This window comes from Mycoplasmatota bacterium (genome assembly GCA_018394295.1).
Classification (GTDB): Bacteria; Bacillota_I; Bacilli_A; order Haloplasmatales; family Haloplasmataceae; genus JAENYC01.
Window position 1 is genome coordinate 461,372 of record CP074573.1, and the last position, 115,343, is coordinate 576,714.

General features: G+C 29.7%; 100 protein-coding genes and 2 pseudogenes (2 of these 102 running past the window's edge). 83 read left to right on the forward strand and 19 right to left on the reverse strand.

Features of this window, described 5'->3' with window-relative positions; all coding sequences use genetic code 11:
• Window positions 1-165: the beginning of an aminopeptidase gene (locus KHQ81_01880; GenBank protein ID QVK18491.1), read on the reverse strand. It extends 1,065 nt beyond the left edge of the window; 165 of the gene's 1,230 nt are visible here — the first part of the coding sequence; the start codon lies at window positions 163-165; the stop codon falls past the left edge of the window.
• A gap of 116 nt (window positions 166-281) precedes the next feature.
• On the opposite strand from KHQ81_01880, the gene KHQ81_01885 reads away from it, so the two are divergent.
• From KHQ81_01885 to KHQ81_01905, 5 genes are all read left to right on the forward strand, one after another.
• Entirely contained in the window at window positions 282-1,247 is a 966-nt protein-coding gene (locus tag KHQ81_01885) for a phosphotransferase (protein ID QVK18492.1), read from the forward strand.
• 143 nt (window positions 1,248-1,390) lie between these two features.
• A complete protein-coding gene (locus tag KHQ81_01890) occupies window positions 1,391-1,813 on the forward strand; it encodes an Hsp20/alpha crystallin family protein (GenBank protein QVK18493.1) in 423 nt (140 codons plus the stop codon).
• Window positions 1,814-1,952: 139 nt separating this feature from the next.
• The gene (locus KHQ81_01895; GenBank protein QVK18494.1) at window positions 1,953-2,159 is read left to right on the forward strand and encodes a hypothetical protein; all 207 of its coding nucleotides are present in this window, start codon (window positions 1,953-1,955) and stop codon (window positions 2,157-2,159) included.
• A gap of 107 nt (window positions 2,160-2,266) precedes the next feature.
• Window positions 2,267-3,457 (forward strand): MFS transporter, encoded by a 1,191-nt coding sequence (locus tag KHQ81_01900; protein QVK18495.1) that lies wholly within the window; start codon window positions 2,267-2,269, stop codon window positions 3,455-3,457.
• Between the two features lie 148 nt (window positions 3,458-3,605).
• On the forward strand, window positions 3,606-4,862 hold the full coding sequence (locus tag KHQ81_01905; protein QVK18496.1) for a PPC domain-containing protein: 1,257 nt from the start codon (window positions 3,606-3,608) through the stop codon (window positions 4,860-4,862).
• 74 nt (window positions 4,863-4,936) lie between these two features.
• On the opposite strand, the gene KHQ81_01910 is transcribed toward KHQ81_01905, so the two are convergent.
• Window positions 4,937-6,199, reverse strand: coding sequence for a chloride channel protein (locus KHQ81_01910; protein QVK18497.1), 1,263 nt, complete (start codon window positions 6,197-6,199; stop codon window positions 4,937-4,939).
• Window positions 6,200-6,355: 156 nt separating this feature from the next.
• On the opposite strand from KHQ81_01910, the gene KHQ81_01915 reads away from it, so the two are divergent.
• The 5 genes from KHQ81_01915 to KHQ81_01935 all read left to right on the forward strand — a co-directional run bounded on the left by KHQ81_01915 (window position 6,356) and on the right by KHQ81_01935 (window position 9,411).
• Window positions 6,356-7,033 (forward strand): class I SAM-dependent methyltransferase, encoded by a 678-nt coding sequence (locus KHQ81_01915; GenBank protein QVK18498.1) that lies wholly within the window; start codon window positions 6,356-6,358, stop codon window positions 7,031-7,033.
• 23 nt (window positions 7,034-7,056) lie between these two features.
• Window positions 7,057-7,512, forward strand: a complete 456-nt coding sequence (locus KHQ81_01920; GenBank protein ID QVK18499.1) for a hypothetical protein — start codon at window positions 7,057-7,059, stop codon at window positions 7,510-7,512.
• Window positions 7,469-7,846 carry a hypothetical protein gene (locus KHQ81_01925; GenBank protein QVK18500.1) on the forward strand — a complete coding sequence of 126 codons (378 nt, stop codon included), beginning with the start codon at window positions 7,469-7,471 and terminating at the stop codon, window positions 7,844-7,846. The genes KHQ81_01920 and KHQ81_01925 overlap by 44 nt, the downstream gene beginning before the upstream one ends.
• 94 nt (window positions 7,847-7,940) lie before the next feature.
• Complete coding sequence (locus KHQ81_01930; protein QVK18501.1) at window positions 7,941-8,819, forward strand: aminoglycoside phosphotransferase family protein; 879 nt, start codon at window positions 7,941-7,943, stop codon at window positions 8,817-8,819.
• Between the two features lie 10 nt (window positions 8,820-8,829).
• A complete protein-coding gene (locus KHQ81_01935; protein QVK18502.1) occupies window positions 8,830-9,411 on the forward strand; it encodes a class I SAM-dependent methyltransferase in 582 nt (193 codons plus the stop codon).
• Window positions 9,412-9,532: 121 nt separating this feature from the next.
• Here the strand turns inward: KHQ81_01935 and KHQ81_01940 are convergent.
• Window positions 9,533-10,830 (reverse strand): annotated as a pseudogene (locus KHQ81_01940) (ISL3 family transposase).
• A 519-nt stretch (window positions 10,831-11,349) separates the two neighbouring features.
• Window positions 11,350-12,012: a DNA alkylation repair protein gene (locus tag KHQ81_01945; protein QVK18503.1), complete on the reverse strand. Its 663-nt coding sequence runs from the start codon at window positions 12,010-12,012 to the stop codon at window positions 11,350-11,352.
• 272 nt (window positions 12,013-12,284) lie between these two features.
• On the opposite strand from KHQ81_01945, the pseudogene KHQ81_01950 reads away from it, so the two are divergent.
• The 30 genes and pseudogenes from KHQ81_01950 to KHQ81_02095 all read left to right on the forward strand — a co-directional run bounded on the left by KHQ81_01950 (window position 12,285) and on the right by KHQ81_02095 (window position 48,315).
• Window positions 12,285-12,988, forward strand: a pseudogene (locus KHQ81_01950) (response regulator transcription factor).
• On the forward strand, window positions 12,981-13,472 hold the full coding sequence (locus KHQ81_01955; GenBank protein ID QVK18504.1) for a hypothetical protein: 492 nt from the start codon (window positions 12,981-12,983) through the stop codon (window positions 13,470-13,472). The pseudogene KHQ81_01950 and the gene KHQ81_01955 overlap by 8 nt, the downstream one beginning before the upstream one ends.
• Before the next feature lie 8 nt (window positions 13,473-13,480).
• A complete protein-coding gene (locus KHQ81_01960; GenBank protein ID QVK18505.1) occupies window positions 13,481-13,672 on the forward strand; it encodes a hypothetical protein in 192 nt (63 codons plus the stop codon).
• A gap of 227 nt (window positions 13,673-13,899) precedes the next feature.
• Entirely contained in the window at window positions 13,900-14,712 is an 813-nt protein-coding gene (locus KHQ81_01965; GenBank protein QVK18506.1) for an alpha/beta hydrolase, read from the forward strand.
• A 151-nt stretch (window positions 14,713-14,863) separates the two neighbouring features.
• On the forward strand, window positions 14,864-15,910 hold the full coding sequence (locus KHQ81_01970; protein ID QVK19523.1) for a beta-lactamase family protein: 1,047 nt from the start codon (window positions 14,864-14,866) through the stop codon (window positions 15,908-15,910).
• Window positions 15,911-16,273: 363 nt separating this feature from the next.
• The gene (locus KHQ81_01975) at window positions 16,274-18,763 is read left to right on the forward strand and encodes a hypothetical protein (protein QVK18507.1); all 2,490 of its coding nucleotides are present in this window, start codon (window positions 16,274-16,276) and stop codon (window positions 18,761-18,763) included.
• 89 nt (window positions 18,764-18,852) lie between these two features.
• Window positions 18,853-19,809 carry a GNAT family N-acetyltransferase gene (locus KHQ81_01980; GenBank protein QVK18508.1) on the forward strand — a complete coding sequence of 319 codons (957 nt, stop codon included), beginning with the start codon at window positions 18,853-18,855 and terminating at the stop codon, window positions 19,807-19,809.
• An 84-nt stretch (window positions 19,810-19,893) separates the two neighbouring features.
• Complete coding sequence (locus tag KHQ81_01985; protein QVK18509.1) at window positions 19,894-21,399, forward strand: ABC transporter substrate-binding protein; 1,506 nt, start codon at window positions 19,894-19,896, stop codon at window positions 21,397-21,399.
• A 79-nt stretch (window positions 21,400-21,478) separates the two neighbouring features.
• A complete protein-coding gene (locus KHQ81_01990) occupies window positions 21,479-24,370 on the forward strand; it encodes an extracellular solute-binding protein (protein ID QVK18510.1) in 2,892 nt (963 codons plus the stop codon).
• Between the two features lie 10 nt (window positions 24,371-24,380).
• A complete protein-coding gene (locus tag KHQ81_01995) occupies window positions 24,381-25,355 on the forward strand; it encodes a sugar ABC transporter permease (protein QVK18511.1) in 975 nt (324 codons plus the stop codon).
• A gap of 1 nt (window position 25,356) precedes the next feature.
• On the forward strand, window positions 25,357-26,349 hold the full coding sequence (locus KHQ81_02000) for a carbohydrate ABC transporter permease (protein ID QVK18512.1): 993 nt from the start codon (window positions 25,357-25,359) through the stop codon (window positions 26,347-26,349).
• 11 nt (window positions 26,350-26,360) lie between these two features.
• Entirely contained in the window at window positions 26,361-27,956 is a 1,596-nt protein-coding gene (locus tag KHQ81_02005) for a hypothetical protein (GenBank protein ID QVK18513.1), read from the forward strand.
• An 8-nt stretch (window positions 27,957-27,964) separates the two neighbouring features.
• Window positions 27,965-28,597 (forward strand): YIP1 family protein, encoded by a 633-nt coding sequence (locus tag KHQ81_02010; GenBank protein QVK19524.1) that lies wholly within the window; start codon window positions 27,965-27,967, stop codon window positions 28,595-28,597.
• Window positions 28,598-31,177, forward strand: coding sequence for a hypothetical protein (locus tag KHQ81_02015; protein ID QVK18514.1), 2,580 nt, complete (start codon window positions 28,598-28,600; stop codon window positions 31,175-31,177).
• Window positions 31,174-32,043: a sugar ABC transporter permease gene (locus KHQ81_02020; protein QVK18515.1), complete on the forward strand. Its 870-nt coding sequence runs from the start codon at window positions 31,174-31,176 to the stop codon at window positions 32,041-32,043. The genes KHQ81_02015 and KHQ81_02020 overlap by 4 nt, the downstream gene beginning before the upstream one ends.
• The gene (locus tag KHQ81_02025; GenBank protein ID QVK18516.1) at window positions 32,033-33,058 is read left to right on the forward strand and encodes a carbohydrate ABC transporter permease; all 1,026 of its coding nucleotides are present in this window, start codon (window positions 32,033-32,035) and stop codon (window positions 33,056-33,058) included. Before KHQ81_02020 ends, KHQ81_02025 begins: the two co-directional genes overlap by 11 nt.
• 25 nt (window positions 33,059-33,083) lie before the next feature.
• The gene (locus tag KHQ81_02030; GenBank protein QVK18517.1) at window positions 33,084-33,704 is read left to right on the forward strand and encodes a YesL family protein; all 621 of its coding nucleotides are present in this window, start codon (window positions 33,084-33,086) and stop codon (window positions 33,702-33,704) included.
• A 10-nt stretch (window positions 33,705-33,714) separates the two neighbouring features.
• The gene (locus KHQ81_02035) at window positions 33,715-34,857 is read left to right on the forward strand and encodes a DUF1343 domain-containing protein (GenBank protein ID QVK18518.1); all 1,143 of its coding nucleotides are present in this window, start codon (window positions 33,715-33,717) and stop codon (window positions 34,855-34,857) included.
• A 25-nt stretch (window positions 34,858-34,882) separates the two neighbouring features.
• A complete protein-coding gene (gene nagZ, locus KHQ81_02040) occupies window positions 34,883-36,442 on the forward strand; it encodes a beta-N-acetylhexosaminidase (GenBank protein ID QVK18519.1) in 1,560 nt (519 codons plus the stop codon).
• A gap of 9 nt (window positions 36,443-36,451) precedes the next feature.
• Window positions 36,452-37,381 (forward strand): ATPase, encoded by a 930-nt coding sequence (locus KHQ81_02045; protein ID QVK18520.1) that lies wholly within the window; start codon window positions 36,452-36,454, stop codon window positions 37,379-37,381.
• The gene (locus tag KHQ81_02050; protein QVK18521.1) at window positions 37,381-38,514 is read left to right on the forward strand and encodes an anhydro-N-acetylmuramic acid kinase; all 1,134 of its coding nucleotides are present in this window, start codon (window positions 37,381-37,383) and stop codon (window positions 38,512-38,514) included. The genes KHQ81_02045 and KHQ81_02050 overlap by 1 nt, the downstream gene beginning before the upstream one ends.
• A gap of 10 nt (window positions 38,515-38,524) precedes the next feature.
• The gene (gene murQ, locus KHQ81_02055; protein ID QVK18522.1) at window positions 38,525-39,433 is read left to right on the forward strand and encodes an N-acetylmuramic acid 6-phosphate etherase; all 909 of its coding nucleotides are present in this window, start codon (window positions 38,525-38,527) and stop codon (window positions 39,431-39,433) included.
• Window positions 39,434-39,466: 33 nt separating this feature from the next.
• On the forward strand, window positions 39,467-40,294 hold the full coding sequence (locus KHQ81_02060) for a MurR/RpiR family transcriptional regulator (GenBank protein ID QVK18523.1): 828 nt from the start codon (window positions 39,467-39,469) through the stop codon (window positions 40,292-40,294).
• 32 nt (window positions 40,295-40,326) lie between these two features.
• Complete coding sequence (locus tag KHQ81_02065) at window positions 40,327-42,159, forward strand: family 10 glycosylhydrolase (GenBank protein QVK18524.1); 1,833 nt, start codon at window positions 40,327-40,329, stop codon at window positions 42,157-42,159.
• 19 nt (window positions 42,160-42,178) lie between these two features.
• Window positions 42,179-42,970 (forward strand): electron transfer flavoprotein subunit beta/FixA family protein, encoded by a 792-nt coding sequence (locus KHQ81_02070; protein ID QVK18525.1) that lies wholly within the window; start codon window positions 42,179-42,181, stop codon window positions 42,968-42,970.
• Window positions 42,971-43,112: 142 nt separating this feature from the next.
• On the forward strand, window positions 43,113-44,189 hold the full coding sequence (locus tag KHQ81_02075; GenBank protein ID QVK19525.1) for an electron transfer flavoprotein subunit alpha/FixB family protein: 1,077 nt from the start codon (window positions 43,113-43,115) through the stop codon (window positions 44,187-44,189).
• Window positions 44,179-45,579 carry an FAD-binding oxidoreductase gene (locus KHQ81_02080; protein QVK18526.1) on the forward strand — a complete coding sequence of 467 codons (1,401 nt, stop codon included), beginning with the start codon at window positions 44,179-44,181 and terminating at the stop codon, window positions 45,577-45,579. The genes KHQ81_02075 and KHQ81_02080 overlap by 11 nt, the downstream gene beginning before the upstream one ends.
• 85 nt (window positions 45,580-45,664) lie before the next feature.
• Window positions 45,665-46,132, forward strand: coding sequence for a hypothetical protein (locus tag KHQ81_02085; GenBank protein ID QVK18527.1), 468 nt, complete (start codon window positions 45,665-45,667; stop codon window positions 46,130-46,132).
• A gap of 102 nt (window positions 46,133-46,234) precedes the next feature.
• A complete protein-coding gene (locus KHQ81_02090; GenBank protein ID QVK18528.1) occupies window positions 46,235-46,951 on the forward strand; it encodes a serine/threonine protein phosphatase in 717 nt (238 codons plus the stop codon).
• Between the two features lie 227 nt (window positions 46,952-47,178).
• Entirely contained in the window at window positions 47,179-48,315 is a 1,137-nt protein-coding gene (locus tag KHQ81_02095; protein QVK18529.1) for a glycerate kinase, read from the forward strand.
• 44 nt (window positions 48,316-48,359) lie between these two features.
• On the opposite strand, the gene megL is transcribed toward KHQ81_02095, so the two are convergent.
• Entirely contained in the window at window positions 48,360-49,544 is a 1,185-nt protein-coding gene (megL, locus tag KHQ81_02100; protein QVK19526.1) for a methionine gamma-lyase, read from the reverse strand.
• Between the two features lie 150 nt (window positions 49,545-49,694).
• On the opposite strand from megL, the gene mutY reads away from it, so the two are divergent.
• Together mutY and KHQ81_02110 are read left to right on the forward strand one after the other, a co-directional pair.
• Window positions 49,695-50,747 (forward strand): A/G-specific adenine glycosylase, encoded by a 1,053-nt coding sequence (gene mutY / locus KHQ81_02105; GenBank protein ID QVK18530.1) that lies wholly within the window; start codon window positions 49,695-49,697, stop codon window positions 50,745-50,747.
• Window positions 50,748-50,765: 18 nt separating this feature from the next.
• Window positions 50,766-52,982 (forward strand): ankyrin repeat domain-containing protein, encoded by a 2,217-nt coding sequence (locus KHQ81_02110; GenBank protein ID QVK18531.1) that lies wholly within the window; start codon window positions 50,766-50,768, stop codon window positions 52,980-52,982.
• A gap of 59 nt (window positions 52,983-53,041) precedes the next feature.
• Here the strand turns inward: KHQ81_02110 and gltA are convergent, their stop codons facing one another.
• A complete protein-coding gene (gene gltA / locus KHQ81_02115; GenBank protein QVK18532.1) occupies window positions 53,042-54,436 on the reverse strand; it encodes an NADPH-dependent glutamate synthase in 1,395 nt (464 codons plus the stop codon).
• On the reverse strand, window positions 54,429-55,274 hold the full coding sequence (locus KHQ81_02120; GenBank protein QVK18533.1) for a sulfide/dihydroorotate dehydrogenase-like FAD/NAD-binding protein: 846 nt from the start codon (window positions 55,272-55,274) through the stop codon (window positions 54,429-54,431). Before KHQ81_02120 ends, gltA begins: the two co-directional genes overlap by 8 nt.
• Window positions 55,275-55,531: 257 nt before the next feature.
• Here KHQ81_02120 and KHQ81_02125 point away from each other — a divergent pair, with 257 nt between their 5' ends.
• From KHQ81_02125 to KHQ81_02160, 8 genes are all read left to right on the forward strand, one after another.
• Complete coding sequence (locus KHQ81_02125; GenBank protein ID QVK18534.1) at window positions 55,532-57,946, forward strand: glycoside hydrolase family 3 C-terminal domain-containing protein; 2,415 nt, start codon at window positions 55,532-55,534, stop codon at window positions 57,944-57,946.
• Window positions 57,939-59,315 carry an MFS transporter gene (locus KHQ81_02130; GenBank protein ID QVK18535.1) on the forward strand — a complete coding sequence of 459 codons (1,377 nt, stop codon included), beginning with the start codon at window positions 57,939-57,941 and terminating at the stop codon, window positions 59,313-59,315. Before KHQ81_02125 ends, KHQ81_02130 begins: the two co-directional genes overlap by 8 nt.
• Entirely contained in the window at window positions 59,296-60,957 is a 1,662-nt protein-coding gene (locus tag KHQ81_02135; GenBank protein QVK18536.1) for an alpha-glucosidase, read from the forward strand. The genes KHQ81_02130 and KHQ81_02135 overlap by 20 nt, the downstream gene beginning before the upstream one ends.
• 97 nt (window positions 60,958-61,054) lie before the next feature.
• Window positions 61,055-61,642, forward strand: coding sequence for a hypothetical protein (locus KHQ81_02140; protein ID QVK18537.1), 588 nt, complete (start codon window positions 61,055-61,057; stop codon window positions 61,640-61,642).
• Window positions 61,643-61,751: 109 nt separating this feature from the next.
• Entirely contained in the window at window positions 61,752-62,282 is a 531-nt protein-coding gene (locus tag KHQ81_02145) for a YcxB family protein (GenBank protein QVK18538.1), read from the forward strand.
• 80 nt (window positions 62,283-62,362) lie between these two features.
• Window positions 62,363-63,157, forward strand: a complete 795-nt coding sequence (locus KHQ81_02150; protein ID QVK18539.1) for a hypothetical protein — start codon at window positions 62,363-62,365, stop codon at window positions 63,155-63,157.
• Between the two features lie 273 nt (window positions 63,158-63,430).
• Window positions 63,431-65,098, forward strand: coding sequence for an ABC transporter ATP-binding protein (locus tag KHQ81_02155; protein ID QVK18540.1), 1,668 nt, complete (start codon window positions 63,431-63,433; stop codon window positions 65,096-65,098).
• The gene (locus KHQ81_02160; GenBank protein ID QVK18541.1) at window positions 65,091-66,836 is read left to right on the forward strand and encodes an ABC transporter ATP-binding protein; all 1,746 of its coding nucleotides are present in this window, start codon (window positions 65,091-65,093) and stop codon (window positions 66,834-66,836) included. Before KHQ81_02155 ends, KHQ81_02160 begins: the two co-directional genes overlap by 8 nt.
• 40 nt (window positions 66,837-66,876) lie before the next feature.
• Here the strand turns inward: KHQ81_02160 and KHQ81_02165 are convergent, their stop codons facing one another.
• Both KHQ81_02165 and KHQ81_02170 read right to left on the reverse strand, forming a co-directional pair.
• On the reverse strand, window positions 66,877-68,718 hold the full coding sequence (locus KHQ81_02165) for an ABC transporter ATP-binding protein (GenBank protein ID QVK18542.1): 1,842 nt from the start codon (window positions 68,716-68,718) through the stop codon (window positions 66,877-66,879).
• A 1-nt stretch (window position 68,719) separates the two neighbouring features.
• Window positions 68,720-70,528 carry an ABC transporter ATP-binding protein gene (locus KHQ81_02170; GenBank protein QVK18543.1) on the reverse strand — a complete coding sequence of 603 codons (1,809 nt, stop codon included), beginning with the start codon at window positions 70,526-70,528 and terminating at the stop codon, window positions 68,720-68,722.
• 492 nt (window positions 70,529-71,020) lie between these two features.
• Between KHQ81_02170 and KHQ81_02175 the strand changes: the two genes are divergently transcribed.
• Entirely contained in the window at window positions 71,021-71,332 is a 312-nt protein-coding gene (locus tag KHQ81_02175) for a thioredoxin family protein (protein QVK18544.1), read from the forward strand.
• Window positions 71,333-71,408: 76 nt separating this feature from the next.
• Here the strand turns inward: KHQ81_02175 and KHQ81_02180 are convergent, their stop codons facing one another.
• Window positions 71,409-71,864, reverse strand: coding sequence for an IS30 family transposase (locus KHQ81_02180; GenBank protein QVK18545.1), 456 nt, complete (start codon window positions 71,862-71,864; stop codon window positions 71,409-71,411).
• Between the two features lie 30 nt (window positions 71,865-71,894).
• Window positions 71,895-72,383, reverse strand: a complete 489-nt coding sequence (locus tag KHQ81_02185) for a hypothetical protein (GenBank protein QVK18546.1) — start codon at window positions 72,381-72,383, stop codon at window positions 71,895-71,897.
• A gap of 171 nt (window positions 72,384-72,554) precedes the next feature.
• Here KHQ81_02185 and KHQ81_02190 point away from each other — a divergent pair, with 171 nt between their 5' ends.
• The 4 genes from KHQ81_02190 (at window position 72,555) to KHQ81_02205 (ending at window position 76,335) form a co-directional block, all read left to right on the forward strand.
• The gene (locus KHQ81_02190; GenBank protein QVK18547.1) at window positions 72,555-73,703 is read left to right on the forward strand and encodes a hypothetical protein; all 1,149 of its coding nucleotides are present in this window, start codon (window positions 72,555-72,557) and stop codon (window positions 73,701-73,703) included.
• A 23-nt stretch (window positions 73,704-73,726) separates the two neighbouring features.
• Window positions 73,727-74,647 carry a phosphotransferase gene (locus tag KHQ81_02195; protein QVK18548.1) on the forward strand — a complete coding sequence of 307 codons (921 nt, stop codon included), beginning with the start codon at window positions 73,727-73,729 and terminating at the stop codon, window positions 74,645-74,647.
• A 103-nt stretch (window positions 74,648-74,750) separates the two neighbouring features.
• Complete coding sequence (locus tag KHQ81_02200) at window positions 74,751-75,278, forward strand: GNAT family N-acetyltransferase (protein QVK18549.1); 528 nt, start codon at window positions 74,751-74,753, stop codon at window positions 75,276-75,278.
• A gap of 313 nt (window positions 75,279-75,591) precedes the next feature.
• Window positions 75,592-76,335 carry an EFR1 family ferrodoxin gene (locus KHQ81_02205; protein QVK18550.1) on the forward strand — a complete coding sequence of 248 codons (744 nt, stop codon included), beginning with the start codon at window positions 75,592-75,594 and terminating at the stop codon, window positions 76,333-76,335.
• A 216-nt stretch (window positions 76,336-76,551) separates the two neighbouring features.
• On the opposite strand, the gene KHQ81_02210 is transcribed toward KHQ81_02205, so the two are convergent.
• Window positions 76,552-76,824: a hypothetical protein gene (locus tag KHQ81_02210; GenBank protein QVK18551.1), complete on the reverse strand. Its 273-nt coding sequence runs from the start codon at window positions 76,822-76,824 to the stop codon at window positions 76,552-76,554.
• Between the two features lie 8 nt (window positions 76,825-76,832).
• Window positions 76,833-77,636: a phosphotransferase gene (locus KHQ81_02215; GenBank protein QVK18552.1), complete on the reverse strand. Its 804-nt coding sequence runs from the start codon at window positions 77,634-77,636 to the stop codon at window positions 76,833-76,835.
• 1,288 nt (window positions 77,637-78,924) lie between these two features.
• On the opposite strand from KHQ81_02215, the gene KHQ81_02220 reads away from it, so the two are divergent.
• Window positions 78,925-79,035 (forward strand): transposase domain-containing protein, encoded by a 111-nt coding sequence (locus KHQ81_02220; GenBank protein ID QVK19527.1) that lies wholly within the window; start codon window positions 78,925-78,927, stop codon window positions 79,033-79,035.
• On the opposite strand, the gene KHQ81_02225 is transcribed toward KHQ81_02220, so the two are convergent.
• The 5 genes from KHQ81_02225 to KHQ81_02245 form a co-directional block, all read right to left on the reverse strand.
• On the reverse strand, window positions 79,000-79,242 hold the full coding sequence (locus KHQ81_02225; GenBank protein ID QVK18553.1) for a LytTR family transcriptional regulator DNA-binding domain-containing protein: 243 nt from the start codon (window positions 79,240-79,242) through the stop codon (window positions 79,000-79,002). The genes KHQ81_02220 and KHQ81_02225 overlap by 36 nt on opposite strands.
• 71 nt (window positions 79,243-79,313) lie before the next feature.
• Window positions 79,314-79,514 carry a hypothetical protein gene (locus KHQ81_02230; protein QVK18554.1) on the reverse strand — a complete coding sequence of 67 codons (201 nt, stop codon included), beginning with the start codon at window positions 79,512-79,514 and terminating at the stop codon, window positions 79,314-79,316.
• A 232-nt stretch (window positions 79,515-79,746) separates the two neighbouring features.
• The gene (locus KHQ81_02235) at window positions 79,747-80,745 is read right to left on the reverse strand and encodes a hypothetical protein (protein QVK18555.1); all 999 of its coding nucleotides are present in this window, start codon (window positions 80,743-80,745) and stop codon (window positions 79,747-79,749) included.
• Between the two features lie 274 nt (window positions 80,746-81,019).
• Window positions 81,020-81,337 carry a hypothetical protein gene (locus KHQ81_02240; GenBank protein QVK18556.1) on the reverse strand — a complete coding sequence of 106 codons (318 nt, stop codon included), beginning with the start codon at window positions 81,335-81,337 and terminating at the stop codon, window positions 81,020-81,022.
• Between the two features lie 620 nt (window positions 81,338-81,957).
• Window positions 81,958-82,491 carry a topology modulation protein gene (locus KHQ81_02245; GenBank protein ID QVK18557.1) on the reverse strand — a complete coding sequence of 178 codons (534 nt, stop codon included), beginning with the start codon at window positions 82,489-82,491 and terminating at the stop codon, window positions 81,958-81,960.
• A 64-nt stretch (window positions 82,492-82,555) separates the two neighbouring features.
• Here KHQ81_02245 and KHQ81_02250 point away from each other — a divergent pair, with 64 nt between their 5' ends.
• The 5 genes from KHQ81_02250 (at window position 82,556) to KHQ81_02270 (ending at window position 87,536) form a co-directional block, all read left to right on the forward strand.
• Entirely contained in the window at window positions 82,556-82,837 is a 282-nt protein-coding gene (locus KHQ81_02250) for a hypothetical protein (protein ID QVK18558.1), read from the forward strand.
• Between the two features lie 485 nt (window positions 82,838-83,322).
• Window positions 83,323-84,045 (forward strand): 5'/3'-nucleotidase SurE, encoded by a 723-nt coding sequence (surE, locus tag KHQ81_02255; GenBank protein ID QVK18559.1) that lies wholly within the window; start codon window positions 83,323-83,325, stop codon window positions 84,043-84,045.
• Window positions 84,046-84,213: 168 nt separating this feature from the next.
• Window positions 84,214-85,503, forward strand: a complete 1,290-nt coding sequence (locus KHQ81_02260; GenBank protein QVK18560.1) for a glycoside hydrolase family 18 protein — start codon at window positions 84,214-84,216, stop codon at window positions 85,501-85,503.
• Between the two features lie 272 nt (window positions 85,504-85,775).
• Complete coding sequence (locus KHQ81_02265; GenBank protein ID QVK18561.1) at window positions 85,776-86,720, forward strand: YitT family protein; 945 nt, start codon at window positions 85,776-85,778, stop codon at window positions 86,718-86,720.
• Window positions 86,721-86,774: 54 nt separating this feature from the next.
• The gene (locus tag KHQ81_02270) at window positions 86,775-87,536 is read left to right on the forward strand and encodes a hypothetical protein (protein ID QVK18562.1); all 762 of its coding nucleotides are present in this window, start codon (window positions 86,775-86,777) and stop codon (window positions 87,534-87,536) included.
• A gap of 99 nt (window positions 87,537-87,635) precedes the next feature.
• Here the strand turns inward: KHQ81_02270 and KHQ81_02275 are convergent, their stop codons facing one another.
• Entirely contained in the window at window positions 87,636-88,241 is a 606-nt protein-coding gene (locus KHQ81_02275) for a TetR/AcrR family transcriptional regulator (protein QVK19528.1), read from the reverse strand.
• Between the two features lie 332 nt (window positions 88,242-88,573).
• Between KHQ81_02275 and KHQ81_02280 the strand changes: the two genes are divergently transcribed.
• The 22 genes from KHQ81_02280 to KHQ81_02385 all read left to right on the forward strand — a co-directional run.
• The gene (locus KHQ81_02280) at window positions 88,574-89,785 is read left to right on the forward strand and encodes an acetyl-CoA C-acetyltransferase (protein QVK18563.1); all 1,212 of its coding nucleotides are present in this window, start codon (window positions 88,574-88,576) and stop codon (window positions 89,783-89,785) included.
• Between the two features lie 19 nt (window positions 89,786-89,804).
• Window positions 89,805-90,524 carry a 3-oxoacyl-ACP reductase FabG gene (fabG, locus tag KHQ81_02285; protein ID QVK18564.1) on the forward strand — a complete coding sequence of 240 codons (720 nt, stop codon included), beginning with the start codon at window positions 89,805-89,807 and terminating at the stop codon, window positions 90,522-90,524.
• 27 nt (window positions 90,525-90,551) lie between these two features.
• Complete coding sequence (locus KHQ81_02290) at window positions 90,552-91,460, forward strand: alpha/beta hydrolase (protein ID QVK18565.1); 909 nt, start codon at window positions 90,552-90,554, stop codon at window positions 91,458-91,460.
• 40 nt (window positions 91,461-91,500) lie between these two features.
• The gene (locus KHQ81_02295) at window positions 91,501-92,532 is read left to right on the forward strand and encodes a 3-oxoacyl-ACP synthase (protein ID QVK18566.1); all 1,032 of its coding nucleotides are present in this window, start codon (window positions 91,501-91,503) and stop codon (window positions 92,530-92,532) included.
• Entirely contained in the window at window positions 92,533-93,429 is an 897-nt protein-coding gene (locus KHQ81_02300) for a branched-chain amino acid ABC transporter permease (GenBank protein ID QVK18567.1), read from the forward strand.
• Between the two features lie 13 nt (window positions 93,430-93,442).
• Window positions 93,443-94,483 (forward strand): branched-chain amino acid ABC transporter permease, encoded by a 1,041-nt coding sequence (locus KHQ81_02305; GenBank protein QVK18568.1) that lies wholly within the window; start codon window positions 93,443-93,445, stop codon window positions 94,481-94,483.
• Window positions 94,483-95,313, forward strand: a complete 831-nt coding sequence (locus KHQ81_02310; GenBank protein ID QVK18569.1) for an ABC transporter ATP-binding protein — start codon at window positions 94,483-94,485, stop codon at window positions 95,311-95,313. The genes KHQ81_02305 and KHQ81_02310 overlap by 1 nt, the downstream gene beginning before the upstream one ends.
• The gene (locus tag KHQ81_02315; protein QVK18570.1) at window positions 95,297-96,025 is read left to right on the forward strand and encodes an ABC transporter ATP-binding protein; all 729 of its coding nucleotides are present in this window, start codon (window positions 95,297-95,299) and stop codon (window positions 96,023-96,025) included. The genes KHQ81_02310 and KHQ81_02315 overlap by 17 nt, the downstream gene beginning before the upstream one ends.
• Before the next feature lie 66 nt (window positions 96,026-96,091).
• Window positions 96,092-97,315 (forward strand): ABC transporter substrate-binding protein, encoded by a 1,224-nt coding sequence (locus KHQ81_02320; GenBank protein ID QVK18571.1) that lies wholly within the window; start codon window positions 96,092-96,094, stop codon window positions 97,313-97,315.
• Window positions 97,316-97,397: 82 nt separating this feature from the next.
• Window positions 97,398-98,708, forward strand: a complete 1,311-nt coding sequence (locus KHQ81_02325; protein ID QVK18572.1) for a 4-hydroxybutyrate--acetyl-CoA CoA transferase — start codon at window positions 97,398-97,400, stop codon at window positions 98,706-98,708.
• A 12-nt stretch (window positions 98,709-98,720) separates the two neighbouring features.
• The gene (locus KHQ81_02330) at window positions 98,721-99,539 is read left to right on the forward strand and encodes an alpha/beta hydrolase (protein QVK18573.1); all 819 of its coding nucleotides are present in this window, start codon (window positions 98,721-98,723) and stop codon (window positions 99,537-99,539) included.
• A gap of 196 nt (window positions 99,540-99,735) precedes the next feature.
• Window positions 99,736-100,941, forward strand: a complete 1,206-nt coding sequence (locus KHQ81_02335) for an acetyl-CoA C-acetyltransferase (protein ID QVK18574.1) — start codon at window positions 99,736-99,738, stop codon at window positions 100,939-100,941.
• A 16-nt stretch (window positions 100,942-100,957) separates the two neighbouring features.
• Window positions 100,958-102,142 carry an acetate kinase gene (locus tag KHQ81_02340; GenBank protein QVK18575.1) on the forward strand — a complete coding sequence of 395 codons (1,185 nt, stop codon included), beginning with the start codon at window positions 100,958-100,960 and terminating at the stop codon, window positions 102,140-102,142.
• Between the two features lie 28 nt (window positions 102,143-102,170).
• Window positions 102,171-102,800, forward strand: a complete 630-nt coding sequence (locus tag KHQ81_02345; protein QVK18576.1) for a histidine phosphatase family protein — start codon at window positions 102,171-102,173, stop codon at window positions 102,798-102,800.
• A gap of 533 nt (window positions 102,801-103,333) precedes the next feature.
• Window positions 103,334-104,380, forward strand: a complete 1,047-nt coding sequence (locus KHQ81_02350; protein QVK18577.1) for an ABC transporter ATP-binding protein — start codon at window positions 103,334-103,336, stop codon at window positions 104,378-104,380.
• A complete protein-coding gene (locus KHQ81_02355; protein ID QVK18578.1) occupies window positions 104,370-105,872 on the forward strand; it encodes a sugar ABC transporter permease in 1,503 nt (500 codons plus the stop codon). Before KHQ81_02350 ends, KHQ81_02355 begins: the two co-directional genes overlap by 11 nt.
• 10 nt (window positions 105,873-105,882) lie before the next feature.
• Window positions 105,883-106,752, forward strand: coding sequence for a carbohydrate ABC transporter permease (locus KHQ81_02360; protein QVK18579.1), 870 nt, complete (start codon window positions 105,883-105,885; stop codon window positions 106,750-106,752).
• A gap of 75 nt (window positions 106,753-106,827) precedes the next feature.
• Window positions 106,828-108,195: an ABC transporter substrate-binding protein gene (locus KHQ81_02365; protein ID QVK18580.1), complete on the forward strand. Its 1,368-nt coding sequence runs from the start codon at window positions 106,828-106,830 to the stop codon at window positions 108,193-108,195.
• Window positions 108,196-108,243: 48 nt separating this feature from the next.
• Window positions 108,244-109,512, forward strand: a complete 1,269-nt coding sequence (locus KHQ81_02370; GenBank protein ID QVK18581.1) for a thermonuclease family protein — start codon at window positions 108,244-108,246, stop codon at window positions 109,510-109,512.
• A 29-nt stretch (window positions 109,513-109,541) separates the two neighbouring features.
• Window positions 109,542-112,985, forward strand: a complete 3,444-nt coding sequence (locus KHQ81_02375; protein QVK18582.1) for a lamin tail domain-containing protein — start codon at window positions 109,542-109,544, stop codon at window positions 112,983-112,985.
• Between the two features lie 218 nt (window positions 112,986-113,203).
• Complete coding sequence (locus KHQ81_02380) at window positions 113,204-114,748, forward strand: thermonuclease family protein (GenBank protein ID QVK18583.1); 1,545 nt, start codon at window positions 113,204-113,206, stop codon at window positions 114,746-114,748.
• Between the two features lie 80 nt (window positions 114,749-114,828).
• Window positions 114,829-115,343: the 5' portion of a bifunctional oligoribonuclease/PAP phosphatase NrnA gene (locus KHQ81_02385; protein QVK18584.1), read on the forward strand. The gene runs 439 nt beyond the window's last position; only the first 515 of its 954 coding nucleotides appear in the window; it begins with the start codon at window positions 114,829-114,831; the stop codon falls past the right edge of the window.

The window sequence follows — 115,343 nt, forward strand, 5'->3', positions numbered from 1 at the left end:
CATAATAACTTCTCTTGCACCTTCATCATAAGCAACTTGTGCTACAATTCGAGCAAATTCAGCACATTCAATGGGAGCTCTAACAATGAGCGTTTGGTTTTTTTGAATATTAATTCCCATTTTAATTAAGAGTTGTGCATATTTTTTTAAAGTTAGATTATCCATATTAATCTCCTTTCATTTTACTATCCATAGTATAACATATTTTCCCATTTATTAACGAAAAACCTTGATACTTATTAAATATTATTTATAATTAATGATGTAGATAGGAGATTATTATGGATAATAAAATTGATTTAGATGTAGTTGACTTTATTGAAGACAAATTATTGATAAAGATTAATGATAGTGAAATAATTAATCGTGGATTATTAAATTTAAAATGGAAGGTGTCAACAGATCAAGGGATTTTATTCCTTAAAATATATCATCCCTTACGTTATAATGAAAAAAAACTTGAAGAGGTTAATGTTGCTTTATTTTATTACAATAAAATAAATTCATTAGGATTTAAATGTCCCAAACTATTTAATTATAATGGTAATCACTTATTGAAGACAAACTTAGGAAATAATTTTATCCTAACAGAGTATTCAACAGGATATTTAATTACTCCTGGTAAAATAAATGAAAACCAAGCTTATTGTCTTGGAGAAGAAATCGGTAAAATGCATGATTATACGAATAGATTCGATATTTATTTTGAAAAAGAAAGTTGGAAAATCCCAACTAAAGAAACCCTGTTGGAAAAATGGAAATACAACTGGAGTAAGTTAAATCAAACAGTTAATAAAGAATTTAAAGAGGTACTAAAAAAACAAAAACAAATTTTTGAAAAATTTGATTTATCCCAGTTTGCTAAATTGAAACCAACCCTTGCCCATAATGATTTGTGGTGTGATAATATTTTATTTCATGAGAATAGTGTAAGTTCAATTCTTGATTTTGACAGGTTTAATTTAACTTATATGGAGTTAGATATTGCGCGCGCGATTCTATCATTTGGTTTAGACCAAATGACACTAAGAAAGGATATCGTACAAGCTTTTCTTAAAGGATATAATAAGATTAAGTTGTTATCTAAGAGGGAATTAATCTTAGCTATTCGATTATGTTTTATTCGAGAAAGTCTTGGTTGGTTGGGTCCGAATATCAAAATAAATAATGGTCCTCCAGAACGTTTCAAATATGAAATGATTTGGATTGCTAATAATTGGAATAAATTAGAAGAAGTGATTGGATAAGTCGTATTGATATACGACTTTTTTTAATATTTTTTTAAAATCATTGACAAATTAATCTGAATATTATATATTATTAGTGTAGTTACTAGCACTCGTCAATAGCGAGTGCTAACAATGATTAACCAAATTCAAGGAGGATTTATATGATACTATTAACACCTAACAATAAAAATTTATTTAAAACAAATAAATCATATTTTGATATGGTTGATGGTTTCTTTAATACTACTTTTTTAACAACTCAAAATTTATTTAAAATAGATGTAAAAGAAAATGATTATGCATTCTTATTTGATGTAGAATTACCAGGTATCAAGAAAGAGGAAATTAAATTAGAATATAATGATGAAAGATTAATGATTTCAATTGAAAAAGGTGAAAAAGTAGAAGATGAGAAAGAAAACTATATTCATCGAGAAAGAAGAATGTCATCAATGAAAAGAAGTTTCTATCTAAAAGATATTGATTCTGAGAAAATTGAAGCAAAACTTCAGGATGGGATATTAAAAATTTTGGCGCCAAAGAAAGAAAATTTAATGAATAAACGTCAAATAGAAATTAAATAATTGTAGGATGAGAAAAAAGAGTTCTTTCATTAAGGACTCTTTTTTGATAACACATATTTTTGATTAAAAAGAAATACATAAAAAGGTACTTATAAAATAGATGATTTTGCACATACTAGTATAAGGAGTTGAGGCTATTTTGTTAGTTGGAAAAAAATTTGGCGATTTAACTGTCATTGAAAATGTTGGAAAAAGACGAATATCAAATATTAGTAAATACGATACGACACATTACTTATGTGAATGTGGATGTGGAAATGAAATCATTGTTAGTGAACCAAGTCTTGAGTACAATATCGTTAAAGACTGTGGTTGCACTAAATTTAAAAGAAAAATTAGTAAATAAGGTTATTATTAACCTTTTTTTCTTTATATATATAGAATTAACTATAATAAAAATTATAATATGTTACAATAGATAAGAAACTAATTTATAATTAATTGGTGAGATTGATGGAAAATATAACATGTTATAAAAACAATATTAAATTAGATTATACTTTTACATTCTTAAGAAATCTAAATTTTACCCATGGAATATGGATGATTTATCTAGCATCAAAAGGATTTAGTTTAGGTCAACTAGGAATCTTTGAAAGTGTGTTTCATATTACATCACTATTAATGGAGACACCAACTGGTGCGTTTGCTGATATTTTGGGAAGAAAAACTAGTAGAATCATAGGTGTAATATCAAGTTTAATTTATATTTTGCTAATATTACTTTCATCTAATTTTGGATTAATTTGTCTAGCATTTGTATTTCTAGCATTATCCTATAATTTTGAATCAGGTTCAGGAGAAGCATTAGTTTACGATTCACTAAAGAAAATAGATAAGGAAGAAACTTATATAAAAGTATCAGGAAATAAAGAAGTTTTTTTTCAACTTGCTCAAGCTATCGGTATTATTATTGGTGGATATATAGCACTTAATAGTTTTTCAATGACATTTAAATTATTCTGTATATTTTTAATATTTTCTCTCATCTCCCTTTTTTTAATGAAAGAACCAATAATGGGTAAAAAAAAGAAAGAAAAATCATGGATTAAAAACATTATTAATCAATATAAAAATAGCTTTAATATTACACATACGAATAAGCAATTGTTATTATTACTCATATTTCCTAATGCGATTTTAACATTAGTAACCATATCATTCTTTTATTTACAGAATTACTGGAATATTCAAGGCTATTCAACGAGTATTATTGGAATATTTTTAGCTTCACATGCGATTGCAGGTGCTTTTGGAGGTTATTTTGCCCATTATCTAGATAAAAAATATAAAAAAAGAGGGATTTTACTATTTGCGCCTATACTCATTGTTTTATGTATATTTGGATTAAGTCTTAATATCATCTCTTTTATTTCAATGATTATTTTAGGAGCACTTGATAGTATATTTTATATTGTTATTTCAGCTTATATCAATCAATTAATTTCAAGTGAACAAAGAGCAACAATATTATCATTTTCAAGTTTCTTTTTTAGTTTGTTTATGATTATTGGATTTCCTACTTTTGGGTATATTGGAGATCATTTGGGATTAACATCAGCATTTAGAGTATTAGGATTTGTGGGAGTAATTTATGTTGTGGTTTATTATTTCATTTTAGAACACTTTATCACAAATGAATAATTTCCTCATTTTTCAACGTTTTATTTAAAAGATAATTGGTATCATATTATATAATTGCCTTAACTATATTTGATATATTAAAAATTAAGGTACCACTTAGAAAAATATTAATATAATAAAGGTATAATGAGAAATTTGGAGGGATTGTATGAAAAAAAATTTGTTGGTTTTGTTTTTCTTTATGGCAACGTTTTTATTAACTTCCTGTGAAGAGGTGTTAAAAGCGAAAGAATTATCTGATGAAACAATTTCCGAACAAATCGATGCAGTGATTAACGCAAAAAGTTATGAAGCCAAAATTCATTTTAGAATAAAGACTGATGAAATGGAACTATCAGTAAATCCATTATTGAGTTTACAAAAATATACCGATGATCATGAAAAAGAAGTCTATCGAGTGCACTATTATAATAAATTGATGGAAGCTAATGGATTAGAAGCCTTTGAGTTTATAATTGATGAAAGAGATGAAGCAGTTTATATTAATAATTCAAATGCTTGGTTTAAAAGTACTTTTGATGAAATTGAAGATGAAGCTAATCTTCCGATATTTGCTTATTTGTTTGATATAGATAGTGAAGAAATAGATGATGAAATACAAACAGATATAGAAAATATTCAAGATATCATATTTACTGGAATGAAAAATTTTAATGAGGCTACCTATATAGATGTTATTAAAGAAGATGAACGTCAGTTAATCCATTATGAACTTGAATATAATGTTTATAACATACTAGAAGAAGTTTTTGATTATTTTAATGAAAAAGATGAAGAACTAGAATATAATAAATTTTCTGAGTTTCTTGATGAAATAGGTATTCAAGATGTCATTGATATATTTAATGAATTTACTATTGATGTATATTTTGATTCAGAGGATAATAGTATAGGACGTATCGAATTAGATTTAGTCAATATCTTAGATAATGATATTATATTAGATAAATTAGAAGAAGAGATAGACAATGAAGATATTAATATTCATACCGCATTTGATTATTTGAATGATTTTGAAATAGGAATTAACCTTTATGAAATCAACTCTTTAGATGAAATTACTGTGCCAGATGAAGCAAAAACAGGATATTCACTTCATTTCCTTGGTGCAGATTTTAATCCAGAAGATTTAATTGACATAAATGTTGGAGACACCATTCAAGGAAATTTCGATGATACTGATGAAATCTGGTATACTTTTACAATTGAAGATACTCAAACGCTTATTATTTCCTTAACAAATGATGAAAATGATGCATATAGTACATTATATGATAGTGAATTTGATCATTTAAGTTATTTAGCTTATAGTAATGATGTGAAGACTTATGAAAATCTTCCTGATGGTACATATTATTTAAAAATTGTATGTAGTAGTGGTAATGTTGAACTTACAATAGAATAAAAGTTAAAAGGCATCAAATTGTTGCCTTTTTCTCTTTTATATAAATATTATCATGATTAAAAAAAACATATGACCTAAGTATTCTTAATTGGCTTGTTTAGTGGAAGTTTTATTAAATTACTTTTAGAAGCCCCGATTAATTGAGTAGGATAGATACTACGATGTCCTGCGATGATATAACTGATGATACAACTTATTGCGGCATAGGGTAAGATTTCTTGGCCAAACATTTCAACAGACATTACAATTGAAGCAATTGGGGTATTTGTTGCGCCTGCAAGTAAAGCTACTAGTCCAATGGCGGCCATTACAGATAAATCAAGATTTAATATTAATCCAAAACTAATACCTGCAGAAGTTCCTATGAAAAATAGTGGGGTAATAACACCTCCACTACCACCAAAACTTAAGGTGATAGCCACAAATACGATTTTGAGTAAGAATGCATAAAGTGGGAGTCTATTACCTTGTAAGGCAGTATTAATTGTATCACTCCCTAATCCAAGGAACATGGTTGAATGAAATAAGTAAACAAGGAGGATTAAGATACTGCCGCCAATAAATCCCTTTAAAGGTTTAGAAATATTAATACGATTTGCTAGTTTATTTCCTATAGATAGTATTTCAATAAATAATAAAGCAATTATACCAAAATAGAATCCACTTAAGGCGACTTTTGAATAAAACAATAAATTTTCTGATTGATTGACAACAATATGATAATGATGATAATCAATCCCAAAATAACTTGTTATTTTATAAGCAACTAAAGAAGAGATGAGTACAGGGAATAAATAATTATTTAAAACCCTACCTAATACAAGGACTTCAATCGCAAATATAGCACCAGCAATAGGTGTTCCAAATACAGAAGAAAAACCAGCACTGATTCCACATATAATTAACATTCGTCTATCGTCCTTTTTTAATTTTAATGTTTCGCCTATACTTGATGCCATTCCAGCCCCCATTTGGGCACAAGGACCAACTTTCCCAGCCGAACCACCAAACGCTAAAGTAACAATTGCAGCGATAAAACGAATGGGGACAATAACAAGACTAATTTTTTCAGCGTTTTTATGAACCTTTTCTATTACTTTTCCTTGTCCTTCTAAATCATCAGGTAAAGCTTGTATTATTAAACCACTAATAAAAAAAACTAGTGGTAGTAATAAAAAATAGTATGCATAAGACTGTAGGTATGATGTTGAAATGCTCAATGTTTTTAAAAATAATGTGGTTAATAATCCTGTTACTCCACCGATTAATGATGCGAGTAATCCCCATCTAAAGATACTAAGAATTAATAAATATTGTTCTTTAATTGCTTTATGCATTTTGTTCTCTCCCTTGGTTTAATACAATACATTTAATTCTATTACTTCAATAAGAAAAAATCAATGATTATATTTTATCAAATTCATATTGTGATAAGATATAAAAATATAATTGTTATGTTATAATTGAAGAAGAAAATAAAGTAGGTGATATTTGTGAAGAAATATTATGAAGCATATGATGAAAGGTATAAAGAGATTCATAAGCATAATATTAAATGGTTTGGTGAAGATGTAACACCAGAATTATTAAAATGGATAAGTGATAATGCTGTATCTAAAACAGATGAAATATGTGAAGTTGGATGTGGAGAAGGAAGAGATGTTTTACATCTAGCAAAAATGGGATATAAAGTGACTGGGATTGATATATCTCAAGAAGCGATACGTTTCGCAAGACAACTTGCTCATGAAAAACAGATTTCAATTAATTTAGAGTGTTTAGATGCAACTAAATTAATAAATTTCACTAAAAAGTATAAATATGTTTACTCAATTGGGACACTACATATGCTTGTTTTAGAAGAAGACCGATTAAGATTTCTACACTCTTTACATCATTTATTAGAAGATGATGGGAAGTGTTTATTAGTGAATATGGGAGATGGAATCAGAAATCATTCAAGTGATATAACAGAAGCATTTCAATTAACTAATAGAACACATATGGAGAGTAGAAAAGAATTTAATGTGGCTACAACATCTTTCCGTTGTATAGATTTTAGAGGTCATCTACAAGAACTTGATAAAGCAAGATTTAAAGTGTTATCAAAAGAAATAACCTATAATAAGGAATACAATTCATGTATGACTATGTATTTGGTTAAAAAGTAAAATAATGATTTAGGAGTATTTAAATGAAAATTATTTTAAGCAGAAAAGGTTTTGATTCAGTAGCTGGTGGATATCCTAGTCCTTATTTTATTGAAGAAAGACGTTTAGTTTCATTTCCCATTCCTGAAGAAAATAATAAGAATGAAATCAACACAGGTTGTACTTATAGTGACTTATATTTTGATGAAAAAATAACGTATTTAGATATAATGAAACAATTAGGGATTCATAAATATAGTAATAAGTATGTCCATTTTGACCCGGATGTTAATCCTCTAGTATTATCTAATAGAAGCGATAATTGGAAAGGTTTATTTGGACAATGTAGTAGTGCCCAATCACATTTAAGAAATAAAGGGGTTGAAAAAGGAGATTTATTCTTATTTTTTGGCTGGTTTCGTGATGTAGTAAAAACAGATGATGGTTATCAGTATATTGCTGGTACTGACAAGCATATCATATGGGGCTATCTTCAATGAGATTGAAGGGATAGAAGAAATAAAAACCTACGAACCGTGGAAAGTAACGCATCCTCATTATTACTATCGTAATAGAAAACAAAATACAGCCTACATTGCAAGAAAGCAACTAGATTTTAAGCCATCACTACCAGGTTACGGTATATTTAACTTCCATAATAAATTAGTGTTAACAAACCCCGATGAGAAAAAACGTTCTGTATGGAAATTACCTCAATATTTTCACCCTCATTTTGGAACTAGAATGAGTTATCATGAAAAAAATTTGGATAGTTGGCAATTATATGATTCTTACTGTATTTTAAACACGGTGGTAGAGGTCAAGAATTTGTGATTGACGGAAATGATGAAGTCATTAATTGGGCTAAATCTTTATTTTAGGAGAGAATAATGGAATATAAATTCAAGGATACGATAACACCAAATAAATGGGGGGACTCTTTCAATCCATTGAAGCATTTAAGGATTTGATTAATACAATATTTAAAAACGAACATTTATCAACTCCTAAAACCATAACGAATTTAACACCAGGAACAAATGCTGTTTTTAGAGTGGATGACTATGTGATTAAACTATTTGCTCCAAAAGAATCTGGATTTATCACAGAGCGTGATTACAAAGTGGAATTAGAATCGCTAATATGGGCCAAAAAATGTGGAGTTAATTGTCCAACGATTGTTACAACGAATGTTATTTCTGATAAGTATATATTTCGGTATATAATTATGGAATATATTGATGGATATGAAATAGGTAATAAGTTAAAAGATTATTCAGAAGAAAAACAAATATTATTAGCGAAAGAGATACGTTCTATCACAAAAAAACTTAATCAAATAGTTGATAAATCATTATTTAAGAAAGATATTGTACATACAGTCCTTCATAATAAGAAGTGGGATAAATATCAAAATCGAGTTAAACAACAAATCTTCGATCACGTACAAAAGCTTGATTTTAATAATCAAGTATTTGTTCATGGTGATTTAACAAAAGAAAATGTATTAATTAATCATGATAACCAATTAGTTGTGATTGATTTTGCAGATAGTCTTTTAGCTCCTTATTATTATGAATATTCACCTATTTTATTTGATTTATTTGATTTTAATCCTATCCTTATAAAATCACTCTTTAAAGATGTAAATCCATCTACTGTGGATGATATTTTTAATAGTTTATTAGTTCATGAGTATGGTGCTGATTTTATACATTTGATTTATAAACGATGTTATCAATCAATTAATCAAATAAATGATATAAAAGAAATAAAATCAATCATTGAAAATATGATTTTAAGTTAGGATGTTTAAAATGACACAAAATTATTATAATGAAAAATCTTATGTTTTTATTGAAAATACTTTAAATGTAGATATGTCTCATCAGTATCAGTTATTTGAACAATACTTACCTACAAAAGGGAAAATATTAGATTTAGGGTTTGGTTCAGGAAGAGATAGTTTATATTTTTCTAAAAAATATCATGTTTTAAGTATAGATAATTGTAAATCTTTTGTTGATGAAGCAAAGAAAATACTAAAAAATCCAGTGTTGTTAATGGATGTTAATAATATGTCTTATGAAGATGAATTTGATGGAATTTGGGCCTGTGCATCATTACTACATGTTACATATAGAGACTTACCAGGTACATTAAATAAATGTTTTAATGCCCTTAAAATTGATGGTATTATGTATATGTCATTTAAATATGGTACTTTTGAAGGAAAGCGAAAAGGAAGACACTTTACTGATTTAAATGAAAAAAGATTAAATGAGATATTATCTATGACAGAATTTAAATTAATGGAGATGAAAATTACTAAAGATGTTAGAGTAAATAAAAATGATAAATGGTTGAATGTGATAATTAAAAAAGTAAAAGGGAAGTAAGAGCGAGACTGCTGAAAAAGTCTCTATATGTAGTCTTAATAAAAGGAAGATTAAACGGCTCTTTGTCAAGTAGTGTGGGTAGAGAATACCCAATAAACTGACATTAAATCAATTACGAGGATTAAGCTGAATGGCTTAGTCCTTTTTTCATTTTTCCCATTCCATGAGAAATGAGAATTCGTAGTTTAAAATGATGATAGCTTCTATAACCAAAAGCTATACGCTTGATAACTTTTATTTTATTATTTATACCTTCAATTACACCATTTGTATAATTAGTAGACATTAGATTTAGAATATAGGATTTATTCTTACGAATAGATTTAACTGATGTTTTCATATAAGCTGATATGTTTGGGTATTCTTGTTCAATTTGATCAAGAGTAGTTGTAAAGAGTTCTGGATTTTTGTTTTTAATACTATGTAAAAGGTCCTGATATAGTTCATATGTATCTCTAAGTTCCTTACTTTGATCTAGTAAATAATTTACAATATCTTCTTCACACATCATTTGTTTAAAACAATAAACTTTTCTATAATTTTTGATGTCTAATTTAGCCCGATCTTTCAATATAAGCTTCCAATAACGTTTAAACTTATTGTAGTTCTTTTTATCTTGATTCATAATTCTAACTCTAGTTTTATTTAATGAGCGAGAGATTAATTGAATAATATGGAATTTATCCATAACTATTTTAGCGTTAGGAAAGAGCATCTTTATAAGTTGAATGTAGGGCTTGTACATGTCGATAACGATTAATTTTACACTTCTCCTTGCTTTTTAGTGTATCGTTGGAAATATTTGATTAATGAATTTAAGCGTCTATCTTCAACGATATCAATTATGCTTCCATTATGAGCATCACAAAAAAGAAAAGACATAGCCCCTACTGATGATTTAACTGATTTAAATTCATCAAAACAAAGTTGTTCAGGTAAATAATTATAATTAGGCTTATGCACTTCATAGAAACTGTTTATAACACGATTTACAGTGGAATGTGATACATTATGTTCTTTGGCTAAATCACACTCAGAAATCTTATTAGAAGCTGCAAGAGCAACAGCTACTTTAGTATTATTAGATATATAACAATGCTGATTAACAATAGATGTCTTGAGAGTAAAGGTACTATTACAATGATGACATTTATAACGTTGTTTTTTAAGTTTTAAATAAGCATTCATATTAGATACTTTAGGTAAAGTTATTGTAGATGTCTTAAAGCCATGCTTTTCAAACTGGTTATCAAATACACAACCACATGAATAACAATATTGAGGCTGATATGTGAGAGTTCCATAATAGATTTGTGATCTAACACCCTTAATAATTTCTTCTGAGTAAAAGTTTTCATTAAAAGAAATATTTTCATCTTTTAAATTTAGTACTTTTACGATACAATTGTATTGAGACATATTTCCAATCCTTTCATTAGTGATTTCGTCGTTATTAATTGTATCAGGATATTGGAAATCTGTCTCATTTTTTTATGCAAATTAAATGGTGTGAGTTTATTACCCACACCAAATATTATAGAACCGATTAAACTCTTCCTTTTTTTATACTCATTATTCAGTTAATATGATAAAAATGGTATAATAGAGATAGAAAAATTGTAGAAAATTGATGAATATATGCTACCTAAAAAAGAACTAGTACTAAGTCCATACAGTGAACTTTATGACATATTAATACCGAAGGATCATTTCTTAAGAAAATTTAATGATCTAGTTGAACTACATTTTTTGTAGTTAATATGAAACGAATAATAAACCTGATAGGCTAGAAATATTTGATTTCATTTGTATTTACTGATATTCGAGTAGAAAAAAGTTAGAAAATGAATAAAATCATTTCCTAACTTTTTGATTTTAATATAACTTTTGAAAAACACTTATATTTTCTGCAGTCTCAGTAAGAGCTTCCCTGATTTTTTATTTTTCCATTAATCTTTGTTTTAATACTTTGTCAAACTTCTCTAAGGCATATCTGTATGAAATTCTTGGCATTGTTTTTTTGTTTTTCATTAAATAATCATAGACATTATCTGGTTCAACTTCGGATAAAACTTTTAACATCCAACCATATCCTTTTAGCACAAGATAGTGGCTATCATTCATTAAATCATCAGAGATAATAAATGGGTTAATGTTTTCATATTTATTATGTTTAATTGGATAGATTAAAATTACGGCTGCTGCTCGTCTTACAGTAAAATTTGGATGCTGGATCCATTTAAGAACATGGGTAAATAACTCGTTATTTTGACTCAATAACTCTCCAAAGGCATGGGTACAAAAATCATCACAATCACCCCATCCAGTAATATATGTTTTAAGCCAATGTTCAAATATAGAGAAAGTTTTATGATTATACTGTTTTTTAACTCTATAAGCCCAATCATAAGCGATAACACCTAGTGCCCATTCACGCTCGCGAAGTAAATCTTCACAAATTGATAGTACATTAGTAATACTTTTATCTTCTAACATTTTATATAATGTTGATGAAATGGACCTAACTTTCCCTGTTTGTAAACCATTTCCTTTCGATGAATTTTCAAGCTGTTTTCTTGCCTCTGAAACAAAATTAATCATTATATTCCTACTCTCTTATTTTCATTTTTATCAGTACATTACTTATAAATTATACAGATAAATAATTGAATTTCAATCTATTAATATATTTTTTTGTTTAACTAGCTTATAGTTATTATATATCACTATTGATTTAGTCAAATTATAATAGAATCTATTAAAAAATTTTCTTATCAACTCATTTTGAAAGAGATGGTAAAATAAGGTATAATTAATAATGTTTAATAAAAACGACTAAGTAATAATTATTTTAGGTTTTGATAGGGGGGCTTATGGAGAGAAAGATTTTAGTAATTGATGATGATATTGAATTATGTAGATTACTTAAAAAATGTATGGAAACAGAAGGGTATAAAACTGATGTTGTCTATTCAGGAGCTGATGGTTTAAAATTGATAAATAAAAGGACTATCATTTAATTATTTTAGATGTAATGATGGCAAGAATGGATGGAATTACTACCCTTACCCATATAAGAAAAGTTAAAAATACTCCTGTTTTAATGCTTAGCGCAAAGGGTGAGGAAATGGATAAAGTTTTAGGTTTAAAATTAGGAGCTGATGATTATATTACCAAGCCATTCAGTTTATCAGAATTAACCGCTAGAGTACAATCGTTAATTCGTCGATATGTTGAATTAGGTACTGTAGTAAATAAATCCAGTAAGTTAGTGTTTGGGAAATTGGAAATTGATCCTTCTTATATGAAGGTTTCTTATGATGGAGAAGATCTTAAGCTTACTGGAAAGGAATTCGATTTACTTTACTTTTTGGCAACAAATCCTAATCGTATTTTTACTAAAAAACAAATCTATCAAAATGTATGGTGTGATGATTATGCTTATGATGATAATAATATTATGGTTCACATTAGAAGGTTACGTAAGAAAATAGAACCAAACCCTAATTATCCAATGTATATTTTAACTGCATGGGGAATGGGGTATAAATTTAATGGAGATGCTTTCTATGAGTAATGGGGAAATTATCTTATTAATATTTATTGTTTTAATCTTATTATATTTTATAAATCGTGAAAGAAAACAAAGAATCTTAATAAAAAACACATTAGTAAGTTTAGAAGAAATACTTGAGGGAAATAAGAATCTAAAGATTTTAGTTGGAAAAAATGAGTTGGTTGCACCACTGATTTTTAAAATAAATCAATTAGTTGAATCTTATCAAATTGATCAAATTGAAATGAAAAAAACAATACAAGATAGAAAAGAATTAATGTCAAATTTATCTCATGATGTTCGTACACCGCTAACCTCAATTTTGGGCTATTTGGATGCAATCTGTGATGGGATTGCAGGAGATGAAACGTTAGAGTACATTCACATTGTCAAAGACAAGGCATATGCATTAAAAGATTATATTGATGAATTATTTATGATTGCTCAACTAGATGCGAATGAAATACAGTTTAAGATAGAACAAATTGATATATTAACACATTAGTGATAACGATGATAAATGTATTAATTGTAAAATCAGAGTATGTTGTTTTATATCCGTGGTCCGCTGTATATATAATCATAACAAAAGATTTTATTCCTAAGTATTTGCCACTTTACTCTTATCTATCAATTTTATTAACTTTTATTATTGGTTTAGTCGGTTCAATTTTGTATTTTTTAAGTGAAGATATCAATAAATAAAGATCTAGTATTAATATTATACCTATCTAGTAGACATGAAATTAAAATTCATGTCTACTAGATAGGTATTTTTAACTTTAATAATTTAGTAAAATTTCAAATTCATTCTATCCTTATCTTAATTAACTATTCGAGGGATACAAGCAGTAATAATATTAATATGTTGAATTTTATTATATATCTATAGTAAAATTAAGGAAAAGAAAAAAACAATAAAAAAAGGTGGGATGAATTTGGCTAAAATTAATATTGGAGATGTAAACATTTATTATGAATTAAAAGGTCATCTTGAAAGCGATGAAACAGTTGTGTTTTTAAATGGTGTCATGGCTTCAACTAGTAGTTGGAATAATCAGGTTCCTATATTCGAGAATGATTTTAAAATCTTACTTCATGATTTTAAGGGACAATTACGCTCTGACAAACCTGTTGGACCTTATACTTTTAAGGAACATGCATATGATTTAAAAGTGTTACTCGATTATCTGGATATTAAAAAAGCACATTTTATTGGAACATCATATGGGGGAGAAGTTGGAATGCGATTTGCGATTGATTTTCCTGAATTTGTAAAGACCTTATCTATAATAGATTCTGTTAGTGAGTTAGATGAAGTACTAAAAGGGATGGTAAGTAATTGGAAAACACTTGCTTTAAAAGACCCAAGTGATTTTTTCTCGGGAATGGTACCTACAATTTATGGAAATGAGTTTATGAAAAAAAATCATCAATTCTTAGAAGTGAGAGCGAAAGGAATAAGTACAATCAAAGAGGATTACTTTACAGGTCAAATATATTTATATGATACATTTCTTAATGATGTAAATATGACAGATGAATTAAATAATATTAAATGTAAGACCTTAGTTATTTGTGGTGAAAATGATATTTTAAAACCAAGAAAGTTTTCAGATATAATTGTGAGTAAAATTAATCAATGTGAGTATGCGCTTATACCTAATTGTGGTCATGTGACTATTTTTGAACAACCTGATGTGTTAAATAGCCTTTTATTAGGTTTTATTGTTAAAAATAAATAAATAACTAGATAGATATAATTTAAGACGACTTGTCGTCTTTTTCTTTTATAAACTTGAATAGACAAGTATTTTTGGTATAATGAGTTCATAAACGATAAAAGGAGAGATAGTAGTGAGTTTAGCTAAAGGAATAAAGATTTTAGAAGATTGCATGAAAGAAGAAATTAAAAAACAATCATTTCCCGGTATCTCTTATGTGATAGCAACAGATAAGAATCAATTTTTTGGATATTTGGGAGATAAAGCATGGTTTCCAGAAAAAGAAGTTTTAACCGATGATACTATTTATGATTTAGCGTCATTATCTAAAGTAATATCAACAACAACTTCTATTTTAATCCTTCTAGAAAAAGGAAAATTAAGATTAGTAGATCCTATTTCAAAATATTTAAGTGAATTCAAGCATGAAAACGTAAGAATACATCATTTATTAACTCATACTTCTGGTTTAGCTGCTGATATTCCAAGAGCGTCAACTTTAAAAAATAGAGATGAGGTTATAAATAAAGTATTTAATCAAGAATTAATTAATCCTATTGGTGAAAAGATTGTCTACTCTGATATTGGTTATATTTTATTAGGTCTTGTTATTGAAAAAATATCAGGAAAGTCTTTAGCGGATTTTGCACGAGAAAACATTTTTGAACCATTAGATATGAAAGATACAAGTTATAATCCTATAAACATTGACCGTTGTGCTAAAACTGAGTTACGACAAGATAATGTTTTTAATGGATATTTACAAGGAAAAGTTCATGATGAAAAAGCTTTTGCCTTAGGTGGTGTAGCAGGACATGCTGGTGTATTTTCAACCACAAAAGATTTAGCTCATTTTATACAAATGATTTTAAATGATGGTTTCTACAAAAATCAACAAATTATTTCAAAAGTAACAATCGATAATCTATATAAACCTTATGTAGTTCAAGAAAAATCGATGTTTAATTATCCATATCAACGCTCTTTAGGGTGGGAATTAAGTAGTTTTGGATTTTCATGTGGTGATTTAGTAAGTAATGAGACTATTTTACATACTGGATTTACTGGTACTAATTTATTTATTGATAGAAAAAATAAAATAGGAATGGCTTTCTTAACCAATCATGTACACCCAAAACGAGGAAAATCAGCATTATTTAGTGCACGACCACGATTTTCAAATATTGCGATGAGCCAAATATTACCCTATTTAAAATAAATAAATAAATTATAAGAGTTTTTTATATATAATTTATAGGATTCGAATTAGGTTAATAATGTTTTAATTGTAAGTAAACTAAATTTAATAAATATAAAAGGTATAATAAACGACGATAAGGTTGATTTTATACCTTTTTATTTACTAATTATTTTTATTAGGTCAATTGAATTTGAATCTCATGTAATTAATTTTTGTTTAGAATTTTTTTGTTAATTATTATTAGTATAATTGAAAAATGGATATAATTTTCATAAAAATATAAAAATTATGGAAAATATTACTTGATAAGTACAGATAATTATTGTAGAATTAATGTAAAGCGATTACATTGTCGCAAATTTAAGGCAGAGGAGATATGATATGAAAAAATTATTAACAGCCTTACTAGTATGTGTTATGGCAGTGACTGTAGCTACTGGTTTTAAAGTAGCTGCTGCTAGTGATGGCTACACATGGTTAGATACACATGAAACAAATGCTAAGAAAATTATGTATCCGAAAAAAGATCGTGCTAATTTAGGCGTTTACGGTTATTCTGGTACAGATGTTATCTTAGGTGACTGGGTTTTTCCAGTAACTACGGGTAATGTATTAGTTCCAGGAGATGACATGGCAATTCCAGGTGCACATTGGGGTTCATTTGGTCAGTTATATGTTAATACTTCAAATGAAGATTGGTATATCCCAAGATCTGTAGAAGCTTCTTTTGTTGAATTATTTATTGATGAAAATGGACAAGTTTATCAAATAGATAATAGTTATTTATCATTTGATTTTGGTCAATGTGAAGCACTTGATGGTAGTGTTATCATACCAACTGATGCAGCAACTGAATGTAAACAAGCAACAGGTGATGTACAATTAAGATACATAGATAGTAGCTTAACTGGTACATTAAGCAAAGCTGATATTGATGCTGAAAAAGTAGCTGATATCACATTTGCTGATGATGATTTAGTTTATGTTGATGCTGATGGAAAATATACAAATGTAGCTACTGATAATTCACCTGTAATGAAACAACAACAATCAGTATTCGCTGCTGATAATCCTTTAGTAGCTGATGGAACTGTTCTTGCAGGAGATTTAATGTATTCTTATGTAGATGCTGATGATATTTTAGTTTATACAAATCAAGCAACAGTAGATGGTTTTGAGGTTTCTCCAGTAATGGAAAATGTTGTTGGTAACCTTTGGTCAGACGGAACTAGTAACACTGCATTAGATGCTGAATATGATGCTGATGCTAATGGAATAAATGCATTCACTAATTTTGTTCCTCAATCTGCAGCAGGTCAATTCGACATATGGTGGGATACAACTGCTAATGAAATGGCATTTGCTAAAACTAGTTGGTTAGGTCATAAACCTCATGAAGTACATCAATTAACTTATGCTGAACTTCAAGGTGGAACTGATGGATCATACTATTGGTTAAGTAAAGATAAAGTTGATGGAAAAACAGTTGAGGGTATCACATTTGTTGATGCTGATAAATTATATAAAGATGAAGATGGAAACTATACAAATGTAGCTGATGGAAATACAGCAGTTATGAATGATGATTTAGGATTTGTTATTCCTGCTGGTCATTCAGTATTAGCATTTGAATATTTAGATCGTTCAAATTTTAATAACACTGATTATTTAAAATCATTTTATACATTAGTTAATGGTACAGATGGAACAGCTCAAATCGTTGAACATGATATTACAGCTCCAACAATTAAAGGCTATAATGCAGAAGAAAACGTATTATTAGGAAAAGTGTTTGAATATCCTGAATTATCTGGTATTACAGCTTCAGATATTGGATTAATTACTGATAATGACGATGATGAAACACCAGCTGTTACTAGAACTACATATGCTTTCAATAAAGATACAGGTGAATTTGATACTGAAGTTACTGAAATTAATACTGATTTAGCTGGTGTAGAATATCACATTGTTTATACAGCAACTGATACTGCAGGTAATACAGCAACTGCTACAACAGTTGTAAAAGTAATGGCGGGATACTCACCAATCTTTGATGGAATAGCTAATAAAACAATCGGTGAAGGTACAGCGATTGATTTATTAGATGGTATCACTGCTGAAGATGGATATGGAAATGATATCACTGATAAAATTATTGTATTTAAAGGTGGTCTAGTTACAACAAAACCACTTCCAGGAATTTATGAAATTTTATATTCTGTAACAAATGCTAATAATATTACTACATTTGCTTTAGCAACAGTTACTGTAATGGATACTACAAAACCAGTTGTTGAACCTATAGAGGATATTACAATTGTACAAGGTACTGAATTTGACCCTGAATCACTTGTAATAGTAAGTGATAATGTTGATTCTTCATTCGATATTATAATAGATGATGATGGATTTGATCCTGAATTCACAGGAACTTATAATATTACAGTTGATGTTTATGACGTAGCTGGAAATGTTGCTTCTGTATCTTATAGTATTGAAGTAATCGCACCAGAAGAGACAACTCAATCTCAAATTGATGAATTAGAATCTGAATTAGATGCTACAAAATCTGAATTAGATGCTACAAAATCTGATTTAGAAGATACTAAATCTGATTTAGATGCTGCAAATGCTAATGCAGATGATTTACAATCTCAATTAGATGCTGAAAAAGCTAAGAATGAAGATCTTACTACAAAATATGATGAATTAAAAACACAATTAGACGAACTTCAAAATAGTCAAACTGATCTTAAAAAAGAGTCTGAATCTGAAGATCAAAATGGTACAATATTTACAGCGATTGTTGCTCTATTTGCTGTAGGTGGATTAACAGTAGGTTTAACTTCTTTATTCAAAAGAAACTAATTAATAATTAATTTATCCTAAAAGATTAAGGAGCAAAGTTAACTTTGTTCCTTAATTTATTCTTTAAATAATAAAAGAGAGGACATATGATGATTGAATTTAAAAACCTTCTACAATTTACTGAATATCAAGCACTAAGAAACTGTTGGAATCAAGAAGTGGGATATATTTTTCCAATTTCAGAAAATTTATTTGAAAGCAGTGTCATTAATAATAAAGACTTGTTGAAAAAAGGGTCATATGTCGCACTTCATCAAAATGAAGTTGTTGGTTTTATATTAGCGAAAACATGGAAAGACTCTTTCCAACTTGGACCATATAAGAATATTGGTTGGATAAGTTTATTTTATGTTAGAAACAAGTTTAGAAATCAGGGAATAGGATCTAAATTGCTTGAATTAGTAGAAGAAGCATTTAAAATTGAAAACAAACAACATATTGTATTAGGAAGAGAAACATTCAACTTCTTCCCAGGATTACCTGTTGATTTCGTAAATCATAGAAAATGGTTTATCAAAAGAGGTTATGAGTTGGGTGAAGCATCGTATGATATGATTCGTGATTTAAAACAAATTAAAGAAAAATTACCAATGCCAGCGACACCTTATGAAATTAGAGTTTCAAATATTTCAGATAAGGAAAAAATAATCGATTTCTTTGAACGTTGTTTTCCAGGAAGATGGGAATTTGAAGCTAAAAACTATTTTTCATCTGGTGGTCAGGGTAGAGAGTTTGTTATTGCTTTAGATAGTGATAAGGTGATTGGTTTTGCAAGAATTAATGATCAACAATCTCCACAAATTTTATATAATATAAATTGGTCTAGTAGATTCGATAATTTAGGTGGTGTTGGACCACTGGGTGTTGATAGAGATTATCGAAAACAAAAACTAGGTTATATGGTAACAGCTTATGCAGTTAATGAGGCTATAGATCGTGGTTGTACGACCTGTATTATCGATTGGACTGGTCTTGTTAATTTTTATCATATATTTAAGTTTGATGTTTGGAAAAGTTATGACAAATTTGAGAAAAAAATAAATTAAAAGCGTTTTAATTTTTGTTGACTTATTGGTCAAAGTGGTGTAACATAATATTATGGAAATAAATTTCTTATAGGAGGGAAAAATATGAAAGTTTTGTTCAAAAATGTATTTAGTTTGTTTACGATTGTCGTATTTGCCTTAGCTATCGCTGCTTGTGGTAAAACTACTGATACTACAACTACCATTAAAGATAATGGTACAACTACAACTGAAAAGGGAACTACTACAGAAGGTGAAACAACTACAGAAGGTGAGACTACTACAGAAGGTGAGACTACTACAGAAGGTGAGACTACCACAGATTCTGGTGCAGATTACCCGAATCTAAATGGAGCAACAATTAGAATTTTACATGGTGCTCCTAATGAAGTTGACCCATTCCACGACAATTATAGTGGTCAATTCCAAGCTGAAAAGCAAGCGATTCAACGTCAAGTTGAACAAAGATACAATTGTAAAGTTAAATATCAAATGTATCCAGATGGTGCTGGTTGGGGACCAGATCGTGTAAATGCGATAATTCAAGGTGTCTTATCAGGTGACCCAATTGGGGAAATATATGCAATATCTTCTATGTGGATGGGAGAATTAGCTGAGGCTGATGCAATTGCTTCTGTTAAAAGACCACTTAGACAATATGCAAATGAAAATTATGATGATACGATGAAAGATTTTGGTACTTATAGAAATGAAGTTTATGGATTTGATACAGGATATGTTCTTAATGATTCTACTGGAATTTATTATAACTTAGATTTAGTTAACGAATTAGGTTTAGAAAATCCAGCAACAAAATGGTTAGATGGAGAATGGACATGGACTGATTTTGAAGCCTTTATAGATAGTGCTCAAGCAGCTTTAAATGCTAAAGGTGAAGGATATTATGCTATGGGTGGTGTTCCATCTGTATGGGCTCAACATATGATTCCTGCTAATGGTGGATATTTAGTTAACCCAGATACTAAAAAAGTTGCATTTGATCAATCAGCAGGTTTACAAACATTCAATAAATTAACAGAATTATATAATAAAGGTGTATGGGAACCAGCTGCAGAATTTGATGCAGGTAGTGCAAATTGGAAAACAGGTAAAGTTGTTCTACATCCAGGTGAATTATGGTTCCTTAATGCTGATAATCGTTGGGGATTATTAGATTTTGATTTAGGATATGTTCCTTATCCATTAGGAAATGGTAAAGTTATAGATGATTATAAATCTGGTAAAGATTCTATGCAGTTATATGCTATCAGCAGTGGATATGATAGTGAAAATGGATTGAATACTGAAAATATTTTTAGAGTATGGAATGATTTACAATATTGGCAAACATATGATGAAGTTAAAGATAATTTTGAATCTACATTAGAATCACGTTATGATGATATCGATTCAATTGAAGCACATTTACAAGTTTTAGATAAAATATATGTTGAACAAATATTTAATTTAGGTATTTCTGGTCATAACAATGATAATGGTTGGTATGTAATTGGTAATAAAGCGATTAGAGAAGGGGATGCAAACACTTATCTAAGTGCGATTAAACAAGTTTATCAAAAAGAATTAGATGACTTATTCGGTGATAATTAAGCTAAAGAATGATAAGAAGTAAGACAAATGGCCTCTTAGTTTTCAATAAGCTAAGAGGCTTAAAATAAGAGGTGAGACTATGAAGAAGAAGTTATTATTCACTCTTGTTTTATTAATTAATCTTTTGTTCATCACTCATTACCAAGAAAAGTTGGTCTTAGCTAATGAAATTGAAACTGAGAGAAGTTATGAATTTTTAAAACAAGATTATGAAGAACATCTTGCATCAAAAGATATGATAACTCCAGATATTAGTCCTGTACGTATTGAAGGTGAAGAGTACATACAAGATGATGCACCAGCAGATGTAGATGTTTATGATGATTATGAAGGTGCACAACAAGTTGTCTTTACCCCAGAGTCTGGAACAGTATCTTGGTTAGTAAACATACCTGAAACTGGTTATTATAACATTTTTATTAAATACTTCCCGATTGAAGGAAAAAGTTCTGCTATTGAGAGAAGTGTTTTTATTAATCAAACATCACAATTTGAAGGTTCAAAAAATATCGTTTTAAACAGAGTTTGGACAAGCAAAAATGAAATTGAACGTGATAATAATGGAAATGATATAAAACCTAATCAAATTGAAGCTCCTAGATGGAAGGAAGCATATTTTGAAGATGATCGAGGATATGTAATAGAACCTTATCTTTTTTACTTTGATAAAGGAGTTAATACTCTTTCGTTAGAAAGTATTAAGGAACCAATGGTAATTGATTATATAGAAATTCGATCAGAACAAGTATTACCAACTTACGAAGAAACTTTACAAAACTATAAAACACAAGGTTATACCGAAGTAAAAGGTGTATTAGAGAAAGTTCAAGCAGAGGATGCTGTAGAAACCTCTTCACCTACCTTGTATCCAATCGCAGACCGTTCAAGTTCTTTTACAGAACCATATCATTATACCAAGATTCGTCTAAATGCAATTGGTGGTGAACGTTGGAAATTAAATGGTGATTCAATTACTTGGGAAGTTGATGTTCCTAAGTCTGGATTGTATAATATTAGTTTCCGAGCAAAACAGAACTTTGTTAGAGGAATGTATGTTAATCGAAAATTGATGATAAATGATAAAGTACCTTTTAGAGAAGCAAATAATTTAGAATTTGTATATGACAACAAATGGCAAATGGTTACTTTAGGTCATGATGGTGAAGATTTTCTGTTCTATTTAGAAGAAGGAAAGCAGAAATTATCTTTATCAGTATCATTAGGTGAATTTGGAACTTTAATTAAAGATGTTGAAACATCGATTACTAATTTAAATGAACTATATCGAGAAATCATTAAATATACAGGGCCATCGCCTGACCCTTATCGTGATTATTATCAACTAGACACAAGAATTCCTAATCTAAAAGGTCGTTTTGATAGTGAAGCAAGACGTCTTAAGAGAGTTGTAAATGGTATTATTAATGTCTCTGGTGAACAGAATGACCGTACTGCGTTGATTAATAAAGTTATTATCCAGCTTGAAGATTTTGCTGATAATCCACGACATGTAATTAAACGATTAAAAGAATTCAATCAAAACATCTCTGCATTAGGTACTTGGATATTAACAGTTAGTGAACAACCATTAACAATAGATTATATTTTACTACATTCAGAAGATGCTAAATTACCAAAAGTAAATGAAAATTTCTTTCAGAAAATTTGGCATATGATTCGAGTATTTATCGCATCATTCACAACTGATTATTCAACAATTGGTACCGTAGGTGAAGAAGGAAGTAAGGGAAGAATAGAAGTTTGGTTGCCAGTTCCTTTAAAATCGCGAGATCATGCTAATGTGTTAAGGCAATTAATCGATGAAGATTTTACACCTAATACAGGAATCAATGTAGATTTGAAATTAGTTAAACAAGAAGTATTATTACCTGCAACTTTAACTGATCAAGGGCCAGATGTAGCCTTGTCATTGAGTCAAACATTGCCTGTAAACTATGCAATGAGAAATGCAGTTTATGATTTATCAAAATTTGAAGATTATGATGAGGTATCTAATCGATTCCATCCTAGTGCACTAGTACCTTATGAATTTGAGGGAGGGGCTTATGCCTTGCCTGAAGAACAATATTTTTTGATGATGTTCTATCGAACTGATATTTTTGAAGAATTAAGTATCGGAGTGCCAGATACTTGGGATGATGTAATTGATATTACAAAAGATTTACAAAAACATTATTTAGATTTTTATTTACCAGTAGGTACTGCAACTGAGACAACTGCTGCAGTTAATCAAATTTATGCAACCTTACTATACCAACATGGTGGTCAATTCTATATAAATGATAACAAACAAAGTGGATTTACTGAAAAAGCAGCATTAGATGCCTTTGTCGATTGGACAAACTTCTTTACAGCTTATAAGTTTCCAGTAGAAGCTAGTTTTGTTAACCGTTTTAGAAGTGGAGAAATGCCAATTGGTATTGCCCCTTATAACATGTACAATACATTGAGTGTATTTGCTCCAGAGATTAGGGGAGATTGGGATTTTGCTCCAGTGCCTGCTACAGTAACTTATGATGAAAATGGAAATCCAGAATATCATCGTGATGCTGCAGGATCTGGTTTAGGAATGGTTTTATTAAATCAATCAAAAAACAAAGATGAAGCTTGGGAATTTATGAAATGGTTAACAGATAAAGACACTCAAGTAAGATATGGTCGTGAATTAGAAGGAGTTTTAGGTGCAGGTGCACGTTATCCAACAGCTAATATGGCAGCTTTACAAGAATTACCTTGGCCTACAAAAGACTTTAAAAAACTTCATGAACAATGGAATAATGTTAGAGGTATCCCACAAGTTCCAGGAAGTTATATGACAGCTCGTAACTTAGCAAATGCCTTTTTCGAAACTTATAATAATGGTACTAATCCAAGAGAGGCATTAATTGATTACACTGTCTACATTAATGATGAAATAACCCGAAAACGTAAAGAGTTCGGATTGGAGTAGGATGATGTAAATGGAAGAAAGAAAAAAAGATTGTATAATGAAAAAAAATAAAAATTTCATAGGTAAAAAAGCTGCTAGATTTAAGAAAAAGATTAAAAGCGTAGGAAAAGAAATATATGTAAAAAGAGAACTTTATTATTTAATGGCACCATATCTTGTTTTATTTGCTGTATTTACAATCCTACCAGTTATTATGTCTATTGTTTTAAGTTTTACAAACTTTAATATGCTTGAATTACCAGACTTTGTTGGTTGGAGTAATTATAAACGTTTATTTATTGCTGACCGCGAATTTATTATTGCGATAAAGAATACGCTGATTTTAGCTTTGGTAACAGGACCAGTCAGTTATATTCTTGCATTTGTAATTGCTTGGCTAATTAATGAGTTACCAAAAAAGATGAGATCAATAATGACATTGGTGTTTTATGCACCATCAATCTCTGGGAATGCCTTTCTTATATGGACTATCATCTTTTCAGGGGATGTTTATGGTTATGCTAATGCCTATTTGATGGAATTTGGAATAACAAGTGAAGCAATACAATGGTTAAAAGACCCTCAATATATTTTACTTATCGTAATTATCGTTCAATTATGGATGAGTTTAGGGGTAAGTTTCCTAGCATTTATCGCTGGACTTCAAGGAGTTGATAAGTCACTCTATGAAGCAGGAGCAATTGATGGTATTAAAAATAGATGGCAAGAATTATGGTATATAACATTACCTTCTATGAAACCATTATTACTTTTTGGGGCAGTTATGCAAATAACAAGTTCCTTTGCTACATGTGCGGTTTCAATACAACTCGTAGGATTCCCTTCGGTACAATACGCCGGACATACAATTGTTATTCACTTAATGGATTATAGTGGATTTAGATATGAAATGGGTTATGCATCAGCGATAGCAACAGTACTATTCTTAACAACATTAGGTGCTAACTTAATCATTCAAAAACTATTAAGAAGGGTGGGTTCATAGAATGTTTAAGAAAATATTAACATTTCTACAATGTAATATTAAAAAAATATGTTTTTCTCTACTATGTATATCTAAAAAGACATTTACATCTCTACTACATAGTATTAAAAAGATAAATACATATCTACAACGTAGAAGAAAAATCAAAAAGAAAAAACGTTTGAACCGCTCTCTATGGGGAGATATTCTACTCTTCCTCTTCTTGGGAATATTTGGTTTATTTAGTGCTTGGCCTTTAATATTTAATATTAACCATGCTTTTAAGCCATTAGATGAAATCTTTTTATTCCCACCGAAGTTATTTGTTAGAAACCCAACTTTTGATAATTTCTCAGATTTATTTAATTTAATGGGGGAATCATGGATTCCTTTTACAAGACATTTCTTTAATACAATATTTATCACAGTGATAGGAACGGTAGGGCATGTAATTATTGCATCGATGGCAGCATATCCAATTGCTAAACATCAATTCCCAGGTAAGAATATTATCTTTAAAACGATTGTCTTATCACTAATGTTTGTGCCTACTGTAACAGCTATCTCAAACTACATTATATTAGGTAAAATTGGTTTGATTGATACTTATTGGGCAATTATTTTACCTGCCTTCGCTTATTCATTAGGGCTATATTTAATGAAACAATTTATGGAGATTGTTCCTTATGACATGATAGAGTCTGCTAAATTAGATGGAGCGAATGAGTTTAAGATATTCTGGAAAGTTATTATGCCAAATGTTAAACCTGCTTGGTTAACACTTGTCATTCTCTTATTTCAAAGTTTATGGGTTACAGATGGTGGAATGTTCTTATATAGTGAAGAATTAAAACCAGTTAGTTTTGCATTACGACAATTAATTAGTGCATCTATTGCTTCTAGACAAGGAACAGTTGCGGCTGTCACCTTTATAATGATGAGTGTTCCAGTAACAATCTTCATCATTACAAGAAGTAAGATTATTGAAACAATGGCGCACTCTGGTATGAAGTAGGTGATGAAAGTATGAAAAAGAAAATATTTTTAATAAGTTTCATAGTTCTTTCGCTGTTTACCTCCTTTAGTGTCGTAAAGGCAGAGGATTATGAAAAAGATGGTTATATCTATTCTTATTGGGGAAAAGCGATTCCATCCGCTTATGGAATGTCGCATATTCATACATATGACCCATACACACTTGGATTAGATCAACTTGGAATTGATACAAAGAATCCAGATGATATATATGAAAGCGATTGGTTAAAATATTGGTATGATCATAGTTTTCTTGATGAAATAGCACGTCTAAAATTAGACGTTGGTATTAAAGAAGCTAATAGTATATTTCACCCACAAGATTTATTTAGTTATAATAATAAGTTATATATTGTAGATTCAAAAAATAATGCATTACTTGTATTAAACCAATATTATCAATTAGAAGCATATCTTCAGTTATTTACAGATGCTAATATGGAAGATGTGTATGATTTAAAAGAACCTAGTGGAATTGCGGTAACAGATGATTCTATCTATATTGCTGATACAGATAATGAAAGAATTATGGTCTTAGATCATGAATATAAGGTAAAGAAAATTTTTGGTACGCCTGAAGATAAAACATTTGATGAATTAGCATTCAAACCATTAAAAATATCTGTTGATAAAACAGGAAGAATCTATGTCATCGTTCGTGATGTTTTTGAAGGTATTATTGAATTAAACAGTGATGGTTCTTTCAATCGTTATACAGGGGTTAATCCAATTTCAATGAATGTAATTGAAGCAATTTGGCGAAGATTTTATACAGAAGAACAATTAAAGCAGATGAAATTATATCTTCCTACTTCTTTTACAAATATGATTATTGATGATTTAGGTTTTATCTATGCAACCTCTAAAGCAGATTCAAGTGGTAATGATCAAAATATGATAAAAAAAATCAATACTAAAGGAATAGATGTTTTAAAGCGTAATGGATATGATGTTCCTAAAGGTGATTTAACCTATATACAAGTCAAAACAGGTAATCTACAGAAAGGTCCATCTGAATTAGTTGATATTGCCATAAATGATATTGGTATGTATACGGTATTAGATCAAAAACGAGGCAGATTATTTACTTATGATAACGAAGGTAGATTATTATATATATCAGCTGATAAAGGTGACCAAGAAGGTAAATTAGGTAATCCTGTGGCTGTAACTTATTTCAATGGTGATTTAGTTGTATTAGATCAAGATAATAAATCGTTAGAAGTATATGGATTAACCGAATTTGGTGAATTAATCAATGAAGCGATTAAATACCATTATGAGGGTGATTTTGAAAAAGCTGCTGAAGTATGGACAGAAGTAGCGAAACTAAATACCAATTATGAAATTGCATATGTTGGAATTGGTAAGTCTTTATTAAGACAAGGAAAATACAAAGAAGCATTAGAGAATTTTAAATTAGGAAAAGATAAGTATTATTATGGTAAAGCATATGAAGGTTATCGTAAAGAATTCTTAAATAATAATTTTTCAATCATCATGACAGTAACAACAATAGTGATTCTCTATTTGTTTAGAAAACCATTGATTGATATTTTTAAGAAAGACAGGGAGGATGAAGAATAATGAACAAAATGCATTTAATTATCAATAATTATCTAAAATTTCCTGCATATATCCTCACACATCCGATCGATGGATTTGAACAAATGAAACGCGAGAAAAAAGGGAAATTAAGCGTTGCATTTGCATTACTATTTTTTACTTGTTTACTCCAAATCATGAACTATCAATACCTAGGTTTTCTAGTAAATGATAGCAATCCACAAGAATTAAATAGTATTAAATTAACCTCATTTATTATCATATTTGTTCTTTTATTTACAATAGGAAATTGGTCTATCACAACATTATTAGATGGAAAAGGTAAATTCAAAGATATCTTTATGATGGTTTGTTATTCATTATTTCCTATTGTATTAATTGGTTACCCAAACATTTTATTAAGTCACATATATACAGGAGATGAAGTAAGTTTTTATTATATTGCTCAAGGAATTGGATCATTCTTGTTGGTGTTTTTAATCTTTTTGGGATTATTAGTCGTACATGAATATTCGTTACTGAGAACAGTTGCTACGGTAATTCTTACATTACTAGCAATGAGTGTAATTTTATTTATTTCCTTATTGTTATTTAGTTTAGCGCAACAAATATTAGGTTTTATAATGGGATTATATCAAGAAATTACATGGAGATATTTTTAGATGAAGAAATTATTGAAAAACAAAAAAATAGTACTACTTATTATTCTTGTAGCGCTAGCAGGAATTATAAGTATTTATACATTTGCTGGTAAATTAAAACCAATCAATGTTAATGCAGAAAACATTTCATTTACTAAAGATGATTTTATTGATGCTTCCAAGTTATCAAATAGTGATGTTATAGTTGAAAGTAATGATCGTTATGAATTTCATTTTGATGAAAAAACAACTCACTTTTATATAAAAGATATCCTAAATGATAAAATTTGGCACTCTAATCCACAAGTGATTGATGATTTCCCTGTTATTAGTAAATCAACAAAAATAGAACAAAAATCAACTTTAGTGGTTCATTACAATTGTGGGCAAATTATCAAAAGCTATAATAACTATTCATATAGTATTTATCATGAAGATAGAAATCAAACCTATTCATATAAATATATAGATAATGGTGTTCAAGTCCTTTATAGAATTGAGGATACGAAAATTAATTATACTTATTTCCCTCAATTTCTATCAAAACAACGGATGAATGAGTTATTTTTAGACAAAGATCTATTGAGTGATAGAGAGAAAGAAAAATTAAGTGAAGATTATTATGAATTAAATTTAGATGATGTTTATGAATTAAAACCCTACGAGGATATGTCTAAAGTATACATAAAAAATTTAAATAAATGGATGTATGAAAAAAGTGGTTACACATTAGAAGATTGTATCCAAGATAACGCTGAATTTGGAAAAGTTGTAAATTTTGAAAAACCATATTTTGAAGTAGCTGTTGAGTATAAGTTAACTGATTCAGGGTTTAAAGCAACAGTTATTAATGAATCAATTGTTGAAAATTCAAAATTTCCAATAACTTCTATAGAATTTCTACCATATTTTGGAGCAACAACTATAGATGATGATGGATACTTTGTGATACCAGATGGTTCTGGTGCTCTGATGAATTTTAACAATGGTAAAACTTACGCAACTCAATATTCTAAAAAGTATTATGGTAATGATTTAGCATTACAGTCAAATGTAAAACCAGAAACTAGTCAAGACTTACTATTACCAATCTATGGTATTGTAAAAACAAATACAGAAAATGCAATGTTAGGGATTATTGAAAAAGGTGCGCCAATGACATCGTTGTACGCTGGTGTCAGCGAGCGAATTGATTCTTATAATCGAATTAACCTTGAGTTTAAACTACGGGATTTTGAAAAAGTTGTATTTTCTAATGCAGGAGAAGTATATGAACTAGATATGTATACGAAGAAACACGTCAAAAATGATTTTGTGATTCGTTATGAATTATTAGATAATGAGGATGCAAATTATTTTGGACTAGCGAAAAGATATCAACAATATTTAGTTGAAAATCAAGGCTTCGAGAAAACAGATAATACTCAAAATACCGTATTAAATCTAAAATTACTTGGTATGTATGAAAAACGAGAGTTTTTCTTAGGAGTACCTTATAATACAACGAAGACACTAACTACTTTTGATGAAGCTAAAAAGATTTTAGCTGAACTCAATACATTAAACGTTAATGATATTAACCTTATATATGATGGTTGGTTTAATAATGGTATGGATCATAAAATTCCAACAAATATCAATATAAATAGTGTTATGGGTGGAAAAGGTGATTTTAAATCACTTTCAGATTATACAAAAAAACATCAAATTGGGTTCTATCCTAGTGTTAATATTATGAAAGTAAATCAGTTTGATAAAGCGATTGATTCGCTTCGCTATACAACACGACATATTAATGGAAAAACATCCGTTGTAAATAACTATGATTTAGCTACAAAACTAATACTAGCCACACAAACACAAGACTATGTATTAAAACCTGAATTATATCATAGTTTAGTTTCTAAAATGCTATCAAATTATGGAAGTCTTAATGTTAGTGGTATCACTCTTAATGATTTAGGTAGTGAAATAAGTGGAGATTACAGAAAGTATCAGGAATTATTTAGAGATGAAAATCAATATTATCAAGTAGATTCTCTTAATTTAATTGATAAAGAATATGATATGATGATGTATGCTCCTTATGGTTATGCGGTAAATTATGCAACAGATATAGTTAATTTACCACAAGAAAGTTCACAATATCCTATATTAGATAGTAGTATTCCATTTTATCAAATTGTTTTAAATGGTTATAAAGATTATACAGGAATTAGTATTAATGAAAATGTTGAACGTAATGTAATGTATTATAAATTAAAAGCAATTGAGACTGGTGCAAATATTAATTATATTTGGTCTTACAAAGACTCATCAGTTTTATTAGAAACAGAATATAACTATTATTATTCAACAAATTATCGAAACTGGATTAATGGTGCTGCAGATTTAGTACATGAGTTAGATAATTTAGGCATTCATGAAGGTGCTATAACAAATCATGAAGTATTGACAAATGGAGTCTATAAAGTTACTTATGAGAATGGCTCTACATTTATTATTAATTACAATCAAACTCCTTATCTCTATACCAATAATGATGTCAACATAGAGGTAGCAGGCAATAATTATCAAATGATAGGGGGGAGAGCTTCGTGAATTATAAATTAGAAAAGAAATTTTGGGGCTTTATTTTCACTATCCCTTGGCTAATAGGATTCTTGTTATTCTTCCTAAAACCATTTATTGAGTCATTTTACTTTAGTTTTCATATCGTTGAACCAACTAAAAATGGTTTAGAAATGACTTTTGTTGGTTTAGGACGCTATATAAATGCCCTAACAGTACATGTTGATTTTCTTCGGGTACTATTACAATCACTATTAGATATTTTTATTAACTTATGGGTTATTTTAATCTTTAGTTTATTAATGGCTGTATTGCTTAACACCAAGTTTAGAGGAAGAACATTTGCTAGAGCTGTCTTCTTTATTCCAGTAATATTTAACTCAGCTGCGATTGAATCTGCTTTAGGTGGTGGAGAAGCCTTAAGAACTCTAATGAATGAATCAGGTTTAGGAATCATGAGTGTATTTGATTTAAAAGCTTATTTATTAGAAGCAGATATGGCACCTTGGTTAATTGGCTTTTTAGTTAGCTCAATTGATCGAATATATTTAATCATCTCTTACTCAGGTGTTCAAATACTAATATTCTTAGCTGGATTACAATCAATTCCAATTCATTTATATGAAGCAGCGAAAATTGAAGGAGCAACACAATATGAAATTTTTTGGAAAATTACTTTACCAATGGTTTCACCACTCATTTTAACTGCTGCAGTTTATACAATTGTTAATTCATTCTTAAGATCTCCAATAACAGAAGTGATGCAATCGGTGTATAACGATCAACAATATGGTTTATATGCTGCAATGAGTTGGATGTATTTTGGAGTCTCTGCCATTTTACTAACAGTTGTGTTATTCTTCTTATCTAAGGCGGTGTTCTACTATGACAAATAATCGATTTGTAAGTTATATAAAAAACAAATTTAATAACATTAAAGATAATTTTAGTGATGAACGAAAAAAAGTCGTTTTAGAAAATAAAATATCACATATTTTCACCACTTTAATCCGTGGGCTAATTATATTCGGGTTATCATTTATCGTCTTATTTCCATTATTTCAACAATTGTCATTAGCTTTTAGAGAACCTGGCGATTTGAATAATCCACTAGTTATTTTTATCCCAGATAATTGGACATGGTTAAACATAAAGATAGCTTCATCGATGTTAGATTATCAACATGCTGTAATCAATAACTTCAAAGTGGCATCAGTTGTCATGATATTTCAAATATTAGTCACATCTGTGACCGGGTATGCCTTTGCGCGTTTAAAATTTCCAGGGAGTGGATTATTATTCATATTAGTTTTAGCAACCATTATGATTCCACCTCAAACTTTAAGTTTAAACCGATATTTGTTTTTTAAAGATTTTGGTATCCCAAAAATCTTTTCAATAAACCTTTTAGGTAATCGAGGGTCACTATATATGATGACTGCACTTGGTATGGGAATTAATTCAGGATTATTTATCTATATCTTCAGACAGTTTTTCCGAAATGTTCCAATTGAATTAGAAGAATCCGCCCAAGTGGATGGAGCTAGTGTTATTAGAACTTTCTGGAGTGTTATGTTACCAAATGCACGTCCTGCAATGTTAACAGTTGGATTATTTTCATTTGTTTGGCAATGGAATGATGTATACTATACACGTCTTTTAAGTTTAAGTAGCGAAAAATTTCCATTATTGCCAATGCGTCTAGCCAATGCAGCAGATAATATCTATCAAGCATTATTTTATGAAGGCGCGTTAAACTTAGTTGGTGAGGATGTCCTAAAAAATCCATTTTACTTTTCATTAGTATCAAATACGGCTGCATTTTTAATGATGTTGCCAGTACTAATTATATTTATCTTCTTACAACGTTATTTTGTTGAAAGTATTGAAAGAACCGGAATTGTCGGTTAAATAATTATAATTTGGGAGTGGTTCTATGTTTAATTTTGAAAAATTAGTTAACAGTTCAATATTTAAATATGCCGATTTACTATATAAGATCATCTTTGTAAATATAATGGTAGTGTTATTATCACTCCCAATTATAACTTTTGTTCCAGCGCTAATTGCTGGGTTCTCGGTAGTTAAATTCTACATTGAGGATAATGAAGCTCCATTATTTAAGTCATTCATAAATGAATTTAAAAAAAATTTCTTCCGAAATTTTAAAGTTGGAATAATTTTGATTGTCATCGCATTTTTACTGTTAAATAATATAAATTTTTTCTATAAAAATATTGAATTAGGATTATTTTATACAGCAGGACTTTACTTATCATTAATTCTATTATTTTTCCTTATTTTAACGGGGATACATATCCCCTTAACAAGTATGTATTTTGATAAGTTAGATACGATGAAAATTATTAAATTATCATTATACATTGGAATTAAATATATTTTCAAAACATTACTTATGGTCTTACCATTAATCAGTACAGTTTTATTAATGATGTATATGTTTCCAGTGTTTACCTTTTTAGGATTTGGTATTCCAATCTATGCTAATTTAAAAATATCAAATCAACTTTATAAAAGAATTAAATTAGAAGAATAGAGAGATGATTATGGTTAAATTAGGAATTGACAATATTACAAATTATCTAGAATATTTTAAGGGTAAAAATGTCGGTTTAATCACCAATCCAACTGGTATTAATTCTAAATTTGAAAGTACAATTGACATTTTAAAGAAACATACGAATTTAATTGCCTTATTTTCCCCAGAACATGGGGTAAGAGGTAATATACAAGCAGGAGAAAAGTTAGAAACTTATATTGATAGTAAAACAAATGTACCAGTGTATAGTTTATACAGTAGTACAAAAAAACCAACGAAAGAGACATTAAAAAATATTGATATCTTATGTTATGATATCCAAGACGTTGGTTCAAGGTTTTATACTTTTATTTATACAATGGCTTACTCTATGATTGCTTGTAGTGAACATAAAATTCCATTTGTTGTTTTTGATAGACCTAATCCAATAAATGGGGTAACCGTTGAAGGAAATATGCTTGATTTAAATTATCGATCATTTATCGGTTATTATCCAATTACTCAACGTTATGGATTAACGATTGGTGAAACAGCAAAATTATTTAATGAAGAATACGATATAAACTGTGAATTATTAGTAATAGAAATGACAGGTTGGAAAAGAGAAATGATGTGGGAGGATACATCAATTTCTTGGGTTTTTCCATCGCCAAATATACCAACAGTTGATACGACACTAGTTTATAATGCAACCTGTGTATTTGAAGGAACGAATATATCAGAAGGTAGAGGAACAACAAAGCCTTTTGAGATAGTTGGGGCTCCTTGGTTAGACCCTGACATCCTATCAGAACGATTAAATAAACATGGATTAAAAGGGGTGTATTTCAGACCACTTTATTTTACACCTACGTTTGCAAAACATAAAGACAAGATGTGTGGTGGCGTAGAACTTGTCATAACCGATAAAGATGCTTTTGAGACTGTTAAAACTGGTTGGACAATGTTATATGAGATTAAAGACTTATCAAATGACGAGTTTAAATTTACGGCTCCTTATACAAGTGGTGGGCACCCAATGATTGATTTAAATAATGGAAATTCATTTTTAAGAGAACAGACTTATTCTTTAGAAGAATTAAATCAAATATTAGTTAAAGATAGTACTAAATTTAAACAAATAAAAGAAAAATATCATTTATACAAATAGGGTAATTTTCAGAAAGGTTGATTAGATGAAGCGAATAGAAGAGATGACTTTAAGAGAAAAAATTGGCCAGTTATTAATGATAGGGTTTCAGGAAGATGATTTTGACGGAATAATGGAAATGATTGAAAAATATAAGGTTGGAAATATTATTCTGTTTACTCGCAATGTAAAAGATGCTAATCGTTTAATGCGTCAAAATCAAGCATTACAAAAAAAAGCATTAGAAACACTCGGTGTTCCATTATTCATTAGTATTGACCAAGAAGGTGGAATGGTCACTCGAATAATGCAAGATGCTACATTTTTCCCAGGTAATATGACATTAGGGGCAACAGAAAATGATAATAATGCTTATCATATTGGACAAATGATGGGAGAGGAAATGAAAACATTAGGGGTTAACCTCAATCTTGCACCTGTATTAGATGTTAACAATAATGTAAAAAATCCTGTCATTGGTGTTAGAAGTTATAGTGATAATCCAGAAGTTGTTGCAAAATTTGGAACACAATTTATAAAAGGGTTACAAGAAAATGGTGTTTTAGCAACAGGAAAACATTTTCCAGGTCATGGGGATACAAGTGTTGATTCTCATTTAGATTTAACAAAGGTTAGTCATGATAAAAAAAGATTAAACGAAGTAGAACTAGTTCCCTTTAAACAAGCAATCAAATCAGGTATTAATGCGATAATGAGTGCTCATGTTCTATTTCCTTCTTATGAAGATGAATTCTTACCAGCTACATTATCAAGAAAAGTTTTAACAAACTTACTTAGAAATGAGTTAGGATTTAAAGGGCTTATTGTGACTGATTGTATGGAAATGAAGGCGATTGACAATTATTTTACGACAGAAAAAGCAGTGGTAAAAGCTGTAGGAGCTGGTGCTAATTTAGTTTGTATTTCTCATACGAGAAATAGACAAATTGGAGCCATTGAAGAATTAGTCAAAGCAGTAGAAGAAAAAAGACTTGATGAGGCAATAATTGATCAAGCAGTGCAAAGAGTTTTAGCACATAAAGAGAAAATAGCAAATGATACATTGGATTTAATCAATAGAAGCACTGTCTCATTAAATATTAAAGATCATAATCAATTTGCTCAACATATGAATGATATTGCCCTAACTTTAGTGAGTGGGAAAAGATTTATTCAAAAAGGTAAAGTGCTGTTTGTAGCACCAAATCCGGTTGCAACAACAATTGCTGATGATTCTTTAGATCAACAGAGCTTACTAGAAAAGGTAAAAAAATCATTTACCGATTGGAATACAATTGAACTCAAAATAAAACCTTCAAAAGAAAATCAAGACGCAATATTAAAAGCAGTAACTGAGGTAGATCAGGTTGTGTTCTGTTCATACAATGCCCATATATATAAAACGCAGTATGAATTAATAAAACAAATCAAAGAAAAAACTAAAAATATTCACTTAATTGCTTTAAGAAATCCTTATGATGTAATGGATTTTTCTGATATAGATTGTATTTGTGCTTATGAATATACACCACATTCCATTCAAAGTATCCTTAAATATTTAAAATCTGAAATTGAGCCAGTTGGTTCAATACCAGTTGAAATCTAGGATACTTTTATGAAAAATAAATGCATCATCTGTGTTGATGGTGGTGGAACCAAAACAGAGGCTGTTGCTTTTACCCCTTCAGGTGAAGCAATCAGTCGACATATTGGTGGAAGTGGTAACTTCTCTTTTGAAAAAGAACAAGCAATAGAGAATGTAATAAATACAATTCAAGCAGTGTTTAATGAGGTTAAAGAATTATACCATTGTGAAATGATTCAAATGGGAATCTCTGGCTATGGAGCCTTTCAAGAAAAATCAGCATATATTGAACAAGTTAAATTACGGTTTAATACTGATGTTAAGATTGTTGATGATGCAAGATTAGCTTTATACACCGTTTTAAAAGAAACATATAATGAAGGTATATTAGTTCTATCAGGGACTGGTAGTGCTTGTTATGGTTATTGTGATGGAAACACCTTATTAGTAGGTGGATGGGGATATTTGTTAGGTGATGAGGGTTCAAGTTACGATTTAGTAATGCGTACTTTTAAATTAATGATTGAAGATGAAGAAAATGGACTAGCACTTAATGGATTAACAATAAATATGTTAAAGCATTTAGATCTTAATCATGTTACCGAACTAAAGAAATATGTTTATAAGAAAACTAAATCTGAAATCGCATCAAATGCTAAATTTATTAATGATTGTGCACTTTTAGGCGATGAAAGAGCAATTACCCTATTAAAACAATCAGGAATTGATTTAGCAAGACAAGCCATAAAAATTTATGAACGTATGAAGTTATCTAGTCATGTACGAATAGGTTGTCAAGGGAGTTTTATTTTAAACGCTAAATATGTCAATGTTAGTTTCAAAGAAGTAATAAAAAAAGTGATTCCTCATGCCTGTTTTGTTGAAACGTTAGATAGACCTGTTAAAGGGGCTTATTATCTAGCGATAAGAGAACATTTAAAGATAGATGGTGGTAGATAATGTATGCTATCGGATTAATGAGTGGGACTTCACTTGATGGAGTAGATGCCTGCTTAATCGATATTGAATCAATTAATGGTAAAATCAATTATCAATTAATAGAGTTTATAACCAAACCCTTTAGTGAGACATTATTAAAAGAAATTGAAACATGTATTGCCTTAGAAAAATCTCATGTGCAAGCAATTTGTAGTCTTAATTTTAAATTAGGTCATGAATTTTCTGAAGCATGTAAACTCGTTTGTCTTGAAGCAAACGTTTCATTATCTGAAATTGAGTTTATCGCAAGTCATGGACAAACTATCTGGCATCAACCAACTGAAAGTGGTTCTTATGTCAAATCGACTCTACAAATTGGTGAAAGTGCAGTTATCGCATATGAGACCAATTGTCAAGTAATCTCTAATTTTAGAGTGATGGACATGGCTGCAGGTGGACAGGGGGCTCCTCTTGTTGCGTATACAGATTACTTATTGTATAAAAATGATCATAAAAATATTGTGTTACAAAATATTGGTGGAATAGGTAATATGACTTATTTACCAAAAGGCTGTTCAATCGATGATGTCATATCGTTTGATACAGGACCAGGTAATATGATGATTGATTACATCATGCAAAAATATTTTAATAAACCCTATGATAAAGATGGGTTAACCGCAAGAAGTGGGCATGTTGTAGAGCCATTATTAAATGAATTAATGTCTCATCCATTCATAAATGAAAAGCCACCAAAAACAACTGGTCGAGAGATGTTTGGTAAGGAATTTGTCGAACAAATTTTAACAAAATATCATGAAGTTGATAAATTAGATCTTATCACCACATTTACTACATTTGTTAGTTTATCTATTGTTAATAATTATAAGCAGTATTTAAATGACATTGATGAAGTAATTATATCCGGTGGTGGAAGTTATAATACTTATTTAGTAGATTTAATTAAGCAACAATTATCTTGTGAAGTAAAAACATTAGAAGAAATAGGAGAGAATGCAAGTGCTAAAGAAGCAATCGCATTTGCATTACTTGGCTATCAAACACTTCACCATCAAAATAATAATGTAAAAAATTCCACAGGAGCATCTAGAGATGTAATTTTAGGTAATATTACACCTAAACCTTGGAGATAGGAGAGATATAATGGTAGATATTAGAAAAATTACAACCGAAAAACGTAATAAAAATACAATGGAGTTAGATGCTCAAGATACTTATAATTTAGTAAAATTGTTAAATGAAGAGGATAAAACAGTACCGTTTGCAGTTGAAAAAGCATTACCTCAAATTGCTAAAGTTGTTGATTTAATTAATGAAAAATTTATTAATGGTGGTCGATTGGTTTATATGGGAGCTGGAACAAGTGGTCGTATTGGGATTCTAGATGCAAGTGAATGTCCACCTACCTATGGAACAGACCCATCAATGGTGGTTGCTTTAATAGCAGGTGGAAAAAAGGCAATGACTGTTGCGATTGAAGGTGCTGAAGATAATGAGCAGCTGGCTGCAGAAGATTTAAAACAAATTGGATTGAATCCGAAAGATATCATAATTGGGATTGCAGCAAGTGGAAGAACGCCATATGTCATTGGTGGTATAAAATATGCAAAATCAATCGGTGTTACGACTTCATGTATTACAACAAGTGAGAACTCTATTTTAGCTTCATTAGTAGACTGTCCAATTGAGGTTATAACAGGTGCTGAACCGGTAACCGGTTCAACAAGGATGAAATCAGGTACAGCGCAAAAATTGGTGTGTAACATGTTGACAACAGCTGCAATGATTAAAATGGGTAAAGTGTATGAAAATTTAATGATAGATGTTCAACCAACCAATAAAAAGTTAATTAGTCGTGCAAATATGATCGTTTCCGAAGTTACAGGTATATCAGAAGAAGAAGCTTTTGAATATATCAAACGTTATAACTCAGTTAAAAAAGCAATATTTTCAATTTTAACAGGGGTTACAGAAGAAGAATCAATCGACTATTATTTATCTATTGAACATGGACATTTAAGAAAAGCGATAACTAATTTTAACCAAAAATAAACACCTTTAATAAGGTTAAAAGTAGGAGGAACTATGTATCAAGGAAAAATCATTAGTAAAATACAGTCATTAGATGGTTCATATACAAAAAGTGAACAAAAAATTATTAAATATTTAATTAAAAATTTAAAAGAAACCGTTCATTTATCTGTTACTGAGTTTTCTGATGAAACTGGTGTAGGAGAAACAACGATTGTCCGATTTTGTAAGAAATTAGGATATAAGGGATATCATGATTTTAAACTAGCGATTGCACAAGATTTCACCATTACTAAAAAGATTAAAAGTAATCAACAGACAGCAATATGTGATAGAGTATTTCAAAATATGATGACAGTATTAGAAGATTCAAAAAATCTTCTAGATCATAATTCTATCGATAAAACAGTGAAAATGATTGAAGAAGCAAGAAGTGTATATTTTTATGGGGTAGGAGCATCTGGAATAACCGCACAAGAAGCGCAAAGTAAATTTTTTAGAATTGCTCATAAATTTCATGTGGTAACTGATAATCATTTTCAAATGATGGCATCTCAAATTATGAGTAAAGAGGATTTAATCATTGTTATAACAATTTCTGGTAGTACAAAAGATATCGTTGATGCTGTCGCTTCAGCTAAACAACGAGGGGCGAAAGTTATCGCAATAACGAATTTTCAAAAATCACCAATCACTAAATACTCTGACATCGTGCTTTTAACATCTGGAAAAATGAGTTTATCTAGTGGGGGGTCTTTAGTTGAAAAAATATCACAATTATTCGTAATAGACATTTTATTTATGGAATATATTGCACAAAATGAAGATTACTTAGAAAATCGTAAATTAACTGCAATGTCTGTTTCGTCAAAACGTTATTAAGAAAAGAAAGAAGAGAGAGGATGTAAATAAATATGAAGCAATTAATTATCTTTTTAAGTATTAGTTTCCTTATATTTTTAAGTACTACAGCTGCTAATGTTAAAGCTGAATCAAATATAGTTCATAATAAACATGAATTCAGAGGTGTTTGGGTAGCAACAGTTGCAAGTATTGATATTGGTTATCATATTTCTGAAGATCAATATAAAGAAGAGTTTACAAAAATATTAGATACAGTAGAAGAATATAATTTTAACGCTATTATTTTCCAAGTGAGACCAACAAATGATGCATTCTATCCATCAAGTTTAAATCCATGGAGCCGTTATTTAACTGGAATTGAAGGAAAATCACCAGGATGGGATCCACTTACTTGGATGGTTGAAGAATCTCACAAACGAGGGATTGAGTTTCATGCTTGGTTAAATCCATATCGTGTTTCTCTAGAAAAAGTAGGAGATCATTATGATACAAAAGAAGATATCATAAGTTCACTTACAGACAAAAATTATGCTAAAAAGCACCCTGAATATGTTTTAGAAGGTGGAGATGGTCGTCTAATTTTAAATCCAGGTGAGCCTGCAGTTAAACAATTTATTAAAGATACAATTGAAGAGATTATTACAAATTATGATGTAGATGCAATTCATTTCGATGATTATTTTTATCCATATAGTGGGGTAAAAGGTAATCTTGATATGGAAACTTATGATACTTATAAAAATGAATATGAATCATTAGCAGATTGGCGAAGAAGAAATGTTGATGAAGTAATTGAAGGTATTAGTGGGTTAATTCGTACCTATGATCGTGAAAATGACAAAGCGGTACAATTTGGTATCTCACCATTTGGTGTTTGGAGAAATAAATCAACTGATCCATTAGGGTCTGATACAAGAGCTAGTCAAAGTTATGATATGCAATATGCTGATACTAGAAAATGGGTTAAAGAAGAGTGGCTTGATTATATTGCTCCACAATTATATTGGGAAATTGGACATAATTTAGCTGATTATGAAACATTAGCTTCTTGGTGGGCAGATGTTGTTCATGGTACCAAAGTTAATTTATATACTGGAAATGCAATCTATCGTTATGGTTCAAATTCAGCTTGGAATAAATATGATGAATTACCAAAACAATTACTATATAATAATCAATTTGAAGAAATAAATGGAAGTATTTTCTTTTCTTATAAACATTTAAGATCATCTGCTTCATCTGCACTAATTGCAGGAAGAACCTATATTAAAGAACGTATGTGGGATACAATCGCACTTCAACCAACTTTACCATTGATTAATGAAACAATTCCTGGTCAAATTGAAAATGTTTCAACAACAACAGGAAACATTAATTCTAGTGTAGATATTAGTTGGGATAAAGTTGAAAATAGTAAATATTATCTTGTTTATCGTTTTGAGAATGATCAAACAGTAGATTTAAGTGATCCTGCAAATATCTATTCGTTAGTAACGAATGATGCACATGGTGATACAGTGACTTTTACAGATACAAACTTAGTAGCAGATACAGAATATGTTTATCATATCACTGTTGTAAGTAATAGTGTTCTTGAAGGCGATGCAAAAATTGTTAGATATAGTTATTCTGATGATACAGGTAGTACAACCACAACAGAAGAAACTACAACGACAGAAGAAACTACAACAACAGAAGAAACTACAACAACTACAAAAGATACCACTACAACAGATGATACGACAACAACAACCGAAGAAGTAGATACAAATAATGATAGTGATAATTCTAATAAAAATTTATATGTACTAGCGATAGCAGCATCAGCTCTTATCGTAATAGGGTCAATTACCTTTGCATTTCGTAAAGTTAGACGAGCATAAGTAGTTAGGAGAGATTAAATTGAAAATAGCAGTCTGTATTAAACAAGTCCCTGCATCAACTGATGTAAAAGTAGACCCGATTACAGGGGTTTTAATCAGAGATGGAGCTAAAAGTAAAATGAATCCTTATGACTTATATGCGATTGAAACGGCTCTACATATTAAAGAAATTTGTGCAGATGCATCTATTGTAGCGATTACGATGGGTCCACCTCAAGCGAAAGAAGTTTTGAAAGAAGCAATTTGGATGGGGTGCGATGATGCTGTTTTAATCAGTGATCGTAAGTTTGCTGGAGCTGATGTGCTTGCAACTTCACGGACTTTAAGTCAAGGGATCGAGCAATTAGGAGATGTAGATCTTGTTATTTGTGGAAAACAAACAACAGATGGTGATACTGCCCAAGTGGGTCCTGAAATTGCAGAATTTTTGAATTTACCTCAAGCAACTTTTGTTAATGAGATTAAAGAAGTAAAAGATAAATCAATTATTGTAAGTTCAAATTACGAAAATCATTATGAAGTTTTAGAAGTTCTATTTCCTTGTTTAATTACTATTGATAAAGATATCTTTACACCACGTTTACCTTCGTATAAACGTGGCGTAAGTTATCAAAATTTAGAAATAAATACAGTTATGTTAAAGGACTTACCATTAAAAGATGAAACGATGTATGGTTTAAATGGCTCTCCAACACAAGTAGAGAAAATCTTTTCTCCGGATAAAAATACTGAACAAAAGGTCATTGAAGGTTGTGCGCTAGATGTGGCAGACGCATTATTTAAGAAACTGAAAGATAGTAAGTTTATTTAGTAAGGAGAGAGATAAAGTGAGTGAAATAAAGATAAATCATAGCCTATTAGATGATGGAAAAATTAAGCAGTTATTGAACATATGTCCTTTTAATGCATTTACCTATGAAAATAATGTCCTTTCAATTAGTTCAGCTTGTAAAATGTGTAAATTATGTGTAAAAAAAGGGCCAGCTGGTGTTTGTGAATTTATTGAAACTGTTAAAGAATCGATTAATAAAGATGATTGGAAAGGGATTTGTGTTTATGTTGAACATGATGAGGAAAGAATTCATCCTGTAACGTTTGAATTAATCGGTAAAGCACAAGAACTAGCTAAAAAAATTAATCATCCAGTTCATGCGATTATTATCGGCGATGATATTGATGATATGGTAGAAGAGATTCTACATTATGGTGTAGATGAAGTAATTAAAGTAAAAAATAATGAATTAAAACAGTTTAATATTGAATTATATACAACTGTCTTAACACAGTATGTGAAACAATATAAACCTAGTTCAATTTTAATTGGTGCAACACCATTAGGACGTTCATACGCTCCACGTGTTGCCGCAAGATTAAAAACTGGACTTACAGCTGATTGTACTTTTCTTGATGTGAAAGAGAATACCGACTTAATTCAAATTCGTCCAGCGTTTGGTGGAAATATTATGGCTTCTATTATCACACCGAATAATAGACCACAAATCGCTACTGTTAGATATAAAGTATTTAATAAACCAGAAGTAGGTAAGAAGATAGGTAAGGTCTCTTCATTATCACTAGAAGGAATTAATTTAGATACGAAAATTAAACTTCATGAAATTAAACAGAAAGAAAAAGGAATTGACATCGCTGAAGCACCTGTAATTATAAGTTGCGGAAGAAGTTTTAAATCAAAAGAAGATTTAAAAATGGTTTATGAACTGGCTAATTTGTTAGGTGCTGAAGTAGCTTGTACACGTCCATTAATTGAGAACGGCTGGTTTGACCCAAGAAGACAAATTGGTTTAAGTGGTCGTACAGTTGCACCTAAATTATTGATTAATTTAGGAATATCTGGTGCTGTTCAATATGTTGCTGGAATCAAAAATAGTGAAACGATTATTTCAGTTAATATTGACAAAAATGCTTCAATCATGGATGTATCTCATCTAGGAATTATTGGTGATATCTATGAAGTAATACCAAATCTAATTAAAAAAATCAAAGAAGATGGTGAGATTAATGGCATATAAACAAATAGAAGAACAAGATATATTATATTTTAAAGAAGTTATTTCAGATGATCGTGTATTTTCTCATGATGAAATTAATGAAGATTATGGAAAAGATGAATTAGGGACCATTGAAAAAATGCCAGATGTTCTCATTCAAGTACAATCTACAGAAGAAGTATCGAAAGTGATGCGTTATGCTTATCAAAAAGTTATCCCTGTTGTCGTTCGTGGAGCTGGAACAGGGTTAGTAGGTGGCTGCGTCCCTTTATATGGGGGTATTGTTTTAGATACTTCGAAAATGAATCAAATAGTAGACCTTGATGAAAATAATCTTACCTTAACCGTTGAACCAGGTGTATTACTAATGGATATATATGATTATGTTGAACCAAAAGGTTACTTTTATGCACCAGATCCTGGTGAAAAAAGTGCAACCATTGGAGGAAACATTAGTACGAATGCAGGTGGTATGCGAGCAGTAAAATATGGCGTAACTAGAGATTGGGTTCGTGCATTAGAAGTTGTTTTACCAAATGGTGATGTGGTTACATTAGGAAGTAAAGTGGTAAAAGATAGTACAGGTTACCCTTTAAAACAGCTGATGATTGGTTCTGAAGGAACCTTAGGTATCATCACTAAAGCTGTCTTAAAATTGATGGCACTTCCTAAGTATAATATGAGTTTATTAGTTCCATTTGAAAATATTGAAAAAGCGGTCAATGCGGTAACAAATATTACTAAATCTGAAACAATTCCAACAGCTATTGAATTTTTCGAAAGAAAAACAATAGAATTTTCAGAAATCTTTTTAGGAAAGAAATTTCCTGATACTAAACATGATGCTTATATTTTATTGACTTTTGATGGTAATAATCAGAGTCAAATAGATCATGACTATAAGACAGTTGCAAATTTATGTCTAGATGAATTAGAAGCGAAAGATGTATTTATTGTTGATACAGATGAACGTAAAGATTCAGTTTGGAAAGCAAGAGGCGCATTTTTAGAAGCGATTAAAGCATCCACTACTGAAATGGATGAATGTGATGTTGTTGTACCTAGAGATAAGGTAGCTGAGTTTATTTTATTTACCCATCAAATATCTAAAGACTTAAATATTAGAATTCCTAGTTTTGGTCATGCAGGTGATGGAAATTTACATATTTATGTTTGTAAAGATGATTTAAGTGATGAAGAATGGGAAACTAAGTTAAACCAAACATTTGCATTAATGTATCAAAAATCAATTGAATTAAAAGGTTTAGTTTCAGGTGAGCATGGGATTGGATATGCGAAAAAATCTTTCTTAAAAAGTCATTTAGGAGAATCTCAAATGCAGTTAATGCAAGGAATTAAACGTGTGTTTGATGAAAAGAATATTTTAAATCCAGGTAAAATAGTTGAATAGAAAAGATAAAGAGTAAATAGTTTCAAGACTATTTACTCTTTTTTTTCTAAGTATAGTACTAGATAACAAGACAACCACCTTCCTTTTGGAATTCGCCAGAGACGGTGATGTATCAGCATTTAGTATGGTTGATGAAAATGAAAACTCAAGAATTACTGTATTATATATGACAGAGTTTAAGTATTTAATTAGTGAAGATAGTGAATCTAAGTTAGCGCTTAAATATGCGCTAGATGACACTTCAAATGAATTTGAAGCGAGTTTAGGTTATTTTACAGAGTTTCGAGATGACTTTATTTTTGAAGAGAAAACAGAGAATGTAGCTGTTGGTGATATCAATACAACATGTTATGAATATACTTATCAAGGGATAAGTTATAAGAACTATGTAACAGATGAGGATAAAATAATTAAAATAGAGTATGAAGATGAAACAGGTTTTACTACAGTAGAGATTAAGAATTTAAAATTAACAGATATTGATACTAGTCTTTTAACAGAACCAACTGAAGAAGCAGGCTATAACATTACAGATCTAACAGACATGTCATAATTGAATAAAAAGGGCCTTTAATATAAACCTATAAGGCTCTTTTTGTTATAATAAAAGGGATGTATGATATAATATGATTATATAGATGAATTGAGGGATAAGATGAAATATTTTATTATGAGTGATATCCATGGTCATTATAAGGAAATGATGGAAGCTTTAAGTAAGACAGATTTTGATATGAACAATGAAAAACACAAACTCATTATTAATGGAGATATGTTTGATAGAGGTAATCAAAGTAAAGAAGTATTTGAATTTTTATACCCTTTAAGTTTAGATGGAAAAGCAATCATATTAAAAGGAAATCACGAATTTTTTTTAGAAGAGTTTTTAGAGGGAAATAAGGAGAGGGTTGAATTTAACTGTACTTATAATGGTTTTAAAAAGACTTTATTATCATTTATCCCTAATTATGATAAGATTTCATTTGAAAATGCAAGTAGAATTTTACACAAACAATATCCTTACCTAAAGAAGTGGCTTTCTAATCTACCATATTATTTTGAAACTAAACAATATGTTATCACTCATGCAGGATTAGATTTTAGTCATGGGGATTATAGATTAGGTAATTTTAAGCGAGCAGTTTGGACTAAACCAGAGGAATTTTTTGAAATTGATTTAGAAAAAGAGTTTAATTTTAAAAAGATTGTAGTGGTAGGTCACAGGTTTACTAGTAAAATAAGAAGTTATTTTAATTTGATTGATGAAGATAAACATTCAATATATTATCATAAGGATAAGCAAAAGATTGGTATAGATGGAGGATGCTATCATTCTAAACGGATTAATGTATTTGAAATTATCGAAAATTGATGAGGTACAGCACAAAGTTTTATCGGAATCGGTGCTGGTGCTTTAACAATATCACATTCAAATGACAGTTATTTCTGGTTTGTTCTCAATTTACTGGTATGGATGTAAAAACAGCTTATAAAACACATACTATGGCAACACTTATTCAGGGAACAGTCACAATCATCGTAGTAAGTATTTTAGCAATAATATTATAATTAGATTAATTTTGGAGAAGGGTGAAAATTATGAAAATAGTAATCGCAATTGATTCCTTCAAAGGATGTATGACAACAAATGAAGTAAGTCAAGCAGTTGAAAAAGGAATTAAGCAAGTTTATGAAGATGCAAATATCATCAAGGTTCCGATAGCTGATGGTGGTGAAGGAACAGTTGATATTTTAATCGAAGGATTAGGTGGACATTTCGTATATAAAGAAGTAAATAATCCTTTGATGAAACCAGTGTTAGCTAAATATGGTATACTAAATGATCAAACCGCTATTATTGAAATGGCAACTTGTTCAGGATTACCACTGTTAAAAGAGAGTGAACGTAATCCTTTAAAAACTACAACCTATGGTGTTGGTGAATTAATAAAAGATGCGATTAACAAAGGGTGTCGTGATTTTATCATTGGAATTGGTGGTAGTGCGACAAACGATGCTGGAATGGGTATGTTAGAAGCGCTTGGTTATAAATTTTATGATGAGAATCATCAACTCCTTAAAGGTATTGGTGAATCATTGAATTATGTACATCATATGGATGATTCAGGTAAGTTAAAAACATTGGATGAATGTCGTTTTTCTGTATTATGTGATGTGGATAATCCCTTCTTTGGTCCAAAGGGTGCCTCTTATGTTTATGCAAAACAAAAAGGGGCAGATAAGGTTATGGTTGAAGAATTAGATCAAGGATTGAAACATTTTGCATCATTTATAGAAGAAACCCTTGGTAAAAATATCAGTTCATTTAAAGGTGCAGGTGCTGCTGGTGGGTTAGGTGGCGGAATTCATGCTTTCTTAAATGGAGAATTATTACCAGGTATAGAAATTATCTTTAATAAACTTGATTTAGAAATTAAAGTTAAAGATGCAGATATTTTTATCACAGGTGAAGGTAAAATGGATTTCCAATCAGTGATGGGTAAAGCACCAATGGGTGTATCTCAATTAGGAAAAAAACATCATATTCCTGTCATTGGAATCAGTGGTTCATTAATGGATGATGCTTATAAATTACATCAAGAGGGGATGACCTCACTATTTTCTATTATGAATTATCCAATGTCTTTAGAGGAAGCAATGGACAAAGAAAAAGCAATGAACTTTGTTGAAAAGAATACGAAAGAGTTATTTAGATTAATTAAGAGTATTAAATAAAATAAAGAACATTTTCCCAAGGAAAATGTTCTTTTAATTTGTTTTTAGATACTTTCTAAAGCTTGTTTTAAATCATCAATAATATCTTCTACATCTTCTAATCCCACTGAAATACGAATGAGTTCATCAGATATTCCAGCTTTTAAACGTTCTTCTTTTGTATATGGAGAATGTGTCATACTAGCAGGATGTTGTATTAATGATTCTAAGTCTCCTAATGAAACAGCTAATTTACATAGTTTTGTTGAATTGATAAGTTTTTTACCTTCTTCTAATCCACCTTTTAATTCAAATGAGATAATACCACCAGGTAATTTCATTTGTCTTTTTGCTAGTTCATGTTGTGGATGAGATTCTAATCCAGGATAGTAAACGCGTTTAATTTTTGGATGGCTTTCTAAATATTTTGCTACTTCTAAAGCATTTTGACAATGTTTTTCCATACGAACACTGAGTGTTTTAATTCCTCTAAGTACTAAGTAAGAATCAAATGGTGACATAACAGCACCTGTCATATCTTTTAATCCAAAATAACGGATATCATTTAATAATTCTTTTTTAGCACAAATTAGTCCAGAGATAACATCACCATGTCCATTTAAATATTTTGTTCCAGAGTGAATAACAATATCAGCACCTAAATCCATTGGTTTTGTTAGATAAGGTGTTGAGAATGTATTATCAACCATGAGATATGCATTAGCTTCTTTCGCAATATCTCCTAATGCTTTTATATCAATTAATTTTAATGATGGATTGGTTGGCGTTTCACAATAAATAACTTTTGTATTCGGTTTAATCGCATTTTTTACGTTTTCAGGATTACTTGCATCAACAAATGTAACTTCAACCCCAAAACGTGTTAAACCATGTGAGAAATAAGCGAAGGTACAACCATATAAATTAGTGTCACTAACCATGTGGTCACCTTGTTTTAGAACACTCCATAGTGGAGTAGACACGGCACTAATGCCTGAAGCGGTTGCGATACAACCATCAGCATTTTCTAAAGCAGCCACTTTTTCTTCTAATACTTTAGTGGTTGGATTTCCAAGTCTTGTATAAATGTAGCCTTCTTCCTCTAAATTAAAACGTCTTCCACCTTGTTCTGCACTATCAAATACGAAAGTAGATGTTTGATAGATTGGTGTAGCGAGTGTGCCATGAGGATTATTATCATGTCCTACATGGATTGCTTTTGTAGAAAAACCTTTATGTTTCAAATTAATCCCTCCTATAATAATATAATAGCACTAAATGATAGCGTTTTCAATATTAAATGCATTTTTATGTCGATAATTTAGAGATGTATTGATATCAGACTTTCCTATTAATATGTGGATATGTTATAATGGATTTATTATTGTAGGTGATGTAGTATGAATTGTCAATTTAGTAATAAAAAATTTTCTGATGCGTTAATTGATTGGTATAAAAAAAATAAAAGAGTGTTACCTTTTAGAGAAAATCAAGAGCCTTATCGAATATGGATTAGTGAAATTATGCTCCAACAAACACAAATGAAAACCGTAATTCCATATTATACACGTTTTATAAAAAGGTTTCCGACAATAAAAGAACTGGCTAGTAGTTGTGAAGAAGAAGTTTTAAAGTATTGGGAAGGATTAGGATATTATTCACGCGCAAAAAACATTTATAAAACGGCTCAAGATATTGTTTCAAAATATCATGGTGTTTTTCCTAGTGATTATAAGACAATTCTATCTTTAAAAGGAATTGGGTCTTATACAGCTGGTGCCATTAGTTCAATCGCATTTAATAAACCTTATCCTGCTGTAGATGGGAATGTTATGCGTGTTTTAAGTCGTGTATTAGATATATGGGATGATATTCGTTTATCAAAAACGAAATCAATATTTGAATCAATTGTTAAAGAATTAATCTCTAAGGATGACCCTTCATCTTTCACGCAAGGTCTAATGGAGTTAGGAGCACTTATTTGTACACCAAAAGGTCAAAAATGCCATTTATGTCCAGTTAATTTTTGTTGTAAAGCATATCATGAAGGTTATGATGATGAGTTACCTGTTAAAGGAGAGAAAACGAAACAGACTAAAGTTAAATTAGTCATGGTCATTATCGAAAATGATAAAAATCAGTTCTTAGTGAGGAAAAGAAGTGCTAGTGGACTCCTTGCTAACTTTTGGGAATTCATACAATTTGAATCAAAAACTTTTGAGGAGTTTCAACAAAATTTATTCGACCATGATGGAATTGAAATTAAAGAAGAATCTTATTTAGGTGAGTTTAAACATGTTTTCACACATCGTATTTGGGAGATAAAAGCCTATTTAGCGACCCTTTATGATTCATCAGATTTGCCACATCATTTTAAGTTGGTCACAAAAGATGAAATTGAGAAAATTTCATTTTCAACAATACATAAAAAAATATTGCATCAGTTTAAGTAAAGAAAAGGGTGATTTGTTATGAAAAAGATTAGTTTAAAGGAATTATTAAAACAGAAAAGGGAGTCTCGAAGGGATTTTGAATTATACGATACCTTTAGTATATTAGCATCACTTGATATATATTCTATAGAGAGATACTCTGATGAGTTATTACTAAAGAAATATTTAGAGAATGTTACCCATAATAAAAGCCTAACATTTTTAGAAATACTACGTCGTATATATCATATTAAAGATGAAATTGCTGAATTATTATTTAATCAATTTAATGTTAATCCTCATAATCCATATTTAAATGAACTCATAATCGCATTAAATAATCGAGCGAATGGATTAAAAATTGATGATCATAAAATGAAAGAACCTCTAGATAATACTGATATAACTCTCGCAGATTTAGGAATTATTTTGTTTAAGGAATTACGTTTTGTAAATCCAGACCAACCTGGGAATGAAGATATTATTTGGGATGCATTAAAAGAAGATAATGTGCAAATGGTAAAAGCTTTTTATACGAATGCTGAATTGAATATTAAAGTAAGAAATTATTATAATGAAACCTTACTTCATTTAGTTTCAAATGAAAATGCAGAAAAAAATCTTAGGTTGCTTATTGAACTTGGAATACCTATCAATGAACAAAGTGATGAAGGGAAGACTGCTTTACATAACGCTCTGTATCAAAAAGCAGATGATTGTGCAAAGACATTAATTGAACTAGGTGCATCTATCAATATTAAAGATATTTACGGTAATACACCGCTTCATATTGCGTGCTATCATCAAAATAAGGAATTAATCGGATTGCTTATTTCACATCAAGCTAAATTATCAGTATTTAATCAAAATAATGAAACGCCATTATCTTTATCGATAGGTCATGATAATGTTGATATTATTAAGTTATTAATTGATAGTGGACTAAATCTAAACCAATATAATAAAAATAACCATGTTTATTTTAATGTTGCTACTTATAATTCCCTTCATGCTTTTCAATATTTCTTAGAATTAGGAATTTCTCCAAATATAAAAGATAATGATGGATATACCCCTCTTCATGTCTCGACTTACTGTAATCATATAGAAATTACGAAACTTTTCATCGCAGAAGGAATCTCTGTAAATGAAAAAAGTAAGCAAGGAATTACACCTTTACATCATGCTGTTTTATCAGGTTCATTAGAAATGACAGAATTACTGATTAATTATGGAACTAAAGTTAATGTAGAAAATGATGAAAGGGTAACCCCTCTTCATTTAGCAGTTGAAAAACAAAATATACCTATTGTTGAATTACTGATTAAATATCATGCAAATTTAGACGTAAAAACAAAACAGTATTTAACCCCTTTTTATTATTCGATTTTCACAGGTAATATCGAATTAATCAAACTTTTAATTGAAAAAGGAGCTAATATAAATATTGGTGCTGATGATAATAAAGCAATTCCCCTTCATGAAACAGCTCATTTAGGACGATGTGATATTGCTCAATTACTTGTCGAGAATGGAGCACTGATTAATGCTCAATCAAAAACAGGAATAACCCCACTACATAATGCGGTAATATATAATGAAATAGATCTTGTCAAATTATTCATCGAAGAAGGGGCTGATATTGAATTAAGTAATGAAACAAATATATCACCTCTACAAACGGCTGCTCGAAATGGATTTATTGATATTGTACAACTATTGATAGAGAACGGGGCTTATATAAACACCCACACTAATAAAGGGATAACGCCACTCATGAGTGCTATTAGCAATAATCAATTTGAGACAGCAAAATTATTAGTTGAACATCATGCTGAAATCAATGTTAGAAACAAATTAAAACGATATCCAATTCATTATGCTGCGGAATCAGGTAATATAGAAATTGTAGATTTGTTAATCAAAAATGGAGCTGATGTAGATGTACGGGCTGAAAAAGGGATGACAGCACTACATTTTGCGGTCACAAAAAATCATAAAGAAATTGTACAACTTTTATTAAATGCAAACGCAAATATGAATTGTTATGGAGCATTTACACTTTCTTTCCAATCGCCCCTATTAATGGCTAGATTCAAAAGAAAAAAAGAAATTATAAAGTTATTTAAATCTCAAGAAGATTATCACTTTATTAAGCATGAACTAGTCCCAATATTATACCACTTGATTTTCATTTTGATTTATCTTTGTACCTTTATTATCTGTGGTATCATCATATACTATTTTGAGAGATAGTCTGATTAATTTGACTATATAAAAAACCATCTTATCATATTGACAAGATGGTTTTATTATTATTTATTTTCTTTTTGTTTAATATATTCATCAATTGATTGAGCGGCAGTTTTTCCTGCACCCATTGCTAATATAACGGTTGCTGCACCAGTTACTGCATCTCCACCAGCATAGATACATTCACGAGTAGTTGCCATTCCTTCGTTTACAACTAAGCAACCCCATTTGTTTGTTTCAATTCCTGGTGTGGTTTGACGGATTAATGGATTTGGTGATGTTCCAATTGACATAATTACTGTATCAACATCAATGGTATGGTTTGATCCTTCTATAGACATCGGACGTCTTCTACCAGAAGCATCAGCTTCTCCTAATTTCATCTCAATACACTCTATTTTAGTTACTTCATTATTTTCATCGCCAAGAATTTTAACTGGATTATTGAGTAACTTGAAGATGATACCTTCTTCCATTGCATGATGGACTTCTTCTTTACGTGCTGGTAATTCATCTAACGAACGACGATAGATAATATAAACATTTTCAGCACCTAATCGTTTAGCACTTCTAGCGGCATCCATCGCAACATTTCCACCACCGATAACCGCAACAGATTTACTTTTTCTAATTGGGGTATCGTAGCCTTCTATATAAGCTTTCATTAGATTAATACGTGTTAAATATTCATTTGCTGAATACACACCGATTAATGATTCACCTTCAATATTCATAAAGTTTGGTGTTCCAGCACCTGTTCCTACAAAGATGGCTTCATAACCCATTTCTTGTAACTCATCAATGGTTAATATTTTTCCAATAACCATATTTGTCATGATTTTAACACCAAGGTCTTTTAAATTATCAATTTCTTTTTGTACAATGCTTTTTGGTAAACGAAATTCAGGAATACCATAGACTAATACACCACCTGGTGTGTGGAAAGCCTCAAATATAGTAACTTCATAACCTAATTTCGCTAAATCAGAAGCACATGCAAGTCCACTAGGTCCAGAACCAACAACAGCGACTTTATGTCCATTAGTTTCTGGCTGAACTTGTTTTTCTGTACTATGTTTCATATGATAATCAGCAACAAAACGCTCTAAACGACCAATCGCTACTGGTTCTCCTTTTATTCCTCGTACACATTTTTGTTCACATTGTGTTTCTTGTGGACAAACTCGTCCACAAATAGCAGGAAGTAGATTTGATTCAGTAATACTTTTATAAGCTTCTTCAAAGTCTTTATTTGCAACATGCTGTATGAAATCAGGTATATTTACTGAAACAGGACATCCAGATATACAAGGTTTGTGTTTACAGTTTAAGCAACGTTGTGCTTCTTCAACTGCCATATCTTCAGTATAACCTAAGGTAACTTCTTTGTAATTCTTATTTCTTATATTTGGGTCTTGTTCTGGGATAGCGACCTTTTTTAATGACATGTTAGGCATTGTGAACCCCCTTAAATAATCTACATTTATGATTTCTAGCTTCTTTTTCTTCATTTTTGTAAAATTTATTTCGAGTAATTAATTCATCAAAATCAACTTGATGACCATCAAAGTCCGGTCCATCTACACAAGCAAATTTAGTTTCTCCATTCACTGTGACGCGACATCCACCACACATACCAGTTCCGTCAATCATAATTGGGTTTAAACTTACTAATGTTTTAATGTTATATGGTTTAGTTACAAGTGACACATATTTCATCATCACTAAAGGTCCAATAGTGATTACTAGATCATATTCATTTCCTTCATCAATTAAACGTTGAAGAATATTTGTAACTAATCCTTTTTCTTTATAACTACCATCATCAGTACAAATAAATAGGCGATTAGATACTTTTTCCATTTCTTTTTCTAAAATAACTAATTCTTTATTTCTAAAACCTGCAATGACATCAACTTCAACACCCATATTAAATAATGCTTTAGCTTGTGGAAAAGCAATTGCACAACCAACGCCACCACCAACAACAGCGACTTTTTTCACATGTTCTAAGTGAGTTGGTACACCAAGTGGTCCAACAAAGTCAAGAATTTCATCGCCAACTTCTAAACTCCCTAGTAATTTAGTTGATTTTCCTACTTCTTGAAAGATAATAGTAACAGATCCCTTTTTACGATCATAATCGGCAATCGTAAGTGGGACACGTTCACCTTGTTCATCTACACGAAAAATAATAAACTGTCCTGCTTGTGCTTTTTTCGCTACAAACGGCGCATTAACTTCTAGTAGAGTAACAAATGGATTTAATTTTTCTTTTCTTATAATATTATACATTGTAATCCTCCTTATTCTAATACTTGATATAAAAAAGACATGTTCATTATATCACAAGTTTAGATACATCTAAATATAATTTTTTTAGTAAACTAGAAATTATTATATAAAAATGTAAAAATTTATGGTTTTACATATATATTAAAGCTAATTTTTAATATGTATGTAAATTCTCTTTTGATAAATAGGTTATTTATAAAAAAATATAACCATTGTATGATATAATTTTATTAAGAAAAAGAGGGAGAGACGACAATATGGAAATAATTTCAATTATTGAAAAAATGACTTTAGAAGAAAAAGCATCATTATGTTCTGGGAAGAATGTATGGGAAACACAAGAGATTAACAGATTAAGTATTCCATCTATAATGATGGCTGATGGACCTCATGGGTTAAGAAAACAATATGATAAGTCTGATAATTTAGGGAATGAACCTAGTTATCCTTCTACTTGTTTCCCACCAGCTGCAACTACTGCCTGTTCTTTCGATAGAAAATTAATTAAACAAATGGGAGAAGCAATTGCTTTTGAGTGTAGGTATCATGATATTGATATAATATTGGGTCCTGGAGTTAATATCAAACGTTCTCCTTTATGTGGTCGTAATTTTGAATATTTTTCTGAGGACCCCTACTTATCAGGAGAATTAGGTGCTTCCTTTGTAAGTGGCGTTCAGGAGAATGGAATAGGTGTTTCTCTTAAGCATTTTGTTGCGAATAATCAAGAAAAATTACGACAAGTAATTAGTTCAGAAATTGATGAAAGAGCATTAAGAGAGATTTATTTAACTAGTTTCGAACGAATTATGAAAGAAAAACCATATACTGTGATGTGTTCTTATAACCGAATAAACGGAGAATACGCTAGTGAAAATAAATATTTATTAAATGATATTTTGCGTGATGAATGGGGGTTTGATGGCGTTGTTGTGACAGATTGGGGTGCTTGTAATGACCGTGTATTAGGTCTTGAAAATGGACAAGATCTAGAAATGCCTACAAGTTTTGGGATAAATGATCAATTAATTATTGACGCAGTAAAAAATGGTACCTTAGATGAAAGGGTACTTAATAAAACAGTAGAAAGGCTACTAAACCTAATATATAATTGTAAAAAAAGTCAAAAAGTAATCATAAAAAAAGACCATCATTTATTAGCGAAAGAAGTAGCAGATCAATCGATGGTTCTATTAAAAAATGAAATGTCTATCTTACCAATCAAACCAAATCAATCCATTGGGATAATTGGTGAAATGGCATATATACCACGTTATCAAGGGAGTGGGAGTTCAAAAATTAATCCTATTAAATTAGAAAATGTATGTGATGTTTTATCTAAAAAAAATATAGATTTTACTTATGCTAGAGGGTATTCAATTGATAGTGATGATATAAATCATGAATTATTAATAGAAGCAATTGAAGTAGCTAAAAGTGTAGATGTTCCTATTATTTTTATCGGATTAACAGAAAAATATGAATCAGAAGGATTTGATAGAGAACATATGGACTTACCACAGGCCCATAATCATTTAGTAGAAGAAATCACAAAAATTAATCCCAATGTAGTGATTATTTTATCAGGGGGGTCTCCAGTTACAATGCCTTGGATTAATCATGTAAAAGGGATATTAAATGCTTATTTAGGTGGTGAAAGTGGCGCTTTATCAATCGTTGATATATTGTATGGTAATGTCAATCCTAGCGGGAAATTAGCAGAAACATATCCATTAAAACTAGAACATACGCCTACATTCAATTACTTTCCTGGAGGTAATAATTCTGTATACTATGTAGAAAGTATATATGTTGGTTACAGGTATTATGAAAAGAAAGAACAAGAAGTTTTATTTCCATTTGGCCATGGGTTAAGTTATACAACTTTCTCATATCAAAATCTTAGGTTAAATAAATCTGAGATATTAGAAAATAAATTATTAGAAGTTTCATTTACCATTAAAAATACAGGAATAGTAGCGGGAAAAGAAATTTGTCAATTATATGTAAGAGATATAGAGTCTTCAGTGTTTAAACCAGTGAAAGAACTTAAAGGTTTTGAAAAAATAAATTTATTAGTTGGAGAAGAAAAAAAAATCACCTTTAAATTAGATAAACGTACCTTTGCTTATTATCATATTACCCTTAAAGATTGGGTTGTAGAATCAGGTGACTATGAAATCTGTATAGGTTCTTCATCAAAAGATATTCATTTAAAAACAATTGTTAATATTAAACCTTTAGAAAAAGTTGTTTCACCCTATCAAAACATAGATTTGCATCATTATGAATCTTTAAAACATGGATTTAATAGTGAAACATATGAAATATTATTATCTAGAAAATTACCACCATTAAATAAAAAATTAAAAAGACCTTACACATTTAATTCAACACTAGGTGATGTTTCTCATACTTTTGTAGGGAGAATTATTTTATGGATGGTTAAGAAACAAATAAAAAAAATATCAAAGGATGAATCTACCCGTTTGATGAGAGAACGATCACTTATTGATTTACCATTTAGATCATTAGTTAGTTTCAGTGGTGGGACCTTTAAAAAAGAAATGGCAGATGGATTACTTGAACTAATAAATAGGAGATATATTAAAGTGTTAAGAAAATTATTAAAGCTAAGTAAAAATAAGTTGAGGAGAAAAAGGGATGAATGAGAAAATAAAGATTAAGGAAATAGCATCCTATGGATTAGCGGGAATGGGACAAAACATGGTCTATATTTTGTCTTCATCATTTCTAATGATATTTTATACGGATGTTTTTGGTATTAATGCTCGTACGGTAGGTACATTATTTTTAGTTGCTAGAGTTTGGGATGCCATAAACGATTTTATTATGGGGAGTGTTGTTGATAACACAAGAACTAGATGGGGAAAATTACGGCCTTATCTATTAATTGCACCAATCCCTATCGCAGTACTAACAATATTAACCTTTCTATTAATTAATTATACCTACTCTCTAAAAATTGTATATATATTTGTTACTTACATCTTATGGGGAATGGTATATACCATTGGAGATGTACCATATTGGGGGTTATCTGCTTCAATGAGTAGTGATACAAGTGAAAGAACTAGATTAATCACTTTTACCCGGTTTATGACGATGGTTGGTTCTGGAGCTAGTATAGTAGGGATACCTTTGTTGGTAGAAAACTTAGGAAATGGATCAGAAAAACAAGGTTATTTACTTACAGCTATTATTGTCTCTATAATCGGGTGTAGTTTATTTTCTCTAGCTTATTTTAATACTAAAGAAAGAGTGATACCACAGAAAGAAAAAGTAACATTAATCGAAAATATGAAACTGTTTTTAAAAAATACACCACTTCTCATTATTTTATTTTCAAGTATTTTGGGTTTTAGCCGATTTATGTCACAGTCAGCCGGAACCTATGTTACAAAATATAATTTGCATGATTCTGAATTATATTCTTTACTTGGTGGTGTATTAATTACTTCTGTTTTATTCGCGATTATTATAACGCCGTTATTGCTTAAATTCTTTACGAAAAGAAATCTATATATTTTGACAAGTATATTTGGTGCGATTATGTATTTCTTAATGTATTTAACTGGATATGATAGTTTAATTGATGTGTTAACTTTTGTATTTTTTAGTTCTTTATCCATGGGATTTTTCAATGTTTTACAAACCTCAATGATTGCTGATTCTGTTGATTATTTAGAATGGAAAACAGGCAAACGTGCAGAAGGATTATGTTATGCTTCCCAAACATTTTTCTTTAAATTAAGTGGTGGTTTAACGAATTTTACGATGGGTATGGTTTTGTATTATACAGGGTTTGTTAAAGATTCACCAAATCAATTACCACAAGTCTATCATGGAATATTTAGTTTAGTTTCACTTATTCCTGGTATTGGATGTATTTTGAGTATAATTCCAATGTTCTTTTATAAATATACAGATAAAGATCAGAGGTACTGGGTGGAAGAAATAAAACATCGAAAAGATAAAATGAAAGAAAAGGGGAATCAAATTGAAGAAAGCATGGTATAAAGAAGGCGTTGTTTATCAAATCTATCCTCGGAGTTTTAAAGATAGTAATGGAGATGGAATTGGAGATATTCGTGGGATTATTGAGAAGTTGGATTATTTGAAAGAATTAGGTATTTCTATTGTTTGGTTATCACCAGTCTATCAATCTCCTAATGATGATAATGGTTATGATATAAGTGATTATAGAGATATTATGGATGATTTTGGGAAATTAGATGATTGGAAAGAGATGATTAAAGGACTTCATGATAGAAATATTAAACTGGTGATGGATTTAGTTGTAAATCATACGAGTGATGAACATCCTTGGTTTATAGAAAGTAAAAAAAGTAAGGATAATCCTTTCCGTAATTACTATATTTGGCGTAAAGGTAATGGGAGAAAGAAACCGAATAATTGGACATCCTTTTTTACTGGAAGTGTATGGGAATATGATCAAACAACTGATGAATATTATATGCATTTATTCAGTAAGAAACAACCTGACTTAAATTGGGATAATCCTAAAGTTAGACATGAAGTAAAGGACATTATTAAATATTGGTTAGATTTAGGCGTTGATGGATTTAGATGTGATGTGATTAATATTATATCTAAAAAAGAAGGATTACCTGATGGAAAATTCTCTTTAGGTTTAATTGGATCTGAACATTACATGAACGGACCACATGTTCATGAGTATCTTAGAGAAATCAATAAGGGCGTTTTATCTAAATACGATTGTTTTACCGTGGGTGAAGCTGTTTTTGTTAGTACAAAAGATGCATTGTCATACGTTGATGAAAAAAGAAACGAATTAAGTATGATATTTCATTTTGATCATATGAATGTTGATAATATTTTTAAATGGTTTATTCGTCCTTTTAAATTACCTAAATTAAAAAAAGTATTATCTAAGTGGCAAAATGATATCAATGGGAAAGGGTGGAATTCCTTATACTTAGAAAATCATGATCAACCACGTATTGTATCAAGGTGGGGCGATGATAAAAAATATAGAGTTGAAAGTGCTAAAATGCTTTCTACAATGATTTATTTCCAACAAGGAACTCCCTATATTTATCAGGGACAGGAAATAGGAATGACGAATGCTTATTTTTCTGAATTATCACAATATAAAGATGTTGAAACACATAATATTTATAAACTTGGAAGAGAAAAATTACATATATCCCACAGAAGGATGATGAAGAAGTTTCAATATATGAGTAGAGATAATGCAAGAACACCAATGCAGTGGAGTGATAAAATATATGCAGGATTTTCTACAAATAAACCTTGGATTGAAGTAAACACCAATTATAAGACAATCAATGTTGAAAATGCGATAGTTGACAAATGTTCAATTTATCATTATTATAAAAAAATTATTGCCTTAAGAAAAGAGTATGAAATAATCATTTATGGAGATTATAAAGAACATGATATTAAGAATAAATACTTATATATTTATGAAAGAAATTTAAATGATGAAAAATTATTGGTAATAACAAGTTTTACTTCTAAAAAAATATTGTTTTCACTTCCAAAGTCAATTAAGTATAAAAGAGCTACTTTGTTATTATCAAATTATGAAGTTATGGATGATTTAAATAAATTCAAAACAAGACCATATGAAGCACGGGTTTATTTATTAAAATAATGTAATTATTCCAAATAATTATAAAAAAGAAATAATTCAATTGAAAATTAAATGATTTTTATTTATAATGATACTATGAAGATAGGAGTTGGATAAAATGAAAAGTATGATTACAAAAGTTGAGGAAAAAAAATATTATAAACGCATTTATTTTTTATTACCAATATATGTTGGGTTAGTGTTTTCAGTTATTATTTTTTTATTGTATAATTTGGTATCACTTGTTTTCTTAGGGACAGGTTTTGAATTAAATTGGTACTATATACTTATCGGATTTGTATTTGGATTTATAGAGGGATTATCAACTGTTTATTTCACCTTAAAATTCAATAAAAAGAAAAATACTTATTTCTCAAATTATCATAAAAAATTCAAATTGAATGTGTTTATTCCGGTTATATTTAGAAATGGTTTGTTCAATAATTCAAAGGGTGTATTATTAATAACAAAGGATACAATTGATTATAAAGTATATCAAATGTTTGAGAAAAAAACATTGTTTTTTGTACCGTATAAAGATGCAAAGTTCACCATTGAAAGACAAGAGAATAATTGGTTTAAAAAAATATTGACACTTACGAAATACTCAAATATATTAAAATTAATAACTAATGAAAAAGAATATGAATTCATCGTTCCTTGTTTAGAGGATGTTACACATCGCATTGAAAATTATCATTTATAATACTTAAAGAAGTTAGTTATCGTATTTTTATAACTAACTTTTTCTTTTTTTTGATATAATCTGATGAACTAGACTATACTAATTAATAGAAATATATTAGGAGTTATCTATGGAATCAATTCAATTTCATTATAAAATAACAGAAAAGGATTTTATCGATTATTATCAAATTCACTTCTATGAAGAAAAGTTAAAATCAGTTGTAAATAAAATTCCCTTTCTCTTCGTCCTTTCTTTTATCTTATTTTTATTAGTATTAATACAACCAACGATCGCTAATATCAGTATCATGGTTTTACTTGTTACTCTTTCTTTAACTTTATTGGTCCTAATACCGCTCTTAACTATTTGTTTCGCTAAAAAAGTATATCGAGAAAATCAACAGGTACACCATATTAATGAATATTTTATTAATCATGATAAAATTACGATTACTACGAATCATAAAACTTCAGTTTTTCAGTGGTGTGATGTAAATTCAGTATTTGAAAGTTCACGAAACATTTATTGTATCTTTAATAATTCTCAAGTATTAATTATACCCAAAAATAAAATCGATGTTAATAATCTTATTAATTCTTTACAAGAAGCACTACCACTAATAAAATATCACTTGAAAAAACATAAACAATCAATTTGATTGTTTTTTTATTTGTGTATTAGTCATAATGATTAAAGGATTCAATATATTTTAGTAATGATGATATTGGGAGGTTATGAATGATTGAATCAAATCAGTATGTGAGAGAAGTCTTCTCGATGTTAGGTAATTTGTGTATTCCAACTATAAATCATGTGATAAAAGAAGAATTAAATCACTTATTAAATGATACAGAAGAAGTTCTTGATGATAAAGATTTAACCTATTTAATTCAATTACTAATTAAATTTGATATAAATGCATTAGAAAATAAACATGATCAATTAAATATTAATTTTGTAGAAATGATCTTTGCATTATATGAAGTATGGATTAAGTATATTGAATCAGAAATAGATAATGAATTTGAAGTAAATTACCATATTGATAAACAGTTTTCAGAAAACATGAGTGAAAAATTTTTTATGTGTATATTAGATCAAAAATTTTTATCTATTTATAAGAAACTTTATGATTATGATTTCTTAAAAGAGAAGTTAATTAATACCAAAATAGAAAATAAATACATAGAGAGTAAGATTAAGGGAAGTAAGAAAAATAATTGTGAAATGCTTTTGCGTATTAAACATGTATTTAAAGTGATAAAAGATTATTTAATTCAGCTTGATGCTGATTTATACTTATTTAAATTTATAGAAGGTTATGAACAATATTGTTTGATGATTTTAGAGAGTATAAATGATATTGATCAAATAATGATAGACTGTAAAGAAAAATATATCAATATGTGTATTGAAGTGTTTGGAGAAAAAATTGAGTTATTGTATCAAGATTTAGAAAAAAGAAATATATACATAAGTATGATTAAATTGAAAGTACATATCCTAGAATTTTTAAAAATGATGGTTAAATAACAAAATTTATTATTCCTTATTTTTAGGGAATCTGAATAAATTAGTTCATTCTAAGTTTAAAAATGCCAATTGTATTTAGAAAATTGGCATTTTTTGTTGGTAATTAAAAATTTTTAAGCTATAATTAGATTAATATAAGAAAGAGAGGGATGCTAGGTGAAAAAGAGAGATAGTAGTGTTACAAAACAATTATTTTGACTGATTAGACTATTTCCTAAAAAAGGATTATTATCAATAGGAATCTTTACAACCATTTGTCTGTCAGTAATTACTGTGTTACTTTCAGTATCACTCAAAAATTTGACTGATTATGCGATAGAAAAAAATGAACTTGGATTTTTTAATGTATTATATTTTATAGTCAGTCTTGCATTAATTAACATTGTATTTAGTTATATACAAACAAAAACTATTGGATACTACACAGAATATGGACTTGCAAAATTACGAGGAAAAGTTGGGAAAAAGTTGAGTATAATTCCCTTTAGTCATTTAACTGAATCACATACAGGGGATTATGTTTCACGAGCAACGAATGATATGGCAAATGTAAAAACTTTTACGACATTGAATCTTCCCTATCTGATTAGTATTCCATTAACTGCGATAGGTGCTTTGACTTGTTTATTTATATTAAGTTGGAAGTTAACATTATTTAGTTTAGTTTTAATTCCTGTATTAATTGTTGTGTCATCTTTATTATCACTTCCTATGGGTCCTATTAGTAAAAAGATGCAAGCTACATTAGGAAAAGTCAATTCAATTGTGACTGATTTTATCAAAGGAATAGAAGTTTCAAAAGCTTATCTATTAGAAAGACCAATTAATGAAAAACATGATAAGAGTGTTTTAGAATCGGTGAAACATGCTAAAAATTTAGCCAAAAGAGAATCCATTCTTGATTCAGTTTCTTCTTTAATGAGTATTATTCCATTTGTTGTTTCCATGATTTTAGGTGGGTATTTAGCAAGTAAAGGTGAAATATCTGCAGGGGGGTTACTGGCGTTTATTGCTTTACTTAATGCAGTGACTTTTCCAATTAGTTATTTTCCAACACTTATTGGTCAATCAAAAATTCAATTAGTATCTGCTGAAAGAATATTTGAGATTATTGATGATGTAGAAGAACGAAAAACAGGAACTGATTTTAATTTTAATTTAAATAACCATAAGCGTATAATTGAATTTAGAGATGTTACGTTTACATATCCTAATCAAAATGAAACCTTATTTAAAGGGTTAAGTTTTAAAGTTGATTATGGTGAATCAGTTGCTTTTGTTGGTGCATCTGGATGCGGAAAAAGTACAATCATGAAGCTAATTCTAGGGTACTATGAAGATTATGAGGGAGAAATCTTCATTGGTGGACATGAATTAAAAGAATGGGATTTAGATGGGTTACGAAATAAGATGGCTTTAGTTAGTCAGGATACGTTTTTATTTCCTGTAACCATTGAAGAGAATATTCGTTATGGAAGTTTAGATGCTACAGATGATGAGTTGATTTATAGTACTAAACAGGCGAATGCTGATTGTTTTATAACTGGTTTTAAAAAGGGTTATTTATCTGAGGTCGGAGAATTAGGAAATAGTCTATCAGGTGGTCAAAAACAAAGATTAACAATTGCAAGAGCAATATTAAAAAACGCACCAATTTTTTTACTTGATGAAGCGACTTCAAGTTTAGATACAGAATCAGAACAACTCATTACAGAGGCGCTTGATCGATTCATGTCAGAAAAAACAAGTATTGTTGTTGCTCACCGATTACAAACAATTAAACAAGTTGATAGAATATACGTTATGCAGAATGGAAAAATTATTGAAGAAGGTAAACATGATGTGTTAATCGCAAAAAATAGTGTGTATACAAGCTTATACAAAAAACAAATGAAATCTGAAGTCGACTCTTCTTTAAAGGAGGGATTATGTGATGAATAGTACATTATTTAGATTGTTTGGATTTATGAAAAAAGCATTTTGGCCTTATTTTATTGGACTAATATTTATCGGTTTATTGACAATGGCTATTGATGTTAGTTTGGCTTTATTAATAAAAGAAATGTTTGATGTATTAGAACATAATCAAATTTTATTTAGTAAAATCCTAATACCTTTAAAACGTTATATGTGGATTGTCTTATTGATTTTAGTTATTAGACCAATATTTTATTATATTGTGAATAAATCAGCAGCAATTACAACCGGTAATATAAGAACAACACTTTTTAATAAGTTGACTAAATTGCCCTTGTTATTTTACAGAGAAAAACATAGTGGTGAAGTGATTTCACGGATGACTAATGATATTGTAGAAGCTGAAAAAGTTTATAAAACCCATTTAGTGAGATTTTTATCTTTTCTTATCGCAGGAATAGGTACAACAACTGTTGCTTTTATTATTCAATGGCGAATGGGTATTATTATGATTATAAGTGCTAGTATTACTATTTTGATTAATTTCTACTTTGCGAAAAAATTACGCTTTATAAGTCGTGATGTTCAACAAAAATTGGCAAACTTAACAAAAAGTTTAACAAATATTTTAGATGGAATGCATGTAATTCGTTGTTTTAATATACATAAAATCATACTAGGTAAATTCTATAATGATAATAAGGATGTATTAAACCGTTCAAATGATCGGGTTGATACGCAATCGATTATATCGGGATTAAATATGCTTGTTGAAATGGTTAGTTTTTTTGGAGTTGCTACATTTGGAGCTTTTCTAGTTTTAAAAGGAATTACAACAATTGGTGTAATTATCGCAACCGTTCAACTACAAAATTCGTTAGTTCAATTAATACAAGTATTATCTAGATTTATAACTAATATACAAGGTTCACTCGCTGCAGCTGATCGTATAATGGAAATTATTGATGAGGAAGAAGAACCTGAATATTATATTACTGAAGAAACCGATAAAGAGAACCTAAATTCTGCGATTTTATTTGACCAAGTGAGTTTTGGGTATGATGCAAATTTAGTATTAAAACAGTTATCTTTTATATTACCTAAAGATAAAGTGTATGCAATTGTTGGTTCTAGTGGTGGAGGGAAGAGTACAATATTTAAGTTGGCGCTTAATTTTTATCCACCATTGATGGGTAATATTGCGATTGACGGAGGATCTATTTCTCATCAATCTATTCAAAAGTTAAGACAGATGATTGCTTATGTTCCACAGGATGCCCATTTATTTACGGGAACAATTAAAGAGAATATCGCCTATGGAAGATTAGATGCTAGTTTTGAAGAAATTCAAGAAGCTGCTAAACTAGCAAATGCAGATAACTTTATTAATGAGTTTAAAGAAGGTTATCATACTCATATCGGTGAAAATGGTGCTCAGCTTTCAGGAGGACAACGTCAAAGAATTGCGATTGCACGAGCTATTTTAAAAAATGCTCCTATTTTATTATTAGATGAAGCTACATCAAGTTTAGATAGTGAATCAGAACAACTCGTTCAAGATGCATTAGATAAACTCATGAAAAACAAGTCAACGCTGATTATTGCTCACAGATTATCAACAATCGAACATGCTGATCTAATACTGGTTGTACAAGATGGTATTGTTAAAGAACAAGGGACTCATGAATCATTAATGCAAAGCGAAAAAGGAATTTATAAGATTTTGTATCAAACACAATATAACATGAGTGAAGCTACATAAAACAAAATAGAAATAAAAAAAGCATGATGATTCATGCTTTTTAATATCCAAGAGATTGAGTTTGTTCTTCAACAAATTGATTCGTATATAAACGGTAATAATAACCCTTTTGTTTGATTAATTCATCGTGGTTTCCTTGCTCAATAATTTTTCCACTTCTAATAACTAGTATCTTATCAGCACTCACTATCGTTGATAGTCTGTGAGCTATGATAAAACTAGTTCGTCCATGAAGCAATTTATTAATTGCTTTTTGAATTTTTTGTTCGGTTTCTGTATCGATAGAAGAAGTTGCCTCATCTAAAACAAAGATAGATGGGTTGGCTAATATCGCACGAGCGAAAGAGATTAATTGTTTTTGACCTGTTGATAGTCTTCCTCCACCTTCTCCAACTTGTGTATCATATCCATCTTCAAATTCTTGAATAAAATGATGAGCGTCTACAAGTTTAGCTGCTTCAATAACTTCTTCATCGGTGGCATCAAGTCGACCATAACGAATGTTTTGCATAATGGTTCCACTGAAAAGATGTGGGCTTTGTAAAACATAGCCAAGGTTTGAGTGTAACCAGCCTAAAGACCGTTTACGATAATCAACCTCATCTATAAGAATATTCCCTTCGGTTGGTTCAAAAAAGCGACAAATTAGATTGACAACAGTACTTTTACCAGCTCCTGTTTCACCAACTAAGGCAATTGTTTCACCAGCTTTTACGGTTAGATTAAAGTTTTCTAAAATGTTTTCACCATCAGGATAGGAGAAGGTAACATCTTTGAATTCAATCTTTCCTTCAATTTCTTCCCAATTTTCTTCTTTAAAGTGTAGAAAATCACCATATTGTCTGATTACTTCATCACTATCTACGATTTCAGCTTCTGTTTCTAATAATGCGATAATCCGTTCAGCAGATGCTTGTGCTTGTTGTAATTCTGCTAAAACACGAGCAAGTTGTAGGATTGGATCGAAAAATTGAGTGGAATAGGAAATGTAGAGTTGAAGGGTACCGATGGTTATAATCCCTTGAAGTACATAATTACCACCATTATAAATGGTTAATGCTGTTCCGACAAATCCTAAAACTAAAACTGCTGGAAAGAATAAAGATGAAATTACTGCAGCCTTAATGGATTTAGAACGCATAGAGGTTGTTAAATGATCAAATTCATGTAGATTTTTTTCTTCTAAAACGAGTGTTTTTGAAGTTTTAGCACCAGTAATTCCTTCATTAAAAGAACCTGTAATTTTAGAGTTTATTTTTCTAACTTCACGAAATAGTCGAAGCATCAGTTGTCTAAAGATAATACTAACAATAATAATAATTGGTGTTACAGCTAATGTGATTAGGGCAAGTTTAATATTAATGAAGAACATAACAATGATAATTGAAACCATCATCATAAAGCCCCAACTCATATCAATAAGTCCCCAAGAGATGATTTCACTTAAGCGTCTAGCATCACTTGTGAGTCTAGCCATAATCCAACCAACCGGTGTATTATTGAAATAGTTAAATGATAAGGATTGAAGTTTCTCAAAGGCAGCTTTTCTTAGACTATAGGATAACTCAACTTCAATCGTTCCTGCATGTCTGATAAATTTATAAATAAAGAATGTTTGTATTAATGCAAATATTAAGAATGCTGCTCCAAATAAATATAAGTAATTATAATTTAAAACTTCACCTTTATCAGTTACATCATATACATAATCAATGACTTCTCTTGTGATAAGAGGAAAGACAGCATCTAAAACGGCAATTAATACAACAAATACAATCCCCAATATAGCGTGTTTCTTTAGGGGTTTTAAATAAGTAAAGATCTTTTTCCAAGTCTTCAAATCTAGATTATTAGTAAAATCCTGTTCTTGAAATTTATCCATCCTATATCACCTCTTCCTTGTTTAATTTTTCCTCTAGTGTTGATTGAATACTCCAAATTTTCTTATATACTTTATCATTTTCAACTAATTCTTGATGAGATCCCATTTCAAGAATTTTCCCATCTTCTAAAACGATTATTTTATCAGCTTCCATCGCAGTTGAAATTCGATGGGTAATAATGATTTTTGTTAAGTCATTAGATCTATCAGATAATGCTTTTCTAATAGATAAATCTGTTTCTGTATCGACAGCGCTTAATGAGTCATCAAAGATAATGATTGGTAAGTTTTTAACTAACATTCTCGCAATTGCGACACGTTGTCTTTGTCCACCTGATAAGGTAACCCCACGCTCTCCAATTAAGGTTTTATAACCTTTATCAAAATGTAAGATATCTTCATGAATAGAGGCGCTTGATGCAGCTTTATAAACCGCTTCATCATCAGGATTATCTGATATGATACCAATATTTTCATATATTGTTTTTGAGAATAAGAATGGTTCTTGTAATACAATACCAATATTCTTTCTTATCCAATGTTTATCGATACTGTTAAGTTCAACACCGTCAATTTTAATAGAACCTGATGTATAATCATATAAACGAACAAGTAAATGAGCTAGTGTTGATTTACCACTTCCTGTTTTACCAATAATGGAAATGGTCTCTCCTTTTTTAATATTAAAGGAAATATCTTCTAAAGTTGGTACAGATGCATCATCAAATGTGAAACTCACATGATCAAATGTTATATCACCATTTATTTCTGGTTTTTCTAAGTCTTTTTCTTGGTATTCAGTTTCTTCATCTAAAACTTCTTGAATCCGTTTAACTGATACTGTACTTTTTCCTAATTCGACAATAATACGTGCTAATTGACGTATTGGCCATAAAATAAAGTTAATAAATCCAGAGAAAGCAACTAAATCACCAACTGTAATAAGTCCTCTTACAGCGAATAATGAACCCAATACGATTGTTGAACCGATTTGAAGCATACAAATGATATCTGAACTTGACCAATAATAAGCCATATTATTAATTATTTTTTGTACATTATTAGAGTATTTACGGTTAAATTTATTAAATCTTTCGATTTCATATTTTTCTCTTGCGAATGCTTTTACAACACGTATACCTGTTAGGTTTTCTTGTAAAGCCGTTGACATTTTACCTTCTGATTCATCTGTTTCAGTAAATACTTTCTGAATTCTTTTGAAAAAGATAAATGCAAAACTAAAGATGATTGGTACAACGATTAGAGAAATCAAAGTTAATTCCACATTAATCGCAAACATTTGAATTAGTACGAAGATAAATAAAAATACAATTCTAAATATTTCTGGAAATTGGGTACCGATAAAGCGTCTAACAGTATCAACATCCGAAGTACTTCTTTGTATTAAATCTCCTGTTTCAGCTTGCGTATGATACGAATAAGGTAAGTTTTGTATGTGATTATATAATCTTACTCGTAGTTTATAAGCAACTTTTTCAGAGAATACTGCGTTAGACCGTCCTGATAAGAACATTAAGGAAGCACGTAGTAGCTGTAAAGCAACTAAAGCAATCCCTAAATAAAGTAACTTATCTAATGGAGATTGTCCGTTATTAATAAAATTGACAAATAAATCAGGAAGTCTTGTTGGCTTATCTGCTTCAAAAACAATAATTTTATCATATGCATGTTGATAAAATAATGGAACGATTGTTAGTGTGTAAGTCACTATGATTAATGAAATGATGGAAATGAATAGATAAAAAATCTCTTCTTTAACCCAACCTAAGAGGATTTTAATATACTTCATGAGAATCACCCCTTTTAAAATTTATTATAATTAACTCAGTATATTAGTGATGTGATTTTTTTGCTTGTAAAAATAAAAAATAGGAGAAATGTCGTCCACTTCTCCTATATCATGATTAAACGCAAAAAAATAGGAATCTCTTGAGAGATTCCATAATAATAACAATGTAAATAAGGATAAACTAATTAATTATCCGAATGAAAAGAATCTCTAGTGAAGACAATGACTGTTTGATATTTAGTTTTATTTTTTGTAATAAACATATTTTTTAATTTAATCATTTTCTTCACCTCCGTTTTTTTTATTTTTTACTTCACAAGTTTACCAGTTTAATTTTTAATTGTCAATGATTTCCTTGTTTTTTTTGTAAAAAGTTAATTAATTAACTTATTTTACAACTTATGTTATTCTATTAAGTGTTAAAATGTGAAAGATATCATAATTTTTTATATAAATCAAATAATACAGATAGTATTTGTAAAAGGAGATAACATGAAAGAAATCAAAAATATATTAGATATAAATTCTATTATTCAAAAAGATTTAGTAATTATAATCGCGAAAGCTAAAAACTGTTCAGTTTGTATTCCAGTAGGAAATAGATTAGAAATGCTTTTGAAAGATTACCCAAACATTCCCATCTATCAAGTGTATATTGATGAGGTAGAGGCTTTTAGAGGAGAATTTCTTGTTTTTACAGTTCCAACTGTTCTAATCTTTTCCTCAGGTAAAGAAATATTACGTGAATCTCGTTTTGTTGCGTTTAATAAGATTAAACGTTTGTTAGATTTATATGTATCTTAAGTATATTCTAGACATGTTTTCATGTCTTTTTATATACCTGAATTGTCAATACAAATCCGACAAATAATTATGATACTTAAGCAACTGGTAGTAGTGTATCTACACCGGTTGTTTTTTTCAACACCTCTACAGGTGTTAAATAATTTAAAAACTTACGTGGAATGCTATTCCACTTATTTGCTATTAGGTTTAATTCTTCCTGGGTATAAACTGATAAATTAGTGGATTTAGGTAAATCTTTTCTTACAATACCATTGGAGTTTTCATTCAATCCTCTTTGTCCTGGAGAGCCAGGGTCACCAAAATAGATACCCGTATCTACTAAACTCTCCTGCTCAATTTCTTTCCATTTTGAGAATTCTTTTCCACGATCAAAGGTAATTGTTATAATACAGTTATTAGGTAGTTCATTGAGCCAATTACATGTTGCTAATTTCACATCTTCACTTTTTCTACTTGCCTTTAACAAGATAATGTATTTAGTTTGTTTTTCAACTAATGTTACAATTGCAGACTTACGTTTCTCGCCCACAATTGTATCGCCTTCAAAGTGTCCATATTCCTAATTACTACTAGACATAGGGTACTTTTCATTGCGCTCATGAATCGTCTTACAGACGTTTATTTTACCTCTAGTTTCGTTATGCCCTTTAGGATTTCTTTTACCTTTGCGTCTTAGTTTATTCTTGTCTATTAAATCTCTTTTAACCATGTTGTATAAAGTTTTAATTGAACATCTTTCTTCTACTTGATCTACTTTATCTCTACCAGCTATGGCATCTAGTGACCAATCAGAATCTAACCTATAATCAATTTCTTTTAGTTTTTCTTCAGATAACTTAATATGTTTTCTTCCACATCTTTTTCTATTTTTTAGGTACTGATTATAAATTTGAATTACTGTAAGTCCTTGAATAAACAACTTATAATACGTATAAACTTTATCTTTTCCTATTTGCATTCTGAGTGCACATTCTCTAGCTTTTATACCTAATCTATAATTTGCCTCTATATTTGTTAATTCATTTATGGTAATATGTTTATATGACATGTATGATACTCCTTTATTTGTTTGGCGATGAATTAAGTGTATCATACATGTCTTTTTTTGACACTTTATTTGTCTGATTTAATTATACAATTTGGGATATATAAAAAATTATTGTAGATATAGTGTTAAAAATAATGTATAATAAAATATATTTGTTTATGGGAGGTAAGTATGAAAGAGAAAATTATTGAATTACTACATGAGTTTCAAGAAACTTACGATAAAAAAGATGTAAATAATGTTGATCAGTTTATGAAGAAACTTTTTATCGATAAGGAAAATATTTCGATTTTAGGGACAAGTTTTGGTGAGTTATGTTTAGGTTATGATGAATGTAAGAAGTTATTTACAGATGATTGGGAATATTGGAGTTTTGAGCATTTAGATTTTGACCATCTTATTATTAAAGATTATGAGGATGCTGTTTTAGTTTATGCTCCTGCTTATTTTTCTTTTACTTTTAAACATAATAATTATGGAGATTATATTGATGAACTTAAAGATCAATTAAATGATTCAAAAAATCTACAAAAAGATTTAACAGAAATTAATTGGATTATAGCTCATTTTCTCCATGAAAGAGAAATAAAGGATAGAAAATATATGTTAGATTTAAGGTTATGTTTTATTTTTGTTAAAACAAACAATGAGTTTAAAGTAAAACAAATTCAATTTTCTGTCCCTGAGGATTATTCAGATACTAGATTAGCGCTACCTGAAATCAAAAGTGCTTATGAAAGTGAGATAGAAAAATATTTAGCACATAAGACTGCTGAAAACATTGAAATACAGGATGTATTAAAACCATTTAGTCATGATTTTATGAATCTTGATATTGATGAGATGATACACAAGTATTTTGATTTAGAAAATCTTCTAATATTACATGTTGATAATCAAATCGCAGAAAATTTAGAAGACTTAAAATTACTTATCAAAGATATTCGGAAAAATTGGCAGTCAATAGAGATAAATAGTGATGTGGCATATATAAAAAATAATGGAAAATGTGTCTCTATACTATCTAATGGTTTAGGAAAAAGTTATATTGATGAAGAAACTTTTTATAAAAATACTAAAGATAAAATTATTAAAATCGCTAATGGAAATCTTCATGAAAAAGAAAAATTATTTGTTATTAGAAAAGAAATTAGTACTGCAATGAGAGATGTTTCTGTTTCAAATGAATATGATTGGCCAATTCGTGTACACATGTTAATGAAAAAACATGAAAATCGTTGGTTAATTCAATATTTACAATTTTCCTATCCTTTTTACTACATATTAGAAAATAAGAATCAGTTTATGAAATTAGTTTAATATTGGATAAATACGGAGGATTTATGAATCTTGAATTAATTATTAATAATTTAAAAAGTAATTATTTTAAAAACAAAAAAATTATAAAAGTTGAACCAATTTTAAAGGGTTATTCTTTTGATAAAAAAGTATATCTAGAAGATGATAAAAATAATCAGTATGTTTTAAGAGTATCTGATTTCTCTGAATATGATAAGAAGCAAAAAGAATTTGAAGTGATGAAACAAGTTGAAAAGTTAAATGTAAAAATGAGTAAGCCACTATATATTGGAGTTAATGAAGATGAGGATGTATGTTTTCAATTAGTAAGTTATCTAAGTGGTCAGGATGCATCTGAAACATTATCACTTTATAGTGAAGATGAACAATATAATATAGGGTTTGAAGCTGGAATTGAGTTAAAAAAGATGCATAAATTAGTAGCTCCTAAAAATTATCCTGATTGGTTTTTGGTAAAAAGTAAAAAGAATAATAGATATATAAATGCTTATAAAGAATTAGGAATTTATATAAAAGGCGAAGAAAAAATCTTTAATTATATGAATGAAAATATGGATCTAATGAAAAATAGACCCAATCACTTTCAGCATGATGATTTTCATGTAGGTAATATTATTGTTGAAGATAAAAGTTATAAAGGAGTGATTGATTTTAATCGATATGATTATGGAGATCCTATTCATGATTTTTATAAAGTTCCTATGTTTAGTACTGAAATAAGTATTCCTTTTTCAGTAGGACAAATTGATGGTTATTTTAATCATCAAGTCCCAAAATCATTTTGGGAATTATATACACTTTATCTATCAATGAGTTTTATTCCTTCTATTGTCTGGTCAAAGAAATATTATCCTGAAGATTTAGAAGAGATGACAGAACGTGTTTATAGAATATATGATGAACATAAAGGATTTGAAACAATTATTCCTAATTGGTATAAATAATATATTATTAAGAACTAATATCTAACTATTATTTTTATATACACGTTTAAGTCAGTATTTACAATAAACACTACAGAGACTATTTATATAGGGGGTGGGAAATATGTTATTCAATGATTTAGAAACAGAAAGATTATTTCTTAAAAATATAACTATTGACGATAGAGATTTTATATTTAGTCAGTTTTCAGATGATGTAGTGAACAGGTACCTATTTGATGCAGAACCAGTAACTGATATGCAAGGAGCAGATGAAATCATTTCATTTTATATACAACCTGAACCACGATTGCAACACCGATGGATTATTGTACGAAAGTCAGATGGGATGAAAATGGGTACCTGTGGATTTCATTGTTGGAATCAGACAGATTGTAAAGTTGAAGTCGGATATGACCTCAAAGAAGAGTTTTGGGGAAGGGGTTATATGCAAGAAGCCATGAAAAAAATTATCTTATTTGCCATCAATGATATGCATGTAAAAGAGGTAAATGCATGTATTTATATTGATAATCAAAAGTCGATTCGTCTTGTGGAAAATCTTGGTTTTGTTTTATCGGGTTCAAGTTATGAGATGTTTAGAGATAAAGAATACTTACATAATAACTACTCGTTTTATTTCACTAATTAACATAATCTATAATTGCATAACTTATAAAATATAAATTAAAGGAAGTCTAAATTGGCTTCCTTTAATAAATTATTATATTATCGACATCAAGTCAACAATTAAGATAACTATGACGAAAATGACAAAATGCTCGTAATATGTATATAATTTTGTTATCATTATATTATCTAAGAAAAGAGAGAAGTGATTGTATGAATAAAATTAGGGTGGTTTATTTTTCGGGTACCGGAGGGACAAAGATAGTTGCCAATTGTTTTGAAACTTTATTAAAAGAAAAGGGTTAATTGTTAATAAGACTGAAATTGATGCTAAAATGGAGATATTAGATGAAAAAGAGGACTTATTAGTATTGTTGTATCCTGTTTTTTCTGGTAATTCTCCTAGAATTGTTAATGAGTGGATTCAATTACAAAATAAGGTTGATAATACTTCAGCTGTTATAATTTCAGTATCAGGTGGAGGAGAAATTAGTCCGAATACAGCTTCTAGAGTAAAGTGTAAAAAACAATTAAAAAGAAAAGGTTATAATATTTTTTATGAGAATATGTTAATTATGCCAAGTAATTGTATTGTAAGAACCAAAGAAGATTTGGCAATCAGGTTACTGAAAGTTTTACCTGAAAAGGTCAATAATATTATAAATCAAATTATGAAGGTCAATAAACATATTATGAAACCCTTGTTAATAGATCGATTTTTATCATTGATTTTTATACTAGAAAGTATTGGAGCCAAAAGGTTTGGAAGAAAGATTAAGATTACCGATAGTTGTATAAGTTGTTCACTGTGTGAAAAAAATTGTCCTACTGAAAATATTAAAATGATAGACGGTAAACCTTCTTTTGGTAATAAATGCATTATGTGTTTAAAGTGTATATATAGTTGCCCTAAAAATGCGTTAAAATCAGGAGTATTTAAATCAATGGTATTTGAAGAAGGTTTTAATTTAAAAAGAATCGAAGATAAGTTAGATAAAAAAGACTTACAACCAGTCAGTGATTTAGCTAAAGGATATATATGGAAAGGTGTAAAAGAATATTTAAAAGATTACGATTAATTTTAATAGTGAAGAATAACCCCCTTTTCTTCAAGTAATCCTGGTATTTTTTAAAACTAGGAGACTTACTAGAAATGTAATACTCACCTATAATACAATCATCTATGTTGACGTAGTCACAAAGAGCTAGTAATTTCTTAATCTTTCTTTTATCATCTTTATGAAATGTTCCTCTATATATTACTTCCATTTCTTTTCACCATTCTTATAATAATCTTAATATGTGGACATAACTTGAGTTTGTTGTTCAATAAAATACTTCTCTAAATGTTTCAGCATAAATACAATTCTTTCTTCCAATTCTTCTGTTTGTTTATGAGGGAGTATTTCATACATATCATTTACTCCATCTAAAGAAACTAATCTTATTAGATCACTATCAAAATGAATAACAAAAGCATTTAAACAATCATCTAGTATTACTGAATCTATATACTCATTATTGTTCACTTCATCAAGTATTGAATTGTAGTCAAAGGTGTAATACATTGTTAGAACTAACCCTTTTTTATTATGGTTTGTAACCAATCTTTTTCATATAAATTAACTTCTAAATTATTTTGATAATTATCAAATAATCTACGAGTTGCGACTAAAGGTAAATATCTAATAATTATTTCTTTATCAATCTTCTTGAAATTACAATAATGTTTTAAATAATTTTCTGAAAATATTTTAACTATATTATATACTTCTTCACCATATACATTATTAATGTATGGTGAAATCATTGTTAAATAAGTCCATCCAACATCTAAAATGTAACTACCGATATTCGCACCATTCCAGTCAATAATTGAGTATTTATCTGTTTTATTATCAACAATAACATTTAACGGATGAAAGTCGCCGTGACATAGCGTATAATCGTCAGTTAAGGTTTGAAGAAGGTCATTCATATTAAAAGCGATATTTTCCATTGATTCGTTTGTTTTATCAATATACCATTTATATATATTTTTTTGGACAGGTAATCCATCAATCTTATTTTGATGAATACTATAATGAATATTCGCAAATATATATGAGTAATCATTTTCTAAATCTTCAAAAAGAAAATCAGCAAGTAATTTACCTTCTGCTTTTTCATAAATTAACGCAGTTTTATTATTATATATTATCTTTCCTTTATATAAAGGATTAAAGAGCATTAAGTTATTTAAAGTTAAATTGATACTTTCTTCTTTATCAATTGCGTAATCTGAAACGTGATTTTTAAAGATTTTTATTACTTCATTGTCCCCGTATTCATAAACTTTTGCAGTTCCTCCATCACCAATTAATTTACCAATTACTTTCATAGATGTTCCTCCTATTAATTTCTATTTATCTGCTTATTTTAAATTGATCATATAATTTTACTATTATTTAAGTTATATGAATCTACTAATGTATAAAATCATATTCTATTTTTCTACCCTTTTTTTTAAATGTTATATGGATATACTAATTCATACAGATTTTTTCCTAGTGTTTTCAATTCTTATATGATTTTATCAGTATATTTCAAAACTCCTTTATGATATACTTCAACAATTATCTACTTAGGTCCAGATACATCATATCTATTCAATGTTACATAGTTCGAATCCGGAGTAAAGAAAGGTATGTTTTGATCATTATAATAATTAGTATATCTCCATTTCGAGATTTTCTTTTGAAATAGAACCTTCTAACACCTTATCAATTCCTGAAATATCAATGTCAATTTATTTATCATAGTATGTATTGTCTATATTCATGTCTACAAAAGAATAAATACTAAGTTTATTATCTTCTTCAATTGAATTTGAGACGAAATAATAACGATTAATACGACTGACGAAACAACTAAGACCGAAAATGATAATTGTACACGTGGTAGTTTATAGGTTTTTTTGATTGTATGAAGCGATTTTTATTGCGATGGTAAAGGTAATTATATAAAATTATTAAAATTAACAACACAATAATTGTTGGATAAACACAGGGTGTAATAATGAATGGAACTGTTGCATTATATGTCAAGGCTTCATATGTGATTTCGCTTTCAAAACTATACAATTGATCAAAAACAAAAGTGGTTTCATAAAGAGGCTGATTACCCTTGAGTGGGTAACTATTTACAGACACTTTAATATTTTCCCTATTTTTACAATATTTGTCAACCTTTGTGTTAGATATTCCGCTAACTCCAGCTAACCTTTATCATTGCAACTTAGTCTGAAAATAATATCCTCATACGGCACAATTTGACATCTATAAATCCTCTCAGATCCCATAGGCTCGTATTATCAAATCAAATTCATCACTAACATAATCAATAAAGGGTGTACATTCTATACTCTCTAAAATCTCGCTATTTGGCGATAAAAAAGGTACTATAGTGAAAATATCACTTATAGCACCTGGTATACTAAACCTAGTTGTCTTTTTGAACCTGCTAAGGTAGAGTTGTCTTGGCTAAGGCGCAATGGTTTTGTATGGAGTTACAATATTAATTTTGATTAGAATAGGACTCTTGAACCTAATCAACAAAGTACCTTTCGTGATTGTAAAAAAAATTGATTATTCTCTAAAACTCCTAAAGGAACAAAATCAAGTGCAACCATATATAGTGTTATTGAAACCGCGAAGGAGAATAATATAAAACCAATTGAATATCTAACCTATTTATTTGATAGATTACCAAATGTAGATTTGAATATGAACAAATTCTAGACACATTATTACCTTGGTCAGATGGACTCCCTGAAAATTGTAAATTAAATACATAAAAAAATTCCTCGTTTTGAAGAATTTTTTATGTGTGTTATATTTGACTATTTGACGCTTACAAACTTTAAATTCAGGAATAATCGATATAACATGATTCTTATTTACAACATAGGATTTGTGAATTCTAATGAAACCATATTGCTCAAACATACCATGTATTTCATAGAACTTTAATCAATATAATAATCACCTTTAGTAGTGTGACAAATAATGTCATGTCCTTAACTCTCAACATATATGATATTCCTGTATTCAATAATAAAAAACTTATCGTCTCTTCTTCCGATAATCGTTGTACAATTTTTTGAGGATTTAGTTAATTGGTAATCTTCACCACTTAATACAAACTCAAAATCCCCTTGATTTAATCGTTGTTTAACGAGTTCTAAATCTTCTATATTCCCTTTAAACAGTATTTTCATCATATCACCTTATTAATATAATATCATAAATATATAAAGAGTTTTACTAATATATCATAAGATGCATTATTATATTCTTAATGTACACAAAAAAAGAACTAATTTTATAGTTCTCTAAATATATGAATCATTATTTGGATAACCCTACTTGTTTTTATGGTGATACGATAGTATCACCAATTACATGATTTCTTATAGTGTTCATTTAATTACTTTATAATGTGTTATTGACTCAAAATGTATTTGGACTATCCCAAAATACATGAAATGATGTATAATCAAAATTCAGTTGAACTTTAATTAATTCAGACTGATAATACAATTTAGAAATTTCTACATCTCCTTTAGTTATAAATAATCCAGCAATTTCAAAATCGTTACAATTTTTTTGATATTTATCTACAGATGTGCCATTATCATCATTTTCAGCAATAACATCAAAATTCATGTGTGGATTTTGTTTATATATTTCTTCAAATACACTAATAATTCTATCAAAGAGGTTATAAGCGGTTTCAAGCGAAATAAACACATTTCTTAAAAAATAGTTCAATTCATAAAATGTATTTACTTCATAATCAAAGCGATATGATTCAATTACAATATGAGGAAATGACAATTTTAACATCTCATGTATATTTCTCATTTCAGCATCATTTATTTTATTCTTTGATAGAACTGATATATCTAAATTCATAAAATTATTACTTATTTCATCAGTTATTAAATTTCTATAAAATAAATCATCAAGCTTGGAGTAACCAACAAATAACTTAATACCGAATACTTTGATTAACAATTTCTGAACTAATGGCAACTCATTGTGATAGTCTTTTTTCACTTTCAAACTTAAACCATCTAAATACAGTTTATCCCATGGAATGAATCTAACTGGAGCAATGAATATAAAAGCTAGAAATATTCCACCTATATTTGTATTATATACACCATTATCATCTATTGTTACTGGGGCTTTAACAATGAATCTTTGATAGCACAAAACAATAAATGAAACTGTCCAAGTTAATCCGACTATTGACGCCGGAATCAAAAACTTCAACTTATCATGATTACTATGTAATTCACCAGTTTCTCCATCTATAACTGCAATTATAGAAATTCTTATTATGGCAAACCAAATAAATACAACAGCGATAAACAAGAAAAACATTGCAACGTAAAACATCCCACTAAAATTGTATTTCTTCATATTATTATTAGTCATATTCATAATCACTTCCTTTTATTTCTAGTATCATTGTAGCATAATTATGGTAGGTTTATAACTATATATTATAAAAAAGGCACTATCACCTAAAAATAGTGATAGCGCCTTGGTATAATCAAATTGTCTTGTCCGTACCGACTTTATCTCGATTTTGGACCCTGCAGTACCGAGTTGCTTTCACCTGACGTACCGACTTTATTTTAAATAGGCTCTAAGCGTTTTTTCAGCAGTTCAAATCCAGACGGTTCTATAGAATACCATCTACTTTCTAATCCTATCAACGCCTTTGAGATGTTTTACTCAAAAAATTGTAAGAATTCCTATTTTTTATCAGAACATTCTCTAAATACCAATCATAATTATATTGTGAATTTTTGTCTTCTCTAATTCTAGCTTTTAATGGGATATCATCTTCTTGCATAAATTGTTTATGTGATTCCACAGCGAAAAAATGACAATCTAGTTGCTCAAGTTCACCTGAACGGTTTTCATAAACTATATATTTAAATACTTTCTCTTTAATAACAGTCTCAATTATTGCTTTGGAAACTGTTATTTTAGAAACATAGAGATTATAGCCTTCTTTGGTTGTCATTTCAGATACTTCATTTACTAAATTTATTTTATAAAATAGTCTAGCAATTGATAAAATAATTTCATTAATTGAACCTCCAAATTAATACAACCTATATAAATTACATGTAAAATTTCCCGAATATCATTATAACATATTTATATTATTTAAAAAACTTAGACCTTAAATAGTTAATGTAATAATTTATAAACATGTTCTTATGTGCTGTCCAATTCCGGCAGGAACCACGATCTCCCTTAAAAATTGCATTAAATTGGCGAGTTCAAACGCTTTAAGCTTTCAATTATTGCTGAAACAGAGAAAAAAGGTAGTATTTGAGCGAAGTTTTGCTAAAGTTCAAATCCGGACGGAACCACACTGTATGTAATAAATTAAAAAGTTTATTTCATTTGACCGCTAAACTAGGCCGTCTAAGGCGTGTTGCGATATTAGAAATAAACTCTGTATGATTTTAATGTCTTGTCCGTACCGACTTTATTTTTTTGACACGCTAAGAGCGTGTTTTTTTGTAGTTTAAATCCGGTTGGATACATATTAAATTATTTCAAACTTCTAGGCAATTTACATCTTTGCAGATATACTCCCTGATAACTGGTCCCCCATCGGTTTATAATCAGCAACTAATTTAAATTTCTCCATGATTTCACCTGTTTCTTTAAGCTATCTAATATTTGATACTTTTCCTCATAATTAAAAATCTTAATAACTTCCACCTCAGGATAACGCCCAATTGTCTCTAAAACCCTAGGATAACTTTCCTTCTTAAAATTTTTAATGAATGAAAAGAAATCAGGATCGTAAATTGTATGATCAAATCCATGATTCATATCATCTCGCTTGGTATTATCTTCCATTCTTTCCCTAGCATTATCTAAACAAACTTCAGTCGGAATATCAAACAAAAAGACCGTATCACAAAACTGAAGACGATATTCCATTGTTCCTAAATAATTCCCATCAATAATGAAGTTATCATTTTTTAAGGCAAAGTCCTTAATTTGCGCTTTAAGTTTATCTTTTGTAATTTGTATATAATTATTGATGTGATATATTTTATCAAGATGAAGAACCGGATAATCAAGTACTTTGGCTAACTCCCTAGCAAAGACACTCTTCCCGCTTCCCGGACTTCCAATAATCATAATTCTTTTCATACTTATCACCGCATTTATTTTACCACACTACTGGAAATATGTTAAGATTAATCAGGTGCTTACAATGAAAGTTCTCTTAATCAGTATTAATGCCAAATACATCCATACTAATAACGCTGTCAGACTTCTTAAAGCTAACAGTTCTTTTAATCCCATGATCAAAGAGTACACTATTAAAGATAACTACTTAAAAATTATTAATGATATTAAAGAAGAAACTCCAAATGTTGTTGCTTTTAGTGTTTATATTTGGAATGTTTCAATCATCACTAAGATTATTAATGATTTAAATATCCCCAAAACGAGAATTGCGACAATGTCGCAACTTATCCCTTACATAGCATGAGCGAGCACAAGCTCGCACATCCCCTTCCTTAAGACTGCATAGATGCAGGCTTTTTTATTACACCAATTTCGTTAAAAGTTGTCTATACGCCTAAATAAAGCCATTTTATTTTGTTACATAACACAAGTTCAAATCTGGCACGTTCTAGAGGATGCTTTAAGCGTATTCAAATTTGAAAAAACACTATTTTATTAAAAAAATGGACCTATAAAAGGTCCAAATATCCTTATAAAAGTAAAGAGTTCATTTCTAAGAAATAAACTCAGTATTATTAATATGGAGGTCCCGACCAGATTCAAACTGGTGATTATGGAATTGTAGTTTTAGGGAAAACTATTAGAATGCAGAAATTAATAGAATTTACTGTTCGATATAAACTAGTGTATGAATGAGGAAAAAGGTATATAAACATGATTTGTAAACAGCCTTTATAATTAAAATGATACATGTTATACTAGTATATATTGTTTTAGAAGGAGATTAAAATGAATATTTTAGTTGTTAATGATGATGGATATCAATCTAAAGGAATTGAGATTTTAGCGAATGCTTTTAGAAAAATAGGAAATGTTTATGTTGTTGGTCCACATTTAGGACAAAGTGGTGCCTCTAGTTCAATTACAGTAGATAGAGGGTTAACAATTCATGAACATGGAAATCAGATATGGAGTGTTGAAGGAACCCCAAGTGATTGTGTTAAGTTCGCTTTGTATGGTTTAAAATTAGATGTTAATTTGGTTGTCTCAGGAGTAAATAATGGATTTAATATTGGAATAGATACCATTTATTCTGGTACAATCGGTGCAACAATGGAAGCTTTATTTCATGGATATAAAGCGATTGCTTTTTCAACAGATTGGAATTATTATGATGTTGTAGTAAAAGAAATTGATTCTGTTATCAAATATGTATTTGATTATGATTTGTTGTCGAATGAATATCTTTTAAATGTTAACTTTCCTAAAATAGGATTTAATGAATCAAAAGGAATTATGATAACAGATTTAGCGATTAGAGGCTTTGATGTTAATTACTCTTTAAATGAAAATAAAATGGTTTCTAGTAGAACTTTTAAACCTTATGAGTATATTGAACAAACAGACTTATGGGCATTTAAACATGGGTATACTTCAATTACTCCTTTAAAATTAGGAAATGGTGATTCAGTAAACGTAAAAAAATTAAATGAAAAAATTAAGATGAAATAAAAAGTCACAGAATTCTGTGATTTTTTATTTTTTATATATGTTTACGTAAACAAAATAGTAGAAATAGATATATTTTTCTTTATCTATGCATATGTTTTTGATAAATATAGCGCTTTTTATTAAGAATAACATACACTAGTATAGAGATAATTATTAGGAGGGGATAACTTGCAAATTCATGTTGTGAAACCAGGAGAAACATTAAATTCAATTGCGAAAGAGTACAATACAACACCTAATGTGATTATAGAGGCTAATAAAATACCTCATCCTTATACACTTGCTGTTGGGCAAGCACTTGTCATTCCGATTGATGGTAGTTTTTATTATGTAAAACCTGGTGATACACTGTTTAAAATCGCACAATTATATGGTTTAAATTATCAACAATTAGTAAACTCGTATGGAATACTACCAAATCAAATGTTGACTGAAGGGCAAAAAATATATATTCCACCATTACCAAAAAGAGAAGCAGAAATTAATGCTTATATAGAACCGTTTGGAGATGAAGTAAATCCTAAGTTAATTTTGGCTGCGCAAGAGGCAGCACCAAATTTAACTTATTTAGCACCTTTTAGTTTTCAGATTTTAAGAGATGGTACTTTAAAAGCCCCACTTTTAAATGATTTTGCCAACATCGCTAAAGATAATCGAGCTGTATTAATGATGGTTATATCAAATTTAGAAAATGGACAATTCAGTGCTGAATTAGGGAAAATAATTTTAAATGATGAAGCACTACAAGATAAGTTACTTGATAATATAATTAAAACTGCGAAGGAATTAGGTTTTAAAGATATTCATTTTGATATGGAATTTTTACCACCGGAAGAAAAGGATAATTATTTAAAATTTCTACGAAAAGCTAAACAACGTTTATCAGAAGAAGGGTTTTTAATGAGTGTTGCTTTAGCTCCAAAGATAAGTGGTGAACAAAAAGGGCCTTGGTATGAAGCACATGATTATCAAGGAATTGGTGAAATCGCTGATTTTGTTATACCGATGACTTATGAATGGGGATATAGTGGCGGACCGCCTCGAGCAGTTTCACCAATAGATGAAGTAACAAAAGTTGTTGATTATGCAGTTAGTGTAATTCCACCATCTAAAATATTGTTAGGACAAAATCTTTATGGCTATGATTGGACTTTACCTTATGTTCCAGGAGGAGAATACGCAAAAGCTATTAGTCCACAACAAGCAATTGAATTAGCAAAAACTTATCAAGTTCCAATTGAATATGATATTAAGTCACAAGCACCTTATTTCAATTATACAGATGAAGAAGGGAAAGAACATACGGTTTGGTTTGAAGATGCTAGATCTATTCAGGCTAAATTTGATTTGGTAAAAAAATATGGATTAAGAGGGGTTAGTTATTGGAAATTAGGCTTACCATTCCCACAAAATTGGTTATTAATTGAAGATAATTTTAATGTCATAAAAAATATATAAATAAAATAATACGCTCCAAGCTGATTAAGGAGTGTATTATTTTTTTATTAAACAAAAGAGATTAATTATGATTAGTTGTACTAATACAATGTAAATATAAAAAATAACTAATCCATGGTATAATAGATGTAATATAATTCAAATTAATAATAAATGAGATACCATGTAAACGTTAACTTAAATTATTATTTGACATAAATCCTTATTATTCTTTACAAACAATAAGGGGTTATATATAATAAATTGGTGCTAAAAAAACGGAGGTGAACATAATGATTGGATTACTTAATAAAATGAATATAGAATTTAAAAAACAATTTAAAGATTATTTCTATATTACTCTAGGGTTATTTTTAGTTGCACTTGAAATACATCTGTTTATGGTGCCTAATAATTTTGTTACAGGTGGTGTTAGTGGGTTAGCCATCGTTTTAAAAAATGCTGCGAGTCATATTCCTGAACAATATCAAACGATTCATTTATTTGGACAAGCAATTAATATTTCCTTTTTATTTTCTTTATCAGGAATTATGTTTATTTTAAATACCATTCTCTATATTCTTGGGACGATTTTTATCGGATTTAAATTTGGCGTTAGAACAGTTTATTCTGGGTATATGTTAAATTTTCTGTATTATCTAATGGTAAAAATATACCCAATAAAGGAACCTTTAATAGACGATTTATTACTTCAGTTAATTATTTTATCAGTGATGAGTGCTGCAGGATTAGCCATCGTCTTTAGACATCATGCTTCTACAGGTGGAACTGATATTACAGGTAAAATACTTAATAAATACTTTCATATTGATTTAGGAAAAGCAGTTTTATTATCTGACTTAGTTATCACAATATCAGCCTTTTCTATTAATGGGTTTAGTTCTTTTATTTATGGACTATTTGGTATCTTTTTAAATGGGTTGATTATTGATTACCTTCTTCGTAAATTTAGTGAAACAAAAGAAGTAGTGATAATTAGTGAAGAATGTGATAAAGTAAAAGAATTTATAATGTATTCTTTGGAAAAGGGAGCAACCATTTACGAAGCAAAAGGAGCTTATACAAATGATAAGAAAGAAATCATTCGTTCTGTCGTTACCAAAAGAGAGTTCTTTAAATTAAAGGATTATATTATGTCGATAGATGCAAATGCATTTATTACTGTTAATGATATTCACGCGACATTTGGTTTGGGATTTAGGGATATTACAGATTAATAATATACTGTTAATCTAGTAAGTTTTTGTTTAAAATGAGATTAGGAGGATACAATGAAAAAAATAGAATTGTTGTTTAATGAATTATCCAAGATTAAAAATAAAAATAGAGTCAAGTTATTTATAATGGAGATTATCATTCTCCTACTTGTTTTTGGAAGTTTTTTGATGGATATAAGTTTTCAATATAAAATTATTATATTAGTCGTTCTTTCAATTATTTTTCTTATGATACTTGTATTATATCTAAAAAAACAAAAAATGATTTCTTATTCTAGAAACCATTATCAAAATCATCCTTTAGATGTAATTCAAATATTAGAAAAACGTAAAACTTATTTTCTTGATATATTTGATTTTACCAATGAAACATTAATATTTAAAGAAATCATAAGAACCTTAAAGACTTATAGAAAATATCAAGATAAATTTACCATTGGTCCTTGGGATATTATCTACAATCATCATAAAACTAAGGTGTTTAGTGAAAATCTTATTTTAAAAAATAAATCTTCAATTAATCAATTAAATCAAAAGATAGAAAATATTGCACCTGAAGTAAAAACATTACTTAAGAGTTTAGGAATTGATTATCATAAAATATATAATACATGGGAAAGAAAAATTGGTGGTAAATCAAATTGTTTTGAACTAATGTATCCTGTATATGGATTAATTTTAAATGATTCTCAAGTATTAAGTCATGGTTTAAAATATAAAATCTATCAAATAAATGATGTAACTTCACTAAAACCATATGAAACTCAAATTGAAAATGAAGATGTTATTATGTTACATATTAAAGTTCAATTTTAGTAAATAAAAACGTATAATAATTATTTAGGATTTAGTATAGCTTAGTATTACTAAATCCTTTTTATATATAAAAAAACCTTTATATAGAACATATAAAGGTTATTTTGATTTTGTAAACATACCATTTTCTAAAATGTCCATCACTTGATCAACAATATTATCGAATGGTTTACCATCTTCAAAAATCACATATTTTAATCCAATAAAATTAGAGACTCCCATTAACATAAACGATAGTACAGTTGGGTTTATGTCTTTTACTTCATTATTATGCTGAGCAACACAAAGGCCTTTGGTGTAACGTAATCCAAAATTAATATAATATTCTTTAAATAATTCATAATCAATATAAAGGGATTCCCAAATGATATGGTAAGCATTTTTATGAGTGCGAATATATTCTAGAAAGGTTTTTAAACCAACTCTTTCTTTTTCATATCTGGTGTCACACTTTTCTATCGCTACCCCAATTGTTTTTCGAATGTCATGGCTATACTGAAGTAATAAATATTTATATAAGTTGATCTTATCATTAAAATAGATATAAAAAGTGCCTGGTGCAATATTAGCACCATCCGTAATATCATTAATGGAAGTATTATAATATCCCTTTTCATAAAATAATTTTCGGGCACTATCACAAATCCGGTTTAATGTATTAAGTCCTCTTTTTGTTTTAGGTTCTTTAACTAATAAATTCATGATTTTTAACTTCCTTACATTTAAGATTAAGTATGAAATTTCATCAAAAAATTTTTAAATCCTTAAAAATTCTATCATACTTTTTTTGAAATATCAAAGCAATTTGGTTAAGTATGTGAAAAAAATAATTAAAAAAAGTTATTGACAAATAAAAAATGTAGAATTATACTAAACATGAAGACATCTTCATGTGAAAGTATCTTCACGTTAAGTATAAAGTATTTTATCAAAAAAGGCAATACAGATTTTATATTTATTATGTTGTTTTTAAATTTTTTTAAATCGTTATAAAAGCGCTTTTATCAAAATATAATATAAAAAAATAGGAGGTAAGTATGAGCAGAGTGTTTATAGTAGCAGCTAAAAGAACAGCGATAGGTAGTTATCTTGGTACGATCAAAGATGTTCACGCAGCTGATTTAGGAGCTACATTAGTAAAAAATATTTTAGAAGAAGCAAAATTAGATAAAACAATGATTGATGAAGTTATAGTAGGGAATATACTCTCAGCAGGACTTGGTCAAGGGGTTGGAAGACAAGTAGCTATTAAAAGTGGTCTACCAGTAGAAGTTCCTGGATATAGTTTAAACATGGTTTGTGGTAGTGGTATGAAAACAGTTATGAATGCCTTTGCCAATATCCAAGTGGGACTGCATCAACTAGTTTTAGCTGGCGGTGTTGAATCAATGAGTAAAGCCCCATTTTTAATTCCAGATAAAACAAGAAGTGGTTATAAAATGGGTGATATGAAGATTAAAGATCATATGGTCTATGATGCTTTAACGGATGTTTATAATGGGTATCATATGGGGATAACCGCAGAGAATATCGCAGAAAAATATCAAATAACACGTGAAGCCCAAGATGGATTTGCCTATCAATCACAACAAAAGGCGATAAACGCAATTGATTGTAGTAGATTTAAGGATGAAATTGTCCCTATTGAAGTAAAAACACGTAAAGAGACGATTATATTTAATCAAGATGAATATCCAAATAGAAAAACAAATTTAGAAAAATTAGCTAAATTAAGACCAGTGTTTAAAAAAGAGGGTACGGTAACTGCTGGAAATGCATCAGGGATTAACGACGGAGCTAGTATGATTTTACTAGCAAGTGAAGAGGCTATTGAAAAGTATCAATTAACGCCACTTGTTGAAGTAGTTGGTATTGGTCAAAGTGGAGTAGACCCTAGTGTAATGGGATTAGGACCTGTACCGGCGATAAATCAGGTACTAAAACAGACAGGATTATCGTTAACAGATATAGATTTGATGGAATTAAATGAAGCCTTCGCATCACAAAGTCTTGGTGTTATTCAAGAATTAAGTGATACTTATGGTGTAACTCATGATTGGATTTTAGAGAGAACCAATGTTAATGGTGGCGCAATTGCCTTAGGTCATCCAGTAGGAGCAAGTGGTAATCGTATTATGGTTACATTATTGCATGAAATGAAAAAACGCGAATGTTCATATGGTCTTGCGTCTTTATGTATCGGTGGTGGAATGGGTACAGCAGTAATTTTAAAAAACATAAATAAATAAAAAAAATGAGGTGAAGAGAATGAGATTAGAAGGGAAAATAGCGGTTGTGACCGGTGGAGCTCGAGGGTTAGGAGCTGAAATGGCAAAACTATTTGCGATAGAAGGAGCAAAAGTAATCGCTGCAGATATGAATGAGTTATCTTTTGAACAAGAAAATGTGGAGTATTATAAATTAAATGTTACAGATGTAGATAATTGTCAACAACTAGTTAACGATATATGTGAAAAATACGGAAGAATTGATATCTTAGTAAATAACGCAGGAATTACACGAGATGCATTAACGCATAAAATAACTGATGATATGTGGAATCTTGTAATTGATGTGAATTTAAAAGGTGTATTTAATTTAACAAGATTAATTGGACCAAAAATGATGGAACAAGGTAGTGGGTCAATCATTAATATCTCTTCAATTGTTGGTGAGTATGGAAATATTGGTCAAGCGAATTATTCAGCAACTAAAGCTGGGGTTATTGGTTTAGCAAAAACATGGGCAAAAGAATTTGCCCGCAAAGGAGCGAATGTTAGGGTCAATGTGATCGCACCAGGATATATAATGACTGACATATTGAAAACTGTACCTCAGGATTTACTTGAGAAATTCGCAAAACTTACGATGCTAAAACGTTTAGGACAAGCAGAAGAAATCGCAAAAGCAGCATTATTCTTGGCTAGTGATGAAGCTTCATATGTTACAGGTCATGTACTTGATGTCAATGGTGGAATGAGATTATAGATTTTTTTAAAGATAGGAGAGATTGGTATGTTAAGAGAAATTCCTGTATCTTATGTATCGTTGTCAAATGGTGAGAAATTAGCCTATAGGAAAATAGGTGATAAAGGAGAGACACTATTATTAATTCATGGGAATATGTCATCATCTATATTTTTTGATACCTTAATGGAAAATTTAGAAGATGATTATATCATTTATGCAGTAGATATGCGTGGATTTGGTGATAGTAGTTATCATAAACCAATTGAGTCCTTAGCTGATTTTGCTTATGATATTAAGTTATTTATTGAAGTATTAGGACTAAATAATCTAATTATAGCTGGATGGTCAACTGGTGGAGGCGTTGCTTTAGAATTGGCTGCTGATTTGAAAGAAAAAGTGAAAAAAGTCATGTTAATAGAATCAGTAGGTATAAAAGGTTACCCAATATTTAAAAAAGATGCTGAAGGGAAACCAATTCTAACTGAATTATTAAGTTCATATGAAGATATTGCAAATGATCCAATTCAAGTTAAACCAGCAGTCACAGCGTTAGAAACAAAAAATAAGGAATTTTTTAGAAATATTTATAATTTATTGATTTATAATAAGCGACAACCAGAATCTCTTCGTTATGAGAGATATTTAGAAGCGATTGTAAAACAAAGAAACTTAATTGATGTAGATTATGCATTAGTACATTTTAATTTAACTAATGAATCTAATGGTGTTTGTGAGGGGAATAATCGTAAAACATCTATTAAAGCTCCTATTTTAATTATACAAGGTGAAGATGATTTAGTTGTACCAGCTGTCTTTGCCCATGAAACCAAAAAACAACTTGGCGATATCGCAGATTTAGTTATATTTAAAGACAGTGGACATTCGCCTTTAACTGATCAATTAGAAAAATTGATAAAAGTGATAAATACATTTATAAAAGAAGGAAGGAAATAAGGACTGATTTCCTAATAATATAAAAGCAATAGATAGGAGGATGATGATGCAAGGGATAAATGTTGGGATTGTAGGTACAGGGATATATATTCCTGAAAGACATATGACCGCAAAAGAAGTTGCTGAAAAAACAAATGGTGTTTGGGCAGAAAGTGCTATTGTTGAAAAATTAGGAATAATTAAAAAACCAATTCCTAGTGAAAATGATGGAACCCAAGAAATGGCGGTCCATGCAGCATTAGATTGTTTAAAGAATACACGAGTAGATCCGAAAGAAATTGATGTCATTTTATGTATGGGTGAAGAGTGGAAGGAATACCCGCTAACCACTTCTGCTTTATATATTCAAGATAAAATTGGTGCAGTTAATGCTTGGGGAATTGATGTACAAAATCGTTGTTGTACGACAGTATCAGCGATGAAAATGGCAAAAGATATGTTGATTGCAGATGAAGATATTAAGACAGTCATGGTCGTTGGAGGCTATCGAAATGTAGATTTTGTTGATTATAGTGATAAATTAATGTCGATGATGTATAATTTATCAGCTGGAGCGGGAGCAATTATACTAAAGAAAAATTATAATAAGAATTTATTATTAGGTTCACATATAATTGCTGATGGATCTTTATCAAGAGATGCTGGTGTAGAAATCGGTGGAATAAATTGTCCTATTACTTGTGAAAACATTGATAAAGCCTATCAATCACTTAAATTATTAAATCCAGTTCATATGAAAGAACGTTTAAACGAAGTGTCACTTAAAAATTGGTATCAGTGCATTGATAAAGCACTTAAAAAGTCTAATTTAACAAGAGATGATTTAGGATATTTAGCAATACTACACTTTAAACGTTCACAACATTTAACTATGTTAAAAGATCTTGGTTTAAGAGAAAACCAAACGATTTATTTAGAAAATTATGGACACATGGGACAGGTCGATCAAATATTATCATTACATTTAGCTTTAGAACAAGGAAAAGTTAAAACTGGTACGGTGGTTAGTATGATTGCTGCTGGTATTGGTTATGTATGGGCAGCTAATGTAATAAGGTGGGGAGAGATTTAAATGGATTCCTTTTTAAGAATACTTTTTAGTAGTTTAGAAACTGGTAGTTTTTATGCCTTAGCAGCCTTAGGAATTATCATTATATTTAGAACATCTGTTATTCAAAACTTCTCTATAGGAGCAATTGGAATGTTCAATGCTTTTATTGCTACCTATATTTTGATGGAGTGGGGGGTTCCTACATGGGTTGCTGCAATTATTGCTATGTTAGTGGCAATTATTGTTGGGATTGTCATAGATTTTGCGATTATGAGACCTTCAAAAAAAGTGACGAGAATCAATAAAGAAATAATGACCTTAGGTTTAATCATTATATTTATTGGAATATCCCCAATGATTTTTGGTGTCCTACCATTAAAATTTGGTAGATTTATCGAAGGGTCTATGAAAATTTTAGGTATTCATGTTGATTACAACACGATTTTAAATATTTCGATTGGAATTATTGTGATGGTTTTATTTGTTTTGTTTCTTCAAAAAACCAAATGTGGATTAGCTGTACGGGTAACCGCATCAAATGAAACAGCTGCAAGATTGATGGGTGTTCCATCTAAAAATATCACAACAGCAGCCTGGGCTGTTGGTGCTGCATTATCAACGCTTGCAGCATTAATGCTAGCTCCACGAATAACAGTCAATACAGCAATGATGAATGGCGTACAGGTCAACGCCTTGATAGCATGCGTTTTAGGTGGATTTCAAACATTTTATGGTCCTGTAATTGGAGCATATGTGATTAGTTTAGGAAGAAACGTTTTAATATATTATCTTCCTCATCTAGGAATTGAATGGTTAGATTCTTCTTGGGCTGATCCTATTTTATATCTACTTATATTATTATTTATTGTTATTAGACCTAATGGAATTATTGGCAAGAAAATCATTAAGAAAGTTTAAGGGAGGTATTTAAATGAAAACAAGAGAAATTAACAGTTATACGAGCAATCGTAAAACAAATATCAATTACATGATATTTGGAGCAGTCATCGCTATATTACCTCTTCTTAATGGATTCGGTATTATTCAAAGTAGTACGATGACGATATTAGGGACTGTAATGTTTTATTCAATTGTTGCGATGGGACTTACTATATTATTAGGCTTTTCTGGACTAGTGTCATTAGGAACTGCTGGATTTATGGGGTTAGGGTCATATATGGCTGCTTACTTTACAGAAGATATGAAACTACCCTTTCTTCTCTCTCTTCTAATTTCTGTTTTGGTTCCAGTTATTATTGGTGTCTTAGTAGGACTCGTTTCATTGAGAATAGAAGGTTATTATTTAGCGATAGCAACACTTGCAGTATCTGAGATTATTCGTCGATTATTTGATATTGATAAATTTACACATGGATACTCAGGTAAAAATGGGAATTACCCGATTATCTTTGGTTTAGAACTAGATAAGAGCTATACTTTTATCTTAATCACAATTGTTTTGGTATTAATTATGATACTGTCAAATAATTTTCTCAATGCTCAAACAGGCCGCGCACTACTTGCTATGAAGGGCAGTGAAGCGGCTGCTCAAGCAATGGGAATTAACCTTTTAAAATATAAATTAACTGCATTTGGGATTGCAACATTGTATGCAAGTTTAGGTGGGGTATTATATAACCATTTTGTCAATTATACTTATCCTGATACTTGGAACTTACTACTTTCACTTAATTTCATCGGTATAATTATTATTGGTGGTATGAGATCTTTATCTGGAGCAGTATTAGGAACATTTATTGTCTTTGGATTCCCAGAACTAGTGTTAAAAGAAATCCCAGGTATTGCGAATATTGATGGATTACAGTATGTAATGAGTGGGGTATTCCTTATCATAATTATCTTATTTTATCCTGGTGGTGCAATCAATATTTTTAAAGATATTAAGGATACATCTAAAAAAGTACTTCAAAAAATATTGAAAAAGCCTCAAGAAGCAGAGGTGGGATCGTAATGTCTAAAGTAGATAAAAAAATTGATGCAATACAAAAAGATACAGTACTAGAAATTAAAAATCTCTCAATTGCATTTGGTGGATTAAAAGCAGTTGATAATTTAAATTTAGAAATAAAGAAAAATGAAATATTTGGCTTGATTGGTCCAAATGGAGCAGGAAAGACTACGGTTTTTAACTGCATAACTCAATTCTACCGTTCTGATCAAGGAGAAGTTATTTTCAGAACAAATAAAAATAAAATGGTTAACTTAGTTGGGTTGAAAGTGCACAATGTCATCCGTTTAGGACTTGTTCGAACATTTCAAAACGTAGAATTAATCAAGGAATTATCGATTGTTGATAACTTGTTAATAGGAGCGCATATCAATTTTAACACAGGTATTTTTTCTCAAGCATTAAGATTACCGTGGGCAAATAGAGAAGAAAAAAATTTACGTGCTAAGGCCTTAGAAATATTACAGTTTTTAGGAATCGCTGATATTAAAGATGCTTATGTAGGAGGGCAACCATACGGTGTACTTAAAAAAGTTGAATTAGGAAGAACGTTAATGAGTAATCCTAAATTAATTATATTAGATGAACCAGCTGCTGGATTAAACGATTTAGAGACTGAAAAATTAGCTGAAATTATTAAAACGATTCGTGATAAATATAACTGTTCAATTCTTCTTGTTGAACATGATATGCGTTTAGTGATGTCAATATGTGATCGTATATGTGCAATTTCATTTGGTAAAAAATTAGCGATAGGTACTGCAGAAGAAATTCAAAATAACAAAGATGTACAAGAAGCTTACCTTGGAAAGGATGATGGTAACATTGGATAAAATAGCTCTTTCCATAAAAAGTTTAGTCGTAAGATATGGTAGTATTGAAGCTTTAAAGGGAATAAATTTAAAAGTTCCAGAAGGGAAAATTGTTGCTTTACTAGGATCAAATGGTGCAGGTAAAACAACAACATTAAAAACGATATCAGGGTTAGTGGAGTCAGTGAGCGGAAATATTGATTTATATGATTTAGATATAACGAAATATCCAGCGGAAAAAATCGCTTCATTAGGAATTGTACAATCACCTGAAGGAAGACAGATTTTTAGAGACTTAACAGTTGAAGAAAATTTAAAAATAGGTGCCTTTACTGTAAAAAAACGAAGTGAAGTTAAAGATAATCTAGAGAGAGTTTATCGATATTTTCCAAATCTATTAGAGAGAAAAAAACAAATCGCAGCAACTTTATCAGGTGGAGAACAGCAAATGTTAGCGATAGGTAGAGCATTAATGGCGAAACCTAAAATATTATTAATGGATGAACCTTCACTAGGTCTTGCGCCAATTATTGTTCAAAATATATTCAAAATAATTAAAGAAATAAATAAAGAAGGGACCACTGTATTAATTGTAGAACAGAATGCATTGCAGACATTAAAAATATCTGATTATGCCTATGTTCTTGAAGTGGGAGAAGTTAAAATGGAAGGCCCTGCTAAAGTTTTGATTAATGATAATAAATTAGTTGAAGCTTATCTAGGTAGTCATTAATAGTCAATAACAATTAGCAATTGCTGATGTTATTAATAGATGTGATTAAAAAAATGGAGGAGAAATATGAAAAAATTGTTTACGTTGTTATTACTTGTTGTTGTAGCTGTATTAATAACCGGATGTAAGAAAGATGATGATGGTCAGCAAGGTGTTACAGACAAAGAAGTTAAAGTTGGTAACTGTGTTGCTACATCAGGGATTTTAGCACCAGTTGGTGTACCATTCAAAACTGGAATTGAAGCTTATTTTAAAATGATCAACGATGAAGGTGGCGTTAATGGACGTATGATTAAATACGTTCATCAAGATGCTGAGTGGGATACAACAAAAGCAAAAGCATGTGTTGAAAAAATGATTGAAGACGAAAAAATCTTTTCATTTGTAGGACATTTTGGAACACCACTTGTTGGCGCTACATTAAATGATATTAAAAAAGCTGGAATTCCATCAGTTTACTTTGCAACAGGAACTGGTATATTATATAATGAAAATGCATTCGGTCAAGATCGTGGTATTTATCCAGTGCAACCAGTATATCCAATGGAAGGTCGTATCATGGCTGCATGGGCAAAAGGTCAATTCGAAGGTAGTAAAATAGGTGTTATCTATACAAATGATGATGCTGGAAAAGATTTATTAAGTGGTATTAATAATCAAGCAGCTATATCTGGTGGAATGACTGTCGTATCATCACAAGTAGCTCCTGCTGCTGAAGATGTATCTGCAGCAGTTCAATCAATACTTGACATGAATGTCGATGTGATTATTATCGCTGCGATTCAAGGGACATTCCCACAAATAGCTAAAGAATTAGCTTCTCAAGGGAATGAAAGTCCAGTAATTACTACTTATGTAAATGCTAGTATTGAAATGACAAATGCTGTAAAAGATGAAGTTGGAACATCATTTGACATTTATGCTAATTCATGGGTAGATGTAGTGAGCGACCCTCAAGCGGTAGCTGATTATGTAGAATGGATTGGAAAAGTTGATGGCGATGAAGACTATAGCGCTAATGCATATGCCATGACAGGTTGGATTGCAGGACATTTCTTCGTTGAAGGATTAAAAGCAATTCCTGAAGATGATGAAGTAACTTGGGCAAGTTATATGGATGCAATTGAATCTGCTCCAATTAAAAATCCATTTGGTGGATTAATTGATTACTCTGATGGTAAACGTTTAGGAACTCAAGAGATGTCTCTATCAAAAATGGATCCAACAAGTCCTATTGGATGGGCACCATTCCAACCAATGCAATCAATTGATGATATTTTAGATCAATAGTAAAAAATATAGTCTAATTAATTGGGGGAGAATATTTTTCCCCAATTAATAAATTAACAAATAATAGTTAGGGAGTGAGAATATGTCTTATAAAAATAAAATTATTACAGTTGAAAAAGCACTTTCTATGATTAAAACAAATGATGTTATAGTCACTGGATTAGGGGCAGCAGAAGCGCGTGAGACATTATCAAAATTACACACAATAGCTGATAAAGTAAGAAATGTGAAAACAACTACTTGTTTACCGATGATTAATGCAGACTATTTTGTAAAGGCAGAATACAAGGAATCTTTTGCAATGGATGGATGGTTCTATACAGGACCGTTAAGAAAAGCGCATAAAAATGGAAATATTTCATTTATTCCCAATCATTTACACTTGTCTGGTACTAAAAGGTTAGACCATGTTAAACCAAATATATATATTGGAAATGCTACCCCACCGGATAAGCATGGGTATGTTTCCTTATCATTAAGTAATACTTATGAGAAAAGAATGATAGAAGCTGCTGACTTAGTTATTTTAGAAATTAATCCAAAATTACCTCGTACATTTGGAGATGTTGAGGTATCTGTTGATGAGATAGATTATTTCATAGAAGTAAATTATGATATCCCTGAGTTGCAAGATACAGAACCAAATGAAAGAGATTTAAAAATTGGGTCTTTTATCGCAGAATATATTAATGATGGCGATTGTATTCAATTGGGAATAGGTGGTATTCCTAATGCAGTTGCAGCATCATTAATGGATAAAAAAGATTTAGGTGTTCATACTGAAATGTTAACGACAGGATTGATGAAATTGGCTAAAGCAGGTGTTGTTACAGGTAAGAAAAAGACAATGCACAAAGGTAAAATGGTTGCTACATTTGCTTTAGGTACAAAAGAATTATATGATTTTATCGATGATAATCCATCATGTTTAATATTAGATGGAAATTATGTGAATGATCCTTATGTTATCGGAAAAAATGATAATCAAGTTTCGATTAATACGACCATTGAAGTCGACTTAACAGGACAATGTGCATCAGAATCAATTGGATCAGTTCAATTTAGTGGGACAGGTGGCCAAGCAGATACTGCTATTGGTGCACAAAATGCGAGAAATGGTCGTTCATTTATTGCTTTATATTCAACTACTATGGTTAAAAATCCACAAACTGGTGAAAGAGAAGAAATTTCTAAAATCGTTCCACAATTAAAACAAGGAGCAGCAGTCACTTTATCACGTAATGATGTGGATTATGTTGTTACTGAATATGGTGTTGCAGCATTAAGAGGGACAAATATACAAGAACGAGTTGAACGATTAATCAATATCGCTCATCCAAAATTCAAAGCACAATTATTAAAAGAAGCAAAAGAGATTGGGTTGATTTATTAAAGAGGTGATAAGGTGTCTTTTTTTGAGTTAGATGGGAAAAAAGTATATTATGAAGTACATGGAACAGGAAAACCAATTCTATTATTAAATGGCATCATGATGTCAACATTAAGTTGGAAATTATTTTTAAATGCTTTTAAAGGTAATCAGATAATATTAGTTGACTTTTTTGATCAAGGAAATAGTGAAAAATTAATTGATGAAGATTATAAGCAAGACCTACAAGTTGAATTAGTCTACAATTTAATTAAGCATTTAAAGTTAGATAAAATAAATGTCGTTGGAATCTCCTATGGTGGAGAAGTGGCACTACAATTTGCGGTGAAGTATCAAGCTTATATCGATAAGTTAATCGTATTTAATACGGCAAGTTATACCTCACCATGGCTTGAAGATATCGGTAGGGGTTGGATTGCAACTGCTGAAACAAATGATGCAAACGCATTTTATAAAGTGACAATTCCTGTTATTTATTCACCAGATTTTTATACAAAAAATATTGATTGGATGAAAAATAGAGAGAAATTATTACATCAAGTTTTTAAAAAACCATTTTTAGATGCAATGATTCGTTTAATTAAGAGTGCGGAAGGTTATGATGTAAGAAATGTGTTGAATACAATATTTATTCCTACACTACTTGTAGGCGCTGAAAATGATTATTTAACCCCACTACCAGAACAGCGATTTTTACATACAGAAATCACAAACTCTAAATTAGTCATCATTCCAGGTTGTGGTCATGCTTCTATGTATGAAAATCCAACGGTTTTTATTTGTTTAATCAATGGATTTGTTAATTCAGATACAACGGTAAGTGTTTTAATTTAGATAAAGGACCTTAATAGGTTCTTTATTTAAATATCATAATATATTTAAAGAAATTTCTATTATTATTGACAAATAATAGGGGTTCTATTATACTAAAAATATAACTGTTTACATATTTTTGTAAAATAATTCGAGGGGAATTATTTTTTTTAGTGCCAAATATGTAAGCGCTTTATTATGAGGGAGGAAAAAAAGTATGAGTAAAGTATTTATAGTAGGCGCAAAAAGAACAGCAATTGGTAGTTTCCTGGGGACGTTAAAAACGGTTCATCCTGCTACTTTAGGAGCATCATTAATCAAAAATATTGTGGATGAAACAAAAATTGATGTCAACTTAATTGATGAAGTCATTATTGGTAATGTATTGTCAGCAGGATTAGGACAAGGTGTCGGTAGACAAGTTGCCATAAATGCCGGAATACCAAAAGAAGTTGTAGGATTATCATTAAATATGGTATGTGGTAGTGGAATGAAAGCAGTAATGAATGGATATGCCAATATTAAAGCAGGTTTAAGTGATTTAATTTTTGCTGGTGGCGTTGAGTCGATGAGTCAAACACCATTTTTAATTCCTAATAGTTCTCGTAGTGGGTATAAAATGGGGAATATGGTTGCTAAAGATCATATGATTTATGATGCGTTAACTGATGTTTATAATCAATATCATATGGGAATTACTGCTGAAAATATTGTAGATAAATATAATATTTCACGAGAAGAACAAGATGCATTTGCGATTAAATCACAAGAGAAAGCAATTAAAGCAGTTGATAGTGGACGTTTTAAAGATGAGATTGTACCGATAGAAGTGAAAACAAGAAAAGAAACGATAGTATTTGCTGATGATGAGTATCCAAATCGTAGATCCAATTTAGAAAAATTAGCAAAATTACGTCCAGCATTTAAAAAAGATGGATCGGTTACTGCTGGTAATGCATCAGGGATAAATGATGGGGCTAGTATGGTCTTATTAGCGAGCGAAGAAGCTGTAGAGAAATATCAATTAAAACCACTTGCTGAAATTGTTGGAATTGGACAAGGTGGTGTAGACCCATCTGTTATGGGATTAGGACCAGTACCAGCAATTAAAAAAGCATTAAATCATGCTTCTTTATCATTTAACCAGATGGAATTAATTGAGTTAAATGAAGCCTTTGCTTCTCAAAGTTTAGGTGTTGTTCATGAATTGTGTGAAGCTTATAATGAAACAAAAGAATCTATCTTTGAAAGAACGAATGTTAATGGGGGAGCAATTGCATTAGGACATCCTGTTGGTGTGAGTGGAAATAGAATTATTGTCACATTAATTCATGAAATGAAAAAAAGAAATGTTACCTATGGATTAGCTTCTTTATGTATCGGAGGCGGTATGGGAACTGCAGTTGTATTAAAACTTGTATAATGAGGGAAGGTGTCAAATGAGTAAAATATTATCAGTAAATGCAGGGAGTTCATCCTTAAAATTTAAATTAACTGATATGCCTAAAGAAATTACTTTAGTAGAAGGGAATTTTGAGCGTATTGGGAAAAATGATGCCATTTTTAACTTTAAAATAGAAGATAAAAAAGAAAAAAACATAATGCCTATAAAAAATCATGAAATAGCCGTTAAATTATTGGTTGATAGTTTGACAGAATTTGGTGTGATTAATGACTTATCAGAAATAAAAGGGGTAGGTCATCGTGTGGTACATGGTGGGGAGAAATTTTCAGATTCTGTGGTTATAAATGATGAAGTAATCAATGAAATTGATAGGCTGTCTGATTTAGCACCTTTGCATAATCCTGCAAATTTAACAGGAATAAAACTATTCCAAAAATTATTGCCAAATATTCCATCGGTAAGTGTTTTTGATACTTCATTTCATCAATCGATGCCAAAGGAAGCTTTTATCTATGGTGTACCATATAATTGGTATGAACAATATGGTGTAAGAAAATATGGCTTTCATGGTACATCTCACAAGTATGTTTCAAACCGAGTAGAAAAACTGTTGGGTAAAAAAGAAGTAAATATTATTGTCTGTCATCTAGGGAATGGTGGAAGTATATGTGCTGTTAAAAATGGGAAATCAGTTGATACGACCATGGGATTTACCCCATTAACAGGACTAATTATGGGAACACGTTGTGGAGACATAGACCCAGCTATAATTTCATTTATAATGAATAAAACAAACAGAACTTTATCAGAAATTGAAAGTGATTTAAATAAAAAATCTGGATTATTAGGGATTAGTGGCTTAAGTAATGATTCTCGTGATATTGAAGATGGAATTAAAAAGGGAAATAATCGTTGTCAATTGGCTCAAGACATGTTTACGAGAAAAATAGCATCTTATATCGCTAGTTATCATGTTTTATTAGGTGGTGCTGATGCAATTGCATTCACAGGTGGAATTGGTGAAAATTCAGCATTAACACGACAAGAAATAGTAGATAGATTGGATGTTTTAGGGGTCAAATTAGATAAATCATTAAATAATGTACGTGGAGTTGAACGATTAATATCAACTAAAAATTCTTCGATAAAATGTTTTATTGTTCCGACAAACGAAGAAGTGATGATAGCTCGTGATGTCATACGATTAATTAACGATTAGTATTAAGTGTGAAAGTTGGTAAGATAAAATGAAGAATATAATTACTATTCAACATACTCAATCTATACACCATACAAATGGGATGATTGGCGCTTGGACAGATTGGGAATTAACTGAGTTAGGTAAACAACAAGCTGATTCCATTGGTAGAGCACTAAAAAAACAATTATCTGATACAACAAACTATACCATGTACGCTTCAGATTTATTGAGAACCAAACAAACGGCGGAAATTGTATCAAAATATTTAAACCTAAGGCCTATTTATAGAACTGAATTAAGAGAAATAAATTTAGGGAGTGCGACTGGGAAAAGTATCAAATGGTTACATAAGAACCAACAAGAATATAATAGTAATACTTCACTACTTGATTTTAAGTGTTTACCTGATGCTGAATCAAAAAGAGATTTTTATCATCGACTTTTACCTTTTATAAATGAAATTGAAAATTCACCAGAAGAAAATATAATTATTGTATCACATGGTGGAACATTAAGTATGCTCTTTACAATGTGGATATATGGTGATATTAGTGGTACAAAGGACATTGCTTTTCAAGGAATATCTGGGGGAGTTTCATTTCTGAAAAAAAATGATCAAGGGATGAAAATCATCCAAAAACTAAATGATTTATCTTATCTAATAAATCACGCTTGATTAAGTATTAATATTTTTTAAATACAAATTAAGGGAAGCCTGAGAGGGCTTCCCTGTTCAAAAACGTAGTATTGTAAAAAAATGTCTAAATAAATATAATTTTCTTATGTTTTGTAAGTGATATTTATTTACTTTATTTACCAAATATATTATAATAAAAATACATATTATTGGTAATAGAGGTTAAAGAAAAAATGGTGATAGTTATGTGTCAGAGTTTAACTAATTTATTAATTAATTGTAAAATACAAATTATCCGAACAATTCGCACCTCTTTTTAGTATTGCATTTTTAACATTATAGGACTTTAAAATTGAATATAAAGTCCTTTTTATTATCTTTAATTTTAAGGATTAACAAAATATTAAATGAGATTTTACATTTATATATTATGAAAAATTTTTTAGAATGGTAGTAATTAAAGAAAAATTTTTTTAAAGATTAGTAAATGTAAAAAATTGTAGAATTTTGTTGTGTGTTCCTTTATAATTAAAAAGGTATGCTCATTATAATTTAAGAAGGAGAAAAGACTAATGGAAGTTAGGTTAGAAGGATTAACTAAAAAGTTTACTGAAACAGTTGCAGTAGATAATATGACAGTTACTTTCCCATCAGGTAAATTAACAGGTTTATTAGGACCATCTGGTTGTGGGAAATCAACTACATTATTTATGTTAGCAGGTTTACATAATCCAACAGATGGAAAAATTTTCTTTGGAGAGGAAGATGTAACAGATTTACCTCCTGAAAAAAGAGGAATTGGATTGGTGTTCCAAAATTATGCACTATATCCTCATATGACAGTAGAGCAAAATATCATGTTTCCTTTAGAAAATTTAAAAGTCCCAAGAAAGGAAGCAAAACAAATTGCTTTTGAAATGGCAAAATTAGTACATATAGAAATGTTGATGAATAGAAAGCCATCTCAACTATCTGGTGGTCAACAACAACGTGTAGCAATTGCTCGAGCTTTGGCAAAGAAACCAAGAATACTATTATTAGATGAACCTTTATCAAACTTAGATGCTCGTTTACGTTTAGAAACACGTGAAGAAATAAAACGTATTCAACAAGAAACAGGAATTACAACGATCTTTGTTACACATGACCAAGAGGAAGCGATGAGTATATCAGACCAAATTATAGTCATGAAAGAAGGAATCGTTCAACAAGTTGAGGAACCTCAAGAATTATATAATGAACCAATTAATAAATTTGTGGCAAAATTCTTAGGAAACCCTCCAATTAATGTACTTCAAGGTGTTGTTAAAAATAGAAATTTAACAATTGATGGTCATAATATTTACCAACTTAATGTACCAGATAATGAAATAGAGGTTGGTATTAGACCTGAAGCATTCATGATAGATGGTAATGGATTTGAGATTCATATTGAAAATGTGGAAACGATTGGTAGAGATACGTTAATTCGTTTCAAACTTGGTAAACAACAAGTTCGTGCATTTATTGACTCTGAATATCGCTTGGTTCCTGGACAAAATGTTAAAATTAGTTTAAAACGCAGAGGCGTTCATATATTTAATCCTGAGACTGGAGAAAGAATTAAGTATGAAAAGTAATTTAATACAAACTAGCCCTCAGGAAACAGGCAAAATGACCAATCTATTGATAAAAATACTTGTTTGGCCATTTAAAAAAATCTATCATATTATTACTAATTTAGTTATCAATTTATATAAATTAATTGTTAAATTGTTTAGATTTATCTTTTTTGTATCTTTATTTATCTTATCACTACCAGTATTATTAGTAGATATAATCATTCAAGTTGTTAATTTATTTGTTAAAAAAGATATTACATTTATAGAAGAATCAACTACGAATGAATATTTAAATTTTTATCAAAAATCAGTAAGAAATCCGGTAATGTTTATTTTTGCAGTAATTATCGATATGATAAAAATGATATTTACTGGAATTGGTAATATATTTTTTTGGATTTATAATCTGAAGTTTTTAAGTTTTTTGACAAAACCTTTATATAAATATGTTTTACAATATGTTTTTAACTTTGTTAAGAAGTTTGTGATTAATCCATTATTATATGTTAAAAACTTAATTACTTTGGAACCTTACAAAAAATATTATATGAAAAACAAAACAGATATTCATGATGTAGCTCATGCTTACATCTATTTATCTCCAGCACTTGTTTTAATCTTAATATTCTTAGTTTACCCTTTATATAATACATTCATAATGTCATTTAAAGTTGACTTAAATTACTTAACGGGTGAATATAAGGGAATAGGATTAAATTATTATCTTGATATATTTAAAATTGATCCTAGATATGTTGAAAGATATGGCGGAACTTTTCAAGCAATGTGGCAGAATACTCGTGGTTTCTGGAGACCATTCTTTAATACATTTATAATTGTTTTTGTATCAGTTCCAATTTCTGTTTTAATTTCTTTATTGATTGCTGTTGCATTAAATTCAATAAAAAAATTGCAAGGATTTTTCCAAACAATCTTCTTTTTACCATATGTAACAAACGTTATTGCGATTGGTATGGTATTTAGTATGTTGTTTAATCAAAAATATGGACTAATTAATTTAGTAACAGGACTTGATACAAATTGGATGGCACCTAAAGCTGATAATTTACATATCTTAATTTCACTTATGATTTATACAATTTGGTCAGCTTTACCATTTAAAATTATGGTATTTTTATCAGGTATCCAAGGGATAGATAAACAATATTATCAAGCAGCTCAAGTTGATGCAACTTCAAAATTTAGAGTATTTTGGAGAATTACTGTTCCACTGCTTTCACCATTTATTCTTTATATTACGATTACATCATGTATAGGTGCATTTAAAGCATATGCTTCTGTTATCGCAATGTTTGGTGATAAAGCAGGTCCAACAGGTAATTATGGAGCTGCAGGAACAATCGTTTGGTATGTGTACGGTTTCCTTAATAATTATGGAACACCAGGTAACATAGCAAGGGCATCAGCTGGGTCAGTTATTCTGTTCATGATAATTCTTGCATTTACTTATGTTCAAATGAAGGTAAGTCGCAAGAGAGTACATTATTAAGGTGATGAATATGGAAAAAAATAAAAATTATAAAATTTGGCATATAGTATCTAAAGTATTGATTTATCTATTTCTTATTGCATTAGCAATATTTATTATAATTCCATTTTATTGGATGATTGTAACTGCTTTAAAGACTAAAGCTGAAGTTGAATTAATTCCACCAACATTATTTCCAAAAGATATTGCTTGGTCTAATTTCTTCAGTAAAACTAAATCAGCTTTTACTTATAATCCACAAGCTCGTTTTGATATATTCTTTAAAAACACAATCATTGTAGCGTTCTTCTCTACATTAGGTACATTAATAACTACAATATTAGCAGCATTTGCCTTTTCTCGCTTATCTTTTAAAGGAAGAGATTTCTTATTTGGTGCATTATTATCAACGATGATGATTCCAGGAGAAATGCTTATCATTACTAACTTCGTTACGGTATCAAACTTTGGTTGGATTAACCAATTTCAAGCGTTGATTATACCATTTATGACAAGTGTGTTCTATATCTTCTTTTTAAGACAAACATTTAAACAAATACCTGATGAACTGTATTATGCTGCGAAAGTAGATGGAACAAGTGACTTTAAATATTTATGGAGAATTATGATACCAATTGGTTCTCCAACAATTGTTACGATTTCAATTCTGAATGCATTAGGTTCATGGAATGCTTATATTTGGCCTAATTTAGTTACAAATGAAGTATCTATGCGTTTAATTACAAATGGTTTAAATACAGCATTTAGTGTTGATGGACGTCCTGCTAGAAATATGCAAATGGCAGCAAGTGCGATTGTAACAATCCCAATATTAATTCTATTTTTACTCTTAAGAAAACAAATTATGCGTGGTGTATCACGAAGTGGTATTAAAGGGTAATAAGTTTTACGAGTATCTCTTGTAGATATTCGTAAACTTATCTATAAATAAGTTATAAATAAATAGGAGGAAAAAATGAAAAAAATTTTTATGATATTAGCAGTGTCATTTGGTTTTATACTTGTTGGTTGTAATGTAACTGTTGATACTGAAGAGACAACAAAACAAACTACAACGACTAAAGATAATACTTCAACAACTGAGGAGACAACAACAGAAGAAACAATGGATACAACCATCACTGGTCCAGTAACTATTTCATTCTGGCATGCTTTTGGTGGAACTAAGGAAGAAATCTTACTTGAGTTAGTGACTGAATTTGTAGAAGAATATCCACAAGTTACAGTAGAACTTTTTAGCCAAGGTGATTATAATGGTCTAAGAGATAAAACAATTCAATCAATTGTTACTGGTAATACACCAACTATGTTACTAGCTTATCCAGATCATATTGCTGATTATTTAACAGGTAATGGTGTTGTTTCGTTAGATTCATATATCAATAACTCTGAAATTGGATTTACCCAAGAAGAAATGGATGATTTCGTTCCAGCTTATTTACAAGAAAATAGACAATTTGATGGTGCAACTTATGGGTTACCATTTAACAAATCAACTGAGGTATTAATTTACAATAAAACATATTTTGATACAAATGGAATTACTGTTCCACAAACTTGGGATGAAGTTAAAACCATATCAGAACAAATTCATACTGATACAAATAAATGGGGATTTGCTTATGATTCATCAGCAAACTTATTTATCACATTGACTCGTCAATGGGGTGGACAATATACTGGTGCTAATGGAGAACTATTATTTAATAATCCACAAACTATAGAAATGTTAGATTATTATTATGATCAACATGAAGCAGGATTATTTACAATTCCAGCTGAATGGGAGCAAAATTATGCTTCTGAACCATTTAAAAACCAAGAAGTTTATATGACAGTTGGTTCAACAGCTGGTATTAAATATAATGTACCTGCAAATGGAGCATTCGAAATTGGTGTAGCGCCTATCCCACAAAAAGATCTTGATAATAAAGCAGTAATCCAACAAGGTACAAATATTTCGATTATGTCTAATGCAACTGATCAAGAAAAATTAGCTGCATGGTTATTAACCAAACATTTAACAAGTAAAGAATCTACAATATCTTGGGCAGAACAAACTGGATATTTACCAGTTAGAATATCTGCTTTAGAAGATGCTGATTATCAAGATTTCTTAAATAATCCAAGTGATGAAGAAAAATATGTTGCATTAGCAGAAAAAGCAGCATTTGAACAAGTAAGTTATATGTTCTATGACCCAGCATTCACTGGTTCATCAAATGCTCGTAATGAAGTAGAAATGGTAGTAGGTAATGTATTATTTGGTGGAATCACTCCAGAAACTGCACTTGAAGATGCAATTTGGAATTTAGAAGGATAATAAAAGATAACCTAAATACAAAATACTTATTTTACATAGGTGGTTAAGATGTTTAATAGAAGAAAATTTTTCATGGCGTTTAGTTCATTAGTATTAGTTGTTTTATTGTATGGTTGTCAAGTAGATAAAAACCAAACAACAACAACTGAACAAACGACAACAACAGAACAAACAACAACAACAGAACAAACAACAACAACAGAGGATAATACCCCTGTAGAGTTGACAACAGATTATACAGATGATTTTAAACTTGAAGCAAGTTATGAAGGTAAGGAATTTATTAAAGATGGTATAGGTGAAGTTACCCTAGACCGATGTGTTGATGGTGATACAGCACATTTTAATAGTAATGGAGAAATATTTAAGGTGCGATTTATTGGAATTGATACACCAGAATCAACTGCAAAATTAGATCCATGGGGAAAAGCCGCTTCACGTTTCACTTGTGAAAAGTTAACCAATGCAGAAACAATTGTTTTACAAAGAGAAGACCAAGTATTAGATTCAACAGGGACTCGTTATTTAGGTTTTGTATGGTATGATGGTAGATTACTTAATCTAGAATTAGTAGAACAAGCTTTCACATCAACAAAAGGTTTATCAGGATCTCCTTATGCGAATGTGTTTTATACAGCTGAATTAGAAACACAACAAACAGGTAGAAGAATTTGGGGAGAAAAAGATCCTGAATATGACTATAGTAATACAGCAGTTCAAGTTACTATTAAAGAATTAAGAGAAAATCAAGAATCTTATTTAGGTAAAAACGTAATGCTATCGGGTGTTATAACGAGGGTACTTGCGACAAATACTTATTGTGCCTTTATAGAACAAGACGGATATGCTGCTTATATTTTTGCAGGATATACACCGATTTACAGTTTGAAAGCAGGCAATGAAGTAAGAATTATCGCAAATGTATCTCAATATAATGGTCTGCTAGAATTATCGAATATAACTAGTAAAAAAATTGAAGTCATTTCAAAAGACAATGTATCTACTCCGAATGTAATTACAATTGATACTATTGTTGAAAATTTAGAATCTACATTAGTTCAAATTAATGATTTAACAGTTAAACGTGTCTATACTTCTAAGAACGGATCATTTAGTGTATATGCAGAAGATACTAATGGTCAAGAAATAAAAATTAGAGTTGATTCAAACTTATATCCAAAGGTAGAAGAATCACAATTTCCAGTAGGTAAGAATTTTGATATTATTGGTAATATTTCTGAATTTACTAATTTAGGAGAAACACCTAATTATCAAATAGCTTTATCTAGTATAAATGATTTAACTTTTAAAAATTAAGTAAGTTCAAATTTAGAAGGAGGAGAAATATGTTTAGAGCCTTAAAAAAATATTCATTTGTTCTTGTCATCGTCTTTTTGTTAGTTCTAACAGCTTGTCAAAATGATGAAAAAACAACTACAACTGAAGAAACTACGACAACAGAACAAACAACAACTGAAGACACAACAACAACAACTGAAGACCCTGAAGTAGCAAAAGTTGCAGAAGCAAAAGCAGCTTTAATACTAGGTGATTTAAGTCAAGTAAAATCTAACTTAACATTACCTACAGCAGGTAGACATGAAACTACAATTACTTGGGTGTCAAGTAATCCAGATGTATTAAGTAATGAAGGTGTTGTTACTAGACCTGAAAATGGTTCTGGTAATGTTCATTTAACATTAACAGCAACAATTACTTTAAATGATGTTACTGATACTAAAGAATTTGACGTTAGAGTAATTGAAGAAGATGCAAAAGTTGGTGGAACAATTGCCAGCGTATTAGATCAATCTAAAGATACAGTTGTAACGATAGATTCAGGTATCGTATTTGCATTAAGAGATAAAGGATACTATGTTTACGATGAAACTGGATTTATGTATATTTATACTGGTGATGCTCCAACGGTTACTGTTGGTGATGCGTTATTAATTCAAGGTACTTTAGATATTTATTATGATCAACCTGAAATTAAAAACGTTACTAAAGCAGATGTAATCAGTTCTGATAATGCAATGCCAACTCCAGTTGAATCTACAATTGCTGATATCGTTGCATTTGATACAAAAGTTAAAACTAATTATTCACAATATTTAACTGTAGTAGGTACAGTTACATTAGATGAAACTAAAGTATATATTACTGATGATAATTCAAATAAAATTAGAGTTTTAGGTGACCCTGAAACTGTAAGTGCATTTGAAGGTAAGAAAGTATCTATCAATGTTGTAATTGATAGTTATCATAGTACTGCTTTAGAATGGCGTATTACATTCGCAAATAATGCAGGTGATATTACAGAAATCAATGTTTCAGATCAAGAAGCTCTTACTAGTGCTGTAAGTAATTTAACACTTGATGATTTAGTATATGGTGATTTATCACTAGCTACAACTTCTGGTGATGTTGCAATTGCATGGACAACTGATAATGCTGATGTTATTACAACTGATGGAACTGTAACTCGCCCTGCACAAGGTGAAAGTGATGTAACAGTTAAATTAACTGCTACGCTTACAATTGGTGATTTAACAGAAACTAAAGAGTTTACTTTAACAGTAAAAGCTTTAAATGTAATCACACTTAATGATGTTATTTCATCAGATTCTGTAGATTATATAGTAGATGTTGAAGGTATTGTATATGGAGTAATTCAACAAGGTTACTTCTTATATGATGGAACAGCAACAATTTATGTATATACAGGTTCAGCTCCAACAGTTGTTAAAGGTGACGAAGTAAGAATAACTGGTGAATATACAATTTACAATGATCAAACAGAAATAATGAATATTGAAAGTACAGTTGCTTTAACAAGTTGTACATACTCATTACCAACTGCTCAAGCTTCTTCAATTGCTGATATAGTAAACTACTTATCTACAGACAAAACTGTCTATGGTAGTTATCTTACTGTAGAAGGTATCGTTACTAAAGAAATATCAGGATCTTATACAAATTGGTATCTTGTTGACGGACAAGGTAACAAAATCATGGTTTATTATAAATCTGAAGTAGATGAAGTAAAAGCGTTTGAAGGTAAAAATATTAGTATCAATGTTATTGTATATAGATATAACAATGATGAATGGCAAGTATCTTTCATCAAAGGTGATACAATTAGTGAAGTTGCTTTAACAGATCAACAACTATTAGATTCAGCTAAACAAAACTTAACATTACCTAGTGAAGATATTACATCTAACGATTTAGTTAATGAATTGGGTGGCGTAACAATTTCATGGGCATCATCAGATGCATCAGTGATAACTATTGATGAAACAACTGGTGTTGTAACTATTAATCGTCCTGCAGCTGGCACACCGAATGCAACGGTTACATTAACTGCTACTCTAACAATTAATGGTTTAACAGATACAAAAGAGTTTACTGTAGTAGTAAAAGCTTTAGATATCCTTACAATTGCAGAAGCAAGAGATGCAGCAGTTGACACAAATATAACTATAAAAGGTATTGTAATTGGTCTTATTGGAAATAACATTTTCTTACAAGACGGAACTGCAGGTATCTATGTTTATGTAGGCGGTACTGCTCAAACAGATTTTGTAGTAGGTAATGAAGTTATAATTTCTGGTACACGCGATGAATACAAAGGATTAATTCAACTAGGTGATGTTACTTCTGTTGAAAAATTTTCTGAAGGAAATACACTTCCTACAGCTACTGAATACACAACGATAGCTGAGTTAATAGCAGCAGACTTACAAAGTCAATTAGTAACATTAAAAGAAGTTACAATTACTGAACTTCCTACAGATTTAACTTATGGTGGAAATATCGTTGTATCTGATGGTACTGATACATATACATTACGTATTGATAAATATTTAAATCCTAAAATTGATGTTACATTATTGAATGTTAAAGATGTGATTACAGTAACTGCACCACTTGGATGCTATAACACATCACAAATTATGTTAAGAACAGATGCTGACATCACAGTTGTTACTGCATATGTTCCAACAGATGCTGAAGTAGTTCAAGCAGCTATTGATTCAGTTTCTATAAGTGCTGAAACAACATCTGATTTATCATTACCAACTGATATTGAAGGTGTTACAGTAGTTTGGTCATCAGATAATGCAGCAATCGATGCATCTGGTGTTGTTACTAGACCTGCAAATGGTGTTGGTGATGTGACAGTTACTTTAACTGCTACATTTACATTAAATGATGAAACTCAAACAATTACATACACTGTTGTTGTTAAAGAAGAAGCTCCAGCTGGTGGTACTGTAGCAACTGATTTATTCTTCTCAGAAATCATTGAAGGTGGAAGTAATAATAAAGCAATTGAAATCTATAATGGGACTGGAAAAAATATTACTGATTTATCAGTATATACAGTAGAACTTTATAGTAATGGTGGAACAACTCCATCACAAACTCTAACATTATCAGGTAGTTTAGCAGCTGGTCAAGTATTTATAATTGGTAATAGTTCTGCTGTTGCAGCAATTAAAGATATCGCAGATGTAGAATCTAATGTTACTTGGTTTAATGGTGACGATGCTTTAGTTTTAAAGAATGATGGAGCAGTTATCGATTCATTTGGTCAATTAGGGGTAGATCCAGGTTCTTCTTGGACAAGTGGTGATGTATCTACTGCTAATATGACATTAGTTAGAAAATCAACTATTTCAAGTGGAGATACAGTAACTGATGATGCATTTGATCCAAGTGTTGAATGGGTAGCTCATCCACAAGATACATTCACAGAATTAGGATCTCATACAATGGAATAAAAAATTAAAACTTAGAAGTCTCTTCGGAGGCTTCTTTTTTTATTATTTATATTAATTTTACTAATCTGATCTATATTTAGAAGTAATTGATAAACAACTGAAAAACTAAATGATAATGATATAAGAAATATAAAGGAAGTTAGCTTTTTGTTGATATTTGACGGATTTCACAATATTGGATATAATTAACAAGCAAATATAAATAAGAGGTAGAAGATATGAAGAAGATTTGTTTAACAATTATATTATCTTTATTACTATTAATATCAGGTTGTACGATTAGTCAAAATACAACCACTAATAGTAGTACTACTACTACTGAAAGTAGTATGACAACAAGTGAACAGACAACAACTACGATACAAGATGATACTATTTCTAATGTGATTAATGTAATTGATTATAATGATAATAGAAGTGTAATTGTAGTAGGAGTGATTACCGCAATTGATGAATGGGGTAACTTCTTTGTACAGGATAGTACAGGAGGAATTTATGTCTCTGGAAGTAATCAACTTGGTTTAACATTAGATAAATCCTTTATTGGAAATGAAGTGAAAATATTAGGTGTTAAAAAAGTTGTAAATGAGATTATCCAAATTGAATTGCAGTCGCTTGATAGTATTGAAACTCTAAATCAACAAGGTGTTATGCCTAATCCACTAATTGTCTCTGATTTTAGTACATTAAACTTATATGAAGGTCGTTTAATTACCTTGATAAATGTTAATATTGGAGAAAAATTAGAAAATGCAACACAGATAAAAAATCAAAATCGATCTGTAATCGCAAGATTTTTTGGTGGTCCTAATGTTTCAAATCGTGATTTTGTTGATGTGACAGGGGTATTTTATCATTCTAGTACAGCTGGTGATTTAATCATTATTAATAATAATGGTGATGTAGTTGAAAGTGTTTATATTACAGATGAAAATAAATTAAATAAAGCTTATAATCAATTTACGATTCCTAATGAAATTACTTTGGATTATTTATTACCAAATAGATACGATGATGAAATTATGATTTCATGGACAACTGACTCTAAAGATGTGTTAATTAAGGATAATTATATAGAAAAACTCAATAATCTAACCACTAATCTTACGATTAACTTGGTTGCTAGAATGTCAATTGGTAGTGAATTATCAATTGAAAAAGAATTTACTGTAAAATTAGTTGAAGAAACTTATTGGAGTTTAGCTTTAACTGAAAACTTCTATTATGATGGTCCTCAATTTCCTACAGAAGACTTAAGTGTTGATTTCTGGAATAGAGGTGGGGGCCTACTAAAAGTTGACTTTATTGGATGTGTAGATGGAGATACTGCCTATTTTTATGTTACTCAACCAGAGGGTTCTAAAGAGCGTGAGACTGTTCGATTCTTCGCAGTTGATACTGAAGAGACCCATCATCCTAAATTAGGAGCTGAAGAATGGGGGTATCCAGCAAGTGATTATACATGTCATATATTAACTAACGGAAGTAATTTTTATCTAGAATCTGATACAGTAGATGGTCCACGAGGTGTTCATGGCAGATTATTAGGATGGATATGGGTAGATGGACAATTACTACAATATAATCTAATTTCTTTAGGTTTAGCTGAAGCAAAATATACCCGTTTTACAGGAGAACCTGCAACCTATGATATTTTACTCGAAGAAGAAGAAGCTGATGCCAAGGCACGTCATGTTGGTAAATGGAGCAATTTACTAGATCCTTACTGGGATTATGAAGAAAATGCTCCAAAAGGTTGGTAAAATTTCTTAATACATGGTATTATATAGTGTTAATAGGATATTTATTTTATTAACACTATATTTATATAAATGGAGGAATTATGGTACAGAAACAAATACTTGATAAAATAAAAGAATATAAGACTATTATTATTCATCATCATGTGAATCCTGACCCGGATTGTATCGGTTCACAATTAGGATTAAAATATATCTTAGAAGCATCATTTGAAGATAAGAATATTTATGCAGTAGGGAAAAACACAGAAAGAACAAAATTCATGGGTTCAATGGATACGATTTCTGATGATCTATACAAAGATGCATTAGTGATTATTGTTGATGTTGGGGATAAAAGAAGAATTGATGATGAGAGATTTATACAAGGAAAAGAAGTGATAAAAATCGACCATCATCCACTTTCAGAAGAATTTTGTGTTATTGAATGGGTAGATACAACTTATGCTGCAGCAACAGAAATGATTATTGATTTATATATTAATAATAAAGAAAAGTTAGTTATGACAGAAGATGCTGCTAAAGTATTATATGCTGGCATGCTAACAGATACAGGACGTTTCTATTACAATAGTGTATCAGAAAGAACATTAAGATA

Coding starts and splice junctions, on each gene's coding strand:
- KHQ81_01885 (QVK18492.1), top strand. CDS start 282: ATGGATAATAAAATTGATTTAGATGTAGTTGACTTTATTGAAGACAAA.
- KHQ81_01890 (QVK18493.1), top strand. CDS start 1,391: ATGATACTATTAACACCTAACAATAAAAATTTATTTAAAACAAATAAA.
- KHQ81_01900 (QVK18495.1), top strand. CDS start 2,267: ATGGAAAATATAACATGTTATAAAAACAATATTAAATTAGATTATACT.
- KHQ81_01905 (QVK18496.1), top strand. CDS start 3,606: ATGAAAAAAAATTTGTTGGTTTTGTTTTTCTTTATGGCAACGTTTTTA.
- KHQ81_01910 (QVK18497.1), bottom strand. CDS start 6,199: ATGCATAAAGCAATTAAAGAACAATATTTATTAATTCTTAGTATCTTT.
- KHQ81_01920 (QVK18499.1), top strand. CDS start 7,057: ATGAAAATTATTTTAAGCAGAAAAGGTTTTGATTCAGTAGCTGGTGGA.
- KHQ81_01930 (QVK18501.1), top strand. CDS start 7,941: ATGGGGGGACTCTTTCAATCCATTGAAGCATTTAAGGATTTGATTAAT.
- KHQ81_01935 (QVK18502.1), top strand. CDS start 8,830: ATGACACAAAATTATTATAATGAAAAATCTTATGTTTTTATTGAAAAT.
- KHQ81_01945 (QVK18503.1), bottom strand. CDS start 12,012: ATGATTAATTTTGTTTCAGAGGCAAGAAAACAGCTTGAAAATTCATCG.
- KHQ81_01955 (QVK18504.1), top strand. CDS start 12,981: ATGAGTAATGGGGAAATTATCTTATTAATATTTATTGTTTTAATCTTA.
- KHQ81_01960 (QVK18505.1), top strand. CDS start 13,481: ATGATAAATGTATTAATTGTAAAATCAGAGTATGTTGTTTTATATCCG.
- KHQ81_01965 (QVK18506.1), top strand. CDS start 13,900: ATGAATTTGGCTAAAATTAATATTGGAGATGTAAACATTTATTATGAA.
- KHQ81_01970 (QVK19523.1), top strand. CDS start 14,864: ATGAAAGAAGAAATTAAAAAACAATCATTTCCCGGTATCTCTTATGTG.
- KHQ81_01975 (QVK18507.1), top strand. CDS start 16,274: ATGAAAAAATTATTAACAGCCTTACTAGTATGTGTTATGGCAGTGACT.
- KHQ81_01980 (QVK18508.1), top strand. CDS start 18,853: ATGATTGAATTTAAAAACCTTCTACAATTTACTGAATATCAAGCACTA.
- KHQ81_01985 (QVK18509.1), top strand. CDS start 19,894: ATGAAAGTTTTGTTCAAAAATGTATTTAGTTTGTTTACGATTGTCGTA.
- KHQ81_01990 (QVK18510.1), top strand. CDS start 21,479: ATGAAGAAGAAGTTATTATTCACTCTTGTTTTATTAATTAATCTTTTG.
- KHQ81_01995 (QVK18511.1), top strand. CDS start 24,381: ATGGAAGAAAGAAAAAAAGATTGTATAATGAAAAAAAATAAAAATTTC.
- KHQ81_02000 (QVK18512.1), top strand. CDS start 25,357: ATGTTTAAGAAAATATTAACATTTCTACAATGTAATATTAAAAAAATA.
- KHQ81_02005 (QVK18513.1), top strand. CDS start 26,361: ATGAAAAAGAAAATATTTTTAATAAGTTTCATAGTTCTTTCGCTGTTT.
- KHQ81_02010 (QVK19524.1), top strand. CDS start 27,965: ATGCATTTAATTATCAATAATTATCTAAAATTTCCTGCATATATCCTC.
- KHQ81_02015 (QVK18514.1), top strand. CDS start 28,598: ATGAAGAAATTATTGAAAAACAAAAAAATAGTACTACTTATTATTCTT.
- KHQ81_02025 (QVK18516.1), top strand. CDS start 32,033: ATGACAAATAATCGATTTGTAAGTTATATAAAAAACAAATTTAATAAC.
- KHQ81_02030 (QVK18517.1), top strand. CDS start 33,084: ATGTTTAATTTTGAAAAATTAGTTAACAGTTCAATATTTAAATATGCC.
- KHQ81_02035 (QVK18518.1), top strand. CDS start 33,715: ATGGTTAAATTAGGAATTGACAATATTACAAATTATCTAGAATATTTT.
- nagZ (QVK18519.1), top strand. CDS start 34,883: ATGAAGCGAATAGAAGAGATGACTTTAAGAGAAAAAATTGGCCAGTTA.
- KHQ81_02045 (QVK18520.1), top strand. CDS start 36,452: ATGAAAAATAAATGCATCATCTGTGTTGATGGTGGTGGAACCAAAACA.
- KHQ81_02050 (QVK18521.1), top strand. CDS start 37,381: ATGTATGCTATCGGATTAATGAGTGGGACTTCACTTGATGGAGTAGAT.
- murQ (QVK18522.1), top strand. CDS start 38,525: ATGGTAGATATTAGAAAAATTACAACCGAAAAACGTAATAAAAATACA.
- KHQ81_02060 (QVK18523.1), top strand. CDS start 39,467: ATGTATCAAGGAAAAATCATTAGTAAAATACAGTCATTAGATGGTTCA.
- KHQ81_02065 (QVK18524.1), top strand. CDS start 40,327: ATGAAGCAATTAATTATCTTTTTAAGTATTAGTTTCCTTATATTTTTA.
- KHQ81_02075 (QVK19525.1), top strand. CDS start 43,113: ATGTGTAAATTATGTGTAAAAAAAGGGCCAGCTGGTGTTTGTGAATTT.
- KHQ81_02080 (QVK18526.1), top strand. CDS start 44,179: ATGGCATATAAACAAATAGAAGAACAAGATATATTATATTTTAAAGAA.
- KHQ81_02090 (QVK18528.1), top strand. CDS start 46,235: ATGAAATATTTTATTATGAGTGATATCCATGGTCATTATAAGGAAATG.
- KHQ81_02095 (QVK18529.1), top strand. CDS start 47,179: ATGAAAATAGTAATCGCAATTGATTCCTTCAAAGGATGTATGACAACA.
- mutY (QVK18530.1), top strand. CDS start 49,695: ATGAATTGTCAATTTAGTAATAAAAAATTTTCTGATGCGTTAATTGAT.
- KHQ81_02110 (QVK18531.1), top strand. CDS start 50,766: ATGAAAAAGATTAGTTTAAAGGAATTATTAAAACAGAAAAGGGAGTCT.
- gltA (QVK18532.1), bottom strand. CDS start 54,436: ATGCCTAACATGTCATTAAAAAAGGTCGCTATCCCAGAACAAGACCCA.
- KHQ81_02120 (QVK18533.1), bottom strand. CDS start 55,274: ATGTATAATATTATAAGAAAAGAAAAATTAAATCCATTTGTTACTCTA.
- KHQ81_02125 (QVK18534.1), top strand. CDS start 55,532: ATGGAAATAATTTCAATTATTGAAAAAATGACTTTAGAAGAAAAAGCA.
- KHQ81_02130 (QVK18535.1), top strand. CDS start 57,939: ATGAATGAGAAAATAAAGATTAAGGAAATAGCATCCTATGGATTAGCG.
- KHQ81_02140 (QVK18537.1), top strand. CDS start 61,055: ATGAAAAGTATGATTACAAAAGTTGAGGAAAAAAAATATTATAAACGC.
- KHQ81_02145 (QVK18538.1), top strand. CDS start 61,752: ATGGAATCAATTCAATTTCATTATAAAATAACAGAAAAGGATTTTATC.
- KHQ81_02150 (QVK18539.1), top strand. CDS start 62,363: ATGATTGAATCAAATCAGTATGTGAGAGAAGTCTTCTCGATGTTAGGT.
- KHQ81_02160 (QVK18541.1), top strand. CDS start 65,091: ATGAATAGTACATTATTTAGATTGTTTGGATTTATGAAAAAAGCATTT.
- KHQ81_02165 (QVK18542.1), bottom strand. CDS start 68,718: ATGGATAAATTTCAAGAACAGGATTTTACTAATAATCTAGATTTGAAG.
- KHQ81_02170 (QVK18543.1), bottom strand. CDS start 70,528: ATGAAGTATATTAAAATCCTCTTAGGTTGGGTTAAAGAAGAGATTTTT.
- KHQ81_02175 (QVK18544.1), top strand. CDS start 71,021: ATGAAAGAAATCAAAAATATATTAGATATAAATTCTATTATTCAAAAA.
- KHQ81_02185 (QVK18546.1), bottom strand. CDS start 72,383: ATGTCATATAAACATATTACCATAAATGAATTAACAAATATAGAGGCA.
- KHQ81_02190 (QVK18547.1), top strand. CDS start 72,555: ATGAAAGAGAAAATTATTGAATTACTACATGAGTTTCAAGAAACTTAC.
- KHQ81_02195 (QVK18548.1), top strand. CDS start 73,727: ATGAATCTTGAATTAATTATTAATAATTTAAAAAGTAATTATTTTAAA.
- KHQ81_02200 (QVK18549.1), top strand. CDS start 74,751: ATGTTATTCAATGATTTAGAAACAGAAAGATTATTTCTTAAAAATATA.
- KHQ81_02205 (QVK18550.1), top strand. CDS start 75,592: ATGGAGATATTAGATGAAAAAGAGGACTTATTAGTATTGTTGTATCCT.
- KHQ81_02210 (QVK18551.1), bottom strand. CDS start 76,824: ATGTATTACACCTTTGACTACAATTCAATACTTGATGAAGTGAACAAT.
- KHQ81_02215 (QVK18552.1), bottom strand. CDS start 77,636: ATGAAAGTAATTGGTAAATTAATTGGTGATGGAGGAACTGCAAAAGTT.
- KHQ81_02225 (QVK18553.1), bottom strand. CDS start 79,242: ATGTTTGAGCAATATGGTTTCATTAGAATTCACAAATCCTATGTTGTA.
- KHQ81_02230 (QVK18554.1), bottom strand. CDS start 79,514: ATGAAAATACTGTTTAAAGGGAATATAGAAGATTTAGAACTCGTTAAA.
- KHQ81_02235 (QVK18555.1), bottom strand. CDS start 80,745: ATGAATATGACTAATAATAATATGAAGAAATACAATTTTAGTGGGATG.
- KHQ81_02240 (QVK18556.1), bottom strand. CDS start 81,337: ATGACAACCAAAGAAGGCTATAATCTCTATGTTTCTAAAATAACAGTT.
- KHQ81_02245 (QVK18557.1), bottom strand. CDS start 82,491: ATGAAAAGAATTATGATTATTGGAAGTCCGGGAAGCGGGAAGAGTGTC.
- KHQ81_02250 (QVK18558.1), top strand. CDS start 82,556: ATGAAAGTTCTCTTAATCAGTATTAATGCCAAATACATCCATACTAAT.
- surE (QVK18559.1), top strand. CDS start 83,323: ATGAATATTTTAGTTGTTAATGATGATGGATATCAATCTAAAGGAATT.
- KHQ81_02265 (QVK18561.1), top strand. CDS start 85,776: ATGATTGGATTACTTAATAAAATGAATATAGAATTTAAAAAACAATTT.
- KHQ81_02270 (QVK18562.1), top strand. CDS start 86,775: ATGAAAAAAATAGAATTGTTGTTTAATGAATTATCCAAGATTAAAAAT.
- KHQ81_02280 (QVK18563.1), top strand. CDS start 88,574: ATGAGCAGAGTGTTTATAGTAGCAGCTAAAAGAACAGCGATAGGTAGT.
- fabG (QVK18564.1), top strand. CDS start 89,805: ATGAGATTAGAAGGGAAAATAGCGGTTGTGACCGGTGGAGCTCGAGGG.
- KHQ81_02290 (QVK18565.1), top strand. CDS start 90,552: ATGTTAAGAGAAATTCCTGTATCTTATGTATCGTTGTCAAATGGTGAG.
- KHQ81_02295 (QVK18566.1), top strand. CDS start 91,501: ATGATGATGCAAGGGATAAATGTTGGGATTGTAGGTACAGGGATATAT.
- KHQ81_02300 (QVK18567.1), top strand. CDS start 92,533: ATGGATTCCTTTTTAAGAATACTTTTTAGTAGTTTAGAAACTGGTAGT.
- KHQ81_02305 (QVK18568.1), top strand. CDS start 93,443: ATGAAAACAAGAGAAATTAACAGTTATACGAGCAATCGTAAAACAAAT.
- KHQ81_02310 (QVK18569.1), top strand. CDS start 94,483: ATGTCTAAAGTAGATAAAAAAATTGATGCAATACAAAAAGATACAGTA.
- KHQ81_02315 (QVK18570.1), top strand. CDS start 95,297: ATGGTAACATTGGATAAAATAGCTCTTTCCATAAAAAGTTTAGTCGTA.
- KHQ81_02320 (QVK18571.1), top strand. CDS start 96,092: ATGAAAAAATTGTTTACGTTGTTATTACTTGTTGTTGTAGCTGTATTA.
- KHQ81_02325 (QVK18572.1), top strand. CDS start 97,398: ATGTCTTATAAAAATAAAATTATTACAGTTGAAAAAGCACTTTCTATG.
- KHQ81_02335 (QVK18574.1), top strand. CDS start 99,736: ATGAGTAAAGTATTTATAGTAGGCGCAAAAAGAACAGCAATTGGTAGT.
- KHQ81_02340 (QVK18575.1), top strand. CDS start 100,958: ATGAGTAAAATATTATCAGTAAATGCAGGGAGTTCATCCTTAAAATTT.
- KHQ81_02345 (QVK18576.1), top strand. CDS start 102,171: ATGAAGAATATAATTACTATTCAACATACTCAATCTATACACCATACA.
- KHQ81_02350 (QVK18577.1), top strand. CDS start 103,334: ATGGAAGTTAGGTTAGAAGGATTAACTAAAAAGTTTACTGAAACAGTT.
- KHQ81_02355 (QVK18578.1), top strand. CDS start 104,370: ATGAAAAGTAATTTAATACAAACTAGCCCTCAGGAAACAGGCAAAATG.
- KHQ81_02360 (QVK18579.1), top strand. CDS start 105,883: ATGGAAAAAAATAAAAATTATAAAATTTGGCATATAGTATCTAAAGTA.
- KHQ81_02365 (QVK18580.1), top strand. CDS start 106,828: ATGAAAAAAATTTTTATGATATTAGCAGTGTCATTTGGTTTTATACTT.
- KHQ81_02370 (QVK18581.1), top strand. CDS start 108,244: ATGTTTAATAGAAGAAAATTTTTCATGGCGTTTAGTTCATTAGTATTA.
- KHQ81_02375 (QVK18582.1), top strand. CDS start 109,542: ATGTTTAGAGCCTTAAAAAAATATTCATTTGTTCTTGTCATCGTCTTT.
- KHQ81_02380 (QVK18583.1), top strand. CDS start 113,204: ATGAAGAAGATTTGTTTAACAATTATATTATCTTTATTACTATTAATA.